We start from the raw sequence: 114,669 nt of genomic DNA, 5'->3' as shown, positions 1-114,669 counted from the left end.
ACACGCCGAGCGCCGCGGATGTCACCCGAATAGCTCAGCGGCACAAGGGAAGCATCGTCTCAGTGGAGATCAGCGAGGGTGTCCAGATAGGACCGGCGCTGGCGCGTGCCACCGAGCTCGGGGTGCGTTTCGAGGTGGTCTACGGAGGCATCACCACTCTTCAGTCGCGCTCCTTCGGCAATCTCACACTCGAGCTTGAGGGGCCTGATAGTCAAGTGGCACAGATTATTTCGGACCTATCCGCAGTGACGACCATCCAGCAGGTGAGGCGATGACGACGAATTGGGAGCGGTTGCGCCCACAATTGTTCGAAGCCTTTGGCGACACCCTGTACATGGTGTCGATCACCCTCGTGGTGGGCGGTGTCATCGGTCTGGGCCTGGGAGTGCTGCTGTACACCACCAGATCCGGTGGGCTGTTGCAGAACCGGGTGCTGCATACGCTGCTCAACGTAGTGGTGAACATCGTCCGGCCCATACCGTTCGTGGTGCTGATCGCCGCACTCGGACCGATCACACTTGGGGTGGTGGGGACGACCATCGGCACCACGGCGGTGGTGTTCGTGATGATCGTCGCGGCGTCTTTCGCGATTGCGCGCATCGTCGAACAGAACCTGGTGACCATCGACCCCGGGGTCATCGAGGCGGCGCGCGCAGTCGGTGCCGGGCCGTTGCGGATCATCCTGACGCTGCTGGTGCCGGAAGCGCTCGGGCCGTTGATACTCGGCTACACCTTTGTGCTCATCGGGATTGTGGACATGTCCGCGATGGCAGGTTTGGTGGGAGGTGGCGGTTTGGGCGATTTCGCGATCGTGCAGGGATATCAGCGTTTCAACTGGCAGGTGACAATCGTATCGACCGTCATCATCATCGCGCTGGTCCAGGCGGCGCAGTTCTTTGGAAACTATCTGGCGCGCAAGGCACTTCGGCGATAGTTACGCGGGAGGCGCAGGCGCGGCAGGTGCTGGCGCGGCGGCAGGTGCCGGCGGTGCCCCCGGCGCGGGAGCAGCGCCTTCGGGCGCCTCGGGCGGGGTCCAGTGCCACTGCTCGGGCGCGGGGCCTTGCGAGTCGTCACCCAAACCGGGAATGCGTGTTCCGGGAGGCGGGGCGGTACCGGGTAGCGGCTGGTTGAGCGATTCCTTGGTTCCGCGGCCCACGATGCCGCCTCGCCACTGACCGTCCTGAACGCCCCGAACGAGCCTGCCCAGATAGTCACCGCCGGAGATATCGGCCTTCTCTTCGCCGGGGTTCACCCCGTAGATCTCGCCCTTGCCGGGCTCTGCGGGTTTGAGGTTCTGTGGCAACAGGTACTCGTTGTTCAGCGCCCTCGTGTTCGGGGTGACGACGGGAGTCTCGACACCCGGTGCCGCGGGTGCTGCCGGTGCCGGATTCTGGCCGATCAGATTGGGATTACCCACGATCGCCAGATTGGTGGGTATGCCACCGGGGCCCTGCTCGGTGCCGGACAGGGCGAGCGGATTGCCGATCTGCGACGGCGGTGGCGGCTCCGGAGGGCCGGGAGGCGCCGCAGGGGCGGGCGCCGGAGCCGGGTCGGGTTCCCCGGGATCGGCTCCGGCGGTTGCCGCGGAGGAGAACAGCGCACTGGCGGCAAGAGCCGCAGCCACCCCGATCTTCACGATGGACGGACGATCGGGGTCTTTCATGGCTGCGTCTCCTCTGCGCTGGACTTGATCGGACGGTCTGAACTAGACGGTCTTCGTGACGCCGTAGTAGGCGACGATATCGTCGTTGTCCTTTGACGAGCTGGTCAGCACGGCGTACGAACGCAGGAACGACTGGCCGATGCAACCGTCGATCTTGATGTGCACGTCCTTGAGGGTGATGCGCACTTCGCTGCCCTTGTACTTCTTCTTGTCGACCGAAACGTTGATGACCTCACCGGGCTGGGGGTGCACCTCGATCTGGCCCTGAATGGGCAGGCCGAGGCTGCCGATGCCGCCGGTGGTCAAACCGACGTTCAGACCGATGGAGCCATTCAGCTTGACGGTGTTCAGGCTGATGCCGCAGCCGATCTGGTAGCCGGCTTCCAGCGTGCCGCCGGACAGCTTGGTGCTGCCGCCGCCCTTGGCCGAGCCGGTGAACGTGCCACCGGCGAGGTATTCGCGCGACGAGGTGGCGGTAGTCAGCGGTGGAATAGGCAGCTGGGTCTCATCCTTGGCGCCGACCGTCAGGGTCCAGCCGTCAGGGGTCTTGACGATGCCCGGATCTTCGGAGCCGACGACGCCGTTGTCCGGCGGGGGGCCGTCGGCGGGCGGCGGCGGGGCGTCGGCGACGGGCTGCACGGGTGGTGGGTCATCGGACGGGTCCGCCAGGGCGAACGGCGCCGACGCCGCGAGCGCGCACACGGCAGTCAGGGTGACGAGACTCTTGAGCATGGGAATGGGGCCTCTCGTGGTCTTTTGTGGTGGGACGGCTGAGTGAGTTTCGGTCATCAACGTCAGACGGCCTTGGTGACACCCATGTAGGTGACCACGTCATCGGTGTTTTCGGTTGAGCTGGTGAAGGTTGCGTACGACCGGATGAAGGACTGTCCGACGCAGCCGTCGATCTTGATGCGGAAGCCTGTAATGGTGGTGCGTGAGGTAGTGCCCTCGAAGGACTTCTTGTTCACCGGAACGATGGTCACCGTGCCGGGCCTCAGGCCGACCTTGATCTGGCCGACGACACCGGCGCTGGCCGAGGGGACACCCGCCATGCTGATAGAGGGCTGGAGGCTGACGCCACCCATCAGCTCCACCGGGCCACCGGTGATACCGCAGCCGATCTGGTAGCCGGCCTCCAACGTTCCACCGGCCAGCTTGGTCTTGCCGGAGCCCTTGACGCCACCGATGAAGGTGCCGCCCACCAGGTACTCGCGGGAGGACAGCGCCGTCGTGAGGGGCGCTACTGGCAGGATGGTTTCATCCTTGGCGGCGACGGCCAGGATCCAGCCGTCTGGGGTGGATAGGGTGCCCGGCTCTGCCGACTGCATGAAGCCATCGTCGACGGGCGGGGGAGGTGGTGCATCGGCCACCGGCTGCACGGGCGCCGGATCATCACCGGGTTCGGCCAGGGCGAGGGGCGCCGTCGCGGCGAGCGCGCATACAGCAGTCAGAGTGACAAGACTTTTCAGCATGGTGCGGTGGCGCCTCTCATTGTGTGGTGATGTCCATGACTTCTGTGAGGAAGCTGTCCCGACGAATGTTCAGGGTGCCGGATTGCTAAACGGTTAATGGACGGACAACAGTTATCGCCCAATGTCTATCCATTTCGTACGTCGGTACACACCATTCCAACCGCGATGATTTGAAACGCGAAAAGCCTTCTGCCTCGGCGATTGTGACGAAAACCACTGGTGTCGTTACCGTTTCGCGGCGGCTGTTTGGGACTACCCCGTAGGGGTATCCAGCACACTTTTCAACGGTCAGTCGAATTTCGCGCCGTATAACGGTTGTTCAACTTTCGTTCACACTTGTGACAATTCCGCAACTCACCATCGAATATCGGTGCCGCCCTAACGCGACGTCTTATGGAATTCCCGGTACGGTCACGGCACCAGAGAATCTGGAGAGGAATCGATGAGGTCACTACATCTGTGTCGCAAGGCGGTTGTGCCCACGCTGGTTGCGATCGGTATGGGGCTGACGGTTGTGCCGTCGGCGTATGCGGAGCCCGATCAGCCGGATCCGTCGGAACAACCCGCGCAGCAGACCGTGGTAGCGCCCGGACCCGCCATGGCGTCCGCGCCCGCGCCCACCTCCGATACCGCCACTCCGGCGGCGATCGAGGCGTGTGCCAAATTCGCGACGGCACTCGATTACGCCGCCACCAACTACTCCGACTTTGCCGACAACCTGGCCGGTATGGAGGGCAATTACAGCGACGTGTACGTCTCGTCCAGCAACGGCACGGGACGGGCCGCGCTCCGTGAAGCCGCCTCTTTCGCCAATGAGGCGGCAAATACTCCGGAGCTGGATCCGGCGATCGCCGATCCGATGCGTTCGTGGGCGACAAACGCCAACAAGCTCATGATCCTCATGGGCGTCCGGGCACCGGTCGACGGTGTCAACGGGAAGGCCAACGACCTGAATACCGACGCTCATAACGTTCAGATGGCCTGCGCGCTGGCGGGGACGCACGCTTAGCGCTGCGCGGCCGTCCTAGTCTGGTTCCATGTTCACTGGAATCGTTGAAGAGCTTGGCGAGGTCCTGGGCAGGGAGGATCTCGGCGACTCTGCCCGCCTCACTGTGCTCGGTCCGCTGGTTGTCGAGGATGCGAAACATGGCGACTCGATAGCCGTCAACGGCGTCTGCCTGACGGTGGTCGAGGTGCGCCCCGGCGGGGTCTTCACCACCGATGTCATGGGGGAAACGCTGTCGCGCTCGAGTCTGGACAAGATCGGGACCGGCACGAAGGTCAATCTTGAGCGCGCGGCCGCGGTCAACAGCCGACTCGGTGGGCACATCGTGCAGGGGCATGTCGACGGCACCGGGAACGTGCTCCTTCGCACTCCGTCGGAGAACTGGGAAGTGGTGCGCGTCTCACTGCCCGCGCAGGTGGCCAGGTACGTCGTCGAAAAGGGCTCGATCACCGTGGACGGGGTGTCTCTGACGGTGTCGGCGCTGGGGCCGGATTGGTTCGAGGTGTCGCTGATTCCGACCACATTGGGGTTGACGACGCTCGGATCTGCCGAGGTCGGGACGCCGGTGAACCTCGAAGTGGATGTCATCGCCAAGTACGTGGAACGCCTGCTCGAGCACCGTTCTTAGCTTCCCGGTTCCGCTGAGTGAACAGCGCTCGAATCGTTCGATTTGCGGTGGTTCATAATTAACATGCCCCACACGCCCCTAACGAGAGTGGTCCCCATGACCAGGTTGGACAGCATCGAACGCGCTGTCGCCGATATCGCCGCCGGTAAGGCCATCGTCGTCGTCGACGATGAGGATCGGGAGAACGAAGGCGATCTGATTTTCGCCGCGGAGAAGGCCACCCCGGAGTTGGTGGCGTTCATGGTGCGATACACGTCGGGCTACCTCTGCGTGCCGCTGGCCGGGGAGGATTGCGATCGCCTCGGACTGTTGCCTCAATACGCGGTGAATCAGGACAAGCACGGCACCGCGTACACGGTCACCGTCGACGCGAAAAATGGTATCGGGACCGGGATTTCGGCGTCTGATCGCGCGGCGACAATGAGGCTGCTGGCCGATGCGACGAGCGCACCCGATGACTTCACGAAGCCGGGTCACGTTGTTCCGTTGCGCGCCAAGGATGGTGGGGTGCTGCGGCGTCCGGGCCACACCGAGGCCTCGGTAGATCTGGCGAAGCTGGCGGGGCTACGGCCCGCCGCGGTGATCTGCGAGATCGTCAGCCAAAAAGACGAGGGCGCCATGGCCCAAACCGAGGAACTGCGGGTCTTCGCCGACGAACACAACCTTGCCCTGGTATCGATCGCGGACCTGATCGAGTGGCGCCGCAAGCACGAGAAGCATGTGGAGCGGATCGCTGAGGCGCGGATTCCCACTCAGCACGGAGAGTTCCGTGCGGTGGGCTACACGAGCATTTACGACGACGTCGAGCATGTGGCACTGGTGCTGGGCGATATTTCGGGGCCCGAAGGCGACGGCAATGACGTGTTGGTGCGGGTGCACTCTGAGTGTTTGACCGGTGACGTATTCGGTTCTCGCCGTTGTGATTGCGGTCCGCAGCTGGACGCGGCAATGGAGATGGTGGCCAAGGAGGGGCGTGGGATCGTGCTGTACATGCGCGGCCACGAGGGGCGCGGTATCGGCTTGATGCACAAGCTGCAGGCCTACCAATTGCAGGACGCCGGTGAGGACACCGTGGATGCGAACCTCAAGCTCGGTTTGCCTGCCGACGCGCGTGACTACGGTTTGGGCGCGCAGATTTTGGTGGACCTCGGGGTGAAGTCCATGCGCCTGCTGACCAACAATCCCGCCAAGCGTGTGGGGTTGGACGGGTACGGCCTGCACATCATCGAGCGGGTGCCCCTGCCGGTGCGCGCCAACTCGGAGAATATTCGATACCTGCGTACCAAGCGGGACCGGATGGGGCATGACCTGGCGGATCTTGACGATCACCCTGAGGCCGACGGCGCGTGAGCGGCGAAGGCATCCCGTCACTGAAGGTCGGTGACGCATCGAGTCTCAGCTTGGCGATAGTGGCCAGCACCTGGCACGACCAGATCTGTACCGCGCTGCTGGAGGGCGCCAAGCGGGTAGCAGCGGACGCGGGAATCGATCGTCCGACCGTGGTCCGGGTTCTGGGCGCCATCGAGATACCCGTCGTGGCGCAGGCGCTGGCCCGCACCCATGACGCCGTCGTTGCGCTCGGGGTCGTAATCCAAGGTGAGACACCGCATTTCAACTACGTGTGCGACGCGGTGACTACCGGCCTTACCCGTGTCTCGCTGGATACCAGCACACCGGTGGCCAACGGGGTGCTGACCGTGAACAACGAGCAGCAGGCCCTCGACCGTGCCGGTCTGCCGGAATCCTCCGAAGACAAGGGCGCCCAGGCGGCGGCGGCAGCGCTCGACACCGCGCTGACCCTGCGCCGGCTCCGTCAGCCGTGGACCGAGGCGTGACCGAATCGCCACGGGACGACGCTTGGGAACTCGTCCTCAAACCGCATCTCTCGCCGTACTTTGTGTACGCCGCCGCCTTCATCATCGCGGCCGCGCATGTCGCGGTGGGGGTGCTGCTCAAGATCTCGCCCAATAGTGGGGTGATCTTCAAGACCTCCGACCAGATCGGTATCGCGTTGGTGGGCTTTGTCATCGCGGGTGTGGTCCTCATGTTCGCGCGTCCGCGGGTACGTGCCGGTGTGGTGGGGATCGAGGTACGTAATGTGCTGGGTCCCAAACTCATCCCGTGGTCCGAGGTAGTCGGAGTCTCATTTCCCGCCGGTGCGCAGTGGGCACGGCTGGACCTGGACGACTACGAATACGAGCCGTTGATGGCGATTCAGGCCATCGACAAACAGCGGGCCGTCGACGCGATGGACGCGCTGCGCGGGTTGGTCGTCAAGTACACGGAGCCGTCCACGGCCTAGCCGGTATTGAGCGGGCCGGACGGCCATCTCACTCAGTTTCCGGTCCTGGCGGCGATGTCCACGTATCGTGGCAATACCGACCGTGCCTGCGAATATGGCCAGGGCAGAGAGCTTGGAGAACGTGGCGACTACGAGAACTACCGCGCGCCGCGGGGGTGTTCGGGCGTCGCTGGCGTCCGTACGTAACGCGCACGACCTCTTTGTGGCGGGCCAGGTAGACGGTTCGTATCTGGAATCGATACCGCTGCCGCGCCTTGTCACCGAAAGCTGGCAGCGGAGTCTGGCGACTGGCGTCGATCCCGACCGTGGTCCCGGCGAGGCGGCCGCCGCGCGGAGCCTGAGCGAGCTGCGCAGCAGTCATCCGCTGGCCGGCGCGCTGCCTGTCATCCGTCGTCTGCTCGTGGACCATGCCACGGACTCGGGCGTACTTGTCGGGGTTACCGCTGCTGACGGCGCACTGCTGTGGGTGGAAGGCGACGCGGGCGCGAGCCGCAAGGCGGCGTCGATGAACTTCGTGCCCGGTGCCGACTGGAGCGAGCGGGCCGTGGGCACGAACGCCCCCGGTACCGCCCTTGCCCTGGATCGGGAGGTGCAGATCCGTGGCAGCGAGCATTTCTGCAGGTTGGTCCGGCCATGGTCGTGCACCGCGGTGCCGATACACGACCCGCTGACCGGTGAGCCCCTGGGAAGCATCGATCTCACCGGCGGTTCGGCCGTTGCATCGGCCCAGACGCTGGCCTTGGTCCGTGCGACGGCAGTCGCCGTTGAGCATTTCATCGCCCTGAACTACCCGCGGCGGGGCCAGCCGGAAAGTGATGCCGAACCGCGTGTGACGCTGCTCGGCGCTGACCGCCCGATTTTGCGCACCGACGGAGGACAGCGCCGGCTGTCCGGTCGCCATGCCGAGATCATGGCGCTATTGCTGCGCCACCCGGAGGGTCTGAGCGCCGACCATCTGGCGATACTGCTCGACGAAAATGATCTCGACGTCGTCACCATCCGCGCCGAAATGTCGCGATTGCGGCGCATCGTGGGGGACGAGTTGATCGGGTCCCGCCCGTACCGGCTGCTCGAACAGGTGGGAAGCGATATGGGTGATGTTTTCGCCGCGCTTCGATCCGGAGATATCGCCAGGGCGATGGACCACTACTCGGGCCAGCTGTTGCCGCGTTCGGCGGCGCCGGCCGTTGCGCGGCTGCGCCTGGAGCTGAGCACTAGTCTTCGCGGCGCTGTGCTTGCCGACGGTGATCTGCAGCTGCTGCGCCGTTGGCTCGACCTGCCGGAAGCGCGCGATGACCGCCAGGGATGGCAGGCGCTGCACGATCATCATGGTGCGGGCGTTGTCGGCCGCTCCGCAGCGCGCGGCCACCTCATTGCGTTGGACTCCGATCTCGCCTGAGCACCGCCACTGCTGGCCGAAAGTTGCAACCGTGCTGCAACGGGCCAAAACCTACCTTCAGTGATCACCGACACATGTGATGTCTTGAAGGTAGGAGAACGCCGTGACTGTTTACGCCCGCCCGGGTGCGCCGGGATCGCTGATGACTTTCGCATCCCGCTACGAGAATTTCATTGGTGGGCAATGGGTTCCCCCGGCCGAGGGCCGATACTTCGAGAATCGCACGCCGGTGACGGGGGAGGTGTTCTGCGAGATACCGCGTTCCGGTGAGGCCGATGTGGAGAACGCTCTCGATGCCGCACACGCCGCGGCTCCGGGCTGGGGTAAGACCTCGCCGGCCGATCGTGCGCTCATCCTCAACAGGATTGCCGACCGGATGGAATCCAACCTGCAGTCCATCGCCGTGGCCGAGTCGTGGGACAACGGCAAGCCCGTCCGGGAAACCCTGAACGCAGACATCCCGTTGGCCATCGATCATTTCCGGTACTTCGCCGGTGTCCTTAGGGCGCAAGAGGGTTCACTCTCGCAGATCGACGAGGACACTGTCGCCTACCACTTCCACGAGCCACTCGGCGTGGTCGGGCAGATCATCCCGTGGAACTTCCCGCTGCTGATGGCGAGTTGGAAACTCGCCCCGGCCATCGCCGCGGGCAACACGGTGGTGCTCAAGCCCGCCGAACAAACCCCGGCGTCCATCCTGTACCTGTTCTCTCTCATCGGTGATCTTCTGCCTCCCGGTGTGGTGAACATCGTCAACGGGTTCGGGGTGGAGGCGGGTAAGCCACTGGCATCCAGCAGCCGGATCGCCAAGATAGCCTTCACCGGCGAAACCAGCACCGGCCGGCTGATCATGCAGTACGCCAGCCAGAACCTGATTCCGGTCACCCTGGAGCTCGGTGGCAAGAGCCCCAACCTCTTCTTCTCCGACGTGATGGTCGCCGGTGACGATTTCCAGGACAAGGCCCTGGAAGGGTTCACGATGTTCGCGTTCAACCAGGGTGAGGTGTGCACCTGTCCTTCGCGGAGCCTGATACAGGCCGACATCTTCGATGAGTTCCTGGAGCTGGCCGCCATCCGTACCAAGGCCATCCGCCAGGGTGATCCGCTGGACACCGAGACGATGATGGGGGCGCAGGCCTCCCACGAGCAGCTCGAAAAGATCATGTCGTACATCGACATCGGCAAATCCGAAGGGGCACGGCTGGTTACCGGTGGTGAGCGGGCCGAGCTCGGGGGCGATCTGTCGGGCGGTTACTACGTGACACCCACGGTCTTCGCCGGCACGAACTCGATGCGGATCTTCCAGGAGGAGATTTTCGGGCCGGTGCTGGCAGTGACCTCGTTCGCCGACTATGACGATGCCATCGCCATCGCCAACGACACTCCCTACGGGCTGGGCGCGGGAGTGTGGAGCCGCGACGGCAACATCGCCTACCGCGCCGGGCGTGACATCAAGGCGGGTCGCGTGTGGACCAACTGCTACCACCAGTACCCCGCGCACGCGGCCTTCGGTGGCTACAAGCGGTCCGGAATCGGCCGGGAGAACCACAAGATGATGCTTGACCACTATCAGCAGACCAAGAACCTGCTGGTGTCCTACAGCTCCAAGGCGCAGGGATTCTTCTGACCATCGCCATCGGCGATATCACCCGAAAGCGACGTCATCCCACTGAATTGATCTGCGGAGAGCAAGGAAACGATATATGGCGACCACCAAGCATGGCCTAGTCGAGGAGCACCTCGAGAGCGCGGACTATCTGCGTAAGCGTCAACTCAAATCGGGGAGCGCGGGCTGGCTGCTGCTGGCCGGCCTCGGGGTGAGTTATGTGGTGTCCGGCGATTATTCGGGCTGGAACTTCGGGCTGAGCCAAGGCGGCTTCGGTGGACTGGCGATCGCCACCGTAGTGATCGCCGGTATGTACCTGGCGCTGGTGCTGGGCATGGCGGAGCTGTCTTCGGCACTGCCGACGGCAGGGGGCGGCTATACCTTTGCGCGCCGGGCTCTCGGTCCGTGGGGTGGATTTGCCACCGGCACAGCAATTCTCATCGAGTACTCGATCGCCCCGGCGGCCATCGCCACCTTCATCGGCGCATACGTCCAGTCGTTGGGGCTGTTCGGCATCACCAATGGGTGGTGGGTCTACCTGGCCGCCTATGCCGTCTTCATCGGGATTCATCTGTCGGGCGTCGGTGAAGCGCTGAAGGTGATGTTCGCCATCACCGTGATTGCATTGGTGGGCCTGCTGATCTTCGCGGTCGCCGCCGCCGGTCATTTCGACATCCACAACCTGACCAACATCGTGGTGGATGAAGGTGCCGCGGGAGCGTCGAGTGTCCTGCCGCATGGCTACCTGGGAATCTGGGCTGCCATCCCGTTCGCCATTTGGTTCTTCCTCGCCGTGGAGGGTGTTCCGCTGGCGGCCGAGGAGACGGCGAACCCGGAACGCAATGTGCCGCGGGGGATCATCGCAGCGATCGGCGTGCTCCTGGTGACTTGTGCGATCGCGCTGGTGCTGACCACCGGTGCCGGTGGCGCGGAACAGATGTCGGATTCAGGTAATCCGCTCGTCGAGGCGCTCGGCCACGGTACCGCCGCCAAGTTGGTCAACTACATCGGGTTGGCCGGACTCATCGCGAGCTTCTTCTCGATCATCTACGCATACTCGCGTCAGCTGTTCGCACTGTCCCGTGCCGGCTATTTGCCGACGGTTCTGTCGGTGACCAACTCCCGTAAGGCCCCGACACTGGCACTGATAGTCCCCGGCATCATCGGATTCGCACTGTCGCTGACGGGGCACGGCGACCTGCTGCTGAATATGGCGGTCTTCGGTGCTGCCCTGAGTTACGTGCTGATGATGGTCAGCCACATTGTGCTGCGGGTGCGTGAGCCGAACATGCCGCGCCCGTACCGCACTCCGGGCGGCATTGCCACCACCGGCTTCGCCCTGGTCGTCGCGGTGCTGGCGGTCATCGCTACGTTCCTCGTGAACCCGGTGGCGGCGGGCCTGTGTCTGGCCGTGTTCGCAGCGTTCATGGTGTATTTCGCGCTCTATAGCCGCCACCGCCTGGTGGCGAATTCGCCCGACGAGGAGTTCGCGATGCTGGTGGAGGCCGAAAGCGAGCTCACGTGAAGTACCGGCAACAGATCGCGGGGGTGAGCTACACCTTCGACGGGCTCGTGGATGTGATGGCCAAGGCGACGCCGCTGCGATCGGGTGATCAGCTGGCTGGCTGCGCGGCGGATTCTGATGCCGAACGGGCAGCCGCGGCATGGGTTCTCGCGGACCTGCCACTCGACACTTTTCTCAACGAAGCGGTGGTGCCCTACGAAACCGATGAGGTGACCCGGCTGATTATCGACAGCCACGATCGTCGCGCGTACTCGGACATCTCGCATCTGACGGTAGGCGGCTTTCGGGATTGGTTGCTGCAGAGTGCTTCCCGCGACGACGGCGCTCAGCGCATCGCTGCCGTGTCTGCCGGGGTAACCCCGGAGATGGCGGCGGCGGTCAGCAAGATCATGCGCAATCAAGACCTGGTCGCGGTCGGGTCGGCGATGCGGGTGAGCGCGGCTTTCCGCACCACGGTGGGTGGCGTGGGCACGCTGGCCACCCGGCTACAACCGAATCACCCCACCGACGATCCCCGGGGTGTCGCCGCAGCCGTGCTCGATGGGCTGCTTCTGGGGTGCGGTGACGCGGTGATCGGTATCAACCCGGCGACCGATTCGCCGGAAGCCACCTCGGAGCTGCTTCATCTGCTGGACTCCATCAGATCGCGCTACGACATTCCGACCCAGTCATGCGTCCTGTCACACATCACCACCACCATCGGATTGATCGAGCGGGGCGCGCCGGTAGATCTGACGTTCCAATCGATCGCCGGCACCGAGGGCGCCAATTCTGCTTTCGGAGTGAACATTGCGTTGCTGCGTGAAGGTCGCGATGCGACCCGGGCGCTGCGGCGCGGGACCGTCGGTGACAACGTCATGTACCTCGAAACCGGGCAGGGTTCGGCGCTGAGCTCCCAGGCCCACCTGGGTACCGGCGACAAACCTGTCGATCAGCAGACCCTCGAAACGCGCGCCTACGCAGTGGCCCGCGATCTGGAGCCATTCCTGGTCAACACCGTTGTCGGATTCATCGGGCCGGAATACCTCTACGACGGAAAGCAGATCATCCGCGCCGGATTGGAGGACCATTTCTGCGGCAAGCTGCTTGGTCTGCCGATGGGTGTCGATGTTTGTTACACCAACCACGCAGAGGCCGATCAGAACGACATGGACACACTGCTGATCCTGCTTGCCGCGGCCGGGGTGGCATTCGTCATCACTGTTCCCGGTGCCGACGATGTGATGCTCGGCTACCAGAGTCTGTCGTTTCATGATGTCCTGCAAGCGCGCCGGACGCTGGGCCTGCGTCCGGCACCCGAGTTCGAACAGTGGCTGCGTGCCATCGGAATGGTCGACGAAGCCGGCGCTCTCACTCCCTTTGACGTGATGAGCTCGCCGTTGCGTGCGCTGACGGCATCGGGTGCCTGATGACGACAGGTGATGTTGCCCGCCAAAAGTTTTGGAAAGAACTGAGGGTGAACACCCAGGCCCGGATCGGTCTGGACCGGGCGGGCAATGCGCTGCACACGCGGGATGTGCTGGACTTGGCCGCCGCGCACGCGGTCGCCCGCGATGCGGTCCACGTGCCCCTAGATACCAAGCGTCTCACCGCCGAAGTCGGTGGTATAGGACTGGGGACGCCCACGGTGGTCACCAGTCAAGTGAGTTCGCGTGCAGAGTATTTACGCAGACCCGACCTCGGGCGGTTGCCGGCGGACTTGTCGTCGGTGCCGCGGGAAGGCGCCGATATCGGCTTCGTGCTGGCCGATGGTCTGTCACCCACGGCCCTCATGCGCCACGGCGTCCCGCTGCTGTGCGAACTCGTTCTGCAGCTTGGCGTTTCCTACAGCCTGGCCGCACCCGTGATCGCCACGCAGTCCCGGGTGGCGCTGGGCGATCACATCGCCGCGCAGGGGCGGTACCGCACGCTGATTGTGATCATTGGCGAGCGCCCGGGCCTCAGCGTTGTCGACAGTCTCGGCATCTATCTCACGCATCTGCCGCGCCCGGGTTGTACCGATGCCGACCGCAATTGCATTTCCAATATCCACCCGCCGGACGGGCTGAGTTACCGGGAGGCCGCACACATCGCGGCGAGTCTGGTCGGTGGCGCGCGCCGGTTGGGCCGTTCTGGCGTGTCGCTCAAGGACACTTCGCGCGCGGGCGTGATCGACGGGGCCGGGCAGGGCGAGTTGGGCTGATCTGGGTGCTCACCCTGTGTCACCCATGACGAGGCCCTCACGGCGCGGATCCGCACCACCGATCCACCCCTGACCTCGTCGCACCAGCGCCGACAGCCCACTGGACTGGTCGGCGACATCGACAGTGTGTCCGCGACTGCGCAGCCCTTGGACCAGTGGATCATCGGAGCCGTTGTTGTGCGCGTCGATGTTGGGGTGTTCTCCACCGATATTTGTCTTGCGTGAATTGTTGGCGCCGAAGTCCACCATGGAAACCGCCTGTTGCGGGTCGAGTCCCCAATCCAAAATGCCGACAAGGGTTTTCACCACGAATTGGATGATCACCGCACCGCCCGGAGAACCCAGCGCCAGCAGCAGGGCGCCACGCTTGCCGGACTCCGCACGTTCGAAGACCAGGGTGGGGGCCATGGAGCTGCGCGGCCGTTTCCCTGGTTGTAGCCGGTTGGCAATGGGAAGCCCGTCCTTGCCCACGGGCTCGGCGGAGAAGTCGGTGAGCTGATTGTTGAGGATGAAGCCGTCGACCATGTGGAAGGAGCCGAATGCGGATTCCACTGTGGTGGTGAGCGATGCGGCATTGCCTCGCCTATCGACGACCGTCACCTGGCTGGTGCCGTGTTCGGGAGTGGACACCGCCGCAGAGGCTGGAACGTTGAATTCGCCGGGCCTGGCGGTGCCCATCGTCCTCTCGCCGGAGATCAGCCTGGCACGTGCGCTGAGATAGTTCGGGTTGAGCAGGGTGTTGGGTGAATTACCCGGCAGTGCCACGAAATCGGTGTCGGCGACGTACTTGTCGCGATCGGCGTAGGCCAGCCGCTCGGCCTCCGCAATGTAGTGCACTCCGTCCACCGTGGGTCTGCCGCCGTCCAGGTCGACGTCGGTGGGGCGGTAGGAGGCCATCGGAAAGTTCTGCAGGATGCCCAGGGTGGCGGCGACGGCGATGCCACCCGAGGATGGTGCCGGCATGCCGCAGATTTCGTGATCGCGGTATGTGGTGCAGAGGGATTCACGGCGCTTGGCCGTGTACCCGGAGAGATCGGCCGTCGTCATCAGGCTCGGGGTGCGGCCGGACGAGGTATCTGCTGCCGCCGCGACGATGTCCTCGGCGATGGCGCCCCGGTAGAACGCCTCAGGTCCGTCGGTGGCCACCGCGCCGAGGGTTTTCGCGTAAGCCGGATTGGTCAGCCTGGTCCCCGCGGATTTCGCTGATCCGTCGGGGTTGAGAAAGTACGTGCCCGCCTCGGGATCGATGGCAAGGCCGGCCGCCGAGTCGCTGATGGCGGCGGCGAGGCGCGGGCTGATCTCGAAACCTTCGTCGGCCAATTGAACTGCCGGTGTGAACAAATCGCGCCATGAAACGGTGCCATGCGCGGAATGGGCGTCGTGGAGTAAACGAAGGATGCCGGGAACCCCGATGGACCGGCCCGATGATCGGGCATCGGGCATGGGCTTGGCTCTGTTGGCGTCATCGATCCAGCGCAGATAATTTTCGGTGGCGGCCGCGGGAGCCACCTCGCGGCCGTCGTATGTCTCGACGGCGCCGGTCTTGGCGTCGTAGTAGACGAGGAAACCTCCGCCACCGATCCCGGAGGATTGTGGCTCGACGAGCCCGAGGACGGCTTGTGCGGTGATCAATGCGTCAGCCGCGGAGCCGCCGTCGCGTAGCACCCGACAGGCCGCCTGGGTGGCCAGCGGGTTGGCCGTCGCGACGGCAAAGCTGGCAGTGCGAACGGCCGTCATGCCCGTGCGATAGCCGGTCGCGACCTCGGGGTTGGTGGAGATATCGCGTTCCCCGGAGGGACCCGCGGTGGCGGTGTTCGTGACGGGAACGCCGTTGGTGACGATGCTGCACGGCTCGGATCCGGCGCCCGGACGCATTGCGTGGTCGGTCGAGCAGCCGACCGTCACGAGTGCGGCGAGGGCGAGGACGGCTAGCGGTCGTGGTGGAATCCTCACAGTTCCATGACGTTAGCGGCTACCGCGTGAGATCCACCGGGTGGTAGGAGAAACCGATTTCGACGGGCGTGTTGGTGAGTTCAGAACTTCGGGCGGACAGCACCGACTGGCCATCGGGATCGATCGTGACGGTCAGCGGGATCGCGGTGCCCTTGCTGTTGGTTACTGCCGGGGATGCGAACATCCCGACCAGCAGTGGCGGCTGATCCGGACCAGCATCGGATTCGATCAGCAGCGTGGTGTCATGACGCACCCAGTGTGTGCCCGCGGGAAGCGCGAGGTGCAGGTTGTAGTCGAACGAGTCGGAAGGGTTCTTCTTCACGATGGTGAAGTACTCGCCGCCGTCGACAAGGGGGGTCACCGTGAAGTCGGTGTCGGCAGACCGATAGGTCGCCTCTCCGTCGGGGCCCCATTCGGCGGGCATGAGGGGTGCGCTGTCGGGCAGGTGGATTGTCAGCAGCTCGCCGGGTTTACCGGTCCTGACCTTGATGCCCTCCTGCGCGAAGACGGGAAGTATCGCTGTGCGCGTGGCAGCTTCAGAATTCGGTGCGGGTGCCGGGGTGTCGGGATCGGCCGCGGCGATCGCGGGTGACAAGGCGATCCCGCTCATCGTCAGCAATGCGGTGGCCAGGGAACTAATGCCGAACTTCATTCAATTCGTCCTTCTGTGTCAGCACGCCAGCGTGACGTGGGCGACCTTGGTGGAGACTGGAACTGATGTCGGCCTGTTGCGCATATCACGCGCGCTGGCGACGTTGGAAACCGGCGATTGCTGATTGACGGATTGGACGGTGCAGTTATCTGGATGACCGGATCCGATTCTCGTCACGGTGACGCGATAGCCGCTGGCCTGCAGGCTGTTGATCACCGCATCGGCGTCGTTCGACGGTCGGGCCTGCGCGTGAATCGCCGTCGCCAGAGAAAAGCTGGAAGCCGCTACGAGCAGGACGGGTATGAATCCACCAGGCAATCTACGCACCGTCATGAAGCCCTCACCTTGTAGTTGATTCTCTTTTCAGGCTAGCCGATCACACGCGCCGCGTCTGGAAGCCCGTGATTCTGAGCTGCGTTAAGTGCGGGGCCCAGCCTGGTCGGGTGCGGATACGTGCCGGGTTGTCGCATGAACAGCAATCCAACGATTGAGCCTGATCAAGTAAACAGCTACCCATCAATGGGTTAACAACGTTAGCTCGATGCATACTGTTGTTTATGCGAATAGCCGTGGCGAAGGTGATGTCTGGATACGTGTCGTCGATGCTTATCGGGGGTGTATTTCTTTGTAATATTGCTCACGCAGACCCAAGTGCCGAACCGCCCGACTGCTCGGCTGCTGACTTAGCGGGGATTGTGGCGGGGGTTTCCGCCTCGGAATCGGTCTATCTGCACACGCACCCTGACGTGAATGACTTCTTGTCCGGTTTGAAGGGCAAAAATGCTAAGGAAATTCGTACTGAACTGCGGCAGTACATGAGCTCACACCCGGATGTAAAACAAGATCTTCAGGATATTCGTCGGCCACTCACCGATTTCAAGAGCAGGTGCAGTGCCGAGTCGCTTGAATCAGTCGGCGATTCGGAATAGGGGGCAATGGCGATGCGCAGTGTTGCATTTATCACTGGCCTCCTGAAGCGAGGATCCATCATCGGAATGGCCGCATTGGCGTTGTTTGCCACTGCAAGTCTGAACGTTGCGCACGCGGACATTCCGCCGTGCGCCCCGCACGAAGACCCCGAGCACTATCGATGCAAGAACTACGCGGACGATCCATTTGGCGTGTGGGAGTCCGAGGTTGAGCAGGAGCTGCTGGGGATTCCTTGGTCCGACCACTGACGGGCCGGGCCGGACGTGCTCTGCTCGCCAGGGTTAGTCGGACTCCGCGACTAGCCTGGATACGTGCCTGATCCCTCGACCTATCGACCGGCTCCCGGCTCGATACCCGTCGAGCCGGGGGTCTATCGATTCCGTGATCCGCACGGACGGGTCATCTACGTGGGCAAGGCCAAGAGCCTTCGTAGCCGGCTCACCTCGTACTTCGCCGATGTCGCCAGTCTGCATCCGCGTACCCGGCAGATGGTCACCACTGCGGGCAGCGTGGAGTGGACCGTGGTGGGCACTGAGGTCGAAGCGCTGCAGCTCGAGTACAACTGGATCAAGGAATTCGATCCGCGCTTCAATGTGCGCTACCGCGACGACAAGTCGTATCCGGTGCTCGCCGTCACGCTCAACGAGGAGTACCCGCGGCTGTTCGTCTATCGCGGGCCTCGCCGTAAGGGCGTGCGTTACTTCGGCCCGTACTCGCATGCGTGGGCGATCAGGGAGACGCTCGACTTGCTTACCCGGGTCTTCCCGGCCCGCACCTGCTCTAACGGAGTGTTCAAGCGGCACAAACAGATTGACCGCCCCTGCTTGCTGGGATACATCGAGAAATGTTCGGCGCCCTGCATCGGGCGGGTGAGCGCCGAAGAGCACCGGGAGATCGTTCTCGATTTCTGCGACTTCCTCTCTGGCAAGACGGATCGTCTGGCCCGGGACATGGAACGTGAAATGAACCACGCGGCTAAGGAACTCAATTTCGAGCGGGCGGCGCGGCTGCGCGACAACATTTCTGCCTTGCAGCGTGCACTGGAGCGACAGACTGTTGTGTTCGGAGATGGCACCGACGCCGATGTGGTGGCCTTCGCCGACGACGAGCTGGAAGCCGCGGTGCAGGTGTTCCATGTGCGTGGTGGGCGGGTTCGCGGCCAACGTGGCTGGATTGTCGAAAAGTCGGGGGACCCGGGCGATTCCGATCTTGAGGGACTCGTCGAACAGTTCCTCACTCAGTTTTACGGCGACCAGGCCGATCTCGCTTATGTCGCCGACACGGATGCCGACGTGGCCCCGGTGCCGCGTGAGGTTCTCGTGCCGGTGCTGCCGCGTGATGCCGAGGGCATGACCTCTTGGTTGACCGGTCTACGGGGTTCCCGGGTCTCATTGCGGGTACCGCAGCGTGGCGACAAAAAGGCGCTCGCCGAGACGGTGGAGCGCAATGCCAAAGAGGCCCTGTCGCAGCACAAGCTCAAGCGCGCAGGCGATCTCACCACAAGGTCGGCGGCGTTGCAGGAGCTTCAGGATGCGCTCGGCCTGGAGCAGGCGCCGCTGCGCATCGAGTGCATCGACATCAGCCATGTCCAGGGCACCGACGTGGTGGCTTCGCTGGTGGTCTTCGAGGATGGGCTGTCCCGCCGGTCGGACTACCGCCACTACAGCATCAGGGAGGCTGCCGGGGATGGGCGCTCCGACGACGTCGGGTCCATTGCGGAGGTGACGCGGCGCCGATTCGCCCGGCACGTGCAGGATCAGCAGGTTCACGGTGACAGTGGTGCGGTATTGGACGTCGCCGGCGTTGCGGCTCCGGTATTGGACGTCGCCGGCGTTGCGGCTCCGGAAGGCAGGTCGAGGAAGTTCGCCTATCCGCCCAACCTTTTCGTCGTCGATGGGGGCGCGCCCCAGGTCAACGCGGCCGCTGCCGAACTGAGCGAGCTGGGTGTCACCGATGTCGCGGTCATTGGATTGGCCAAGCGCCTCGAGGAGGTGTGGGTGCCGGGTGAGCCGGATCCGGTGATTCTGCCGAGGACGAGTGAGGCGTTGTATCTGCTGCAGCGTGTTCGCGACGAGGCGCACCGATTCGCCATCACGTTCCATCGCAGCAAGAGGTCCCGGCGGATGACCGCCTCGGTGCTCGATGGCATACCGGGGCTGGGGGAGGCGCGCCGGGCCGCGCTCGTCTCGCACTTCGGTTCGGTGGCGCAGCTCAAGAAGGCCAGCGTCGAGGAGATCACCGCGGTTCCGGGCATCGGTGCGGCCACCGCACTGGCGGTACGTGAGGCGCTCGTTGGTCCAGTCAATTCGGAGGCGACTTCCGGTGCAACCGAAGCACCACTGCCCGCCATGGTCGAAAATGGAGTCGATGACAATCGATCCTCTTAGCGTGGCCAGCGGACCCGCGAACGCCGATATCGACGTCGTCCTGGTCACGGGCCTATCGGGCGCGGGACGCGGCACCACCGCCAAGGTGCTCGAAGACCTGGGATGGTATGTCGCCGATAACCTGCCGCCCGAATTGATCACCCGGATGGTGGACCTGGGTCTTGCCGCGGGTTCACGCATCACGCAGCTTGCGGTGGTGATGGATGTCCGCTCCCGGGGCTTCACCGGCGATCTGGAATCGGTGCGTGCCGACCTGGCCACCCGGGGGATCAGCCCACGTGTGCTTTTCCTGGAGGCATCCGACGAGAGCCTGGTGCGCCGCTACGAACAGAACCGGCGCAGTCACCCGCTGCAGGGCGGTCAGACCCTTGCCGAGGGCATCGCCGCCGAACGCACGTTGCTCTCACCCATCCGGGCCTCGGCGGATCTGGTCATCGACACATCGTCGTTGCCCGTGCCCGCACTACGTGCCGCTATCGAGCGTGCCTTCAGCACCGAGACGGTCGCACATCTGAGCGTCACCGTGGAATCTTTCGGATTCAAATATGGGCTACCGATGGATGCCGATATGGTCGTCGACGTCCGATTTCTACCGAACCCACACTGGGTTGACGAGCTGCGACCGCATACCGGTCAGCATCCGTCGGTGAGCCAGTACGTATTGAGCCAACCCGGCGCGGACGAGTTCCTGGACACCTACCATCGGCTGCTGAACCTCGTCATCGACGGTTACCGGCGAGAGGGAAAGCGCTACATGACAATCGCGGTTGGCTGTACCGGCGGCAAGCATCGCAGTGTCGCGATCACCGAGGCCCTGGCCGCTTCCTTTGCCCCCGATGAAGACCTGTCGGTGCGGGTATTGCACCGCGACTTGGGGCGCGAATGAACCCCGGCATCGACCAGCCGTTCACGCGCCGCGAACCCCGGATCGTTGCCCTCGGTGGTGGCCACGGTCTGTACGCCACACTTTCGGCGGCGCGACGGCTCACCCATGACATCACCGCCGTGGTCACGGTGTCCGATGACGGCGGCTCGTCCGGGCGAATTCGTTCCGAGCTCGGGATCGTGCCACCCGGCGATCTGCGCATGGCGTTAGCGGCGCTCGCCTCCGACAGCCCGCGCGGGCGCATGTGGGCCACGGCCATCCAGCACCGCCTGGGCGGCAATGGCGGGCTGGCGGGGCACCCGATCGGCAACCTGATCCTGGCCGGGCTCACCGACATGCTCGCCGATCCGGTCTCCGCGCTCGACGAGATGGGCCGCATGCTCGGCATCACCGGCCGGGTGCTGCCGATGTGCCCGATTCCGTTGCAGATCGAGGCCGACGTATCCGGTCTGGAGTCCGACCCGCGGATGAGCCGGGTGATCCGCGGGCAGGTGGCGCTGGCGACTACCCCCGGCAAGGTGCGCCGCGTACGGATGCATCCGGGCAACCCGCCGGCCACCCGGCAGGCCGTGGAGGCCATCATGGCCGCCGACCTGGTGGTTTTAGGGCCCGGGTCCTGGTTCACCAGTGTCATCCCGCATGTCCTGGTGCCCGAACTTTTCGCTGCTTTGCAGCAGACCCAGGCCCGCAAGGCCCTGATCCTGAATCTGGCACCGGAGCCGGGCGAGACGGCGGGCTTTTCCGCGGAGCGTCATTTGCACGTACTCTCGCAACACGCGCCCGAGTTCGGTGTACACGACATCGTCGTCGAATCCGCATCCGCAGATGACACCGAACGCGACCACTTGACCAGGGCAGCCGCCCTGTTCAATGCGCACGTTCAGTTCGCTGACGTCTCGCGCCCTGGTACACATTTACATGACCCTGCGAAACTGTCGGCGGTCTTGGATCGAGTACGAACGGGTAGCGCGGCCGCGGCCGCGGGAACAGATGCCGAATCCACGGTGCGCCTGGCAGCGGGGGGCGGGAGCACGCAGCATGGAATTCAGAGAGGGGACACCCCGTGGCGATGACCGCCGAGGTCAAAGACGAACTGAGCCGCCTGGTGGTGACTCAGGTCAGTAGCCGCCGCGCCGAGGTCGCGTCGCTGCTGCGGTTCGCCGGCGGACTGCATATCGTCAGCGGCCGGGTTGTCGTCGAGGCAGAAGTCGACCAGGGCAGCATCGCGCGGCGTCTCCGCAAGGACATCTTTGATCTGTACGGCTACAACGCCGTGGTGCACGTGTTGTCCGCGGGCGGCATCCGCAAGACCACTCGTTATGTGGTCCGCGTCGCCAAGGACGGAGAAGCGTTGGCGCGGCAGACCGGTCTGCTCGATCTGCGGGGGCGCCCGGTGCGCGGGCTGCCGGCACAGGTGGTCGGCGGCAGCGTGGCCGATGCTGAGGCCGCCTGGCGTGGCGCGTTCCTGGCACACGGCTCGCTGACAGAACCCGGCCGGTCCTCGGCGCTGGAGGTCAGCTGCCCGGGACCGGAGGCCGCGCTGGCCCTGGTGGGTGCGGCCCGACGGCTCGGCGTGAGCGCGAAGGCGCGTGAGGTGCGGGGCAGTGATCGGGTGGTGGTTCGCGATGGCGAGGCCATCGGTGCCTTGCTCACCCGGATGGGCGCGCAGGACACCCGACTGACGTGGGAAGAACGCCGGATGCGCCGCGAAGTGCGAGCAACGGCGAACAGGCTCGCGAATTTCGACGACGCGAACCTGCGCAGGTCCGCGCGTGCTGCGGTCGCTGCGGCTGCGCGCGTGGAGCGTGCCCTGGAAATCCTTGGCGACACAGTGCCCGACCATCTCGCGGCCGCCGGAAAGCTGCGCGTTGAGCACCGGCAGGCATCACTTGAGGAGCTGGGCCGCCTCGCCGATCCGGTGATGACCAAAGATGCTGTCGCGGGCCGTATTCGGCGATTGCTTTCGATGGCCGACCGCAAGGCCAAGACCGACGGTATCCCCGATACCGAGTCCGCGGTGACCCCGGAGCTGCTCGAAGAGGCGTAACAAGTCCCCTCACGCCGAGCGAAAACCGATGGCGAATTGTCGGAGCGCTTTCGTACCCTGAATCGGTGGACTTCGCTAAGCAGGTGAAAACCGAAGCGGTCCTTGGGGAAATGCCCGAGGACTCTTCGGGCGAAGAGCCACACCATCAGAGCACCGGACTCCCGCGCGCACTGCGTCCGCTGCGGCATCGCGACTATCGACTGCTGACTCTGGGCCTGGCGGTGACCCTGCTGGGCAATGGCATGTGGACGGTGGCGCTTGTCTGGCAGGTCATCCGAATGGGACTCGGGCCGGCGCAGGTGGCCATCGTCGGCACCACCTTCAGCGTGGGTCTACTGATCAGCGTGCTGCCCGCCGGTGTCGCCGCTGATCGACTGCCCAAGTTGTGGGTGATGCGGTGCTCGCTGGCCGTGCAGACGGTGCTGATGTTCACCACCGCGACGCTCGCGCTGACGGGTGCCGCCCACATCTGGCATCTGGCGCTCAACTCACTGTTGTTCGGGATCGCCGAGGGTTTCTACATCCCGGCCTACACCGCGTTGTTGCCGAGTTTGTTGCCCGCCGATGAGCTGTTGGCGGCCAACGGAATCGAAGGTGTGCTGCGGCCCGTGATGCAGCTCGCGGCCGGTCCCGCGGTCAGTGCCGCCATCGTCAGCGTGTGGTCACCGGGTGGGGCGTTCCTCTTGGAGGGTGCGCTGGTGGCGGCGGGTCTGGGCTGTCTGCTGCTGGTTCGGCACACCCACGAGCCGGCCGCCGCGCCCGATGTACGTCAGCATCCCGTGCGCCGTGCGCTGGCCGATTTGGCGGAGGGGTTCCGCTACATGGTGCGCACCACGTGGTTCTTCGCCACGCTGCTGTTCGCGATCGGTTATGTGCTGGTGGTCGTCGGGCCCATCGAGATTCTGCTGCCGTTCGTCATCCGGGACCACGGCGGAGACCCAGGCACACATGCCACGGTGCTGGCGTTGTTCGGTCTGGCTGGCGCGGCCGGGTCCTTCATCGTGTCGTCACTGCCTCTGGCCCGCCGGTACCTGACGGTGATGATCCTGATGTGGGGAGCGGGGTCCTTGCCCCTGCTGCTCATCGGGTTCACCGGACGCGTCTGGATGATCGCCCTCGCCATGATCATCGTGGGCGGCACCATGCAGGCGGCCAACGTCATCTGGGGCACCCTGATGCAGCGTCGCGTGCCCGAGGAGATGCTCGGCCGCGCGGCCAGCATGGACTTCTTCGTGTCCCTCGTCGGCCTGCCTGCCTCGTTCGCACTGGTGGTTCCGGTGGCGCACATCATCGGCAACACCACGGTGTTCGTCATCGCTGGCGTGGCGCCGCTGGTGTTGGCGGTCATCGCCCATATCGTCGCGCGACTGGGCCGGGACGAAATGGCTCACCCCCTGGGCTAATGTGAGTGCCGATAACGGGTACACCACAGATCAAACAGACTAAGAGGGAGCGCTACGTGACTGTCCGGGTAGGCGTAAACGGGTTTGGCCGGATCGGCCGGAACTTCTTTCGGGCACTGGACGCGCAGAAGGCTCAAGGGATCAACACCGACATCGAGATTGTCGCGGTCAACGACCTGACCGATAACGCCACCCTGGCCCACCTGCTGAAATTCGACTCCATTCTGGGGCGGCTGCCGTACGACGTCAGCCTGGAGGGCGACGACACCATCGTGGTCGGCGACCACAAGATCAAGGCCCTCGAGGTCCGCGAAGGCCCGGCGGCGCTGCCGTGGGGCGACCTGGGTGTCGACGTCGTCGTCGAATCGACCGGCATCTTCACCAAGCGTGAGAAGGCGCAGGGCCACCTGGACGCCGGTGCCAAGAAGGTCATCATCTCCGCGCCCGCCAGCGACGAGGACATCACCATCGTGCTGGGCGTCAACGACGACAAGTACGACGGCAGCCAGAACATCATCTCCAACGCCTCGTGCACCACGAACTGCCTCGGACCGCTGGCCAAGGTGCTCAACGACGAGTTCGGCATCGTCAAGGGCCTGATGACCACCATCCACGCCTACACCCAGGACCAGAACCTGCAGGACGGCCCGCACAGCGACCTGCGCCGTGCCCGCGCCGCCGCGCTGAACATCGTGCCGACCTCGACCGGTGCCGCCAAGGCCATCGGTCTGGTGCTGCCCGAGCTCAAGGGCAAGCTCGACGGTTACGCCCTGCGTGTGCCGATCCCCACCGGTTCGGCGACCGACCTCACCGTGGAACTCGCCAAGGCCGCGAGCGCCGACGAGATCAACGCCGCCATGAAGGCCGCCGCGGAGGGTAAGCTCAAGGGCATCCTGAAGTACTACGACGCGCCGATCGTGTCCTCGGACATCGTCACCGACCCGCACAGCTCGATCTTCGACGCGGGATTGACCAAGGTGATCGACAACCAGGCCAAGGTGGTCTCCTGGTACGACAACGAGTGGGGTTACTCGAACCGCCTCGTCGACCTGGTCGGCCTGGTCGGCAAGTCGCTGTAACGATGGCGATCAAGTCCCTCAACGACCTGCTGGCCGAGGGAGTTTCGGGCAAGGGCGTGCTGGTCCGGTCGGACCTGAACGTCCCGCTCGACGACAATCTCAACATCACCGACCCCGGTCGCATCGTGGCCTCGGTCCCGACCATCCGCGCGCTCGCGGGTGCCGGGGCCAAGGTCATCGTCACCGCGCACCTGGGCCGCCCGGACGGTGCGCCGGACCCCAAGCTGTCCCTGGCTCCGGTCGGTGCGGCGCTCAGTGAACTGCTGGGGCAGCACGTGCAGGTGGCCGGCGACGTTGTCGGGACGGATGCGCTGGCGCGTGCCGAAGGCCTGACCGACGGTGACGTGCTGCTGCTGGAGAACATCCGGTTCGATCCGCGTGAGACCAGCAAGGATGACGCGCAGCGACGAGCGCTCGCCCAGGAGCTCGCCGAATTGGTCGGCGGCCCAACGGGTACCGATGGTGCGTTCGTCTCCGATGGATTCGGCGTGGTGCATCGCAAGCAGGCCTCCGTCTACGACGTGGCGACACTGCTGCCGCATTACGCGGGTGGTCTGGTGGCCGCCGAGGTGGAAGTTCTGCGCGTGCTCACGGCCAGCACCGAGCGCCCGTATGCGGTGGTGCTCGGCGGGTCCAAGGTCTCCGACAAGCTGGCCGTCATCGAATCGTTGGCCACCAAGGCCGACAGCCTGGTGATAGGTGGCGGGATGTGCTTCACCTTCCTGGCCGCGCAGGGGTTGCCGGTGGGCAAGTCGCTGGTGCAGCCGGAGATGGTCGATACGTGCAAGCGGCTGCTGGATACCTATGCCGACGTGATTCACCTGCCGATGGACATCGTGGCAGCGGACGAGTTCGCCGCCGATTCACCCTCGGAAATCGTTGCTGCAGACGCTATCCCGGACGGCAAGATGGGTCTGGATATCGGGCCCGAGTCGGTGAAGCGGTTCACGGCCGTGCTGTCGAACGCCAAGACCATCTTCTGGAATGGTCCGATGGGTGTCTTCGAGTTCCCGGCTTTCGCCGCGGGTACTCGAGGGGTGGCCGAGGCGATCATCGCGGCCACCGAGAAGGGTGCGTTCAGCGTGGTCGGAGGCGGTGATTCGGCGGCCGCGGTGCGTGCGCTGGATCTGCCGGACGACGGCTTTTCGCACATCTCCACCGGTGGTGGCGCATCCCTGGAATACCTTGAGGGCAAGACGCTTCCGGGTATCGACGTTCTCGAAAGCTAGAGGAGCATCGCATGTCGCGTAAGCCGTTGATCGCTGGCAACTGGAAGATGAACCTCAATCACTTCGAGGCCATCGCCCTGGTGCAGAAGATCGCGTTCTCGTTGCCGGACAAGTATTTCGACAAGGTGGATGTGACGGTCATTCCGCCGTTCACCGACATCCGCAGCGTGCAGACTCTGGTCGACGGGGACAAGCTGCGGTTGACCTACGGCGCACAGGACCTGTCGGTACACGACTCGGGTGCCTACACCGGCGAGATCAGCGGTGCATTTCTGGCCAAACTGGGCGTCACGTACGTTGTGGTCGGGCATTCCGAGCGTCGTCAGTACCACGCCGAGGACGATGCGCTGGTCGCCGCCAAGGCGGCTGCGGCCCTCAAACACGGTCTGACGCCCATCGTCTGCATCGGAGAAGCCCTGGACATCCGCGAAGCGGGCGACCACGTGCAATACAACGTGGACTCGTTACGGGGATCGCTGGCCGGGCTTACCTCCGAGCAGGTTGAGAAGGTCGTCGTCGCCTACGAGCCGGTGTGGGCGATCGGCACCGGCCGGGTGGCCAGTGCCGCCGACGCTCAGGAAGTGTGTGCGGCGATCCGGGCCGAGTTGGCGCAGATTGCCAACGCCGACGTGGCAGCGTCTGTGCGAGTGCTGTATGGCGGCTCGGCCAATGCCAAGAACGTGGGCGAATTGGTTGCGCAGGAAGATGTGGACGGCGCTCTGGTGGGCGGCGCCTCGTTGGATGGCGAGCAGTTCGCCCAGATGTCGGCGATCGCGGCGGGCGGCCCGCTGCTCTAACTCAGTTCTGCGGCAGGTTCTGTAGGTGCGCGCCGCGCGCCAACACGCCGTCCAGAATGGTGAGGAAGGTCGGCAGATTCGCGGTGATGTTCGCCGTGGTTTTGTTGAGTTCTTCGGAAGTCGTTTCGTACCAATCGATTCCGGGTGAGCCGTCTGCGGCGGTATCGAGTGTTTCCATGGCTTTGAGCCATGCGTCGAGCTGCCCCAGGACCACAGCGTAGGGCGCCGCCCGGGTGAGGATGAGCTCCCGGTCGGTGGGCTCCAAGTCCTCCATGTTGAGCTCACCCAAGTAGCGGCGCAGCGCGGCCACATGCGCTACCAGTAGCCGGCCACGAGCCGTCCGCACCGGAAGTAGCATTCCGGCCAGTGCGAAGACGGCTCCTACGCCGCATACCGCCACACCGATCATGGCGCTGCCGACGCTCAGCGCCAGGGCGACCGTGATCACGAGACCGCCGAGTAGCACGCCGATCCCGCAACGGGTAAGGGAGCCAACGTGTTCTGGCGAACGGCGGAACCACCGATTGCGCTGGGCGTCGGCATACATCGTGTCGGAGATGCCGCCAAGATCCAGCCGGGAATCCGGTGTCTGGAAGCTAGATACGAAGACCGTCTCGGTGCCTTGGGGGAGCAGGATATTCAGCAGCTGGGTCTCGTATGTGGTCAGTAGGCCATCCATCGGAGCGCGATGGGATATCTGCCAATCGAGCTGTGCACCGGGGCCGTCTGTTTCGGCGATCCAGAGGTATCCGCGCACCGCGAGGTCGACGATCGTCGCGGTGAGGTCCACAGCGTCGACACGCAGATCGACAACGGTGCCAACCTGTCCCGGTAGGACACCGTCCGGTGCTGCGAATCGTGCCCCCTTGTCATCGTGCACGAGGGGATCGGCCAAGGCGATGGCCATTTCGGCGGCCCGTGAATCACGACGGCGCGCGGTAATCACCCAGCCGGCTAGCGCGATCGCAGTGCCACCGAGCCCTGTGAGCGCGGTGATCGACGACCTCGTCAGCGCGAACGGCCCCGACGCCCCGGGGATTGTTGTGAAGGTGGCGCTGGCCGGGACCGTACCGGCCGGCAGCATGACACTGAAGACGACGACAGAATCCGGTGGGAGTTCGTTCTGCTGAAGCCGGATTACCCCGGTGTGATCGACCTGCGCTGAGGTACAACGTATTTGAAAACCTGGTGCGCCCACGGAGCATTCGGGAGAGCTGGGTTTGGTGCTCGGGGACACGAACGAGGCCGTGACGTTTCGCAGTCCCGAGTCCCATCCGGAGGCTACGGGCCACAACACCTGTTGCCGATCACCGATGTCGGTGACAGCGCCGCGCACCGTGTAGCTGATCGTGGCCGGGCCGTGAGCGACGGCGGTCAACGCGTTACCGTCCGAGATCGCCTGGGCGGCACCGGTAGTGGCTACCTGGTCGACTTCGAAATGCTGTACCCGATTGCCTTCGACGGCCGTGTCGAGCAGCAGGCGACGTTGCAGCACGTGGTCCTTGGCAGGCGTGATGGTTTCGGTGATGTGCAGCGTGCCGTCCTCGGCCAGGTTCATGGCGACCGCCACGGTGCCGGCGGGATCGTCTGCGCGCGCAGGCGTCGCCGCGACCAGCCATCCGGTACCGAGCGTTAAACAGATCAACAGCCGCAACACCGCCCCGCGAATCATCTCTCCCACGGCGGTAACCCTAGGTCAGGGTCGATATGCTGGCGCGCATTCACCGAAGGTGTTCAGGGGGCGGACCACATGGGGCAGCAGCCGTATTACCAATCCAGGCCGGTGCCCGGCTGGGGTACACCATTACCGCCGCCCGCGCAGGCTCCGATGGCGCCACCTCCGCGTGGATGGCGTCCACCGCCCGTTGCGCCATTGCCGGGATACCCTGCGCCTCAACCGCGGCCCGCCTACCCAGTGCCACCGGTGCGTCCGGTATATCTGCCGCCGACCGGATACGGACCGCGGCCGGGTGCGCACGGTGGGTCTCACACCGGCCTGATCGTCGCCGGCGTAGTTTGCGCTCTGGTTGTCGCTTTCGTGCTGGGCACGATGGCGGTATGGGCACTGCGTCCGAATAGAGACCGTTCGATGCGAGCCACAACCACGTGGCAGTACCCCTCGACCACAGTTCGCAGTACCGCCGTGTGGACCTCATCGTCGACGAGGCCCACCACGGCACCGGCGCCCCCGCCGCCTCCTGGCCCCAAGCCGGTGTTCGCGCTCGGCAACAATCCGTTATTTCGGAATCAGGACGCGGGATTCACGAATGCGCCGTGCTCCACGAGCACATGGCCGTTCGACATCCCGCACGCCGACGCCTTCTACCGCGACCTTCGCGGGTGCATGGATCCGGAGTGGCGGCGGCTGCTTGACGGGCACAGCCTGCCGTGGTCGTCGCCGGGGTTGGTAGTGGCGGGAGACTATGTGGATTCGCCCTGTGGAGGCGAATATTTCGGAAGGGAGAGGGCCGCCTTTTACTGCCCCTCGAACAACACCATCTACATGTCGATCGTGGGTGTGCCTCCGGGCAGGTATGGGAATCATGACGGTATCTACCTGGCTGTTTACGCCCACGAGTATGGGCACCATGCGCAGGAGCTCAGCGGGATGTGGGATGAGTACTGGCGCCAGCGCCGCGCTGCCGGAGTCGATTCACCGCTGGGACTTGAGCTCTCCCGACGACTGGAACTGCAGGCCCAGTGCTTCTCGGGAATGTTCCTTGGCTCCCGACGTGGTGGCACCATCACTCAGCAGGAACTCGACCTGGCCTGGAATGACCAGGATCGCGGAGACGGACAGCAGCCGACGCGTGACCACGGTTCCAACCAGCACGCCGAGGCATGGTGGCGGCATGGTTCGCTCAAGAATCGGCTGTGGGAATGCAATACCTGGCTGGCCGATAGTTCGGCGGTGAGCTGAACGGAGTCCCTGCGCAGGTGAGCGGAACCGAGCCGGTAGGCTACCCACCATGGAATTGGCGTTGCAGATCATCCTGGTGATCACGAGCTTGCTCGTGGTCTTGCTGGTGCTGTTGCACCGTGCGAAGGGCGGTGGTCTGTCCACGCTGTTCGGTGGTGGCGTGCAGTCGAGCCTCTCCGGTTCAACCGTGGTGGAGAAGAACCTGGACCGGCTCACCTACTTCGTCACTGCTATTTGGGTGATCTCGATCATCGGCGTCGGGCTGGAGATCAAGCTCGGCGGATAGCGGAACGACGTTTTACCGGCAGCGGACTACTCCACAGGTAGTCCGCTGTTTTGTCTCTGCGGTAGATATTCTCGCTGGTAGTTGATGTTTCATCTATTTGCCGAGAAATTTCTTCAAAATTCATGGAACCGATTCATGTCCTCGGACCATCAATCTCTATGTATGGCACAGAAGTCGACGAGTGCCATCAGCGGTCGGTGGACCGGGGACGCGGAGGGGACGTTCCCGTTTCACCGGCCGCACCCCCAGGAAAGGAGCCCCTCGACATGTCGGAGTGCCGTGGTGACCCTCGCCAATGGATCCGTGAGTACCAGGATCGCCTGGAGGTTCTTGGGCAACGCGCCCAGTACGTGCAGCAGACCGTGGGCCTGGTTCGCGGCCACGCCAAGGATGATGTGGGAGTCGCGGTGACCGTTGGGTCCGGCGGCCGCATCGAGGCGCTGGATCTCGATGAGTCCACACTGTCGATGGACGCGCGAGATCTGTCGGCAATCATCACCAGGACTATCGCCGCGGCACAGGTCAATGCGGCCAGCCAGATCCACAGCACGTTGCATGACCTCACCGGTGACGGACCGGCCATGGACTACGTCAAGGGCTACCTGGACGGGGGGCACCTTGGGGAGGGTGAACATCTGGGACCGTCCACATGAGCAATGAGCCGGGCGGGACCTTCCACTTTGACCGCGATGTGGTGTTGCACGAGGCGGCGAACCTCGAGAGCGCCGGGGAGTCCGTGCGGTACTTGCTCGAGCATCACGGCGAGGGGCTCGGCGATCAGGACCTGGGGTCTGTGTCGTCGGATTTCGTGATGTCGGTGCGGGGAAGCATCGATGAGCTGTCTGACGCGGTCCGCACGCTCGGCGATGTCATCGTGGAGACGGGACAGCGCCTTCACGATCAAGCTCGGCAGATCGCCGAGGCGGAGGACCAGACTGTCGCCGCGATGACGAAGATTGGTGAAGGGTTCGGTGGACACCCTTGATGCCGAGCTGAAACCGCTCACTCGCCTCTATGACGCCGGATTGGGCTTCCTGGTCGAGCATGTGCAGTTCCTGGAAGAACCGCTCAATGCGATGCGGGGTGACCCCGTCGCGGCGTCCGCCGAAGCCACCTTCTGGCGCTATTGCATTGCCGATGTCACCAATGTGCAACAGGAACTGTCGGCGGTGCTCAGTGCGCTGGGCGACGGTCACAGCGGGGCGGCCGCAACAGGATTCGGTGAGGCGGCAGGTGCTCTCGATGACGCTTTGCAGGAGCTGCGCCTCGTCGCGGCGAATGTCAATCAGCGCATCAACGTCGTGACGGACCTGGTCACGCATACCCGGAGCATGCTCGGGCAATGGGTGGAAGGGTATGTGGACGACGTCATTACCGAGTTCACGGCGGCCCGGGCGGCCTCACCCATCACCCAGGGCGGCAGCGTGGCGACCACGATCGCCTCCGCCGTGGCGGATGCCTCCGAGCTTGGAAACAAGATGGGCCGCACGCTGTCGCAGCTCTTGGACCGTCTTGACGAGCATGCGGCAGCGATCCGGGATGCGGTGGCGGAGTTCGCGATCAGTGTGCAGCGTCTGAAAACGCCCGCGCCAGGACCCGCCGTCGCACCCTCGCCGGGTGCGCCAGCTCAGCTGTCTGCTCCGACATCGGCCCAGGCGGCGCATGGCCTGTCCGTAGACCCGGACGCGCTCTTCGCCGCGGGACAGGGCAACGAGAACTAGACCGCCACGCACAGGGTGTAGGCCGATCGCGGCCGCATGAGGGCCCGGTTGGGGCCTGCGCCTAGTTCAGCTGGCTCGCGGCGGCTTCGTCCAGCAGCCACACGGTACGTTCGGTGCCCCTGGCGCCCGCCGCGGGCACATCGATCGGATCGGCCCCTCCGATCGCCGCCGCGACGGCTTCGGCCTTGGCCTCGCCGGAGACGATCAACCACACCTCGCGTGAACGCTGAATTGCGGGCAGTGTCAACGTGATCCGCTGCGGTGGTGGCTTGGGGGAGTCTGGCACCGCAACCACCAGTCGGTGTGTTTCCTTGACGGCATCGGTATGCGGGAACAGTGAATTGATATGCCCCTCGCCGCCCATGCCCAGCAGGTGGACGTCGAAGGCCGGGCAGTCCTGGCCGGGCTCGGCATTGGCCGCCAGCAGCTGCTCGTAGGCGAGTGCGGCCGCGTCCAGGTCGGTGCCATACTCGCTTTCGCTGTTGGGCATCGCGTGCATGTTGCGCAGCGGGAAGTCGACATGCTCAAGCAGTGCCTCCCAGGCCTGCCAGGCATTACGTTCCGGATCGGTCTTCGGGACGTACCGGTCGTCGCCCCAGAACACGTGGACGTTGGCCCAGTCGAGATCGCTGGCCACCTCGCGCAGATGCTTGAGCAGGGCGATGCCGGTACCGCCCCCGGTGAGCACGATCAGCGCCTTGCCGCGTTCGGCGAGGGCTCCGGCGATTGCCGATGCCAGCCGGTCGCCTGCCGCGGTCACCAAAGTGTCTGTATCCGCGTACTTTTCGATGATTGTTTCACTCATAGGTATTGCACCTTCGCGATTCCCTCAAGCGCCGTGCGGTAGATCTCATCGGGATCGAGGCGGCGCAAATCCTCGGCCAGGCAATCTCGTGTCTCTCTGCGCGGCAACGGAAGTGATGCTGTCGGGCGCCCGGTGCGGGCCAAGGTCGCGATGGCCCCGGTCTGCGGCCGGCTCAGGGTGACGACCTCGCTGTCCCGGTGCAGTTCCACCTTGAGCTCGCCGACCAGCCGGGTGACGGGTCCTTCGATACGTGAGGCGAGCCAGCCCGCGGTGACATCGAGCGCGGGTTCGGTGGCGAGCCCGGATACCACTGCCGAGTTGATGCCCTCGTACGGTGGCTGATCCAGGGCCGAGGCCAGCAGCGCACGCCAGTAGGTGATCCGGCTCCATGACAGGTCGGTGTCGCCGGGGGTGTATCCGGCGAGCCGGTTCTTGATGGCGTTCAAGGGGTCTGGTGCCGTCGTCGCATCGGTGATGCGGCGGATCGCCAGACGTCCCAGCGGATCTTTCGCGGGAATGGCGGGCGCCTGGTTGGGCCACCACGCCACCACCGGTGTATCGGGCAACAGGAACGGGATCACGACACTGTGCTCGTGGGCGGCGAGAGGGCCGCGCAGCCGCAATACGACGACCTCGCCGGTTCCGGCGTCACCCCCGACTCGGATCTGGGCATTGAGCCCGGTGGTGGGGGCCAGCGGATTGCGCTCCAGCACGATGATGCGGCAGGGATGCTCGTGGCTGGCGCCGTTGGCAGCCTCGATGACCTCTTCGACGTCATCGCCGGCGTCGGTGATGACAACCAGGGTCAGGACGCGCGCCATGGTGACCGCACCACCGGTTTCGCGCAGCTCCACCAGCTTTTTGTTGACGTCGTTGGTGGTGGTGTCGGGCAGATCGATGATCATGGTCGCCTCCAGTCACGTCCCGTACGGGCCAGCATGTCGAACGCCGACTGGGGGCCCCAGGTGCCGGATTCGTAGGTCTCGGGTTTTCCTTCCGACGCCCAGAAGTCCAGGGCGGGATCCAAGATCCGCCACGACAACTCGACTTCGGCGTTCACCGGGAACAGCGAGGGCTCGCCCAACAGCACGTCGAGAATCAATCGCTCGTACGCCTCGGGCGATTCCTCGGTGAAGGCCTGCTCATACGAGAAGTCCATGTTGACGTCTCGTACCTCCATCGCGGTGCCCGGAACCTTCGATCCGAAGCGCAGCGTGACGCCCTCATCGGGCTGCACCCGAATCACCAGCGCATTGGCGCCAAGTTCCTCGGTCATCGTGGAGTCGAAGGGCAGATGTGGTGCCCGTTTGAACACCAGGGCGATCTCGGTGACGCGGCGGCCGAGGCGTTTACCGGTGCGCAGATAGAACGGGACCCCTGCCCAGCGGCGGCTGTCGACCTCCAGGGTGATCGCGGCGAAAGTCTCGGTGGTCGAGGTCTTGGAGAAGCCTTCCTCCTCCAGCAGACCGGGCACCTGCTGGCTGCCCTGCCACCCGGGCCCGTATTGGCCGCGGGCAGTGGTTTCGGCGAGCGGCTCGGCCAGCCGAGTGGCCGAGAGCACCTTGATCTTCTCGGCCTGCAGCTCGGCGGGGGAGAAGTTGATGGGCTCTTCCATCGCGGTGAATGCCAGCAGTTGCAGCAGGTGATTCTGGATGACATCGCGTGCTGCCCCGATGCCGTCGTAATAGCCTGCGCGGCCGCCCAATCCGATGTCCTCGGCCATGGTGATCTGCACATGGTCCACGAAGTGGGCGTTCCAGATCGGGTCGAACAACTGGTTAGCGAACCGCAGCGCCAGGATGTTCTGCACCGTCTCCTTGCCGAGGTAATGATCGATCCGGAAGACCGATTCCTCGGGGAACACCTCATTGACCACGGCATTCAGCTCGCGGGCGCTCTGCAGATCGTGGCCGAAGGGTTTTTCGATCACGACGCGGCGCCATGCGCCGTCCACGGGCTGCGCGAGTCTGGACTTGGACAGCTGCTCGCACACCGTGGGGAATGCCTTCGGCGGAATCGACAGGTAGAAGGCGTGATTGCCGCCGGTGCCGCGTTCCTCGTCGAGCGTCTGCAGGGTCTTCTTGAGCTGCTCGAAGGCCTCGTCATCATCGAAACTGCCCTGCACGAAACGGATTCCTTCGGCAAGACGGTCCCAGACGTGCTGACGGAACGGGGTGCGTGAGTGTTCCTTCACGGCATCGAGCACGATCTGGCCGAAGTCCTCGTTGGCCCAGTCCCGGCGGGCGAACCCGACCAACGCGAAGCTCGGTGGCAGCAGCCCGCGATTGGCCAGGTCATAGATGGCCGGCATCAACTTCTTGCGGGCCAGATCGCCAGTGACCCCGAAGATCACCAGCGAGCAGGGTCCCGCGATACGCGGAAGACGTTTGTCGCGCTTGTCTCGCAACGGGTTTGTCATGGATGAGCCTTTCGTGTGAAGACCGTCATCCACGCTCACTCCTTGGTGGATACCGCGTCGAGTTGGGCTTGGGTGGCGTCGATGAGCTCATTCCAGGCGACCTCGAACTTGTCGACGCCTTCGGTTTCGAGCACCTCGAACACGTCATCCAGATCGATCCCGGCGCGGGTCAGTTCATGGAAGACCGCGTGGGCGCCGTCGTAAGTCCCATGAATGGTGTTGCCGGTGACCACGCCGTGGTCGGCAACCGCCTCCAGGGTCTTCTCGGGCATGGTGTTCACGGTGTGCGGAGCCACCAGGTCCACGACGTACATCGTGTCGTCGTAGTCGGGATTCTTGACTCCGGTCGAGGCCCACAGCGGACGCTGCACCCGTGCGCCGGCCTTCTTGAGCTCGGCGAACCGGTGACCGTGATCGAACACCTTCTCGTAGGCCTGGTAGGCCAGACGGGCATTGGCCACCCCGGCCCGGCCGCGCAGGGACAGCGCCTGACCATTGCCGATGTCCTCGAGGCGTTTGTCGATCTCGGTGTCTACCCGGGAGACGAAGAACGACGCCACCGAGTGAATCTTGGAAAGGTCGCGGCCGGCTTCCTGAGCGGCCTCCAGGCCGGTCAGGTAGGCGTCCATCACTTCCTTGTGGCGTTCCACCGAGAAGATCAGGGTGACGTTCACCGAGATGCCCTCGGCGATCACCGCCGAGATCGCGGGCAGACCGGCCTTGGTTGCCGGAATCTTGATCAGCAGGTTCGGGCGGTCGACGATCTTCCACAGCTCGATGGCCTGCAGGATGGTCTTGTCGGTGTCGTGGGCCAGGCGGGGGTCCACCTCGATGGAGACACGACCGTCCACACCCTCAGAGGCTTCGTACTGCGGAGCCAGCACATCGCACGCGGCGCGCACGTCGTCGGTGGTGGCGGTGCGGATCGCCGAGTCCACATCGGCCCCCCGCTCGGCCAGCTCGGCGATCTGCGCGTCGTAGGCATGCCCCTTGGACAGGGCGGCCTGGAAGATCGCCGGGTTGGTGGTCACCCCGACGATGCTTCTGGTCGCGATCAGCTCGGCGAGGTTGCCCGAGTTGAGTCGGTCCCGGGAGAGATCGTCGAGCCAGACGGCGACTCCGGCTTCGCTCAGTTCGGCGAGATTAGCGTTCTGATCAGATGTGCTCATGGGATTCATCCCTTCCTGATTCGGGGTTATTGAGCTGCTGCGATGGACCTTTCGGCGGCCGCAGCCACTGCATCCGGGGTGAAGCCGAACTCACGGAACAAGGTCTTGTCGTCAGCGGAAGCTCCGAAGTGCTCCAGTGAGACGATTTGACCGGCGTCGCCGACGAACTGGTACCAGCCTTGCGCGATGCCGGCTTCCACGGAAACCCGGGCACGCACCGACGGCGGCAGCACGCTGTCGCGGTATTCCTGGGGCTGGGACTCGAACCATTCCACACAGGGGAACGACACCACGGAGGCCGCAATTCCCTTGGCGGCAAGAATCTTCTTGGCCTCGACGGCGAGCTGCAGTTCCGAGCCCGTGCCGATGAGGATCACATCGGGCTGGCCATCGGCTGCCTCCAGCACGTAGCCGCCCTTGGCCACACCCTCGCGGCTGGTGCCTTCCAGGATCGGCACACCCTGACGGGTGAGTGCCAAACCGACTGGGCCGGTGCTGGATTGACGCTCCAGGACGGTCGCCCAGGCGTACGCGGTTTCGTTCGCGTCACCGGGGCGCACCACCGAAAGGTTGGGGATGGCGCGCAGGGCGGCCAGGTGCTCCACCGGCTGGTGAGTGGGGCCGTCTTCGCCGAGACCGATCGAGTCGTGTGTCCACACGTAGATCGGGTCGATGTTCATCAATGCCGCCAGGCGCACCGCGGGCCGCATGTAGTCGGCGAACTGCAGGAACGTTCCGCCATACGCGCGGGTGGGGCCATGCAGCACGATGCCGGACAGGATCGATCCCATCGCATGCTCGCGGATGCCGAAATGCAGTGTGCGGCCATATGGTTCGGCATTCCAGTCCGATGTCGCGATGGACGTTGGGCCGAAGGAATCGGCGCCCTTGATGGTGGTGTTGTTGCTGCCCGCGAGGTCCGCGGAGCCACCCCACAGCTCGGGAAGCTTGGCGCCGAGCGCCGACAGGGTGTCGCCGGACGCGGCACGGGTGGCGACACCCTTGGAGCCGGGTTTCCAGGACGGCAGCTCGGCGTCCCAGCCCTCGGGCAGGGTGCGCGCCTCCAGCCGGTCCAGCAGTGCCTTGCGTTCGGGCTCGCGGGCGGCCCAGGCGTCAAAATCCTTGTCCCACTCCGCATGTGCCTGCTTGCCGCGCTGCACCAGCTCGCGGGTGTGGGCGATGACCTCCGGGGCCACGTCGAAGGATTTCTCCGGATCGAAGCCCAGAATTTTCTTGGTGGCGGCCACCTCGTCAGTCCCCAGCGCCGAGCCGTGTACGCCGCCGGTGTTCATCTTGGTGGGAGCGGGGTAGCCGATGATCGTGCGCAGCGCGATGAACGACGGGCGGTCGGTGACCGCACGGGCGTTGGCCAGTGCTTCCTCGATGCCGGTGACGTTCTCACCACTGATGACGGTCTGTACATGCCAGCCGTACGCCTCGTAGCGGGCGGGGGTGTCCTCGCTCAGTGCGATCTTGGTGTCGTGCTCGATGGAGATCTCGTTGTCGTCCCAGATGACGATGAGGTTCCCCAGCTGTTGGGTACCGGCCAAGGAGGACGCTTCCGAGGTCACGCCCTCTTCGATGTCGCCGTCGGAGGCGATGACGTAGATGAAGTGGTCGAACGGGCTGGTGCCGGGCGCCGCGTCGGGGTCGAAGAGACCGCGCTCGTACCGAGAGGCCATCGCCATGCCAACCGCCGAGGCCAGGCCCTGGCCGAGCGGCCCGGTGGTGATCTCGACACCCTTGGTGTGGTGGTACTCGGGGTGGCCGGGGGTCAAAGAGCCCCAGGTACGCAGTGCCTCGATATCGGAGAGCTCCAGGCCGAATCCGCCCAAGTACAGCTGCAAGTACAGGGTCAGGCTGCTGTGGCCACACGACAGCACGAATCGGTCGCGGCCGATCCAGGTGGTATCGCTGGGATCGTGGCGCAGCTGTCGCTGAAAGAGCGTGTATGCCACGGGTGCCAGGCTCATCGCGGTGCCGGGATGCCCATTGCCGACTTTCTGTACGGCATCGGCGGCCAGCACCCGCGCGGTGTCTACCGCACGCGAGTCCAGGTCTGTCCAGTCATCCGGGTGGTTGGCCCGGGTGAGGGTTGGGATATCGGTCGGGATCTCGTCGATCGCGGTCACGGGCCCATCGTAGTGCCGCCGATTTCGCGCCGCTGCCTCACGGCCGGGTCACGCCTCCTGGGCAATGTGATAGTCCGGTGGCGGACAACCTCTGTTCAGTTCCGGGGGCCGACCTTGGTTGTCGACGCGCGACCCTGGCGGTCTACCATCGTCTGTAGTAGAGCGCTCAGTGTCGCGGGTCGGCTGGCTCACCGGATTAATTACCCAGGAGGATCAGCGCGGTGCGGATGCGAGAGACGCAAGGCGCGCGTGCTCGCGGCCCGTTCCTTTCGACGATCCTCGCCTATGTGGCCCTGACCAAGCCGCGGGTCATCGAGCTGCTGCTGGTCACCACGATTCCCGCGATGTTGCTCGCCGAACGCGGGCATGTGAATCCGCTGCTCATCCTGAATACGCTTCTCGGCGGGATTATGGCCGCGGCCAGTGCCAACACCCTGAACTGTGTGGCCGATGCGGACATCGACAAGGTCATGAAGCGCACCGCGCGCCGGCCCCTGGCCACCGCATCGGTCACCACCCGCAACGCGCTGATCTTCGGGACCGTGCTCGGTATCGGAGCGTTCGCCTGGTTGTGGTGGACCGCCAACCTGCTGTCTGGTGTGCTCGCCGTGGCCACCATCGCCTTTTACGTCTTCATCTACACGTTGGTGCTCAAGCGCCGCACCGCGCAGAACGTGGTGTGGGGCGGCGCTGCCGGGTGCATGCCGGTGATGATCGGGTGGTCGGCGGTCACCGGCACCATTCAATGGCCGGCCGTGGTGATGTTCCTGATCATCTTTTTCTGGACTCCGCCGCACACCTGGGCGCTGGCGATGCGCTACAAGGAGGACTACCGGGCTGCGGGCGTCCCCATGCTGCCCGTGATCGCCACCGAGGAGAAGGTCACCCGGCTGATCCTGATCTACACCTGGCTGACGGTGCTGGCCACGCTGGCACTCGTGCTGGCCGCCGGTGTCATCTACGCCGTGGTCGCATTCCTGGCCGGGGTGTGGTTCCTGGCGATGGCGCACCAGCTGTACTCGGGTGTGCGCAAGGGGCAGCCGATCAAACCGCTGCGGTTGTTCTTGCAGTCCAACAACTACCTGGCCGTGGTCTTCTGTGCGCTGGCGGTCGACTCGGTGGTCGGCTGGCCGCTGCTGTTCGGTAATGGGCTACTAGGGCACTAGGACGACCGACCCGGTGGTCTTGCGTGCCTCAAGGGCGATGTGGGCCTGGGCGGCTTGCTCCAACGGATAGCTGGCTCCGACGGTGATCTTCAATGTTCCGCGCGACACCAGGTCCAGGACATCGTCGGCGCGCCAGGCGAATTCTTTGGGGGTGCGGATGAAATGCCCCATGGTCGGGCGGGTGAGCACTGCCGACTTGGCGGTGAGGCGCTGCGGATCGAAGGGCGGTACCTGGCCACTGGCCGCCCCGTAGAGGGCGATCAGGCCACGCACCCGGACTGCCGCCAGGCTTGCCTCGAAGGTCGACTTGCCGACGCCGTCGTAGGCGACCGCCACGCCCTCACCCGAGGTCAATTCCAGGATTCGTGAGGCGACCTCCGCCGGATCCGCGGGATCGGGATAGGACAGCACCTCGGTGGCGCCAGCCGCGCGGGACAGCTTCTCCTTGGCCTCGCTCGACACGGTGGTGATGACCCTGACGCCGCGATGGCTCGCCCATTGGGTTAGCAATAGACCCATACCGCCGGCGCCGGCGTGCACCAGCACGGTGTCACCGGCGGCGACGGGGTACACCGAGGTGAGCAGGTAATGGGCGGTGATGCCTTGAAGCAGGGCGCTCGCGGCAACCTCCGATGACAGGCCCTCGGGCACCTTTGCGGTGTAATCGGCTGGTGCGGTGGTCGATTCGGCGTACCCCCAGGCGGCCACGGGGCTGGCGACCCGGTCGCCTGGGGCAAGGTTTCCGACACCCTCGCCCACCGCGCTTACCACTCCGGTGACCTCGGATCCCGGAATGTGGGGGAGCGGGGCGGCGTAGCTGCCGTTGCGTAGATAGATATCGCGGAAGTTGACCCCCACCGCATCGACGTCGATGAGCACCTCGCCGGGGCCCGGTGTCGGAGCTGTCTTTTCGACGAGGGTGAGCACTTCGGGTCCGCCGGTCACCGGCACTTCGATGGCGCGCATGGGTACCAGTATCCAGGCCACGTACGCTCTACATATGACCGACGAAGCCCAGCCAGACGCGAAGGTGTCCGTTCCGTCGACCGTGCACTGTGCGCTGACCGCGTTCGTGAAGGCGCATCACATGCCCACCAAGGCCGTGTTGCAGCCCATCGGGCAGGCCGGCGTCCGGATCACGCTGGTCGGTGCCGACGGGATCCTGGGTGATCAGGTGGTTGCCGACATCGCCACCGCGCATGCTGCCGTGGCGGCAGTCGAAGGCATCGAGCCCGTTGAGGAATGGGACCGCGAATTGGTCAGCACCGCCAACCCGGCACCGGGTCACGCCAAGAAGATGGCCGGGTGGGTCGCCCGGACGTAAGGCTGGGACGGCCGGATATCTTCCATCCGCGCATCGTTCTGGCCGGTTGCCCACAACTCGTCTCCGGTGACGGTGACGACGCTGAACTTGTTGCCGCGCTGCGTGTTCGCGACCTGCACGCCCGGTGGCTGTCCTGGGATGACCCTGAGGCCGCACAGGCAGACCTGGTGATCCTGCGTGCTACCTGGGACTATCCCGAACGCCTGGATGAATTCCTGCGGTGGGCCGGATCTGTGCCCAATGTGCTCAACCCGCTGTCGGTAGTGCGCTGGAACACCGATAAGCGCTATCTGAATGATCTTGCCGCAGCTGGTATCTCGACGGTTCCTAGTACTTTCTTCGCGCCTGATGAGCCCGTCGTGCTGCCCGACGGCGAACTGGTGATCAAGCCCGCGGTGGCCGGTGGATCGCGTGGCGCGGGGCGCTTCACGTGCCCGGAGGCTGCGCGTAACCATGCCGAGGCGCTGCACGATGAGGGCCGCACGGTGCTCATCCAGCCCTACGACCCGCGCGTCGACACGCACGGCGAGACGGCATTGGTCTTTCTCAACGGCGAACCGTCCCACGCGTTTACCAAAGGGGCGTTGCTGCCTCCGCCGGGTGACGCCGCCGAGGTCGACGAGTCGGGTCTGTTCCACTCCGAGCGTCTGGCGCCGGTGAGGCCGTCGGCGGCGTTGTGGAAGTTCGGTGCCTCGGCGCTTGCCGCGGCGGCCACGAAATCCGGTGTCGCGATGACTGAGCTGCTGTACGCGCGAGTCGATGTCATCGGCGGTGTGCACGACGATGACCCACGGCTACTGGAGCTGGAACTGGTCGAGCCGTCTCTGGGCTGGCGTCAGCTGGAGACCGAGGAGCGCGACCTGGCGCAACGAAAGTTTGTGATCGGTGTCGAGGACGCGTTAGAGCGCCTGGGCCTGGGCCCGCTTGGGCAGCGCCGACGCGGCTAGCGCCGGGGAGGTCAGCGCCGCCCACAGCGCGGCGGTCGCTGCTGTGCATGCGGCCGCACCTGCGACGTGGACGGCGACGAGCACCGCGGGCACACCCGTGTAGAACTGCACGACGCCCACGAGGCTCTGGGTCAGTGTGAGGGCCGCCAGCACCGTGAAGCGCGCCCAGATGGGTCTGGTCACACCGACGGCTGCCAGTCCGAATCCCAGCCCCAGCAGCAATGCCAGGTAGGCGATGAGCAGTGTGCCGTGTAGATGCACCAGTGTGGTGATCTCGACCTGCAATCGGGGCACCACGCGGGTGACGCTTTTATCGCCGGCATGTGGTCCTGCTCCGGTCACCAGCGTTCCGGCGACCAGGACCGCGGCCAGTGTCACACCGATGAGCGCTGTCAGCCGGCGCAGCGGGCCGGGCGGCGGCGGCACCATGGGGAAATCCGAAACGACATCGGGCTCACCGATTTTCACGTAGAGCAGCGTCGCCAGCCACACCATGCCCATCGATACCAGCAGGTGGATCGCGACGGTCCACCACAACAGGCCGGTCAGTACGGTGATGCCACCGATGACTGCCTGCAGGACCGTCGAGGCCGGCATCAGCCAGGCATAGATGAGGACCTCGCGCCGGCGCCGTGCGCGTGTCACGGCGAGTACTGCCAACGCGGCGGTGATCACGACCAGGAAGCTGATCATCCGGTTGCCGAATTCGACGGCCTGGTGGATGCGCGGCACTTCGGCGACGGCGACGGGGGTGAAGCTCCCCGGGAAGCACTGTGGCCAGGTGGGGCAGCCCAGGCCGGAGGCGGTGACCCGAACTACGGCGCCGGTCACGGCAATTCCGCCCTGGGTCAGCACGACCGCCGTGGCGATGAGGCGCTGCGTCCGCAGGCTCGGCATCGGCAGTAGATCGACTACCCGCAAGAACGCCCGATATAGCACGCGATGAGTCTATGTCACCGCCAACTACGCCTTGTAGTAATCGCTGCGGGTTCCGTCTGAGCGCAGGGTTGAGGCGAATAGGTCGGTTGGTTGACGCTTTGCCCCCTGACGTAAGCGATCGGGTGATGAATCCTACGCTGTGTAGAAAATTCCTACACCTCGTAGGAATACTGGCGCAGAGGGAGCGGGCCTGTGAGTGTGATCAGGGAGTGGCTGTCACTACCGAAGGTTGAACTTGCTGAGGACTACGGCTTCTTTGGTCCCGAATCGGTGTCGTGGCGTGTGTGGAGCTACCCGACGTCGCTGTCCATTGGATTTCAGCGCGCCGTGGTGATCGAGGAACTTGATCCCGGATTGATTGCCGCCGTGGACAAGACACATGAGATCTATTCACGGCCCCGGACTCGTTACGACCGAACCTTGCGGTACTTCGCGATGGTTGCCTTCGATGACAGCAGGTCAACAGCCAAAGCGGCAGATGTCCTGGTCAAGATTCATTCCAAGGCCATTGGCGTCGACCCGGTCACCGGTGAGAACTACGACGCGAACAATCCCGATTCCCAGTTGTGGATCCACCTCACGGCCTGGCATTCGATTCTGCTCGCCTATGAGAAGTACGGCCCAGGGCGGCTTTCTGACGAGGACGAAGCGCAGTTCTTGAGTGAATGCGCCCGCGCGGCGGAATTGCAGACGTGCGACCCGGGCGATATCCCCCGAACGCGTGAGGGGATAGGCCAGTACTTCGAAAAGATGCGGCCACAGCTCATCGGCTCTGATATCGCCCGGCAGGCGATGCGGCACTTGCTCAGCGCCGAGGTGATGCTGCCACCGATGCCACTGCTGTTGCGGCCGTTCACCAAGGTGATCACATGGTTTTTGCGCCGGGGCACCTTGGCGACCATGCCTCGGTGGATGCGGGAGATGGCCGGGCTAAGCGTTGCCCCCCCTGCTCGACGCGGTGATCGTGCCACCGATAAGTGCCGCCTTCGCGGCGATCAGCATGAGCAAGCGGCTGCAGTTGATCCTGCTGCGGCTGATCTCACCTGCCACCGTGCCCATCGGCGCACGCGTTCTGCTCTCGGTACCGCCGAGAAGCTCGATCACCATGACGCCCAGGGAGGCGCAGGAACTTTACGGCTATGAGATTCCCAGTCGGGCGCACCACGAACTCCGGGAACGGCAGCGAACCCGCGTGTTCGGAGAGGGACAGGCTCCCAGCGACGAGGGAATTAGAGAGTCCGAGCCGATTCTCGGCACCGTTGGATGATTCAGAAGGAAACACACCATGATCAAGGACCTGCTCGACCGTCGCCTCAGCATCCGCCAGCTCGTCTACCTGGTGATCGTCATCGGTTTGCCGTATGTGGTGATCGGGTTGATTTGGGCAATGACCCACCGTGACCACTTTGAACAACTCACCGGATTGGACAAGCTCTTCTCTATGCTGGGAGAAATTGTCGCCTGGCCGGTGCTTATCATCGCCAACGTGTATCTGCAGTAGCCGGGCCAGTCGTAGGAGGACACCGTCACTGCGCCGCCAGCCTCGACGAATTCGCGTGCCCGGGCCGAACATCTCGGACCGGAGAGGCGGCGGGCGCAGGTGCTGGATACGGCCCTGCAGATCACCGCTGAACAGGGCGTGGCGAATGTGACGATGGCTGCCATCGCCACGCGCATGGGCGTCACTCGCCCCGTTGTGTATGCGTGCTACAACGGGCGAAGTGAGGTACTGACGCAACTGCTGGAACGCGAGACGCGGCTGGCTCTCACCAGCTTGCGTGCCATCCTTCCGCCACAGCGGACGGGCTCTGTTGAGCAGATGTTCGTGGACGGATTCGCAGCTCTGTTGGGCGACGTTGCCGCGCGCCCTGCCTCGTGGCAGATCATCGCGGCAGCGCAGTCAGATCCCGTGCTTGCAGAGGCTATTTCGCAGGGCCGGGCGCAGATTCGGGCGCAGATCTGCGAAGTCATGCGACCCCTGCTGCAGCGGTGGCAGGTCCGCGATGTCGATTTCGTCATGCCCCCGCTGGTTGAAACACTCATGGCAATCAGCGAGGGAGCCATACGGTTGATGCTCGGTCCTGACCCGCGATGGTCCGCAACGGACCTGGCGGATATCGTCGGCCGGGCGGCGTACCGGGCATTGCGGGCGGCTCCCCGCTGAGAGCGAGTCATCGGCACGCCGGGCAGATCCGACGGCTAGCCGAGCCGCCGACTGATCCTGGGTAGTACGTAATTGGAATACGAGTACTTGCCGGTGATCTTCCCGTCCGCGTCGAAGTGGAAGACGTCCAAGCCTTCCCACCCGAAACGCGGGACGGCAACGGCCGCCAGGCGAGTCGCCGCACCAAGCAGCCGGCTCCGGGACTGGCGTGCGCGGATGTCGTGACGGCATGTCCACCGAATGGTCGCCTTGCGTGCGGACTGATCGATCAGCCGGTCGTGCTCGTCGAATGTCATGGCACCGTAGGCGCCTGTGAACTGCGGTTCGAATTCACGACGGATGGCGGCCAAGCCGACATGCCGGGATCCATCGCCCGGCAGGTACTCGGCGTCCTCGGCGAAATGTTCCATCACCAGGTCCAGATCATTGGTGTTGAACGCAGCCACGAAGCGGTCGAGGGCGACCGCAATATCCGCCATAGGGGGAGCGTACGGGGTCTTTGCTAGTACTCGTCGTGCAAGTGCCACCACTGATACGGCGGCGTCTGCGGCCAGCCGTCGGGTGAGTCCTCCCAATCTTTTTGACGGCCATAGGGTGTGAGGTCGAGCAGCATAAAATCCAGGCGCATCTTGTCCCCGCCCCGGTCTGTACTGAAGTAGGTCTGGTACACACTGTCGCCGTCGCGAAGAAACACGCTGATGCCAAATCCGCTCCCTGCGCCGCAATCCTCGGCGAATGTCGTCTCACGGGACGACACGAACGGGAACGACCACTGCATGCGGTGCTTCAAGGCGTTGATTTGTGCATACGGCATGTTGGACACCACCGCGAAGCTGGTACCGCGGGCGTTCAGATGCTCGTGCCTGCCGATGTTGTCGCATACCGAGGCGCACCCGGAACAGAAGTCATCGGCACCGTTGTCCATGAACTGGTACACGATGAGCTGGTCGCGCCCGTCGAACAGATCCGGCAGCGACAGCTCGCCACCGGGGCCGGTGAACGTGTACCCGCCGGGCATCGCGACCATCGGCATCCGGCGACGCCGCGCGGCCAGATTGTCGAGGGTCCGCGTTGCGGCCTTCTCGTGAACCAACAACTCGGCGCTCGCTTCGAGCCACTCGTTACGGGAAACAATCGGGGGCAGGGACTTGGCATGGGACATACCGATATAGACCGGTGGTAAGCCACAATCTCATCGGCTCAGGTGAATCGGAACCAGCGCAGCGCACCGTATCCGGCGAGCGAGCCCCACGCCGCGAGCACGGCGATCGCGAACCAGTCCACCGACAGCGTCATCGCGGCGGCCAGTGCCTCCGAGAGCGCACCCGAGGGAGACAGCCGCGCCAAGAGCACCACGGCGTGGGGGATCGCGTCGGTGGTGCGACCGTCCTCCAGGGTCAACGCCCCGAGCCCGGCGAAGATGAACCACAGCAGATTCGCCAGGGCGAGCACGATTTCCGCGCGCAGTGTGCCGCCGAGGAGCAGTCCCATCGCCGCGAACGTCGCGGTGCCGAGAGCGATGGCTACCGCGCCGAGCAGTAGTCCGACCGGATGCGGGCGCCAGCCCAGCGTGGCACCAATGGCGCCGATGACCGCGGCCTGCAGGACCACCACCGTGACGACGGCGAGTGCCTTGCCTGCGATGATGCCCCACACGGGTAATGCCGTGGCGCCCAGGCGTTTCAGCGCACCATAGCGGCGGTCGAACCCGACGGCGATGGCCTGTCCCGTGAAGGCGGTGGAGATGACCGCGAGCGCCATGATGGCGGGCACGAAAATGTCGGTACGCGAGCCGGGGAACTGGCCCAGCGGCAGCAGCGTCAGTCCGATGAGCAGGGTGATCGGGATGAACATGGTGAGCAGCAGCTGTTCGCCGTTGCGGAGTAGCAGCTTGAGTTCCAGCCAGAACTGCGCAAACAGCATGGTGTGCACGGCGCTGGGGCGTGGGTCTGGGGCGAAGGTGCCCGGGTCAAACCGTGGGGTCATCTCGCTCATCGCAACTCCCGCCCGGTCAGCTCCAGGAATACGTCCTCGAGGCTCCGTTTCTCCACCCGTAGGTCGGTGGTCAGCACATCCATCCGGGCGCACCACGCGGTGACGGTGGCCAGCACCTGTGGGTCGACGACGCCCTCGACCCGGTACTCGCCCGGTGTCACCTCGGCGACCTTGTATCCCTCGGGCAGCGCCGACGTGAGGAGCATCAGGTCCAGTCGCGGCGGGGCCGAGAAGCGTAGCTGGTTCTCGGCGCCGGACTGCATCAACTCCGACGGCGTACCGGCGGCCACCACCGCGCCGTGGTCGATGATCATCAGCTGGTCGGCAAGCTCCTCGGCCTCCTTCATGTGGTGCGTGGTCAGCACCACCGAGACGCCATCGCGCCGCAGGCAATCGATGAGTTCCCACACCACCAGCCGGGCGTGGGCGTCCATACCGGCCGTCGGCTCGTCAAGGAACACCAGCTCGGGCCGGCCCACCAGCGCGCATGCCAGCGCGAGGCGCTGCTGCTGCCCTCCAGACAGGCGCCGGTAGGGGGTGCGCGCGGCGTCTGTCAGCCCAAGAGTGTCCAGAAGCCATTGCGGGTCAAGCGGATTGGCGGAATAGGAGGCTACGAGACCGAGCATCTCACTGGCCCGTGCGGTGGGGTAGGCGCCGCCGCCCTGCAGCATCACACCGATACGTGCGCGCACCGCAGAGTTCTTCGCGACCGGATCCATGCCCAGCACCTCGACGGTGCCCTCGTCGGGATGCAAGAAGCCCTCGCACAATTCGACGGTCGTGGTTTTTCCGGCGCCGTTGGGGCCGAGCAGTGCGAAGACCTGGGCCTGCTCTACCTCAAGGTCGAGGTTGTGGAGTGCTGTCGTTGTCCCGTATCGCTTCGTCACCGACCGCATCCGCACCGGGGGTGCCGTCCTTGTCGGTGGTTGCGTCACGGTCAGTCAGCGTAAGCGGCGCGGCTTCGTCACCGTTAGGCAGCCGACGCCACGGCAGATAATCGTGCGTGATAGCGATGAGTAGGAGCGCGATGATCGCGCTCGCCACGGTGGCGTCGATGATCTGGAACAGCGCGAACCTGTCGCCGTTGGCGGTCGGCCCGAAAATGCCTACGAGCAGGGTGATGCCGATGGCGGTCCCGCGGAAAGCGGGGCGGGTGGCCCACGCGGCCAGCGGGATGATCGCCCACAGCAGGTACCAGGGCTGCACCACAGGAAAGAGCAGCACCGTGATGCCCAGGGCGACACCCAGCCCGCCCACGGGGTGCAGGCGTCCACGCAGCACGGCCAGCAGCAGCCATGACACCGCGATGCCGATGATGCCGATACCGATTCCGCGGGTCAGCGACAGTATCGCGGTGGTGTGATCGCCCAGACCGAGCAGGATGCCGACTTGCCCGGTGCCCAGGGCGACGAGGGTCGGCGGCGACATCCAGCTGCGCACGGCGTTCGCGGTGCCGAGTGTGTAGATCCACCCGAACCCGAGCCCGCTGGCGAATCCGATGAGGACCGTGCAGGCGCCGGTGACGGTGCCCAGGAGCGCCCCGGCCTGGAAGAGGCCGCGAACGCCGCCGCCCCATCGGCGAGCCAGCGCCATGCCGACAAAGCCCAGGGCCAGCAGGGAAGGGAGTTTGACCTGCGATGACGCGGTGATCAGTACCGTCCCGGCCAGGAGGTTGCCCAGCGGAACCCAGGTGGCCCATTCGGTATGCACCCCGATGAGGGCACGTGTCGAGTCGATACCGCGCATGGCCAGCTCGGTGCCGGCCAGCATCAGGCCCAGCATGAGCGCTTCATTGTGAATTCCGGCGACCAGGTGCATCAGCAGCAGCGGATTCGCGGCGCCGAGCCAGAGCGCGCTGACTTCCGCGACGCCGCAGCGCTGGGCCAAACGTGGTGTTGCCCAGATGATCAACAGCACTCCGAGCAGTTCGACGAGCCGATGACACAGGGCTCCGGCGACAATGTCGTCACCGGTGAGCCGCGATATGCCCTTGCCGATCCACAGAAACAAGGGACCGTAGGGGGCAGGTGTTTCTCGCCACATGCTGGGCACCGACAGCGTGAACACATGATCGAGGCCCAGGGCGACCGCCGGACCTTCGGTGTACGGATCCTTGCCCAGGCGCGCGATCTGGCTCTGCGCCAGATACGAGTACACGTCCTTGGAGTACATCGGAGGCGCTACGAGCAGCGGCAAAATCCACAGCAGCAGGGTCCGGTCCAGCTGGCCGCGGGACATCCTGCGGACCGGTCCCCGTTCGCCGTTGGCGTTTTTGTTGCGCAGGCTGCCGATGGCGAAGCGTCCCAGCATGAGCCAGGCCAACGTCATCATCACGGCACCGGTGGTCGTCATCGTCAGGGACACCGTCTGAATGCGCGACGGCAGATTGAGAAGCCGGACCCCGAAGATCGGATCTTGGATGACGGGTCGCGCGCCGGCGCCGAGCGCACCGATGGCCATGAGCGCCGTTCCGGTGGCGCCGAACAGGCGAGTTCGGTTCATGGCTGTGAGCTCTCGCTCATTGAGCGGGGCCGACGAACGTTCGTCATCATGCAGATGCGACAGCGACGAACTCAGCCACTGACCACGTACCGACACGCCAGCAGCGTATCGGCCCGCCATGCCCGCTCCGTGGAACCAGTCGGGCAGGGCCTGTCCGGCCGGCGGGGTGCACTCAACATAGGTAACCCTTGCTAGACGTGGCATTCCGAATTGCGTCACACTGGTGTTGTGAAATTCGGCCAGCCCTCCGCGGTGGCGTCTGCTGCGGCGACGTCGCAGGTGCTGGATGCTGCCCCGGCCGTGTCCCATGATGGCCAGACACGTGTCGCCGTGGTGCGGCTACTCATGGAGTCTGGGCCGGTCACCGCAGGTGAGATCGGGGAACAGCTCGGCCTTTCGCCGCAGGGGGTGCGCCGCCACCTCGACGCCTTGATCGAGGCCGGTGATGCCGTCTCGAATCCGGCGGCCGCATGGCAGCACAACGGCCGGGGGCGCCCGGCTAAGCGGTTCCAGCTCACCGCGGACGGTCGCGCAAAACTCAACCACGCCTATGACGACCTGGCATCTGCCGCCATGCGCCAGCTGCGCGAGATTGGTGGCGACGATGCGGTGCGGATCTTCGCGCGGCGTCGCATTGACTCGATCTTGAGCGATGTCGCGGCCGGTGGGCCGTTCAACGACACCGAGGCCGCGGTGGACCGCGTGGCTGTTGCGCTGACCAAGGCCGGATATGCGGCCAGCACCCAGCGGGTCGGTGGAGCGGGCGCATCCTCGAGCGGCGTGCAGATATGTCAGCATCACTGTCCGGTATCGCACGTGGCCGCGGAGTTCCCCGAACTCTGCGAAGCGGAACAGCAGGCCTTCGCCGAGTTGTTGGGAACACATGTACAACGGCTCGCCATCATCGCCAACGGTGACTGTGCCTGTACGACGCACATTCCCCTGCACGTATCTACACCTCCGGCGCCCAGCCCCGCGCCGGATACAACGATCAGTAAGGAGTCGCGATGACCCTCGAGCGTGAGGTGCTGACCCAGGACGAGACAATCGCGTCACTGGGCAACTACGGCTATGGCTGGTCTGACTCCGACGCAGCCGGAGCCAGCGCGCAGCGCGGTCTGTCTGAGGCCGTGGTGCGTGACATCTCGTCGAAGAAGAGCGAGCCCGAGTGGATGCTCGACATCCGCCTGAAGGCGCTGCGCACCTTCGACAAGAAGCCGATGCCGAACTGGGGATCGAACCTCGAGGGCATCGACTTCGACAACATCAAGTACTTCGTGCGGTCCAGCGAGAAGCAGGCGGCCACGTGGGACGATCTGCCCGCCGACATCAAGAACACCTACGACCGCCTCGGCATCCCCGAAGCCGAGAAGCAGCGCCTGGTGTCCGGTGTTGCCGCGCAGTACGAATCAGAGGTCGTCTATCACTCGATCCGCGAGGACCTCGAGGCCCAGGGTGTGATCTTCCTGGACACCGACTCGGGTCTGCGTGAGCACCCGGAGATCTTCAAGGAGTACTTCGGCAGCGTGATCCCGGCCGGGGACAACAAGTTCTCCGCGCTCAACACCGCGGTGTGGTCGGGTGGTTCGTTCATCTACGTGCCGCCGGGCGTGAAGGTCGATATCCCGCTGCAGGCCTACTTCCGCATCAACACCGAGAACATGGGCCAGTTCGAGCGGACGCTCATCATCGTCGACGAGGGTGCTTACGTGCACTACGTCGAGGGATGTACCGCACCGATCTACAAGTCGGATTCGTTGCACTCGGCCGTGGTGGAAATCATCGTCAAGCCGGGCGGGCGCTGCCGCTACACGACCATCCAGAACTGGTCGAACAACGTGTTCAACCTGGTTACCAAGCGGGCCCGCGCCGAGGCGGGGGCCACCATGGAATGGGTCGACGGCAACATCGGCTCCAAGGTCACCATGAAGTACCCGGCCGTGTGGATGACCGGTGAGCACGCCAAGGGTGAGGTGCTGTCGGTCGCCTTCGCCGGCGAGGGACAACACCAGGACACCGGTGCCAAGATGCTGCACCTGGCGCCGAACACGTCGAGCAACATCGTCTCCAAGTCGGTGGCGCGTGGCGGCGGTCGTGCCTCCTACCGTGGTCTGGTCCAGGTCAACAAGGGGGCGCACGGCTCCCGCTCAACGGTGAAATGTGATGCGTTGCTTGTTGACTCGATCAGCCGCAGCGACACCTACCCGTACGTCGATATCCGCGAAGACGACGTCACCATGGGGCATGAGGCGACCGTCTCGAAGGTCAGTGACGATCAGTTGTTCTATCTGATGAGCCGCGGTATGACCGAGGACGAGGCGATGGCCATGGTGGTGCGCGGGTTCGTCGAACCGATCGCGAAGGAACTGCCGATGGAGTACGCGCTCGAGCTCAACCGGCTCATCGAGCTGCAAATGGAAGGTGCGGTCGGTTAGTCATGACGCAGTTGACTCAAGCTGTCGAAGGCTCCAACAAGGGCGAACTGTTCAGCTCCTACGACGTCGAGGCCTTCGAGGTCCCCGGTGGCCGTGACGAGCTATGGCGGTTCACCCCGCTGCGCCGCCTGCGCGGGCTGCACGACGGATCGGCTGTCGCGACGGCAGATCTGTCCGTGGGGGTTACCGCCGGCGACGGTGTAACCGTCGAGACGGTCGATCGTGGCGACGAACGGCTCGGTAAGGTCGGGGTTCCGTCGGATCGTGTTGCCGCACAGGCGTACTCCGCGTTCCGGACCGCCACTGTGGTCTCGGTAGGTAAGCAAGCCGTGGTCGCGGACCCGATCTCGATCACCGTGAGTGGCCCCGGCGCGGGCGAGGTGGCCTATGGGCATCTGCAGGTGCGCGCCGCTGAACTGTCCGAGTCGCTCGTGGTCATCGACTACCGAGGCAGTGGAACATACGCAGAGAATGTCGAATTCCTGCTGGAGGACGCGTCTCGGCTGACCGTCGTCTCGATCGCCGACTGGGCCGATGACGCCGTGCATGTCAGCGCGCACCACGCCAAGCTGGGCAAGGACGCGGTGTTGCGCCATATCGTCGTCACCCTCGGTGGCGATCTGGTTCGCCTCACCGGCACCGTCCGGTTCGAGGCGCCGGGAGGCGACGCCGAGCTGCTGGGTCTCTACTACGCAGATGACGGTCAGTTCTTCGAGCATCGACTGCTCGTCGATCACGCCCAACCCAACTGTCGTTCGCATGTCACGTACAAGGGTGCACTGCAGGGAGACCCCGAATCTGGTCGAGCAGACGCGCACACCGTCTGGATCGGCGATGTACTCATCCGCGCTGAGGCAACCGGAACCGACACCTTCGAACTGAACCGCAACCTGATCCTCACCGACGGCGCTCGGGCCGACTCCGTGCCCAACCTCGAAATCGAGACCGGCGAGATTGCCGGGGCCGGGCACGCTAGTGCCACTGGGCGATTCGATGACGAGCAGCTGTTCTATCTGCGCTCGCGCGGTATTGCCGAGGAGGATGCGCGCCGTCTGGTGGTGCGTGGCTTCTTCCAGGACATCATTGGCCGGATCGGGATCGAGTCAGTGCGAGATCGCCTTACCGAGGCCATCGAAAATGAACTCGCCCAGACCAACTCGTAGATAGAAAGCAACTCATGACCACTCTGGAAATCAAGGACCTGCACGTCAGCATCTCGCCCAACGAGGGCGAAACCATCGAGATCCTCAAGGGCGTCAACCTGACGGTGAACTCGGGGGAGACCCATGCGGTCATGGGCCCCAACGGTTCCGGCAAGTCCACGCTGTCCTACGCCATCGCCGGACACCCCAAGTACGAGGTGACCTCGGGATCGATCACTCTCGACGGGCGGGACGTGCTGGAACTGTCCGTGGACGAGCGTGCCCGTGCGGGTCTCTTCTTGGCCATGCAGTACCCGATCGAGGTTCCGGGAGTGTCGATGTCGAACTTCCTGCGCACCGCCGCCACCGCCGTCCGCGGCGAGGCTCCGAAGCTGCGGCACTGGATCAAGGAAGTCAAGGAAGCCATGGGGGAGCTGGAGATCGACTCCGCCTTCGCCGAGCGCAGCGTCAACGAGGGCTTCTCGGGCGGCGAGAAGAAGCGCCACGAAATCCTGCAGCTGGGCCTGCTCAAGCCGAAGATCGCCATCCTGGATGAGACGGACTCCGGCCTTGATGTCGACGCCCTGCGGATTGTGTCCGAGGGCGTGAATCGCTACGCGGAGCGTGAGCACGGCGGCGTGCTGCTGATCACCCACTACACCCGGATTCTTCGTTACATCCAGCCACAGTTCGTGCATGTCTTCGTCGGCGGGCGCATCGTCGAGTCGGGCGGTCCTGAGCTGGCCGACGAGCTGGAGGAGAACGGCTACGTGCGCTTTACCCAAGCGGTGGGAGCCTGACCGTGACGGCCACGGTGCCGCTGGACACCACCCGGATCTCGGAGATCAGGGATGACTTCCCGATCCTGAGCCGGACGGTGCGTGGCGGTAAGCCGTTGGTGTACCTGGATTCCGGTGCGACCTCGCAGCGGCCCATCCAGGTTCTCGATGCCGAACGTGTCTTCCTCACCGAGCGCAACGCCGCGGTTCATCGCGGTGCACACCAGCTGGCCGAAGAAGCCACCGATGCGTACGAGGGCGCGCGGAACACCATCGCTCGTTTCGTGGGTGTCGATGACGGCGAGATCGTCTTCACCAAGAACGCCACCGAATCGCTCAACCTGGTGGCGTACACCCTCGGTGACAGCCGGTTCGACCGTGCGGTGGGCCCGGGCGACGAGGTCGTCGTCAGCGAGCTGGAGCATCACGCGAATCTTGTTCCCTGGCAGGAGCTTTGCCGCCGCACCGGGGCCACCTTGCGCTGGTACGGCGTCACCGATGACGGTCGCATCGATCTGGATTCACTGGAGCTCACGGGCGCCGTCAAGGTTGTCGCCTTCACACACCAGTCCAACGTGACGGGTGCGGTGGCTCCCGTTGCCGAGCTGGTGCGCCGCGCTAAATCTGTTGGTGCCCTTGTCGTGTTGGACGCCTGCCAGTCCGTCCCGCATATGCCGGTGAACTTCCGTGAACTGGGTGTCGACTACGCGGCGTTCTCAGGGCACAAGATGCTCGGCCCCTCGGGTGTCGGCGTGCTGTACGGCCGTCGCGAACTGTTGGAAGCCATGCCTCCGTTCATCACGGGTGGCTCCATGATCGAGACGGTGACCATGGAGGTCAGCACCTACGCGCCGCCGCCGCAGCGATTCGAGGCCGGTGTGCCGATGACCTCGCAGGTGGTCGGCCTTGGCGCTGCCGTTGACTACCTCAATGCGATTGGCATGGAAGCCGTTGCCGCGCATGAGTATCAGCTGGTATCGGCCGCGCTGGCCGGGCTCGGAAGTGTCGAGGGCGTTCGTATCGTCGGTCCCACGGAGAACGTCGACCGTGGTGGCGCGGTCTCCTTCGTGGTGGACGGAATCCACGCGCACGATCTGGGTCAGGTGCTCGACGACGAGGGTGTGGCGATACGGGTCGGGCACCACTGCGCCTGGCCGCTGCATCGACGCTTCGGTATCGCGGCGAGCGCCCGGGCGTCCTTCGCGGTCTACAACACCCTGGATGAAGTCGACCGATTGGTGGCAGGAGTCCGTCGCGCGCAGGAGTTTTTCCTGGGCGAGCGGAGCGACAGGGGATCGTTCCTGTGAGGCTTGAGCAGATGTACCAGGAAGTCATCCTGGATCACTACAAGCATCCGCATCATCGCGGGCTGCGTGAGCCGTTCGCGGCCGAGGTGCACCACGTGAACCCGACCTGCGGCGATGAGGTGACCCTGCGAGTCACCTTGGATGACAACAGAATCGCCGATGTGTCCTATGACGGACAGGGCTGCTCGATCAGTCAGGCCGCGACCTCGGTCCTGACGGATCAGGTGATCGGGCTGACTGTGGATGAGGCACTCAAGACGGTGGCCTCGTTCAACGAGATGATTTCCTCACGCGGCACCATCGACGGGGACGAGGATGTCATCGGTGACGGCGTCGCGTTCGCGGGAGTTTCGCGGTACCCGGCCCGTGTGAAGTGCGCGCTCCTAGGATGGATGGCATTCAAAGACGCTCTCGTGCAGGCAGACGCCGCGACCAGCGGCACTACTGAGAAGGTGAAGCGATGACCGAAGTGTCAGCGGAAGTGAAGCTTCTCGAAGATCTCGAAGAGGCAATGCGTGACGTTGTTGACCCCGAGCTGGGAATCAACGTCGTAGATCTGGGACTTGTGTACGGGCTCAACGTCGAAGAGGGCGAGAGCGGCAAAGTCGCCATGATCGACATGACGCTCACCTCGGCGGCATGCCCGCTGACCGATGTCATCGAGGACCAGTCGCGTAACGCGCTAGTGGGCGCCGGGCTGGTCAACGAGATCAAGATCAACTGGGTCTGGGTGCCGCCGTGGGGCCCGGACAAGATCACCGACGATGGTCGGGAGCAGCTCCGGGCCCTCGGCTTCACCGTCTAGTGCTGGTGGTGGCCTTCCTGGCCGCCTTCGCATGAGCCGTCCTTCGCGGCGCGAAGGGTGATCGTCGCGGCCTGAAGATTGCCCGATGCGTCGTCGGAGCCGTGTGCGGCGAGGCACTTGCCTGCGGCGATCGCGCTCTGGGCCGCCGGAGCACGCTTGGCATAGGCGGTGTCGTTGTTGACAGTCACCGTCTCCGCGGTGGCGGCTCCGCCGTTCGGGTCGGTGGCGGACACGGTGATGGTGTTTCCGCTGACGGCGGAGACTGTCCCGCGAACAGCCTGATGCTCGGGGCGTTTCTCCGATGTCGGGGCCGGGGAAGGCTCGGGTGAACCCTTCTTGTGTGCTGGTGCGCAGTTGCCGTCCTCGGCAGGCCAGATCATCACCCGGCGGGCCGTTGGCGGGTTGGAGTCCTGTTGTGCCATCGCGGCGATACAGCTTCCGGTGGTGACGTCGGTCAATTGCGCGGAAGTGATCTCGGAGACTTTCGTGGATTGACTGAATCCGACGGTCGCGGTGCCGTCCTTCTTGGTCACCTGGATGGTGCTGCCCGAAACCGAGGCGATGAGTCCGGCTACATGGTCCTTCCCGTTGCGTTCACCGTGGGGTGCGGCCGAGGACGTAGCCGGTGCCGATGAATTCGTGGACGCGCCGTTGGTGTTTGTAGGCGTGCCGCAGGCGGCCACCGAAAGCGCGGTGAGTCCGGCGAGTGCGAACAGTGCGCCGCGGGCGAGCCGTGGTGGGGCGGGTGTCTGGTGTGGGGACATCGGTGTTCTCCATGGTCGATGAATGGGACACCTCAGCGTGCTGGCGCGGGCTGAGGGTGCGCTCCGGCATGCGTGAGAAGTTGCTGTGTATCGCGGATGCCAGATCGGACCTATCGCGGGGCAGGTCCACATCGCCCGTCGGTCGCCGGGCCTAGGTCGATCTTGGTGGCCTGCAGCACTCCCTCGGCATCTTTGGTGCCGTGTGCATCCGCGCATTTGCCGGCGATGATCGCGGTGGCCTCGGTGGGTTGCCGTTGGTCGTAACGGGTGTCGGCGGTCACCGTGACGTTGGTCTGAATCTCCGACGCCCCACTGGGATCGGTATTCGACACCACGATGGTGCTGCCATTGACCGACGCGACAGCACCCTGGACGCTGGGGCCGCCGAATGGTGGAGGTGAACCCCCGGGTGCGCCGCCCGGGGGCGGCCCCGGCGGTATGCCGGGAGGTGGTGCGCCGCCGGGTGGTGTCTCCAGCGCACATTTGTTGTCCTCGGCCGCACTGATCAGCACCCGTTGCGCCGTGGCCTGTTCCGACTCATCTGCACCGGCTGTCGCCTGCACGCTGACGCAACTGCCCACGATCACATCGGACAGATCCGCGGGTTGCACCTCGGTGAGCTTGGTCATGGTGTTGAAGTCGATATCTATGCTGCCCACAGGGTTGGTCACCTGGACCGTGTGCCCCGACACCGAGGAGATCAATCCGCCGGCCCTGTCGTGCCCACCCGCGTGCCGTATGACGGTGGTCGAGGCAGGGCCCGCTGACGGCTGGGCCGGCTTATCCGCGGAGCCACCGCATGCCGCGCTTGCGAACACGACGACTCCGGCGATCACGAGCAACGTAGGCGGTGGCCGGAGATTTGGTGACATGGTTGACCACGTTATCCGGAATGGATCAGGTGTCGGCGTAGTTTGACACCTCGTGACCGACGTGAGACCAGACGTAGCGCCCCTTTTCGAACCGTTCACCGTGAAATCGCTGACCGCCCCCAATCGGTTCGCGATGGCGCCGATGACACGATCGGCTTCTCCCGGTGGTGTCCCGGGCGAGAACGTGGCGGCGTACTACCGCCGCCGCGCCGCGGGAGGTGTTGGGTTGATCATCACCGAGGGCGTCTTCATTCCCGACGATGCCGCGGGCGGTCAGGCCAGCGTTCCACGCCTGATCGGCGACGACGCACTGGCGGGATGGTCGGCGGTCACCGACGCCGTGCACGGCGAGGGATCGGCGATCGCGGCCCAACTGTGGCACCAGGGTGTCGAGCGCGGCGCCGATCCGGAGTTCAATCCCCAGGTGGAGTCGGTGAGCCCGTCGGGCCTGGCCGGAGATGCTTCCCCGCTGGGCCGAGCGCTGCTGACCGGTGAACTTGCTCCGCTCGCAGAGCAGTACGCGACGGCGGCGCGCAACGCCAAGGCGGCCGGATTCGACGCCGTCGAACTACACGGTGCGCATGGTTACCTGCTCGACCAGTTCCTGTGGGAGCGCACCAACATTCGGTCCGACGGGTATGGCGGATCGATCGTCGATCGAGTGCGATTCCCGGTCGAGGTGGTGCGGGCCGTACGCGCGGCCGTCGGGCCCGATTTCCCTCTCCTGTACCGGTTTTCACAGTGGAAGCAGGCCGACTACACAGCCACCCTGGCCGATAGCCCCGCAGAGCTGGAGCGTCTGCTCGCGCCACTTGTCGAGGCAGGTGTGGACGTTTTCCACCCGTCCACACGTCGCCACTACGTACCGGCGTTCTCGGATCTGGCGGGGGCCGATGGAGCGCTGAGTCTTGCCGGCTGGACCAAACGTGTCACGGGCTTGCCGGCCATTGCCGTCGGCTCCGTGGGATTGCAGACGGAGTTCAAACCCACCGAGGTCCGGGACATCGAGCCCGCGCCCGTTGAGGCGGTGTTGCGGCAGTTTGCCGACAACGAGTTCGACGTCATCGCCGTGGGCCGCGCGCTGTTGTCGGATCCCGACTGGGTGAACAAGCTGCGCACCGGCCGGCAGGAGGAGTTCGTGGGATTCAACATCGGCAAGGCCCTGGCCGCGCTGTACTGAGGGCCCCTGGAACATCACGCACCCCGGCGACGTTGAGGACAACATGGCAACACGTGACATCACCGCTGACGCGTTCAACGACTTGGTCCACGACAACGACATCGTGCTCGTGGATTTCTGGGCGTCTTGGTGCGGGCCGTGCCGCCAGTTCGGGCCGGTGTTCGAGGCGTCTTCGGAGGAGAACCCCGACGTCGTCCACGCAAAGGTGGACACCGAGGCCGAGCAGGCGCTGGCGGCGGCGGCGAACATCCGGTCGATTCCCACGCTGATGGTGTTCAAGCAGGGCCAGCTGGTGTTCAACCAGGCCGGTGCGCTGCCCCCGGCATCGTTGGCCGACCTGGTGCAGAAGGTCCGCGATCTCGACGTTGAGGCCGCACTGCGCGAACAAGAGGCGTAGCGCGGCCCGCGCGGTACCGCGCGGAAACGATTTGGTGCAACCCGCCGCGGTCGGTTATATGGACGCATGAGTTTCGTGCTGGTCGACCGTCCGCGTCCGGATATTGCCTTGGTCACCCTGAACCGGCCGGAGCGGATGAACGCGATGGCGTTCGATGTGATGCTGCCCTTCAAGCAGACGCTCGTCGACATCAGTCATGACAACGATGTGCGGGCCGTCATCATCACCGGGGCCGGCAAGGGGTTTTGTTCGGGTGCCGATCAGAAATCTGCTGGGCCCATCCCGCATATCGGGGGATTGACCCAGCCGACGATCGCGCTGCGCTCCATGGAGCTCCTTGACGAGGTCATCCTCACGCTGCGCCGGATGCATCAGCCAGTGATCGCGGCCATCAACGGCGCCGCCATCGGCGGTGGCCTGTGCCTGGCGCTGGCCTGTGATGTCCGGGTTGCATCGGAGGCTGCGTACTTCCGGGCTGCCGGTATCAACAACGGGCTGACCGCCAGCGAGCTGGGCCTGAGTTATCTGCTGCCGCGTGCCATCGGCACCTCCCGCGCTTCGGACATCATGTTGACCGGCCGCGACGTCGACGCCGACGAGGCCGAACGCATCGGTTTGGTATCCCGCAAGGTGCCCTCGGAATCCCTGCTGGAAGAGTGTTACGCGATTGGAGAGCGCATCGCCGGGTTCTCCCGTCCAGGGATCGAATTGACCAAGCGCACCATTTGGAGTGGGCTGGACGCCGCTAGCCTGGAAAGTCACATGCACCAAGAGGGCCTGGGCCAGCTGTACGTCCGGCTGCTCACCGACAACTTCGAAGAAGCCACCGCCGCCCGCAAGGAGCAGCGTAAAGCGGCCTTTAGAGACAAGCGCTGACAGCGCCAGACGCTACACAGCATTCAAGGAGTAAGTAGTGATTACCGCGACGGACCTCGAGGTCCGCGCCGGCGCCCGCACGCTCGTCTACGCGCCGGGCCCCGCGTTACGCATCCAGCCCGGCGACCGCATCGGGCTGGTGGGCCGTAACGGGGCGGGCAAGACCACCTCGATGAGAATTTTGGCCGGCGAGGGTGAACCGTATGCCGGCTCGGTATCGCGTATCGGTGAAATAGGTTATCTGCCACAGGATCCCAAGGAAGGCAACCTGGATCTGCTGGCACGTGATCGGGTGCTTTCGGCGCGTGGCCTGGACACCATCATCAGCGATATGGAGAAGCAGCAGACGCTGATGGCTGAGCTGGCCGATGAGGCTCAGCGCGATAAGGCGGTTCGTCGCTACGGGCAGCTGGAGGAGCGCTTCTCCTCGCTGGGTGGGTATGTCGCCGAGAGTGAGGCGGCGCGCATCTGTTCGAGCCTCGGGTTGCCTGAGCGGGTGCTGATCCAGCCGCTGCGCACCCTTTCGGGCGGTCAGCGGCGCCGTGTGGAGTTGGCCCGGATTCTGTTCGGAGCGGCCGAGGGTGGCGCTGGGTCGAACATGACATTGCTGCTCGACGAGCCGACCAACCACCTCGATGCGGACTCGATCGGCTGGTTGCGCGGCTTCCTGCAAAACCACGAAGGCGGGCTCGTGGTCATCAGTCACAACGTCGAGCTGCTGGCCGATGTGGTGAACAAGGTGTGGTTCCTGGACGCGGTCCGTGGCGAGGTCGACGTCTACAACATGGGTTGGCAGAAGTACCTGGACGCACGGTCACTGGATGAACAACGGCGCCGGCGCGAGCGGGCCAATGCCGAGAAGAAGGCCTCGGCCCTGCGCACCCAGGCGGCCAAGATGGGCGCCAAGGCAACTAAAGCCGTTGCCGCACAGAACATGTTGCGCCGAGCCGAGAAGATGTTGTCCGGGCTCGACGAGGAGCGGGTGGCCGACAAGGTGGCCCGCATCAAGTTCCCGACGCCCGCCGCATGTGGCCGGGTACCGCTGGTGGCCAAGGGACTGACCAAGAACTACGGATCTTTGGAGATCTTCACCGGGGTGGACCTTGCCATCGATCGCGGCTCGCGGGTTGTGGTTCTCGGACTCAACGGCGCGGGGAAGACGACGTTGTTGCGGCTGCTCGCGGGCGCGGAGACCGCCGACGCCGGCGCGCTGGAGCCCGGCCACGGCCTCAAGCTCGGATACTTCGCACAGGAGCACGACACCCTGGACGATCACGCCACGGTGTGGGAGAACATCCGCCACGCCGCTCCGGATACCGGGGAGCAGGAGCTACGCGGGATCCTGGGTGCCTTCATGTTCAACGGCCCACAGTTGGAACAGCCGGCGGGAACGTTATCCGGTGGTGAGAAGACCCGCCTGGCCCTGGCCGGTCTGGTCGCCTCGACCGCGAATGTGTTGCTGCTCGATGAGCCGACCAACAACCTGGATCCTGCATCCCGTGAACAGGTTCTCGACGCGCTGCGCAGTTACCTCGGCGCGGTCGTTCTTGTCACCCACGACCCGGGGGCCGCCGAGGCGCTAAATCCGCAACGTGTCGTGTTGTTGCCGGACGGCACCGAAGACTACTGGTCCGACGAGTACCGGGACCTCATCGAGCTGGCCTGACCATCCTCATTCGCCCTAGGCGTCTCATACACACGCGTGATCACATTTGCGCTATGGTGCAACCGGGTCGAGCCGCAGCCCACAGGGGCCGCGGCATGGAGTCGGGAGAGAGGTCGCGATGGCCAAAACGCGCGACGAGGAACGCGTCGAGCTGAAGGCGGCATACGAGCAGGGTGCGAGTATCCGCACACTTGCTGCGGATGCCGGCCGATCGTATGGGTACGTGCATCGTGCCCTCGTGGAATCGGGTGTGGCGCTGCGCGGGCGCGGCGGCCCGAATCGGCGCGGCCGCAAGGTTTAACTGGCGTCCGACACGCAGTGTGCCCGTTGAGCTTTCGGGCGACAATTGTTGCTACCGTTATGCGATGCGAGGACATGGCGGTATCCGGAAAATCGGCGTGCTGGCGCTGGCGGCACTGACGGCATCCGGTTGCGCCGGTCAGGTGCGCCAGGTGGACGAGGCGGTGTCGCCCGTGGCCACCACGACGGCGTTGCCGCAAACGTCGACACCCGCCCCGGAGACCTTCCGTGTCACGGCGTGCGAGACGGTCAGCGGTGGCGGCGGCAAGAACGTCGCCACCCAGCTGCGGGATGTGCGGGTGGGCAAGCAGGACGACTACGACAGGGTCACCTTCGAATTCGGGCCGGACGCCAAGAGCAAGGTGGCGCTGGACGAGCTGGTGGTTCCCAGGTACACGGTGGACAGCCCCACCAGCGTGTCCGCGGGCCCCAAGGGAGACAACGTCATCGTCGCCGGATCCGCCCTGCTCGGTGTGCTCTTCGACGGCGCGTCCGCGCACGAGACCGATAAGCCCATCCGGTCTTATCCGGGGCCGAGTGAGATCAAGCCGAAGGACTTCCCGATCCTGGCAGAAGCCGAGCAAGGCGAGGACTTCGAGGGGAAGGTGCGGTGGGCGCTGGGCCTGAACAAACAGCGCTGCCCTCAGGTGAGCACGCTGACCAATCCGCCTCGTCTCGTGGTCGATCTGCCGCACTAGCGGAGTTGTGACCGGGCACCACCGCCTGCGCCACGGTTAGCAACCCAGGACAATCCCCGCCCGAACGCCAGCGGTTCGGTGCGTGAGGCCGTACATTCGCTAACCATGTATCGATACCTGGTACCGCCTGTACTAGTAGTCGGCTCGCTCGTAGGTGCCCCGCAGGCGACAGCCGCGCCGGAGTGCCCGACGTTGACCGATGGTGGCGCCGAGAACTACGCCAACGTCCTGCACGATGTGCGCATCGAAACCCTCGACGACCTCGACAGGGTGACGTTCAGCTTCGGGCCCGACAAGCTGGCGCCGCCGACCGGGCCCGTCACCTACTGGCAGGCACCACCGTTCTCGGTAACTCCGGTGAGCGGCGGATACGCGGTGGCATTTCGGGGCGCCGCGGCACACGACACCGTGCTGGGAACGTGGGACCGACCCGAGAACCAGCAGGTGAAGTCCTTTCCGCAGCCGAAGGATCTCGGCGCGCCCGCGGGCGCCCCGGTGGTTCGATCAGCTCGACTGCTGCAGGACCCGGACATCTTCAAAGACAAGAACGGCGTGATGGCCTGGAAGGTCGCTGCACAGGCTTCGAAATGTCCGGTGGTGTACATCGCCGACACGCCCGCGCGCGCCGTCATCGACTTCCCGCACTAGTCCGCTGGCAGGCGGGAAACATCGTGCAGGTGATGCACCGGGTCGTGCACGAAATACAGACCCAGTGTCTCGACGGTGAAAACTGAACCGTTGCTTCGCCTTCCGCGACGGCTTAGCGAGCCTGCGGGCACCCCGGCGAAGGCGGCGGCGATGGCTTCGCCCGCGGTGGCCAGCTCCCGCGCCACCGTCTGCGGGTCCTGTGCGGCGTACCTGTCTTCGATGGCGGTCTTGTCCTGGTCCCAGTTCTCGAATAGCGGATCCTCCTCGGCGAGCATCAGCTGCAACCGGGTCAGGAAGATGCGGAACACGTCCCGGACGTGGGCGCCGTACTCCAGCGGCGACCAGGTCTGCTCATCGGGACGTTGGCGCACCTCTGGCCGGGACAACACCGGCTGCCACGCCGCCAGGTTGCCCCGCACGATATCGGGTATCTGGGTGAAAGATGTTGTGGCGGGATCAAATCCACACTCCGCGCAGCGGTTATCCAGGACCCAGGTCCAGTCCTTGGTATCAGGAGTGATCGGCACGGCGCACCGAGTCCTCGACGAGATCCAGGACGCGGCTGAGGCTTTCGGTGGACTCTCCGGCGGCCAGGCGGGCCACCAGGCCATCGAGCACCAGATCCAGATACCCCAGGATCACCTCACTGGGCACGTCCTCGCGCAATCGGCCGGCCTTCTTCTGGCGTTGCAGCCGTGCCAGTGTGGCGGTGTTGAGTTCTTCTGATCGCTGGTTCCAGCCCCGCCGGAATTCGGGGTCGTTGCGCAGCTTGCGGGCGATCTCCAAACGCGTGGCCAACCAATCGAACTGATTGGGGTCGGCCAGCATGTCGCGCATCACCTGCACCAGACCCTCGCGGCTGGCGACGTTCGCCATCCGTTCGGCGTCTTCGCGGGCCAGCGCGAAGAACAGCGTGTCCTTGTCGCGGAAATGGTGGAATATCGCCCCCCGCGACATGCCGATGGTGTGTTCGAGGCGGCGCACGGTGGCGCCGTCGTACCCGTACTCGGCAAAACAGCGCCGCGCGCCATCAAGGATCTGGCGGCGACGAGCCGCGAGGTGATCCTCGCTAACGCGCGGCACTGTTGTTCAGCCGTTTCTAGCCGGCCAGCATGTTCCGCAGCACGTACTGCAGGATGCCACCGTTGCGGTAGTAGTCGGCCTCACCGGGGGTGTCGATCCGGACTACCGCATCAAACTCGACCTTGGAGCCATCGCCCTTGGTCGCGGTCACGTGCACGGTCTTCGGTGTCGAGCCCTCGTTGAGCTTCTCGATACCGCTGATGTCGTACGTCTCGGTGCCGTCGAGCTTGAGCGAGGCCGCCGATTCCCCGGCCGGGAACTGCAGCGGAATCACTCCCATACCAATCAGATTCGACCGGTGAATGCGCTCGAACGACTCGGTGATCACGGCCTTGACGCCCAGCAGGCGGGTGCCCTTGGCAGCCCAGTCGCGTGAGGAACCGGAGCCGTATTCCTTGCCGCCCAGCACCACCAGCGGGATGCCCGCCTTCTGGTAGTTCACCGAGGCGTCATAGATGAACGACTGCGGGCCGCCCTCCAGGGTGAAGTCGCGGGTGTAGCCGCCGGACACGTCGTCCAGGAGCTGGTTACGCAGGCGGATGTTCGCGAACGTGCCGCGCACCATCACCTCGTGGTTACCGCGTCGCGAACCCAGCGAGTTGTAGTCCTTGCGGTCTACACCGTGCTCGTCGAGGTACTGCGCTGCCGGGGTGCCCGACTTGATCGAACCGGCCGGTGAGATGTGGTCGGTGGTCACCGAGTCGCCGAGCAGGGCCAGCACCCGCGCACCCTTGATATCGGTGACCGGCGTGGGCTCCAGCGGCATCCCGTCGAAATAGGGCGCCTTGCGCACGTAGGTGGACGTGTCGACCCACTCGAAGGTGTTGCCCTCAGGGGTGGGCAGACCGCGCCAGCGCTCGTCACCCTTGAAGACATCGGCGTAGGAGTTGGTGAACATCTCGCGGTTGATCGACGAGGCGATGGTCTCTTCGATCTCTGAGGCGCTGGGCCAGATGTCCTTCAGGTAGACGTCGTTGCCGTCGTGGTCCTGTCCCAGCGGGTCGGTGTCGAAGTCGAAGTCCATGGTGCCCGCGATGCCGTAGGCGATGACCAGTGGCGGGGAGGCCAGGTAGTTCATCTTGACGTCGGGGGAGATGCGGCCTTCGAAGTTGCGGTTACCCGAAAGCACGGCGGTGACCGACAGATCGTTGTCGTTGATGGCCTTGGAAATCTCGTCGGGCAGCGGGCCGGTGTTACCGATGCACGTGGTGCAGCCGTAGCCGCCCAGGTAGTAACCGAGCTTCTCCAGGTAGGGCCACAGGCCCGCCTTGTTGTAGTAATCGGTGACGACCTGCGAACCCGGTGCCATGTTGGTCTTGACCCACGGCTTGGTGGTCAGGCCCTTCTCAACGGCCTTCTTGGCCAGCAGCGCAGCGCCCAGCATGACCGAGGGGTTGGAGGTGTTGGTGCACGAGGTGATGCCCGCGACCACAACCGCGCCGTGGTCCAGGACGAAGTTGCCGCGCTCGGCGGACTTCACGGTGACCGGCTTGGTGGGCCGGCCCTCGGCACCGTTCGCGGCCGACGGCACGACGGCATCGTCCTCAGCGAAGGACAGCACCGCGGCATCGCTTGCCGGGAACGACTCTTCAACGGCCTCATCGAGGTTCGTGTGAGGAGCAGGGTGGTTCTCTTCGACGTAGTTGTGGATGTCCTTGCGGAACGCGTTCTTCGCGTCGGACAGCTCGATGCGGTCCTGCGGACGCTTGGGGCCGGAGATGGAGGGCACCACGGTGGCGAGGTCGAGTTCCAGGTACTCCGAGAAGGCCGGCTCGTGGTCGGCGTCGTGCCACATGCCCTGTTCCTTGGCGTACGCCTCGACCAGTGCGAGCTGCTGGTCATCGCGGCCGGTCAGGCGCAGGTAGTTGATGGTCTCCTCATCGATCGGGAAGATCGCTGCGGTAGAACCGAATTCGGGGCTCATGTTGCCCAGGGTGGCGCGGTTGGCCAGCGGCACCTCGGCCACGCCCTTGCCGTAGAACTCGACGAACTTGCCCACCACGCCGTGCTTGCGCAGCATGTCGGTGACGGTCAGCACCACGTCGGTGGCGGTGACGCCCGGCTGGATCTCACCGGTGAGCTTGAAGCCGACGACCCGGGGGATGAGCATCGAGACCGGCTGGCCGAGCATCGCGGCTTCGGCCTCGATACCACCGACACCCCAGCCGAGGACGCCGAGGCCGTTGACCATGGTGGTGTGCGAGTCGGTACCCACACAGGTGTCCGGGTAGGCCTGGCCGTTACGGGTGAAGATGGTGCGGGCCAGGTACTCGATGTTGACCTGGTGCACGATGCCGGTGCCCGGGGGGACAACCTTGAAATCGTCGAAAGCGCCTTGGCCCCAACGCAAGAACTGGTAACGCTCGGCATTGCGCTCGTACTCGAGTTCGACGTTGCGCTCGAAGGCGTCGGCGGTGCCGAAGACGTCCAGGATCACGGAGTGGTCGATGACCATCTCGGCGGGGGAGAGCGGGTTCACCTTGTCGGGATCGCCGCCCAGCGCCGCCACTGCCTCACGCATGGTGGCCAGGTCGACCACACAGGGCACACCGGTGAAGTCCTGCATGACCACGCGTGCCGGGGTGAACTGGATCTCGACGCTCGGCTCGGCCGAGGGATCCCAGTTGGCCAGCGCCAGTACGTGTTCCTTGGTGATGTTCGCGCCGTCTTCGGTGCGTAACAGGTTCTCCGCCAACACCTTCAGGCTGTAGGGCAGTTTCTCGGTACCGGGCACGGCATTGAGGCGGAAGATCTCGTACGACTCATCGCCAACCTGCAGAGTGCCGCGCGCGCCGAAGGAATTCACCGATTCATTGCTAGTCACATCAGCTCCAGAGCTCGAAGGCCACCCGCCGGCGGGCTGTGCCAGGCGGGGTTCCGGAGGCGCCACCGCAGATGGCTGCCTTCCATCGCTAGTCTAACAGTACGCTTGTCCCGTAATAAGGGGGATGCCCAAATTTCACCCGCCATTCCCGTCGTGGCATCGGTCACTGTCGGCCAGGGTGTCGTTATGCACGCGAAATGCTGCGGGTCTACCTGCGCAACACCGCGCCCGGTGCGGGTTAGATTGATCGCGTGACGCCGCAGCACTTGCCCACCTTCATCCCCGCCGAGCTGTGCCAGGCGGTGGGCGTCTCGGTCCAGACCGCGGGCACCGATCCGCTCGGCTGGTCGGTCAAGTGCCTGGAGATGGCGCGCGCGGATGTCAACGAGGACGGAGTCGCCGCCCCGTCGGCGGATGTCGCCGGATTAAAGGATGTCATCGCGAAGGCGCACGCCAAGAACATCGACCTGAAGGTCGTGGCGCTTCCCAACAATCCCTGGATCGATACACCGTTGCGCGATATCGCCACCGAGATCGGCAAGGACCACCCGGACTCGACGGTCCTGGTCATCAGTCCGTCCTACGCCGGTACCTACAGCGCCACGTTCGACAGGGTGACGCTGGAGGCCGGGCAGGACGTCGCCAAGACGGGCAACGCCGTGCTCTCTGCGAACAACTTCGTGAACGAGATCGGGCGAGAGCACTTCTCATGGACGGCGTTGACCATTGCGCTTGTCCTGCTCGTCGCGGCGGTGTGCGCCGGAATTACGCTCGTGCGCGGCCGATTCGCGAACGACTCGGTTAAGTAACGATTTGCAAACCATTCGCGCAGCCTGTTTTTTCATGAAATAGCCGCGCGCAGTATGGAACCGGGATGATCTGCCGGTATTCAATTCGGGGCAATTAACCGTCAGAAGGCGTGCCGCCAATTGCCTGTCAGAGGCCAATTAATTACAACTTTGTAATTTGTGACTAAAGTTTCATTAGTTGCAAAAGTGACGTACGGTGCAAGTGGCGCCAAAGTGGTTAGTGCGTCTTATGTGACAACTGGGAGCGTGTCGGGGAAGGGCCGCTATGACCGAGAAGGCTCGCCGCACGCCGAAGATCGAGGAGACGGCAGACCGAATGAAACGGACAGTCCCGCAGCATTTCGCGGACCGTTTCGTGGTGCGTGGCAAACGAACCGCGGTGGTCGCGCTGATGGTGCCGCCGCTAATGACCGCCAGTCTGATGATGTGGCCCACGACGCTGCCCGTAACCTCCGCCGAGCCGAACGACATGGCCTCGTTGATCACTCAGTTGGCCGATACCAACCAGCAGATCGAACAGCTCACCGCCGACGTGCAGACCCAGCAGGAATCCATCAACAAGGGCCTGGTCGACCTGCAAGACGCGCGCGATAACGCCGCCGCGGCCGGTCAAGCAGTTGAAGAAGGTCAGCGCGCGGTCGACGCCGCGAATGGCGCCATCGCCGAGGCGCAGGGCAAGTTCGACCGGATGGCCGTGGCCACCTACATGGCGGGGCCGTCTGGCTCATATCTGACGGCGACCAATCCCGACGATGTGGTGCGCCTTGCCTCGGTGACCAAGAGCGTGGAATCGAGCTCGCAAACCGTCATGGACAACCTGCGCCGGGCACGTACCGAGCAGGTGAACAAGCAGTCACAGGCACGGGCCATTCAGGAGAAGGCCGACCAGGCGACGGCGGATGCGCAGAAGCAGCAGGACGATCTGGTGGCTGCGATGCACGACGTGCAGAAGAAGCTGGAATCTCAGCGCGGCATAGCCTCGGAACTAGCGGCAAAGAAGAAGAGCGCCGAGGCACAGCTAGCGGCCGCCCGTGGGCCGGAGTATTCGGCGTCGGCCGCAAGTGCGCGGGTGATCAATCCGAGCGCTGCCATCGCCGGAAACGGGAACGAATGGACCGAGGGGCCGGCCCCCGCTGCCGCAGGTGGTGGCGAATGGGACACCACGCTCCCGATGATCGCCAGCGCCAACGTGCCTACCGATCCGACACAGACCATCAACATGGTGCTGGGCATCGGCAACACCGCCGCCAACGTCGGCCAGTCCGCGGTATGCGGTGTGATCGGCATCTTCTGCCCCAAGGCTGCCCCGGCGGCCGCCGCCTCCAGTGAGGGCGGCGAGTACATCCCCAAGGTTTACGGCCGGGAAAACGTGGAGCGGGTGATTGCCCGTGCGGGTAGCGCGATGGGCACGCCGTACTCATGGGGCGGTGGTTCGTACAACGGCCCAACCCGCGGAATCGATTCGGGCGCAGGAACTGTCGGTTACGACTGCTCCGGACTGATGATGTACGGCTTCGCCGCGGTCGGCATCAGACTCAGGCACTACACCGGGTATCAGTACAACTCCGGACGCAAGGTGCCCAGTGCGCAGATGAAGCGCGGCGACATGATTTTCTACGGCCCCAACGCAAGTCAGCACGTGGCCCTCTACCTCGGCAACGGTCAGATGCTCGAGGCGCCGAACACCGGCGACGTGGTCAAGGTGTCGCCGGTGCGGACCAGTGGCATGACGCCCTTTGTAACCCGACTGATTGAGTGGTGAAATCGGTGAACGCAGCGAGAACGACGAAATTGCTCAAGGTGCAGGGCCTCTTTGTATTACGTGCCGCCCTCGCTGTCGGGATCGCTATCGCACTGGTGCTGTTCATGGGTGTGCCGCGGGCCACCGCCGATGACAATCCACTTGGGCCGAATGTCGGTACTGCCTTCCTCAACGCTCTGGGGCTGAACCCGTCGGGCGGCGACTGGGACAACACCCTGCCCTTTGCCGGGCCGAGCCAGGGTGCGGACCCCGCGAAGATTATGAACGGGGTCATGGGGGTCGGACAGACCGCATTGGGCGCATTGGGCATCGGTGGCAATCGCGCATCCGCGGGCGCGGGGCGTCCGCTCGTGTACGGCCGGCAGGCGGTGGAAGCTGTGATCCAGCGCGGCGGCACCCAGCTGGGTGTTCCGTACTCGTGGGGTGGCGGCACCGTCCGCGGCCCCAGCGGCGGCGTCGACTACGACGCGGGCAAGGTGGGCTTCGACTGCTCGGGCTTCACGATGTTTTCCTACGCGGCAGCCGGCGTGAAGCTGCCCAAGTACTCCGGTGACCAGTACAACGCGGGCCAGAAGATTCCCGTATCGCAGGCCAAGCGTGGGGATCTGCTCTTCTACGGACCGGGTGGCTCCCAGCATGTGGTGATCTACCTGGGTAACGGTCAGATGCTGGAAGCCAGCGGCAGCGCCGAAAAGGTGACGGTGTCGCCGGTCCGCACGGGCGGGATGACTCCTTACGCCGTTCGTATCATCGCCTGGTAGCTCTTCTGATCTCTCGGGTGAGCTAGAACGGCGCGCCAGCGAACGGGTACGTGGACCAAATCCCAGGATGCTGGAATAGTGGACCGGAGGCGCCGCCCAGGGTTGGGCGCCGCCCACAGGGACATGGCTACCAAGAAGCCACCGAAGTAGCACGGAATCGTCAGGCAGAGCCGGAGGGAAGTTGATGTCATCACCAGGGTCACCAGGGGGAGGTGCCGGTTACTCCGGCGGAAGCGCCGGCCTCGCGCCGCACGCCCCGCAGGGTGCGACATCACCGGCCCTGGCCGCCGAGGTGCAGAACCTCGAGCGCGCCATTTTTGAGGTCAAGCGCGTCATCGTGGGTCAGGACAGGCTCGTCGAGCGAATTCTGGTCGGTCTGCTCGCTAAGGGGCACGTGTTGCTCGAAGGTGTGCCCGGTGTTGCCAAGACGCTGGCGGTCGAGACCTTCGCCAAGGTGGTGGGCGGGTCGTTCTCCCGTGTCCAGTTCACCCCGGACCTGGTGCCTACCGACATCATCGGTACCCGCATCTACCGCCAGGGCAAGGAAGAGTTCGACACCGAGCTTGGCCCGGTGGTGGCCAACTTCCTGCTGGCCGACGAGATCAACCGTGCGCCCGCCAAGGTGCAGTCGGCCTTGCTCGAGGTCATGGCCGAGCGGCACGTCTCGATCGGTGGCAAGACCTACCCGATGCCCAAGCCGTTCCTGGTGATGGCCACACAGAACCCGATCGAGAACGAGGGCGTGTATCCGCTTCCGGAAGCACAGCGCGACCGCTTCCTCTTCAAGATCAACGTCGACTACCCGACTGTCGAAGAAGAGCGCGAGATCATCTACCGGATGGGTGTCACGCCGCCGGAGCCTAAGCAGATCCTGTCCGCGGAGGCACTGCTGCGCCTTCAGGATCTGGCCGCCAACAACTTCGTGCACCACGCCCTGGTCGACTACGTGGTTCGGGTTATCTCGGCCACCCGCAACCCGGCGCAGTTCGGGCTGGGCGATGTCGCCAACTGGATCTCCTACGGCGCCAGTCCCCGTGCGTCGCTGGGCATCATCGCGTCGGCCCGGGCGCTGGCGCTGGTTCGTGGACGCGACTACGTGATCCCGCAGGACGTTATCGAGGTCATCCCGGATGTGCTGCGTCACCGCCTGGTAATGAGCTACGACGCACTCGCCGACGAGGTTTCCGCCGACACCGCCATCAACCGGATTCTGCAGACGGTGGGCCTGCCGCAGGTGAATGCCGTGCCGCAGCAAGGGCATTCGGTGCCGCCGGCGATGGTCGGGACGAACGGCCCGGCCCCGGCAGCCCATAACGCCGCGCCCAGGTGAGCACACCCAGTCCGGGCAGCGCCCGGCCGGTAGACATCCCGTCCCTGCGTCGGGGTGAGATCCGTGATCCGCAGCTCTCGGCAGCGCTGCGGACCTTGGAACTGAAGATCCGCCGCAAGCTTGACGGGGTGCTGCACGGCAACCACCTCGGGCTGATTCCCGGTCCCGGATCGGAGCCGGGGGAGTCCAGGCTCTATCAGCCCGGTGACGACGTGCGCCGGATGGATTGGTCGGTGACCGCGCGAACCACGAGCCCGCACGTACGCCAGATGATCGCGGACCGCGAGCTGGAGACCTGGCTGGTGGTCGACATGTCGGCAAGCCTGGATTTCGGGACGACCAACTGTGAGAAGCGCGATCTCGCGGTCGCGGCAGCGGCCGCCATCATCTTCCTGAACAGCGGTGGCGGAAATCGGCTGGGCGCGCTGATCGCCAACGGGGACAAGATCGTTCGGCTACCGGCGCGGTCCGGACGTGCCCACGAGCAGGACATCCTGCGCAGCATCGCCACCATGCCGAAGGCGCCACAGGGTGTCCGCGGCGATCTGTCACTGGCGATCGACGCACTGCGGCGCCCGGAGCGCCGCCGCGGCATGGCGGTCGTCATCAGCGACTTCCTGGGCCCCATCAACTGGATGCGGCCGCTGCGCGCCATCGGGGCCCGGCACGAGGTGTTGGGCATCGAGGTGCTGGACCCGCGCGACATGGAACTTCCGGATGTCGGTGAGGTGCTCCTGCAGGACGCCGAGACCGGCATCACCAAGGAGTATCGGATTGACGAGAACCTGCGCCGGGATTTCGCTCAGGCGGCGGCAAGGCATCATGAAGAGGTGGCACGCACATTGCGTCGTTGCGGTGCACCGCTTTTGAGTCTGCGGACCGACCGTGACTGGATCAACGACATCGTGAGATTCGTCTCTCAACAGCGCCGCGGTGCGGTCGCCGGGACAGGAGCGGGGGCTCGATGAGTGATCTGCCGTTCTTCGGGCCGATGACTCTCACGGGCTTTACCCACCCGTGGTTCTTCCTGGTCCTGCTGCTGGTGGCCGCGCTGGTCGGTTTGTATGTGTTTGCGCAGTATCTGCGCGAGAAGCGGGTGCTGCGATTCGCCAACACCGAGCTGCTGGATTCGGTCGCCCCGAAACGTCCGCGCGCCTGGCGGCACGCGGCCACCGCGCTGCTGGTGGTGGGCCTGATGGTGCTGACCATCGCGCTCGCCGGGCCAAGCCATGACGTGCGGATTCCCCGGAACCGTGCCGTGGTGATGCTCGTCATCGACGTCTCGCGGTCCATGGAATCGACCGACGTCGCCCCCAACCGTCTGGGGGCCGCGAAGGAAGCCGGTAAGGAGTTCGCCCGCAACCTGACCCCGGGCATCAACCTGGGTCTGATCGCGTACGCGGGTACCGCGACGGTGCTGGTCTCGCCGACCACCAACCGCGACGCGACCGTCAACGCGTTGGACAACCTGCAGCTTGCGGATCGGACCGCCACGGGTGAGGGCATCTTCACGGCACTGCAGGCCATCGCGACAGTGGGCGCGGTCATCGGCGGCGGCGACAAGCCACCGCCCGCGCGCATCGTGTTGATGTCCGACGGTAAGGAAACGGTGCCGTCGAACCCGGATAACCCCAAGGGTGCCTACACGGCGGCGCGCACCGCCAAGGATCAGCAGGTGCCGATTTCGACGATCGCGTTCGGCACCAAGGACGGGTATGTCGAGATCAACGGGCAGCGCCAGAACGTGCCCTACGCCCCCGACATGATGGAGAAGGTGGCCAAGTTGTCGGGCGGAGAGACCTATACGGCCTCCACGCTCGGTCAGCTCAAGGAGGTGTACGCCAACCTGCAGCAGCAGATCGGGTACGAGACCATCCGCGGCGATGCCAGTGTCGGATGGTTGCGTCTGGGTGCTCTGTTGGTGCTCGCGGCGGCCTTCGTCGGGCTGGTGATCAACCGGCGTCTGCCCAACTGAGTCGGCGTCCGCGCGGCGGCTCGTTTGGGCCAGTCGTTTAGGAAGAAGTCTAAGAAGACGATAAGTTGGGTGCCATGTCTGATGCTCTCGGCGCTAGCGTCGCCCGTCCCGACTTTGTCTCTCGTTCTGTGCTGGTTACCGGTGGCAACCGGGGTATCGGACTTGCGATCGCGCAACGTCTTGCCGCTGACGGGCACAAGGTGGCGGTGACCCATCGTGGATCCGGGGTGCCGGAGGGCTTGTTCGGGGTGGAGTGCGATGTCACCGACAACGACGCCGTCGACCGGGCTTTCAAAGAGGTCGAGGAGCACCAGGGGCCTGTCGAGGTGCTGGTATCCAACGCGGGCATTGCGCAGGACGCATTTTTGATGCGCATGACCGAGGAGAAGTTCGAGAAGGTCATCAACGCCAACCTGACCGGAGCGTTCCGGGTGGCCCAGCGGGCGTCGCGCACGATGCAGCGCAAGCGCTTCGGCCGGATGATCTTCATCGGTTCGGTTTCCGGCACGTGGGGAATCGGTAACCAGGCCAACTACGCGGCCTCCAAGGCCGGTGTCATCGGCTTGGCGCGCTCGATCGCTCGGGAGCTCTCCAAGGCGGGCGTCACCGCCAACGTGGTCGCCCCTGGTTTCATCGACACCGAGATGACGCGCGCGCTCGACGAAAGGGTCCAGGAGGGCGCACTGGAATTCATCCCGGCGAAGCGAGTGGGCACTGCCGCTGAGGTCGCCGGGGTGGTCAGCTTCCTGGCGTCCGAGGATGCCAGTTACATCTCCGGTGCAGTCATCCCGGTTGATGGCGGCATGGGCATGGGCCATTAGAAGGACGTTTCGGACATCGATCAGTGTGGCCGCGCGACGAGCGTGGGCATCGCAATTACCTAAGGAGAATCGTGGCAGGACTACTTGAGGGCAAGCGGATCCTGGTGACGGGCATCATCACCGATTCGTCGATCGCGTTCCACATCGCGAAGGTCGCGCAGGAGCAGGGCGCACAGCTGGTGCTCACCGGATTCGACCGGTTGCGTCTCATCGAGCGCATCACCCAGCGCCTGCCCGAGCCCGCGCCGCTGCTGGAGCTCAATGTGCAGGATGAGAAGCACCTGGACAGCCTTGCCGAGCGGGTCACCGAGGTGATCGGAGAGGGCAACAAGCTGGACGGCGTGGTGCACTCCATCGGTTTCATGCCGCAGACCGGCATGGGGCTGAACCCGTTCTTCGAGGCTCCGTTCGAGGATGTGGCCAAGGGATTTCACATCTCGGCGTTCTCGTATGCCTCGCTGGCCAAGGCTGTGCTGCCCATCATGAACCCGGGCGGCAGCATCGTAGGCATGGACTTCGACCCGACCCGCGCGATGCCGTTCTACAACTGGATGACCGTGGCCAAGAGCGCACTGGAATCGGTAAACCGGTTCGTCGCGCGTGAGGCCGGTGCGGCCGGTATTCGCTCGAATCTGGTTGCCGCCGGTCCCATCCGGACGCTGGCCATGAGCGCGATCGTCGGCGGTGCGCTGGGCGAGGAGGCCGGCCAGCAGATGAGTGTGCTCGAGGATGGCTGGGACCAGCGTGCTCCGATCGGCTGGGACATGAAGGACCCGACACCGGTCGCCAAGACCGTGTGTGCCCTGCTCTCAGACTGGCTGCCCGCCACCACCGGCGACATCATCTTTGCTGACGGCGGCGCGCACACCCAGCTGCTCTAGGGACACACCCATGCTTTTTGACGCGGTGCTTCTGCTGTCCTTCGGGGGGCCTGAGGGGCCGCAGGAGGTTCGGCCGTTTCTGGAAAACGTCACCCGCGGTCGCGGCGTTCCGCCGGAACGTCTCGACGAGGTGGCCGAGCATTACTACCATTTCGGCGGTGTCTCACCGATCAATGGCATCAATCGTGCCCTGATCGCTGAGATCTCGCGCCAGCTGGAACTGAGCGGACGCCCACTGCCGGTGTTCTTCGGCAACCGCAACTGGCACCCCATGGTGGAAGAAACCGTTGCCGACATGCGCGACAAAGGCGTTCGGCGGGCAGCGGTCTTCACGACCTCTGCCTGGGGCGGTTACTCGGGATGCACCCAATACGTAGAAGACATTGCGCGCGCCCGGGCGGCGGTGGGCGATGGAGCACCCGAGCTGGTCAAGCTTCGTCAGTATTTCGACCACCCCGCGTTGGTGCAGCTGTACGCAGAAGGGGTGACCGCCGCGGTGTCGGGGATGCGGGAGGCACCCCGGCTGGTGTTCACCGCGCATTCCATCCCCATCGCTGCCGACCAGCGGCACGGCCCCGACTTGTACAGCCGACAGGTGCGCTACCTTGCCGAGCTGGTTGCCGAGGCGGCCGGCTACCAGGATTACGATGTGGTGTGGCAGTCTCGCTCCGGCCCACCCCAGGTGCCGTGGCTCGAACCCGACATCGTCGATCATCTTGCAGCACTGAAAGATCGGGGCATTCGCTCCGTCGTGGTATCGCCCATCGGGTTTGTCTCGGACCATCTGGAGGTGGTGTGGGACTTGGACAACGAGGCGCGTGAGTATGCGGCCGAACATGACATCGAATTCGTGCGTGCGGCGACACCGGGTGCGGACGAGCGATTCGCGCGGATGGCGGTCGACTTGATCGCAGAGGTTGCGGACGGCACGCCGCCGCGGCGTGTGGCCGGAGCGAACCCGGTCCCCGGATGCGGGTTCAGCGTGAATGGCGCCCCGTGTTCACCGCTGCACTGCGGTCGCCAGGATGTTTAACGCGCGCCTTCGATGATGGCGGCTGCGGCTGCCATCCGCGCCTCACGCACCAGGATCACGAGGGGGCGCAGCACATCGGCGACCGCGCCGTCATCGAGGGCGCCGGGCAACTCCATGACCTCGGCCGCCGCGGTAGCTATGGCCTCGACCTGGTTGGCCGAATCCAGGACGCGCACCGCCCGGTGTGGCGCGTAGTCTGGCAGGCGATGCCCGCGTAGCGTGGAAAGCACCTCTTCGACCAGGGCGCGGGGGTCGGCATCCGCGGTGTCCACGACCCTGTCGAGGCGGTTGAGTGTTGCTGTGGCGGTCCGGACTGCCTGGCGTAGTTGATATTCGGCTTCCCCAAGATCTGGTCCGGCTTGCGCTGGGATTCGCGCGGGGAGCGAATACACGGTCCAGGATAGGCCAACGGTCTCATCGCGATCCTCGTCATACTCCACAGCGGGAACCAATCCTATTGCTGTGGAGTTGTTTTGGCGGTCGCTGAGCACAATAGCCTCGCTGGCCTCCATCGCGTCACGTTGGAACTGGGTATGGGCGGGCAGCCCGCGCGGGTCGCCGGGAGCGGGCAGGATCACATGGATATCGGGGACACCGTGTGGCTGGCCGGTGGCGGTACGGACCGTCTGGAGTAGGCCGATAGGGCCGTTGTCGTCCATATCAGGCCACGAAAGTCCCGTGTGACCGGCGGCGACAGCGTCGTATGCGGTGACCAAATGTCTTGGCGCCCAAGCGATAAGAGCATCAATGACGTCGTCGGGAGCCGCGCGGCCAGCCAGCCACGCGCTTGCCCACACCGCCAGGGACACACTCGGATTCGCCATAGTGCTCGCAGTCTAAGGCCCCGTATCCGCCCCCACCAGTTGCCCACGCGGTCTAATGTGGAGCCATGCCGATTGTGTGGCTTGTCGCAGGCATCCTGCTTGCGGCCGCCGAGCTGATGACAGGGGACATGTTCCTGTTGATGCTCGGCGGTTCGGCCCTGGTCACGGCCGGTGCGGGCTGGGTGTTTGACATGCCGCTGTGGGCCGAGGGCCTGGTCTTCGTCATCAGTGCGGTCATTCTGCTGGTCGGCGTGCGGCCTGCTCTGCGTAAGCGGCTGACGGCAGGCCCGATTCTGCACACCAACGTCAAGGCGTTGGAGGGTAAGAGCGCCATTGTGATTGAACCGGTCGATGACGTCCATGGGCTGGTCCGGCTCGGTGGCGAGATGTGGTCCGCGCGCAGCCTGGAGAAGTCTGGCCGATTCGAGCAGGGTGAGACGGTGACGGTTGTTCAAATCGACGGCGCAACGGCGGTTGTCGAGAAGATCTAGCGCAAGAATTCCAGTGACAGGAGTACGGGTATGGGAGTAGCTGCCGGAGCCTTTGTGCTCATCGTCTTGATCATCCTGGGCGTCACTATCGTGCTGAAGTCCGTGGCACTCGTCCCGCAGGCAGAAGCAGCGGTGATCGAGCGCCTGGGGCGGTATTCGAAGACCGTGAGCGGGCAGTTGACCATTCTGGTGCCGTTCGTCGATCGCATCCGGGCGAAGGTTGATCTGCGTGAGCGGGTGGTGTCCTTCCCGCCCCAACCGGTGATCACCGAGGACAACCTGACGGTGAACATCGACACCGTTGTTTACTTCCAGGTCACCAACCCGCAGGCCGCGGTGTACGAGATCAGCAACTACATCGTCGGTGTGGAACAGCTCACCACCACCACGCTGCGCAATGTGGTCGGTGGCATGACGCTGGAGCAGACGCTGACCTCACGCGATCAGATCAACGGCCAGCTGCGTGGCGTGCTCGACGAGGCCACCGGACGCTGGGGCCTGCGCGTCGCACGCGTCGAGTTGCGATCCATCGACCCGCCGCCTTCGGTGCAGGAGTCGATGGAAAAGCAGATGAAGGCCGACCGCGAGAAGCGCGCCATGATCCTGTCGGCCGAAGGTGCCAGGCAGGCCGCGATTCTGTCGGCGGAGGGGCAGAAGCAGGCCCAGATCCTTGCCGCCGAAGGCTCGCGCCAGTCGGCCATCCTGGCCGCTGAGGGTGAACGCCAATCCCGCATCCTGCGTGCCGAGGGCGAGCGTGCCGCTCAGTATCTGCAAGCCCAGGGCCAGGCCAAGGCCATCGAAAAGGTTTTTGCCGCAGTGAAATCCGGTAAGCCCACTCCGGAGTTGTTGGCATACCAGTACTTACAGACATTGCCGAAGATGGCTCAGGGTGAAGCCAACAAGGTGTGGCTCATTCCCAGTGACTTCGGTTCGGCATTACAGGGATTCACCAAACTGCTGGGTGCTCCCGGCAGCGACGGAGTGTTCCGCTACGAGCCTTCCCCGGCCGATGAGTCGACCGAGCGCCCCGAGGATGACGCCACCGAGGTCGCCGGATGGTTCGAGACAAAGACCACTCCGGAAGTCGCTGCGGCAGTTGCCGCGGCGCAATCCGCGGCCCAGGAAATCGGGGCAGCGGACCCCGCGATCGATCCCGCCAACCGTCACGGACTGCCGGGGGCGTGAGACCGGCACGGGCGCAGTCTGCTTGACAAGGTGATTCCTCCGGCCCATCATGGGTAGCGGTTCAGCACCTTGCTAGGTGAGGCTCCTACGTGAATACAGGCCACTGATCTGACGACGTCGAGAGACGCCCAAGGTTAGGACAGGTCTTCCCGGACTAAGGGATGACCCGAAGTGGCTTCCGCGAGCGGACACGTCACGTAGTGCCGAAGCCCTGACGAGAGGGGTGCATACCGGACGCCCTGAGTGTTCGGTGATTTCCTCTTGTGGTCGCTGTTCCCCACAGCAGGCGCCCGCGTGCGCCCCGACGGCAAGGAGGTGAGGCACAACCGTGATATCCGGTGACAGTCCGCATAGACAACAGCTGCCGCATACCTTGCTGCTCATTCGAGGCTGAATCCTCGCTCTAGCCAACGTGTTTGACGTTCGCGTTCAGGTATGCGGCTTCCCAAAAGGAGTCCGATCATGAACACCACATTCAACGCAGTACGCCGGCTGTGGACACGTAACCGGCTGACCCCGCAAGAGCGCGCCAACCTCCAACTGGCGTACTCACCGCTGGCGGTTGTCTCGGCGTCTCTTGGGGCGCACCCACCGCGGTAACCCCGAGGGGCATCGCCATAGGGTCCACGCACAGCCGATTCACAGTGCGTGGACATTCGGAATTCATTCGAGGCCAATACGCTTCGGCCGCCCGCTGGGCGGACGAAGCGTATTGGTCCAATCGCTGAGGAGTCGGCATGTCTACTTCGAGTAATGCGGCTGTGCCGCGGGTGATCCAATTTTCGGACCTATTGAAGGCCCCGGTAGTCGCACGTTCCGGTGACACAGTAGGCCGATTGGAAGACGTCATCGTTCGGTTCCGTGGGGCAGATGAGTACCCGATCGTCACCGGCTACGTCGTCGACATGGGTGGACGCAGGGTCTTCGTCTCCTCAGACGCGGTTTCCGCTGTGGCGCCTGCACGAATTGAATTGAGTAAGAACAAAGTTGATCTACGCGGCTTTGAACGTCGTGGCGGGGAATACCTGCTCGACGAGGACGTACTCGATCACCGGTTTATCGATGTGGAGAATGCCGAACTGGTGCATGCCTACGATATCGAGCTGGTGGAATCGCCGGAAGGGTGGATTCTTGCTCGACTCGATACACGGCGTCCGGCAAGGTTTTTCGGCCTGATCAAGGCCGGGGCCGGCCAGGCCGGTAGGGACTGGAAGGCCTTTGAGCCGATGATCGGTCACGGCGGTTCCCTGCTGGCACGCCGCGTCGGCGGGAGAGTGAACACCCTCAAACCCGCCGAAATCGCCGACCTACTCGAGGATGCCACCAAGGAAGAGGGCGGCGAGATCCTCGACCGGGTCCGCGACAACCCCGAACTCGAAGCCGATGTATTCGAGGAACTCGACTCCGATAAGGCCAGCAAGCTGTTCCAGGACATGCCCGATGCCGAGGTCGCCGCTCTCCTTGGCAGGATGCGTGCCGATGACGCGGCGGATGCGATCTTCGATCTGCGCCAGTCGCGTCGCCGGGCTGTTTTGGAGCTGATGCCGGGTCCACAACGCACCAAGGTGGTCACGTTGATGGGCTTCAGCCCTGAGTCGGCCGGTGGTCTGATGAACGTCGATATTGTTTCGTGCGTGCTCGGCAGCAGCGCCGTTGATGCGCTTACTGCGATCTCTGAGGCGAAATCCCTACAGCCCGAGGCGCTTCTGAAAGTGCACGTGATCGCCGATAACGGTGAATTGGTGGGTGTCGTGTCGGTGATCCGGCTGCTGCAGGCCGATCGTGACGTCCCCGTGGAATCGATCATGGACGATGATCCGGTGCGGGTCTCCCCGGAGGCCGACCTCACCGATGTCGCGCTGTTGATGGCCGACTACAACCTGGCTTTGATTCCCGTTGTCGATGAGGCAGACACGGTGCTTGGCGTGGTCACCTATGACGATGTGCTGGCCGCGTTGATCCCCGAGGATTGGCGTCGCCGTGAACCGGCTCCGCGTCCGGTGCGCCAGATCGCTTCGAGCCCAGACGGAGTCAGCCCATGAGCGACAAGGGAATGGTCGACGCGACGTTGGGAAACTCGGAGAACTTCGTGGCGGGGAGACCCGGAGTCGCCACGGTGCAGCCGAAGAGCGCGGTGCTTGACTCAGCGCATCTGGGCGACATCGAGGGCGCTTTCGGCAAGATCAGTGTGAGTGATCCAGGCCAGGCGCGGACCTTCAAGACCCGGATGGCCACCATGGCTGCGATCCTGGGGCCGGGCATCATCGTCATGGTCGGCGACAACGACGCCGGCGGTGTGGCGACGTACGCCCAGGCCGGTCAGAGTTATGGATACAGCTTGTTGTGGGTGCTTCTGCTGCTCATCCCGGTTCTCATCGTCAACCAAGAGATGGTGGTTCGGCTCGGCGCGGTGACCGGAGTCGGACACGCGAGGTTGATCAACGAACGGTTCGGCCGTGGTTGGGGCTGGTTCTCCGTGGGGGACTTGTTCATCCTGAACTTTCTGACCCTCGTTACTGAATTCATCGGTGTGGCACTGGCCTCCGAGTACCTGGGAGTGCCCAAGTACTACACAGTGCCCGTTGCCGCGATCGCGCTGATTCTCATCATGGCCACCGGGAGCTTCCGCCGTTGGGAGCGCGCCATGTTCGTGTTCATTGTGATCACGCTGCTGCAGATCCCCATGTTCTTGATGTCGGATCCGCAGTGGGGAAGGGCAGCACACGATTTCGTGGTGCCAGGAATCGAAGGCGGAATCAGTTCGGGTGCGGTACTGCTGATCATCGCCATGGTGGGCACCACCGTGGCGCCATGGCAGCTGTTCTTCCAGCAGTCGAACATCGTGGACAAGCGCATCACTTCGCGGTTCATCGGATATGAACGTGCTGACACCGTTATCGGCTCACTCGTGGTGGTGATAGGTGCGGCCGCGTTGCTGATGACGGCCGACTACGCAGCCCGCGTCACCGGGAACTCGGGCCCGGACAAATGGGGCGACGGTGGCGACGCGGGACTGATCGCGGGCTGGTTGGGACAGGCTCAGCCATTGCTGGGCAAGATCTTTGCCATCGTCCTGCTGGATGCGTCGATCATCGGCGCGGCGGCGGTCACCCTGGCGACCAGTTACGCGTTCGGCGACACCTTCGGGCTCAAGCACTCACTGCACCGGAGCTTCAAGGACGCCAAGCCGTTCTACTTGTCCTACACCGTGATGGTCGGAGTGGGGGCCGCCATCGTGCTGATCCCGCACGCCCCGCTCGGGCTGATGACCACCGCGGTGCAAGCCCTGGCCGGCCTGCTGCTGCCCAGTGCGAGCGTGTTCCTGTTGTTGTTGTGCAATGACAAGGCGGTGCTGGGTCCGTGGGTCAACAAGGCGTGGCTCAACATCGTGGCTGGGCTCATCGTCGGTGTGCTGCTGTTCCTTTCCGGCATCTTGATGGCCACCACCCTTTTCCCGGACCTGGACGTCGTGCAGGTTGCCGGTGACCTCGGGGTAGGAGTCGCGGTCCTCGGGGTGCTGATTGGGGTTGGTCTGTGGTGGGCCTCGGGTAGGCACGGCGTCGATCCGGCGGTGGTAGTGATGAACAAGGCCCTCGAAGGCGTGGACGCCCGGACCTGGCGTATGCCTCCGCTGGCCCTACTGGAACCGGTCACGTGGAGTCCGGCGACGAAGCTGGGCATGCTCGCCCTTCGGGGATACCTGGTTGTCGGTGCCATCCTGTTGGTGGTGAAGGCAATTCAACTTGCGCACGGAAGTTGAGTGTCTGCTGGGGTAACGCGTAATGAAATCGTTGGGAAGACGCGGTCGCGCTGGATTCTGTCGGCGCGACCGCGTCCAATGAAGACATGAGTATTCGCGCGTTGCGACTTTTCCTGGAGCGCCATCGGTTGACCCCGCAGGAGCGCGCCAACATGCAGCTGGCCCATTCGCCCCTGGCAGTTATCTCGGCGTCCCTCGGAGCGCACGCACCGCACTAGCCGGAATCGGCCGACCAATCGACTACCCGATGTTGTGGTGGTTGACTGGAGCAATGAGCAACGACGCTTTCGTATCTCCCCGAGTCTTGGCTTTGCTGGGTGCCTTTCAGGCGATCGACGCCGCGCTGTGCGTCCAGCCTGTTCCCTATGTAGCCAAATGCCTAGATGACGTGCATTATCCACAGCAAAACCGTTGGATCTTCGCGCCGATCAAGGCCGCGTCCGCGATAGGCCTGTTGGGTGGAGTCCGTTTTCCGGGGCTTGCCAAGCTGACGCTGGTGCTGCTCACCATCTACTTCAGTCTGGCAGTGGGCGCGCATCTGCGGGTGCGCGATATCGGTGTCAATGCGCTATCAGCCTCGACCTTGCTGGCCACCTACGGTGTGCTGGCAGCCAGGGGATTGGCGGCGAAATCGTCATGACAGAACGGCGTTTGGCGACACCGACGGTACTGACCGCGTTGGCGGTCATGCAGGCTGCCGATGCCGCGGCATGCGTCCGTCCGATCAAACCGATCAAGGATGCGCTGGAGAAAGTGGGTTTGCCACAACGGATCTGGTGGGTTCTGCCGGTCGTCAAGTTGGCTTCGGCCGTGGGGCTTCTCGGCGGTATCCGGTGGACGGCATTGGGTCGGCTGACCGCGTTCATACTCACCGTCTACTTCACGCTGGCGGTCGGCGCACACATCCGTGCGCACGACCAGGCATTCCGCGCATTGCCCGCGGCAAGCCTGCTGGTGTGGTTCGCCGTTCTCGCGGGCAAAGGGTTCCAGGCGCGCGAGTCCGCGGTTTAGCCGCCGACCCGTTCGGGTTCATCCGAGGCCTCGGGCGTGGCGATTTCGGTGTGCGTGCGCTTGTAGCGCCGGATCTCGTACAAGATGCCCAGCACGCCGATCACCGACGTGGCCAAAGAAACCATGAAGAGCGTGCCGCTGATGTGCCCGGTGAGTGCATCACCGAGTACGACGACGGCAAGGGTGCCCGGAAGCAGGCCGATGAACGTGGCCAGCGTGTACGGCAATACCCGCACCGCGGAGGCGCCGGCTGCGTAGTTGAGCACCGAGAACGGCACGGCCGGGATGAGCCGCATGGACATCACGGCGATCCACCCGCGACGGCGTAGTTGATCGTCGACGTTCTTCACGCCGGGACGGTGATGCAGCGTGCTGAGCTTCCACCCCAGCGCCCGCACACCCCACAGCGCGAGCACCGCGCTCGCGGTGCTCGCGACGACGGCCAGGAGTACGCCGAGCTGCGTGCCGAAAAGCAAGCCGGCGGCCAGGGTGAAGGCAGTGCGTGGGAACGGCAGCACCGTCACGATGGTGTGTGCGGCGAGGAAGGCCAGTGGGAACCAGGGGCCGAGCTCACGGGCCCAGTCCCGCATCTGCAGGGCGGTCGGCAGCGGAAGAAACAGCACGGCCGCGGCCACGATGAGAACGGCCACACCGGTCCATAGCAGCTGCCGCGGCGGAATCCGTCGCGCCGCCGCGACGGACGCGCCCCAGACCTGCCGGAATCCCATGGTCGTCAGCCTACGGAGGTCGGATGAACGAACGGGACAGGACACGGGTGCCGCGATGGCCGTGCCCCCGTACTGGGCAGTAGTCGATGGCGTCATTTAGCCTGATGAATAAGTGTGATAAGCATTTCGGCATGGAGTGCCATATGTGTCGCTCGACGACGAGCAGCAGGGAGCAGTTTCGTGACTGTTGAGGTACCCGAGATCAGGCATGACTTCGCACGGTGGCAGAAGAACGTCGCCGGGGTATTGGCCAAGTCGACGCGCAAGGCTGTCGAGGATCTGCCCGCCGATCCCGAGCGACTGCTCGACTCGCCAACGTACGACGGGATTGCGATCCGTCCGTTGTACACGGCGCTCGATGAGCTTCCCGAGTCGTCCTTGCCCGGACAATGGCCATTTGCCCGGGGTGGTGATCCGCAACGCGATGTGAACAGTGGATGGAAGGTCGCCGAGCGTTTCGACGGTGCCGCTGCCGATGCGGCGCTCCTGAATGAGGCCATTCTCGACGCCCTGGGGCAGGGCACCAGCGCCGTCGTCCTGGCCGGTCTTGCGCCCGAGGCTGTGGGGCGCGCGTTGCAGGACGTATACCTCGATCTGGCTCCGATCCAGGTGGAGGCCGGTGCCGAGCTGATCGGGGTAGCCGAGGCGATCTTCGCGGTGCTGGATGCTTACGAGGGAAATGCCGCCGGTGTTGTGGTGGACCTTGGCGCCGATCCGCTGGGGGATACGTTCACCGGCCGTTCGGGCGTCGCGATCGACGACGCGGTGGCGTTGGCCAGGCGCGCGGTCGCGCGGACCGGGCAGATCCGCGCCATCACCGCAGACGGCACCATCGCCCACGAACTCGGCGCCAGCGACAGCCAGGAACTCGCGGTCGCGATAGCCGCCGGGGTTGCCTACCTGCGGCTATTGCAGAACGCGGGCCTGGGAATTGCGGAAGCATTGCGGCAGATCAGTTTCCGCTTCGCTGCGACCGATGATCAGTTCCTGTCGATCGCAAAATTCCGTGCCGCCCGAGTGCTCTGGGCGCGGGTGGCTGAGGTCGCCGGCGCGCCCGAGGCCGGCGGAGCTCTCATGCACGCGGTGACTTCAGAGCCGATGATGGCCCAGCGTGATCCGTGGGTGAACATGCTGCGCACCACCTTGGCCGCTTTCGGCGCCGGAGTAGGTGGCGCGGACAGCGTGCGGGTACGCCAATTCGACGACGCGATCGTCGGTGGACTGGATTCGGTATCCCCGGCGTTCTCCGCGCGAATCGCCCGAAACACGCAGCTCCTGCTCATCGAGGAGTCCCATGTCGGCCGGGTGCTCGACCCCGGTGGCGGCTCCTGGTACATCGAGGACCTCACGGAAACCCTTGCGCAGCAGGCATGGTCGCTGTTCACCGAGATCGAGGGCGCCGGGGGATTCCAGGCGGCCGCCGAACTGATTCGGGAACGCATCGCCGCAACGCGCGCCCAGCGTGCCGACGACATCGCTCATCGGCGTACCTCGGTGACCGGAGTGAACGAATTCCCGAACCTGTCGGAAGCGCCGCTGCCACCACATGCCGCGGTGGGTTACCGGTACGCCGCCGAATTCGAGGCCCTTCGTGATCGCTCCGACGCAGCCCTGGCCGCGTCGGGCGCGCGTCCGGCCGCGCTGCTGATTCCGCTGGGTCCGCTGGCAGAGCACAACGTGCGCACCACCTTCGCCTCGAACCTGTTGGCCTCAGGCGGTATCGAGGCCGTCAATCCCGGTGTACTCGACGCCGGATCCGTCGCGGGTGCCGTGGCGGATGCGGGAGCGCGCATCGCGGTGATCTGTGGGACCGACGCCCGCTACGCCGCTGAGGCGGGTGCGGTTGTCGATGCGGCCAGGGCGGCGGGGATCACCGACGTCTACCTTGCGGGACCCGAGAAGTCCGTCGCGGAGGTCGCGCAGACGTCACGACCCGATGGCTATCTGACCATGAAAATCAATGCTGTCGAAGCGCTTTCAGCCATATTGACCAAGTTGGGGGCGTGACATGACTGACCTCACGGATCTTTCGGTATCCGACACCACCCTGGGCAGTTTCGCTGATATACCGCTGCACGGTGACCGTGCGCCGGTCGCGCCGGACGCTGCCGCCGTCGCGGCCGCGGTGAGTACCGCCGCCGGCGCTCACGGGTACACGCCCGAGCAACTCGACTGGGAGACGCCCGAGGCCATCACCGTCAAGCCCATCTATACCGCCGCAGACCGAGATGCCGTGCGGGAGCAGGGGTACCCACTGGATACCTTCCCGGGGCAGGTGCCGTTTCTGCGCGGGCCGTACCCGACGATGTACGTCAATCAGCCGTGGACCATCCGCCAGTACGCGGGCTTCTCCACGGCCGCCGAATCCAACGCCTTCTACCGCCGCAACCTGGCCGCGGGCCAGAAGGGCCTATCGGTGGCCTTCGACCTGGCGACCCACCGCGGATACGACTCGGATCATCCGCGAGTACAGGGCGACGTCGGCATGGCCGGTGTGGCCATCGATTCCATCCTGGATATGCGTCAGTTGTTCGACGGGATCGACCTGGGGTCGGTATCGGTGTCGATGACCATGAATGGCGCGGTGCTTCCGATTCTGGCGCTGTACGTGGTGGCCGCCGAGGAACAGGGTGTCAGTCCCCAGCAGCTGGCCGGGACCATCCAGAACGACATCCTCAAAGAGTTCATGGTCCGCAACACCTACATTTATCCGCCGAAGCCGTCGATGCGGATCATCTCGGACATCTTCTCCTACACCAGCGCCAAGATGCCGAAGTTCAACTCGATCTCCATTTCCGGCTATCACATCCAAGAGGCCGGTGCCACAGCCGATCTCGAACTGGCGTATACCCTGGCCGATGGCGTCGAGTACATCAAGGCGGGGCTGGAGGGCGGCCTGGACATCGATGTGTTCGCGCCGCGTCTGTCCTTCTTCTGGGCCATTGGCATGAACTTCTTCATGGAGGTGGCCAAGCTGAGGGCCGGGCGTCTGCTGTGGAGCGAGCTGGTGGCGCAGTTCGATCCGAAGAGCGCCAAATCGCAGTCTCTGCGTACGCATTCGCAGACTTCCGGCTGGTCGCTGACCGCGCAGGATGTGTTCAACAATGTCGCCCGCACCTGCATCGAGGCGATGGCCGCCACCCAAGGGCACACCCAGTCGCTGCACACCAACGCCCTGGACGAGGCGTTGGCGCTGCCCACCGACTTCTCGGCACGTATCGCACGCAACACCCAGCTGCTCATCCAGCAGGAGTCGGGCACGTGTCGTCCGATCGACCCATGGGGTGGCTCGTACTACGTGGAGTGGCTGACCCATCAGCTCGCTTCCCGTGCGCGCGAGCACATCCGGGAGGTCACCGAAGCCGGTGGGATGGCGCAGGCCATCGATCAGGGCATCCCGAAGCTGCGCATCGAGGAGGCCGCCGCACGTACTCAGGCACGCATTGACTCGGGCCGTCAGCCGGTGATCGGCGTCAACAAGTACCAGGTGGTCGAGGATCAGCAGATCGAGGTGCTGAAGGTCGAGAACTCGCGGGTGCGCGCCGAACAGCTGGCCAAATTGCAGCAGTTGCGTGCCGAGCGTGATAACGACGCGGTGCAGCGTGCACTTGATGAACTGACCAGGGCCGCGGCTGATTCCAGCCGTGCCGGGGAAGACGGATTGGGCAACAACTTGATGGCGCTGGCCATCGACGCCGCTCGCCACAAGGCGACGGTCGGGGAGATCTCCGACGCGCTGGAGAAGGTCTACGGGCGCCATCAAGCCGAAATCCGTACCATCAGCGGCGTATACCGCGACGAGGTGGGAAGGGATGGCGCCGTCAACAGCGTGACGCAAGCGACCGAGCTCGTGCAAAAGTTCGCCGACGCCGATGGTCGCCGGCCGCGTGTGCTGGTCGCCAAGATGGGCCAGGATGGGCACGACCGTGGGCAGAAGGTGATCGCAACGGCCTTCGCCGATATCGGTTTCGACGTGGACGTGGGCCCGCTGTTCCAGACGCCGGAGGAAGTCGCACGCCAGGCCGCCGACAACGACGTGCACGTGGTCGGGGTGTCCTCGCTGGCCGCGGGGCACTTGACTCTGGTGCCGGCGCTGCGCGAGGCCTTGGCAGAGGTGGGCCGCCCCGACATCATGATCGTCGTCGGCGGTGTCATCCCGCCCGGTGATTTCGATGAGCTGTACGCGGCGGGTGCCGCGGCCATCTTCCCCCCAGGGACCGTCATCGCTGAGGCCGCGATTGGGCTGTTGCACAAGCTGGCTGAACGACTCGGATACAAGCTCGCGTAAATGGACCTGAGCAACGCGATCCGTTCGGGTGATCGTTCTGCGCTCGCGAAAGCCATCACGCTGGTGGAGTCGACGCGCCCGGATCACCGAGCGCAGGCTCAGCAGTTACTGCTGGACATCTCGCCCGATGCGGGAGAAGCACTACGGGTCGGTATCACCGGTGTGCCCGGGGTGGGCAAGTCGACCACCATCGAGGCCCTCGGCATGTATCTCATCGAGCAGGGGCACCGGGTGGCGGTGCTGGCGGTCGATCCGTCATCCACTCGCACCGGAGGATCGATCCTCGGTGACAAGACCCGGATGGGGCGGCTCTCCGTACATCCCGATGCGTACATCCGTCCCTCTCCCACCTCAGGAACGCTGGGCGGGGTCGCCAAGGCGACCCGTGAGACGGTGGTGCTGCTGGAGGTGGCCGGGTTCGACGTCATTCTCATTGAGACCGTCGGTGTCGGACAGTCCGAGGTCACCGTCGCGAACATGGTTGACACCTTTGTGTTCCTGACGTTGGCACGCACCGGAGATCAGCTGCAGGGCATCAAAAAGGGTGTCCTGGAGCTCGCCGATATCGTGGTGGTGAACAAGGCCGATGGCGCCCATGCCATCGAGGCCCAGAAGGCCGCACGGGAATTGTCGGGTGCCCTACGCTTGATCTATCCGCATGACACCCTCTGGCGCCCACCGGTTCTCACCATGAGCGCATTGGAGAACAGCGGGGTGTCCGAGATGTGGGAGACCGTCTTGCGGCACCGCGAGGTATTGACGGAGGCGGGGGAGTTCGGCGCCAAACGCCGTCGTCAGCAAGTCGAATGGATGTGGGCGATGGTGCGTGACGCGGTGCTGGATCGGGTGCTCAACGCGCCGGATGTGAAGGCGGCGCGGGCGGATATCGAACAGCAAGTGCGCGAGGGAACCTTGACGCCCGCCCTGGCGGCCGAGCAATTGCTCAAGCTCAGCTCGTAGTCGCGCGCGAGAGGATGTTCCGTGGCCCTGGTCTTTCTCGATACCGAGACCACTGGGCTGCACCGTGAGCGCGAGCCATGGGAAATAGCGATCATTCGCCGTACCGATGCCGGGCAGCGGCAGCTGCACCTGTGCGTGGACGTTCAGGATCTGGATTTGGAATCGGCGGATCCGGCCGGCCTTGAGATCAGCGGTTTCCACAAACGTCATCCGCAGGTGCGTCTGCGCCCGCTGCAGTTCCCGCGCGTCTTCCGTGCCGCTGAGGCAGCGTCGCTCGTCGGGGAATGGACGGCGGGAGCCACGATCGTCGGGGTGATACCTCAATTCGACGCCGAGTGTCTGACGCGAATGTTCTTGGCACACGGGGTTCACCCGGCGTGGAATCCGGATCTTGTCGATGTTGTCGCAGTGACGGCGGCCCGGATCCGTGAACGCGGATTGATACCGGACGCCGACTATTCGAACCTATCGCTGCAATTCGGGGTCAGAACGCCGAGTGCCGGTCAGCGGCACACGGCCCTGGGCGATGCTCGCTGGGCCATGCGCTGGTACGACCGGTTATCGGAATGAGGACGTCGAGGACAGGTAGATGAGCTTGCGCCGGATGCCGGCGATCTCGCGCGCCACGGAGCGCAGCACCGCGCGTTCCTGTGGGGCAAGGGAGGCCAGTGACACGGTGTCGGACAGCTGCCGTCCGTCCTGCCAGGCTGCGGCCCGGGACCGCCACCGAAATCGCAGCAGCCACGTGAAGCAATCCCGCAGCGTCGAGGCATCGTCGGAGTCCAAGACCTTGGCCGCTGAGGCGGCGTCGAGGCGATCCGGTGTCGCGAGGGCGTCCGATCCGGCGGCCAAAGCCGCCCAGCGGGCGATCTTCACCACGGGATCGATCGCGGCGACCTTGAGGTCGACAGCATCGGACTGCGTGGCGAATATCCGCAATCGCGAGGGGAAACCGGCGCGGACGGCCACCGCGTCCTGAAGCATGGCAAGCCGGATGGCGTAGTGCCGCTGTGCACAGCGGACGTTCTCACTGCGAAGTGCGTTGTCGGACAACAATGATCCCGAGTCAACCCCGCGAGAGTCGGCCATCAGTCCCGCCATCACGACACCCCGGTCCTCGGGCGGGTTGGCGCACCAACGTTCGATTCCCTCGAACCAGTTGGCCTTGCGGCGGCAGAATCGGCCGCGACTTGCCAGGACTCCGTTGGCATCGCTGCCGATGTCTGCACGTTCGAGCATGGCGTGGACCTGAGCGGCCGTCTCCATGAGGTACGTCTTGCCGTCAGCGTCAACCTCGTCGTCGACGACAAGCAGCGTCTCTACATCGGAACCGGGTGCCGCCTCGCCCCGGGCCACGCTTCCCGAGACGAACCAGGCCCAGCCCGGATTCACACCGTTGGTGACGAGTCGTGCCGACGCGTGGATGCTATGCCGCAACGCTTCCGACCACGCTGCAGCCAGCGCTGCTTCCGGTGTACGCGCACGCACTTCGCGTGCCACCGCCGCCCGGACCGCGGTCACGGCCGCATAGAACTGTGCCTCGTCGGCGGCGATATCGATCTGCGTTATGGCCAGGGCGATCCCGTTCTCGGGCGGCACGTCGGCAGACATGGGGATGATTGTTACCTAGGTCGAGGCGATGGCGTGGGATATGAAATCTCGTACCGGGCGCGAAAGAGGCTGCCCGGAGCTCCAGATGATGCCGACGTCCCGGTGTGCGTCGGCATCCACGAGGCGCAACATCCTGAGATCGGGTGGGTAGGTGGTGGCATCGACGGGGAGCACCGTGATGCCCAGGCCCGCCGCCACCAGGCCCGCGACGGTGGTGAGATTGCTCGATTCGAGCACTATGCGCGGCTGGAATTGTGCGGCAGCACAAAGCTCTTCGAGAAGACGGCGCATGCCGTACCCGGGATGCATCCCGATGAAAGGCTCGTCGGCCAGATCGATCATCGATACGTCTTCGGCTTGTGCCAGCCGGTGATCCGTCGGTACGGCCACTCCCAGGCGCTGCCGGAAGAGGTTGCGCCATGCAAGATTTGTACGGCGAGGACGCGGCGAAACAATCGCGACGTCGAGATCGCCGTTCGCGACAAGGTCATCAAGGCTGCCTGCGGCGCCCTGCTCCAGCACGAAGCGCACGTGTGGCGACGTCGCGGCGAAGCCGGCAATCAGCCGGGCGACGAGCGTGGGGCCAAAGGTGTGCAGGAATCCGAGCCGGATCTCACCTTCGGCGGGGTTGGCGAGGTCGTTGATGGTTCGGCGGGCGGAGTCCAGTTCCATCTGGGCGCGCCTGGCGTGCTGATAGAAGATCCGTCCCGACGGGTTCAGCGTAAGCCGCTTGCCGTGCCGGTCGAACAGTTGAGCGCCAAGCCGTCGCTCCAATCTGGCCAGCATCCGGGTGAGCGTGGGCTGGGCGATCTGCAGTTGCTCGGCGGCGGCGGTGACGTTTTGTCGTTCGGCGAGTGTGATGTACCACTCGTAGTCGCCGTCGGCCACGCTGCCACCTCCTTATATGCGCAAATTGAATTATAGATCGTCACATCGCTCATTTCCGTGATATGCCTGGTCGGGAGGAGCATTTCCTGTCATGGCGATGGCTCCAAGTACCGAGCACCCCCCGGCGATCAGCGCCGCCGATCCCATACCCCACGAGACGGGCACCGCCGGATATCGGCGTCTGACGGGCGCCCTCTTCGCCGCCGGGCTTGCGACCTTCGCCGCTCTCTACGGCACGCAGGCGGTACTCCCGGCGCTCTCTGCAGATTTCGGTGTCAGTCCCGCCGCCGCCGCGCTGACGGTCTCGGTGACCACCGGAATGCTCGCGCTGTCGATCATTCCGGCAAGCGCGCTCTCGGAGCGGTACGGGCGTACCCGGGTGATGCTGGTCTCGGCAATCGCGACGACGATCATTGGGCTACTGCTCCCGGCCAGTCCCACGTTCGCGGTGCTGTTGATCGGCCGTGCCGCCGAAGGTGCAGCACTGGCGGGGATTCCGGCTGTCGCGATGGCGTTCCTCGCCGAAGAAGTACATCCGGGCTCACTGGGTTCGGCGATGGGCAGATACATTGCCGGCACGACGGTCGGCGGACTTTCCGGACGGCTCGTGGCCTCCTCGTTGCTCGATGTGAGTAATTGGCGGATCGCCTTACTGGGCAGTGGCGCAATGACTTTGGTATGCACAGTGTTGTTCGCGGTGCTGCTGCCGAAGTCCCAGTTCTTTGTGCCCAAGCGGGTGCGGGTCGGCACCACGATGCGGGTCCTGGGCGTGCACCTGCGAAACCCGGTCCTGCTCATCATGTTCGGGTTGGCATTTGTGCTGATGGGCGGGTTCGTCACCGTGTACAACTACCTGGGCTATCGGCTGGTCGCCCCGCCGTTCGGTTTACCCACGGCCATTGCCGGTCTGTTGTTTCTGCTGTACCTGGCGGGAACGGTGTCCTCGGCGATGGCCGGGCGGCTGGCAGACCGTCGCGGCCGCGGCCTGGTGCTGATCTCGGCGGTGGCCATCACGGCGGTGGGGCTCGCACTGACCATCCCGGACTCGCTCATCACGGTGATCATCGGCGTGGGGGTGTTTACCGCCGGATTCTTCGCCGCGCATACCGTCGCGAGTGGCTGGGTTGGCGCCGTCGCGCAGCGTGACCGGGCGGAGGCGTCCGCGCTGTACCTATTCAGTTACTACCTGGGCAGCTCGGTGGCAGGCGCAGCGGGCGGATTGGCGTATCAGACCGGCGGGTGGGCGCTGACGGTGCTCTTCGTGAGCGCCCTCCTGGCGATTGCCCTGGTCCTGGCCGCCGTGATGATGCTCCGAAACCGGTTTGGCCATATCAACGCACCCGAATAGAATTGCCCTACAGACATCGATCCGGCCATCACCGGGGAGTCTCCGGAAGAAAGGCTCCGTGCGCAGCACGGATCGCCGAGTAGAGCCGGACGGGTAGGCCCGTCACAGCCTGTGTGAGAGGCCCCGGGCAAGTAGGGGCAAGCGGGGTGGTACCGCGGAGGTACGCCGACGGCGTCCCATCGTCCCCGTGCCGGCGAGCACAGGGAGATGTACCGACTATGCCTGATGGTCTTCGCGCAAGCGGCTCATCCACAGACGCGTACCCACGCACCGATCTTGGCGCCGATCAGCGCAGCGGATCACCGAATCTTCCCGCGTTGGAAGAACAGGTGCTGCGCTACTGGGACGCGGACGACACGTTCCGCGCCAGCATCGCCAATCGGGACGGCTCGCCGGAATACGTCTTCTACGACGGTCCGCCGTTCGCCAACGGGCTGCCTCACTACGGACATCTACTCACCGGGTACGTCAAGGACATCGTGCCGCGCTATCAGACCATGCGCGGACATCAGGTCTACCGCCGATTTGGTTGGGATACACATGGTTTGCCCGCTGAGCTGGAAGCCGAACGCCAGCTCGGCATCACCGACAAATCGCAGATCGACGACATGGGTATCGCCGAGTTCAACGACGCCTGCCGCGAATCGGTGCTGCGCTACACCAAGGAGTGGCAGGACTACGTCACCCGGCAGGCGCGCTGGGTGGACTTCGACAACGACTACAAGACGCTCGACCCGACCTTCATGGAGTCGGTCATCTGGGCGTTCAAGCAATTGTGGGACAAGGGACTGGCGTACGAGGGATACCGGGTACTGCCGTACTGCTGGCGCGACGAGACACCGTTGTCCAACCATGAGCTTCGGATGGACGACGACGTCTACCAGAGTCGCCAGGATCCCGCGGTCACCGTGGGGTACCGGATTGCGGGCAACGCGGACAGCCGGTGGGCGGCGCTCGACGGTGCACGCCTGCTGATCTGGACCACCACCCCCTGGACTCTGCCCTCGAACCTGGCCGTCGCGGTCAATCCAGAGGTGGCCTACGCGGTGGTGAAACCCGAGGGTTCCGAGGAGCGTTACCTGTTGGCGCAGGCGCGAATCGGAGCCTATGCGCGCGAGCTGGGTGAAGAGCCGACCGTACTGGACACGTACACCGGGGCCGAACTGCTGGGCCTGCGGTACCTTCCGCCGTTCCCGTACTTCCAGCAGGATGCGTCACCGAATGCCTTCACGGTGCTCTCGGCTGAATACGTCACCACCGACGACGGCACCGGCATCGTGCATATGGCCCCCGCCTACGGTGAAGAAGACAAGAACGTGACCGACAAGGCCGGGATTACCCCCGTCACCCCGGTCGATTCAAAGGGCCGATTCGACGCCACCGTGCCCGATTACCAGGGCCAGCAGGTGTTTGATGCCAACGCGCAGATCATCAAAGACCTCAAGAACGGCACCGGTTCCGCGGCTATCAACGATGCCGTCCTGCTGCGTCACGAGACCTACGACCACTCGTACCCGCATTGCTGGCGCTGCCGAAACCCGTTGATCTATCGCGCGGTGTCGTCGTGGTTCATCAAGGTGACCGAGTTCCGCGATCGGATGGTGGAGCTCAACGAACAGATCACCTGGTATCCCGAACACGTCAAGCACGGCCAGTTCGGCAAGTGGCTGGAGGGTGCGCGCGACTGGTCAGTTTCCCGGAATCGATACTGGGGCAGTCCCATTCCGGTCTGGAAGTCGGACGATCCGGCGTATCCGCGCATCGATGTGTACGGAAGTCTGGACGAGCTGGAGCGCGACTTCGGGGTTCGTCCGACCAATCTGCACCGGCCGTACATCGACGAGCTGACCCGCCCCAACCCGGACGATCCGACCGGCAAGTCGACCATGCGCCGCATCCCGGACATCTTCGATGTCTGGTTCGATTCGGGCTCAATGCCGTACGCGCAGGTGCACTATCCGTTCGAGAACGCCGAGTGGTTCGACAATCACTTCCCGGCCGACTTCATTGTCGAATACATCGGCCAGACGCGCGGCTGGTTTTACGTCATGCATGTGCTGGCGACCGCGATCTTCGATCGGCCCGCGTTCAGAACCTGTGTGTCGCACGGCATCGTGCTGGGCAACGACGGCCAGAAGATGAGTAAGTCGCTGCGCAACTATCCCGATGTCAACGAGGTCTTCGATCGCGACGGATCCGACGCGATGCGGTGGTTCCTGATGGCATCGCCGATCCTGCGCGGCGGCAACCTGATCGTCACCGAGCAGGGCATCCGCGAGGGTGTGCGGCAGGTGCTCCTGCCGCTATGGAACGCGTGGAGCTTCCTGCAGCTGTACGCACCCAAGCCGGGCACATGGCGCACCGATTCGACGCAGGTACTGGACAGATACATCCTGGCCAAACTGGCGCAGCTGCGTGACGACCTCACCGCGGCCATGGATACCTGCGATGTCTCCGGGGCGTGTGAACACCTGCGGCAGTTCACCGACGCGCTGACCAATTGGTATGTCCGTCGGTCACGTTCGCGCTTCTGGGACGAAGATGCGGATGCGATCGACACCCTGCACACCGTCTTGGAGACGACCTGCCGTCTGGCCGCACCGCTGCTGCCCCTGACCACCGAGGTGATCTGGAAGGGGTTGACGGGGGAGCGCTCCGTGCACCTGGCCGACTGGGTGTCCGAATCGGCACTGCCCGCCGATCCCGACCTGGTCGCCGCCATGGACGAGGTGCGAAAGGTGGCTTCCACTGGGTCTTCACTGCGTAAGGCCAAGAAGCTGCGGGTGCGCCTGCCGCTGCTGAAATTGACTGTCGCGGTGCCGAACCCCGAGCGATTGGAGCCCTACCGGGCACTGATCGCCGATGAGCTCAACGTGAAATCCGTGGAACTCACCGACGATATCGCTGGCTATGGCAAGTTCGAGTTGACCGTTAATGCGCGCGCCGCGGGCCCGCGGCTGGGTAAAGAGGTGCAAACCGTCATCCGTGCGGTCAAGGCCGGCGATTGGGCGCAGCAGGCCGACGGGACCGTCGTCGCGGCCGGAATCACCCTGCAGGAGGGCGAGTTCGACTCACGGCTGGTGGCCGCGGAGCCCGATTCCACGGCGGCCCTGCCCGAGGGCGGGGGACTGGTCATCCTCGATGACACCGTCACCGAGGAGCTGGAAGCCGAGGGATGGGCGCGCGATCTCATCCGGGAGCTTCAGGACCTTCGCAAGTCGTCGGGCCTGGAGGTATCCGACCGTATCGAGGTCACCCTCGAGGTTCCCGCCGAGCGCAGTGCCTGGGCCGAACGCCACCGCGATCTGATCGCTGGTGAAATCCTGGCCACGACACTGGAAATCGGCGAAGCCGGCCAGAATATGCGGACACCCGCCACCGATCTCGGTGACGGGGTCCGGGTGTCCCTGAAGAAGACGGCGGGCTAGTACGTCGGTTCTAGGCCGCCTTCACCGCGCGCCAGCGCTGATTGCCGCCGTCGAGGTGATGCTCGATATCGGTGAAACCCGCAGCCCGCAAGCGACCCGGCAGCGATGTCGTCGGCACCGGGTTGTAGGTGTCACCGATGTGCAACAGCCGGAAGAACGTGGAATGCACTCCGTCGCTGCCGGCGAAGACACCGCCGGGGGCCAGCACCCTGTGCGCCTGCGCGAACAGCTGGTCCTGCAGATCAGCTGTCGGGACATGGTGCAGCATGGTGAAGCACACCACGGAGCTGAAGCGGTCGTCGTCGAAACCGAGCTTGGTGCCGTCACCCTGGATCACGGTCGCCTGATCGCTATAGAGCCGCTGCAGCCGCGAGGCCATGGTGTCGTCGATCTCGACGGCGGTCAGCTGCGGGGTGCGTTTGGTCAGCACGCGCAGATTCGCGCCATAACCGGGCCCGATCTCCAAGGTGTCCGCACCGAGCTCAACGTCCTGCAGCGCCCACGGCAGGAGCTGCGACTCGGTCTTACGTGCCCACATCTCCGAGCTACAACACCACCGGTGCACCAAGTTCATTGCCATGACATCAGGCTAGGGACGCATCGGCTGTCCGAGTAGCGTGATTCAGCCATTTCTTATCGGCGTTCGGCCATCGGGTGGCGATCGTGGTGCTCAGCGCCGGACAGGGCACGTCCGACCTGCGCAATACGATGATCGCGTGTGTGCTGCCGGTCGATGGGTTCTGCACCTCGACATGGATGCCTTCTTCGCCTCGGTCGAGCAGCTGACCCGGCCAACCCTGCGTGAGCGACCGGTCCTTGTCGGCGGCACGGGAGGTCGGGGCGTGGTGGCCGGCGCGAGCTATGAGGCCCGGGTTTTCGGTGCCCGCTCGGCTATGCCCATGCATCAGGCGCGGCGCCTCGTGGGCATCTCCGCCGTTGTGCTGCCGCCTCGCGGGGCGGTGTACGGCGTCGCGAGCCGACGGGTGTTTGCGACGGTGCGATCGATGATTCCGGTGCTGGAACAGCTCTCCTTCGACGAGGCTTTCGGAGAGCCCGCCGAACTGGCCGGGGCCACAACCGAAACGGTAGGCCAGTACATCGAGGAACTTCGTTCCCGGGTGCTGGCCGAGACCGGGCTCACCGCATCGGTCGGGGCGGGGTCGGGGAAGCAGCTCGCCAAGATCGCATCGGGATTGGCCAAACCCGACGGGGTGCGGATCATCGCTCCGGCGGAGGAACGCGCACTGCTCGAGGATCTGCCGGTGCGCAAATTGTGGGGAATCGGACCCGTTGCCGAAGAGCGGCTGAACCGCCTGGGAATCAACACTATTGGCCAGTTCGCGGCGCTGCAGACCGGTGAGGTGGCCTCGGTGCTGGGCGGCACGATCGGCCCCGCGCTGCATCAACTCGCACGGGGGATCGATGAGCGTCCGGTCGCCGAACGTGCCGAAACCAAACAGATCAGCGCCGAATCCACCTTCGCCGATGATCTGACGACTCTCGATCAATTGCGCGAGGCCATCGAACCCATCGGCGCCCACGCCCACCGGCGATTGATCAAGCATGGTCGCGGCGTGCGTACCGTCACCGTCAAACTTCGGCGCTCAGACATGAGCATCCTGACCAGATCGGCGACTCTGCCCTACGCCACCACTGAACGTGCGGTACTGATGTCGGCTGCGCGCCGGCTGCTACTCGACCCTATTGAGATCGGCCCCATTCGCCTTGTTGGCGTGGGATTCTCGGGATTTTCCGACACCCAGCAGGCCTCTCTTTTTCCCGACCTGGACCAGACCGAATCGATTGCCGAGACCGATGAGGCCGCATCGGCTGTCGCCACGCCGGAACCACGTGCGGCGAGCTGGGGCGTCGGCGACGACGTCAGCCATCCCGAGTTCGGGCACGGTTGGATCCAGGGCACCGGGCACGGCGTCATGACCGTGAGATTCGAGACACGTGGCAGCGGGCCCGGCATCGCGCGCACCTTCGGTGTCGATGACCAGGATGTCACCCGTGCCGATCCGGTGGCCAGTCTGGCCTGGCCGCAGGAGTCAGCCGAGCCGGTCGACGACGGCGCGCAGATCTGATCCGGTGGACAGTGCCGCCATCAACAGCACCCGCGCCTGTGCGGAACGCAACCGGGGCACCACCACCGCACCGGCGTCGATCAATCTCTGGCCCGGCGCATATCCGGTCGTCAGCGCCCCGCCCGGCACCCGGGTGGTCACCAGCACGCGTATCCCGTTCTCAACGAGACGCGAAACTGTCTCGATGACAACATCATTGGCGTTACCTGCGCCCATTGATTCCAGCACCAGTCCCTGGGCGCCGGCTCGCACGTAGGCGTCGAGCGCCACCGCGTCGGCACCCGGGTACAGGCTGACGATGTCGACGCGGGGTAACGCGGCGCGGGTCACGGTGCCAAGGAATGGGGCGGGGGCATCGCAGCTGCGAACGAACACGCCGTCGCGCACGTGCCCGACGGTGGTGGCACCGGCGAATCCGGCGGGATCGGCCAGATCGATCTTGCGCAGGCCCGGCGCCGCATACACCTGCCCCGCGAAGCACACCACCACGCCCAGAGTCTCGCCGCTTGCGGCCACCGTCAACGCATCGCGAAGATTTCCCGGGCCGTCGGATTCGGGGTGGTCGCCACTGCGCTGCGCCCCGGTGAGGACGACGGGTACCTGCACCGCGCAGGTCAGCGCGAGCCAGAGCGCGGTTTCCTCCAAGGTGTCCGTGCCATGCGCGATGACGACTCCGGAGGCGCCGCCGGCGATATGGGCGCGGATGGACGCGGCGATCTGCTGCCAGCGCTGCGGGGTCATTTCCGAGCTGTCGATCGTCATCAGGTCGTCGACCACGACCTCGCCGTACCCTGACGCCGCGAGCAGGTCATCACCTGAACTCGCGAGCAGGTCATCACCTGAACTGCGGTGCCGGGCAATGCCGTCGCTGCCTACCTCGGTCGCGATGGTTCCGCCGGTGGTCAGCAGCACAAGGGTCGGTGACGGGCCTTTGGGGTGAAGAGCATCGGGCACAGCGGCGATCATCGCAGACACGCTGCGCAAAGCGCCTCACCGAGTAAGGGATGATGGGTGGCGTGAGTGACGAGCCCGAGACCGCCCCGAAGCCCAAGCGGCGGATAAAACTGCTGCTCATCGTGGCGGCGGTGGTACTCGCGGTGGATGTCGTCAGCAAGGTTCTCGCCGTCAAACTGCTGCAGCCCGGTAAGCCGGTGCCCATCATCGGTGACACCGTCAGCTGGACGCTGGTGCGTAATTCGGGCGCCGCGTTCTCCTTCGCCACCGGATACACCTGGGTGCTGACTCTCATCGCCATCTCGGTTGTGGTCGGAATCCTGCTCATCGGCCGCCGGTTGGTCTCCACGTGGTGGGCGATCGGTTTGGGCATGATCCTCGGCGGTGCGCTGGGCAATCTCGTCGACAGGTTCTTTCGGGGACCCGGGCCGCTGCGCGGTCACGTGGTCGACTTCCTCTCGGTGGGGTGGTGGCCGGTCTTCAATGTGGCCGATCCGGCGGTGGTAGGTGGGGCGATCCTGCTGGTGGCGCTGTCACTGTTCGGCTACGACTACGACTCCGACGAGCGCTCGACGCGAGGAGCATCGAGCACAGACGACGAGACGACGGCGGACGACGCCGACGCGCAGGCTTCCCAGATCAAGCCGACATGACCTCGCGTTCCCTGCCGGTGCCCGACGGCCTGTCCGGCATGCGGGTCGACGCCGGGCTGGCACGCCTGCTCGGGCTGTCGCGCACGGCCGCGGCAACTCTCGCCGAAGAGGGCGCGGTGCTTCTCGATGGGGTTGCGGTCACCAAGTCCGAGAAACTCACCGCGGGCACCTGGCTAGAGGTCACCCTCCCCGAACCCAAGGCCCCGCCGGAGAATCGGGTCGAGGCCATCGAGGGCATGAAGATTCTCTACGCCGATGACGATCTGGTCGCCGTCGACAAACCAGCGGGCGTCGCGGCCCATGCCTCTGTCGGCTGGAGCGGTCCCACCGTGCTCGGCGGGCTCGCCGCCGCCGGGTTCCGGATGACTACCTCCGGTGTGCCGGAACGCAAGGGAATCGTGCACCGCCTGGACGTCGGAACCTCGGGCGTCATGGTTGTCGCGTTGTCGGAGAAGGCTTACACCGAGCTCAAACGCGCCTTCAAGTACCGGCGCGTCGAGAAGCGCTATCACGCTCTCGTGCAGGGACATCCGGACCCGTCCAGCGGCACCATCGATGCCCCCATCGGGCGGCACCGGGGACACGACTGGAAGTTCGCCGTGGTCGAGGACGGGCGTCATTCGATCACCCACTACGACACCCTTGAGGCGTTCGTGGCGGCCAGCCTGCTGGACATACATCTGGAAACCGGTCGCACCCACCAGATCCGGGTGCATTTCTCGGCCATCAAACATCCCTGCTGCGGTGATCTAACCTATGGCGCGGATCCGACGCTGGCGGCCAAGCTCGGGCTGGAACGGCAATGGCTGCACGCCAAGTCGCTGGCCTTCACACATCCGGGCGATGGTCGCTGGATGGAAATCACCAGCGAGCATCCGGACGATCTGGCGCACGCGCTCGACGTCCTGCGATGAGTGGGATCGTCACCGCTCCCGAAGAGAATCGTCTGAAGTCCGGATACCTGTTCGGTGCGGCCGCCTACTTCATGTGGGGATTGTTTCCCGCCTTCTTCCCTCTGCTGAAGCCGGCCAGTGCGCTGGAGATCCTGGCGCACCGGATGATCTGGACGCTGCTGCTGATGGTGATCGTCGTCGCCGTTTCCGGGCGATTGCGCGATCTCATCGCGATGGGGCCGCGCAACTGGTTCCTCCTCGCGGGTGCCTCGGCTCTCATCGCCCTCAACTGGGGTGTCTACATCTATGCCGTCAACTCGGGGCATGTCCTGGACGCCGCGCTCGGATACTTCGTCAACCCGTTGGTGACGGTGTTGTTGGGTGTGCTGATCTTCCGGGAGCTGCTCAGCCGATGGCAGTTGCTGGCCCTGGTACTGGCAGTCACGGCAGTCATCGTGCTCACGATCAACTACGGGCAGCTGCCGGTCATCACCTTGGTCCTGGCCGTCTCGTTCGCCGGGTACGGAGCCATCAAGAAGACGGTGACTGTCGATCCGCGGGTGAGCCTGACGGCCGAGGGAATCGTCGCGGCACCGTTCGCGCTGGCCTATGTGACGTTTCTCGGTCTCGCCGGGCAGCAGCACGTCCTTGGCTATACCCCCGGTCACACCGCGCTGATCGTGTTCAGCGGCGTGGTGACGGCGCTGCCGCTGCTGATGTTCGGAATTGCGGCACAACGCATTCCACTGGTTACCCTTGGGTTGCTGCAGTACCTGACACCATCGCTGCAGATGCTCTGGGGTGTGCTGGTCAAGCATGAGGCGATGCCCCCGGAGCGGTGGGCCGGCTTTGCGCTGATCTGGGCGGCGCTGGTCGTCTTCACGGTCGACGCGGTGCTCAGTGCGCGCCGGGTGCGGCCCGCGACGACCTGACACGCAGTTACCGTCGCCGGCGCGCCATTGCGTTGCGCCGACGCCGGACACAGCGGATCGCACGCGATTCCCGCCGACTGGGTGCGCTGGGACTCGTCTCGAACTCGTGGTTGACGCCGTTGCGTGACGCGGCGCTGCGGGCCAGCCGGGGTATGTCCCTGCGGCAGAGGGATCGGGTGCTGCAACGGCAGCCGCCACCCGTGCGGGGGTTCGTCGGGAAAACGGGCCCTGACCGTTGCTGACGGGGCTTTTGTGACCGCTGTGATTCGGGTAGCTGGATGAGCGGGGCGACACACCCCCGACACGCCCGGGACTGTCGGACCCTCGCCATAAACTGACCCCTCTAGCGATTGACGCCCCCATCGTGGGTCGGTACGAAAGGCACGTGTGAGCTCCTCGAATTCTTCGTTCGTGCACCTGCACAACCACACCGAGTACTCGATGCTCGATGGTGCGGCGAAGATCAAGCCGATGCTTGCCGAGGTTGAGCGCCTCGGCATGACGGCGGTCGGCATGACCGACCACGGCAACATGTACGGCGCCAGCGAGTTTTACAACGTCGCCAGCGCGACCGGGGTCAAGCCCATCATCGGCATCGAGGCCTACATCGCGCCGGCCTCTCGGTTCGACACCAAGCGTGTCTTCTGGGGCGATCCGGGGCAGAAGTCCGATGACGTGTCCGGTTCGGGTTCCTACACCCACATGACGATGGTCGCCGAGAACGCGACAGGACTGCGCAACCTGTTCAAGTTGTCCTCACTGGCCTCATTCGAGGGCCAGCTGGGTAAATGGGCGCGCATGGACGCCGAGCTCATCGCCGAGCACGCCAGCGGCATCATCGCCACCACCGGATGTCCTTCCGGTGAAGTGCAGACCCGGCTCCGTCTTGGTCAGGAGGCCGAGGCACTCGAAGCCGCCGCCAAATGGCAGCAGATCTTCGGCAAGGAGAACTTCTTCCTGGAGCTGATGGACCACGGGCTGTCCATCGAACGCCGGGTGCGCGAGGGACTGCTGGAGTTGGGCAAGAAGCTCGGCATACCTCCGCTGGCCACCAACGACTGCCACTACGTCACAAAGGATCACTCGCACAACCACGAGGCACTGCTGTGTGTGCAGACCGGCAAGACCATGTCGGACCCCACGCGCTTCAAGTTCGACGGTGACGGCTACTTCCTGAAGCCGGCGTCCGAGATGCGCGACCTCTGGGATGACGCTGTGCCCGGCGCGTGTGACAACACCCTGCTCATCGCCGAGCGGGTGCAGTCGTACGAAGACGTCTGGAGCTTCAAGGACCGCATGCCGGTGTTCCCGGTGCCCGAGGGTGAAGACCAGGACTCCTGGCTGCGCAAGGAGGTGGACCGTGGACTGGAGCGTCGCTTCGACGGCGTCCCCGGCGGGGTACCCGAGGAGTACTTCACCCGTGCGCACTATGAGCTGGACGTCATCAAGCAGAAGGGTTTCCCCGCATACTTCCTGGTCGTCGGGGACTTGGTCACCCATGCCAAGGAAGTCGGAATCAGGGTGGGCCCGGGCCGTGGATCGGCGGCCGGATCGCTCGTCGCCTACGCGCTCGGGATCACCAACATCGACCCCATCCCGCACGGGCTGCTGTTCGAGCGCTTCCTGAATCCGGAACGACCGTCGGCACCCGATATCGATATCGACTTCGACGACCGTCGCCGCGGTGAGATGGTTCGGTATGCCACGGATAAGTGGGGCAGCGACCGGGTCGCGCAGGTCATCACCTTCGGCACCATTAAGACCAAGGCGGCGCTGAAGGACTCGGCGCGTATCCACTACGGCCAGCCCGGATTCGCCATCGCCGACCGGATCACCAAGGCGCTGCCACCGCCCATCATGGCCAAGGACATTCCGCTTTCGGGTATCACCGACCCCGAACACGAGCGGTACAAAGAGGCCGCCGAGGTTCGCACCCTGATCGACACCGATCCCGATGTGCGGACCATCTATCAGACCGCCCGTGGTCTGGAAGGCCTGATCCGCAACGCCGGTGTGCACGCCTGTGCCGTCATCATGAGCTCGGAGCCGCTCACCGACGCCATCCCGCTGTGGCGGCGCGCGCAGGACGGCGCCATCATCACCGGCTGGGACTATCCGTCGTGTGAGGCCATCGGCCTGCTGAAGATGGACTTTCTGGGGTTGCGCAACCTGACCGTCATCGGTGATGCGCTGGACAACATCAAGGCCAACAGGGGCATCGATCTGGACCTGGACCATCTTCCGCTGGAAGATCCGGCCACCTACGAATTGCTCTCCCGCGGTGACACTCTCGGCGTGTTCCAGCTCGACGGTGGGCCCATGCGGGATCTGCTGCGCCGCATGCAGCCCACCGGATTCAACGACATCGTGGCCGTGCTGGCGCTGTACCGTCCCGGCCCGATGGGCATGAACGCCCACAACGACTACGCCGACCGCAAGAACGGTCGCCAGCCGATCAAGCCGATTCACCCCGAGCTGGAGGAGCCCCTCAGGGACATCCTCTCGGAGACCTACGGTCTGATCGTCTACCAAGAGCAGATCATGTTCATCGCCCAGAAGGTCGCCTCGTACTCCATGGGTAAGGCCGATGCGCTCCGCAAGGCCATGGGCAAGAAGAAGCTTGAAGTGCTGGAAGCCGAATACAAGGGCTTCTACGAGGGCATGACCAACAACGGCTTCTCCGAGAAGGCCGTCAAGGCGCTGTGGGACACGATTCTTCCGTTCGCCGGATACGCGTTCAACAAGTCGCACGCGGCCGGCTACGGATTGGTGTCGTTCTGGACCGCCTACCTCAAAGCCAACTACCCCGGCGAGTACATGGCCGGGCTGCTCACCTCCGTGGGTGACGACAAGGACAAGGCGGCTGTTTACCTCGCCGATTGCCGTCGTCTCGGCATCACGGTGCTGCCGCCGGACGTCAACGAGTCGGTCCACAACTTCGCCTCGGTGGGGGAAGACATCCGATACGGGCTCGGCGGCGTGCGAAATGTCGGCGCCAATGTGGTCCAGTCCTTGATCGCCACCCGGGAATCAAAGGGCGCCTTCACCGATTTCTCGGACTATCTGCACAAGATCGACATCGCGGCCTGCAACAAGAAGGTCACGGAATCGCTGGTGAAGGCCGGGGCCTTCGACTCGCTGGGGCATTCCCGCAAGGGGCTTTTCCTCGTCCAATCCGATGCCGTCGACTCGGTGTTGGGCACCAAGAAAGCCGAAGCGATGGGGCAGTTCGATCTCTTCGGCGGTGCCGGGGACGACGACGCCGACGCATCCAGCGTGTTCGCCATCAAGGTGCCCGACGAGGAATGGGAAGAAAAGCATAAGCTCGCGCTCGAGCGAGAGATGCTGGGGCTGTACGTATCCGGGCACCCACTCAACGGGGTGGCGCACCTGCTGGGCCGTCAGACCGACACCCAGATTCCCACGATCCTCGAAGGCGACATCGCCAATGACACTCAGGTGCGGGTGGGCGGAATCCTCGCCTCGGTCAACCGTCGGGTCAACAAGAACGGAATGCCCTGGGCTTCTGCGCAACTCGAGGACCTAACCGGTGGCATCGAGGTGCTCTTCTTCCCGCAGGCCTATTCGGTGTACGGTGCCGAGATCGCCGATGACGCGGTCGTTCTGGTGAACGCGAAGGTGGCGATCCGCGATGACCGGATTTCACTGATTGCCAATGACCTTGTGGTGCCGGACTTCTCGCAGGCCTCCGACGATCGTCCGGTTGCAGTCACGCTGCCGACGCGGCAGTGCACCATCGACAAGGTGACCGCACTCAAGCAGGTGTTGGCGCGGCATCCCGGGACCAACCAGGTCCATCTGCGTTTGATCAGCGGAGAGCGTGTCACCACCCTCGAACTCGATCAGTCGCTTCGGGTGACGCCATCATCGGCTCTGATGGGTGACCTCAAGGCGCTACTCGGGCCGGGCTGCCTGGGCGGCTAAGTCTGCGCGTGTCGGGTCGCTGTGGCATCGGCGAGCTCGGGCACGACGGGATCGGCGGAGTCGAGCCATTCGGCTTGATCGGCCACCACACCGGTCAAGATTTTGCGTGCGGTCGCCAGTAACTCGGCGACGCGCGGTGAGGTCAGTGTGTACAGCACGGACAGTCCTTCGCGGCGGGCGGTCACCAGGCCGGCACGCCGTAATACGGCCAGCTGCTGCGACAGGTTGGCCGCCTCGATACCCACTTCGGGCAGCATTTCCGACACGGCTTGATCGCGCTCGCTGAGCAGCTCCAGCACCCGAATCCGCACCGGATGGCCCAATGTCTTGAAGAAGTCCGCCTTCATTCGGTACAGCGGTTGACGCGCATCCATATCCAGTCCACCTCACCACACAACAACTTGCAAAGATTAGCAACCCGGCAACACTGCAGGACAGGGGCCCGTCTATAGTTCCTGACGGCTCTCGTCGGGGCCTTACCTGTACTCAGCAGGGCTGTCTGCTGCTCACTCCGGCGAGAGCCGCATAAGACGCCAGGAGTGTGTATGACAACGGATCGGCCCACTGCGGGGCAGTACATCACCTACGCCTACGGAAAGCGCTTGCCGGACTCGATGCGGGATTGGGTGACCAACGATCTGTCCGGCCCCGGAGCGGTGCGGAGGCACATGATCCGGTACGTGATCCCGCCGCACTTCATCCTGGCGCCGTTCTGGCTCCTACCGGGTGGACTGCTCTTGCATGTGGCGATCACCCTGCCCATCTACGTCTGGGCGATCCTGATGACCCACGCTCTCAACAAGATCTGGCGCCGCTACCGGTTGGCCCAGCACGATCTGGACCCGAAACTCGCCGATATCGGTAACCGCGAAAAGCATGCGCGCAAGCACCAGACATATGCCCAGCGCTACGGCGCGCGCCCGGAGTCGACCGACACCTACTCCAGCAGCGACCCCATCTGAGAAGCGTTCAACGCCGCGTCCCTGTCCAGGGCTCTTCATTCTTCTTCCGCCGTGCCGCCTCTGCGTTCCGGTCCTTGGCCCATTGCTGCTCGAAGGTCAGTCCGGGCCGTGCGCTGGGGATCCGGTTCATCGCCCGGCTGAGCCAGCGCGGCGGGGTGGCCGGCTCCCATTGCGGGAACGTGACACTGAGCGAATACATGGTCTTCAGAACGACGAACACGCCGAACAGCGCCGAGGGTGCGTCGGTAACCGCGACCGCGAACATCCCGAAAATCAAGGTGAGGTGCACGACGGCAACGCGCATGAAGCCACGGCTTGCCATCACCTCCAGCTGCCAGAAAGACCAGCGGCGCAGTGATGGAAGGTCGATCAAAAAGTCGACGGCCAGCGCGACAAGAACCTGCAGGCATCCGAATCCGACAGTGTGCCAATCGATGCCAATCAGTGCGGCCTTGCCGTTGTGGGTGAGTAGCAACACGATGACAGCCAGGAAGAACCCGTGCGCCGCCGAAAAGATAAGAGTCGTGAAGAGGAATCCCTTGATGAAGGAAGTTCGGGAGTAGCGCTGATCCGGTCCCGGTGCCTCGTACCGGAAGTGCCCGTGGCGCGGACTCCACCGCTTGTGAAGAAGTGCCCGGAGTGCGACGAACAGGGACGCCACCACGGTCTCGAACCAGTAGACCGCCAGCGTCGTGCCGGCGGTCCACCCGCCCACGAACCAGCCGGTGAGGGGAATCGCGTTCACCGCGAGCATCGTGGCCAGGTGCAGAATCCGGTTGAGAGTCCCGGGGACCTCCGATGTCGTGGCCGAGCCCTGCGGGATCACCGCTAGCCCAGAATGTTCACGGCGCGGGCCAGCACCAGCGCCACTGTGGACAGCGCGACCATCGACTGCAAGGTCATCAGCATCTTCGCCCAGCGCGACAAGGGCATGGTGTCGGTGGGGGAGAACGCGACGACGTTGGTGAAGCTCACGTAGAGGTAGTCAGGGAACTTCGGGCGCCAATCTGGCGGAGCGAGTTCGGGATTGGCCATCTGCGGAAACATGAAATCCGGGTGCGGCCGTTCGGTGGTGTGGCGCGCGAACGGTCCACCGCGGTCGAACTCCCAGTACCACATGCCGAACACGATGATGTTGGTGATGAAGATGGCCAGGCCACTGCCCAGGAGTACCCGCGGATTGTCACCCATCTGCCCGGTGACGATCTTGTAATCCAGCAGCGCCGCCGAGATGGTGTTGTCGGCGGTGATCGCAGCGATCAGCACATATGTCGCCCAACGCCCGAGAGTTGTTGAACGCGTGAACTTTATCGGGTTCAGGATCACCAGGACTACGAGGAGCGCGGACTCAAGGGCCGGGAGCGGCCAGCGCGGCGTCAGATTGAACTGTGCGGGGATGGCCAGCTGAAGGCCGATCGCCGCGACAAGAGCGATAAGAACCGGTATTCGGCTTTCCGGAGCGCCGGGGCGCAACCAGGAAGGGAGATGTTTCTCGGCGGCCAGTACGTCATCGGTCACCTCGTGGGCCAGCCGCTCCATGCGGTGCTCACCGGGATGCCCGGCGGCCGATTGGCTTGGTGAAGACATGGGGATGTATTACACCCCGTTGGATGGTTCTGCTCAGTGAATGAACGAGCCGGTCAGCCAGACCATGCTGGCCACAGCGGCGGCCGAGAGCACCGCGGTCGACAGCGATGCCACCAGCAAGAGCGCCACCACGAACACCGCCGTGCCGACTCCCAATGCCAGCAGCTTGTAGGCGGGCACGGCGGCGACGTCAATCGGCCGCACTCCATGTGCTGCGCGCTCGAACGTCGTCATGAATGAAGGATATGCCTAATCGGGAAGTTCGGTCAACCGAACACTCGCATCGTGGGCTCTAAAAATAAAGTCGCGGGGTGTCCGATGCGGGCAGGGCTCCCGGGTGTTCGGCATTATCGGCGTGATTCCCCGATGCCTGGGGCGATACAGTTGGCGGCATGCCATTAACCGGTGAATACGAACCCAGTGGACTCGATTGGTCGCAGAAGCAGGTGGCCAAGATCATCGAGAGTGGGACCACCGACGGCATCACCATTGCGGACATGCCGGTGATCCTGCTGACGACACTGGGCGCGAAGTCCGGCAAGCTGCGCAAGATCGCCCTGATGCGAGTGGAGCACAACGGCGAGTACGCCATCGTGGCCTCGCTGGGCGGTGCACCCAAGAACCCCGTCTGGTACTACAACGTCAAAGAGAACCCGCTCGTCGAGCTGCAGGACGGCAGCATCACCAAGGACTACCAGTCACGCGAGGTGGTCGGCGACGAGAAGGCACAGTGGTGGGATCGCGCCGTCGAGGCCTACCCGCCGTACGCGGAATACCAAACCAAGACCGACCGTCAGATCCCGGTTTTCGTGCTGACACCTGTCTCTTGAGCACGGCTCAGGCCGTCACCGCCAGTGATATCGACGCGGCGGCCAAGCGCATCGACGAGGTGGTGCACCCGACTCCCGTCCAGCACGCCGATCGCCTGTCGGCGCTCACCGGGGCCAACGTCTATCTCAAGCGTGAAGATCTGCAATCGGTTCGCTCGTACAAACTGCGTGGTGCGTTCAACCTCTTGATGCAGCTCAGCGACGAGGAGAAGGCTGCGGGCGTCGTGTGCTCCAGCGCCGGAAACCACGCCCAGGGGTTTGCGTTGGCCTGCAATTCGATGGGTGTACACGGGCGCGTGTACATCCCTAGCAAGACTCCGAAGCAGAAGCGGCAACGGATCATCTATCACGGCAACGGGTTCGTTGAGCTCATCGCTGTCGGGCACGGCTATGACGAGGCGGCCGCGGCGGCCAAGGCCGACGCCGAACGCACTGGGGCCACCCTTGTCCCGGCGTTCGACGATCCGCGGACCATTGCCGGGCAGGGCACCATTGCCGCCGAGATCCTCGACCAGCTCGATGTCCGGCCGGACGTTGTGGTGGTTCCGGTCGGTGGCGGCGGGTGCATCTCCGGGATCGTCACGTACCTGCGGGAACGGGCTCCTCAGGTGCGGGTCGTCGGTGTCGAGCCGGCCGGTGCGGCGTGTATGGCGGCCGCGATGCGGGCCGGTGGCCCGGTTCCACTCGATCATGTCGATCCGTTCGTCGACGGCTGCGCAGTACAGGTGGCCGGCGCGGTTCCGTACCGGCTGCTGGCTGCGGCCGGAGAGACATTGACATTGATGACTGTCGACGAAGGTGCCGCTTGCACGGCCATGCTCGAGCTGTACCAGAACGAAGGCATCATCGCCGAGCCTGCCGGCGCCCTGTCGGTCGCCGCGCTGTCAGAACTGGATCTGGCCCCCGGTGGGACGGTTGTCTGCCTAATTTCCGGTGGCAACAACGATGTTTCGCGGTATGGCGAGATCCTGGAGCGCTCATTGGTGCACCTGGGGCTCAAGCACTACTTCCTGGTCGACTTCCCGCAGGAGCCGGGTGCGTTGCGCCGATTCCTGGGCGACATACTCGGGCCCAACGACGACATCACGCTGTTCGAGTACGTCAAGCGGAACAACCGCGAGATGGGTGCCGCCCTGGTGGGCATCGAGCTCAGTAATGCCGAGGATCTCGCGGGCTTGCTGGACCGCATGTACGCGTCGGACCTTGATATCGAACGGCTGGAACCGGATTCGGCGGCATTCCGCTACCTGACGTAGCGCCGACTATCCGCTCTTGCGCAGCACGACCAGGGCGCGGTCCTGCACGCGCACGGCCTTGCCCGCATCGACTATCGCCGAGCACTGTCCGTCGGGTTCGGCAGTGTCGAGGACGGCTGTCCACTGCGTCGCATAGTCGCCGTCGGGTGTCACGAAATCCAGCGGTTCGTCATAGGCGTTGAAACACAGCAGGAACGAGTCGCCCGACACACGTTCGCCGCGGGCATTGGGTTCGGGGATCGCATCGCCGTTGAGGAAGACGGCCAGACTCTTGCCGAAACCGCTGTCCCAGTCGGCGGTGGTCATTTCCTCGCCCGCGGGTGTCAGCCACGCGATGTCGCGTACTTCCTCGCCCTCGCGGATCGGTCGTCCGGCGAAGAAGCGGCGGCGGCGGAACACCGGGTGCTGTTTACGCAGCGCGATCACCGTTCTGGCGAACTGCAGCAGGTCGGAATTTGTCTCAGTCAGCTCCCAGTCCATCCAGGACAGTGTCGAATCCTGGCAGTACACGTTGTTATTGCCCTGCTGGGTGCGCCCGATCTCGTCGCCGTGCGAGAGCATCGGCGTGCCCTGACTCAGCACCAGGGTCGCGAAAATGTTGCGCATCTGGCGGGCACGCAGCGCCAGAATCTCCGGATCATCGGTGGGACCTTCCACACCGCAGTTCCACGAGCGGTTGTGAGTTTCTCCGTCCCGGTTGTCCTCACCATTGGCCTCATTGTGCTTCTCGTTGTACGAGACCAGGTCTCGGAGTGTGAAGCCGTCATGCGCGGTGACGAAGTTGATGCTCGCACTGGGGCGGCGCCCGGTCGCCTCGTAGAGATCTGAGGAGCCGGTGAGGCGCGAAGCGAATTCGCCGAGGGTGGCGGGCTCTCCGCGCCAATAATCGCGGACGGTGTCGCGGAACTTCCCGTTCCATTCGGTCCACAAGCCGGGGAAGTTGCCCACCTGGTATCCGCCCTCGCCGATATCCCAGGGTTCGGCGATCAGTTTGACCTGACTGACGATCGGGTCTTGCTGCACCAGGTCGAAAAAGGCGGACAGGCGATCGACGTCATGCAACTCGCGGGCCAGGGTGGAGGCCAGGTCGAACCGGAATCCGTCGACATGCATTTCGGTGACCCAGTAGCGCAGCGAGTCCATGATGAGCTGCAACGTGTGCGGGTGGCGAGCGTTGAGACTGTTTCCCGTTCCGGTGTAGTCGGTGTAGCGCGCGAGGTTGTCGTCGTTGAGTTTGTAGTAGGCGCGATTGTCGATGCCGCGGAAACTCAGGGTCGGGCCGATGTGATCGCCCTCGGCCGTGTGGTTGTAGACGACGTCGAGGATGACCTCGATACCCGCCTCGTGCAGAGCGCGAACCATTGCCTTGAATTCGGCGACGGCGCCGCCCGCGTGCGGCGATGACGCGTACCCCGCATGCGGAGCCAGGAATCCGAAGGTGTTGTACCCCCAATAGTTTCGCAACCCGAGGGCAATCAGCCGGCTGTCTTGGAAGAACTGGTGCACGGGCATCAGTTCGATGGCGGTGACACCGAGGGAACGCAGGTGCTCGATGACGACCGGATGCGCCAGACCGGCGTAGGTGCCCCGAAGCTCCTCGGGAATTCCGGGATGGGTCTGTGTCATACCTTTGACATGAGCCTCGTAGATCACCGTCTCGTGGTACGGAGTGCGCGGGCCACGATCCGAACCCCAGTCGAAGTAGGGGTTGATGACCACAGAGGTCATGGTGTGGCCCAGCGAGTCGCGTGCGACGAGTGTCTCGGTGTCCAGTGGATCAGTCTGGTACGAGAGCAGCGGCGGATCCGCCTCGGGGGTGTAGCCGAACTCGCCGTGAAAGGCCTTGCCGTACGGGTCGAGGAGCAGCTTGTTGGGGTCGCAGCGGTGCCCCGCCTCAGGCTCCCAGGGACCGTGTACCCGGAATCCGTAACGCTGGCCGGGGGAGACGGTTGGCAGGTAGCAGTGCCACACGTACCCATCGACCTCATCGAGTGGCACTCGGGTTTCCGTGCCGTCCTTGGCGATCAGGCACAGTTCGACGGCCGTCGCGACCTCGGAGAACAACGAGAAGTTGGTGCCGGCTCCGTCATAGGTGGCGCCCAGCGGATACGGGTTGCCCGGCCATACCTGAAGTGGTGGCAGGGTCATAGTGATAGACCCTATCGGTCTACACCGGAATCGCGCGCCTCACTTGCCCGGCGGGGTGGTCCGCCACCAACCGGTCGCGAGCGCGATCTGGCGTCCCAGCTCCTTGGTCATGGTGCGCATGTAGGTCGCCGAGATGTGGTGAGAATCGTGATACACCAACACGTTTCCTTCGACTACACGACATTTGTCGGAGCGGCAGACGGCCTTGGTCATATCGAGAATCTTGAGCAGGGGGAACTGATTCGCGATGGCGAGCGTGGGATTCACGTCATCGAGCGCGCGGTTGCGATCCATGGCGCACGAATCGGAGGTTCCCCCCGCCGAAATGCAGTCGGCGGCGGTGTAGGTGGTGCCGTCCCTGTCGATCAGCCAGGGCGTGTCGCGCATTCCGAGAACAGGAATCCCCGCCTCGTCGAACGCCGACCAGATGCCCAGGTAGCTATCGGGCATCACATCGCCGGTGCCAAGCGCGGAGCGCGGACGGGTGGTGGTGGTGAAGACGTAGTCGGGGTGTTCCTTGATCAACCGCGCCATCACCTCGTCGACCCATTTCTTGCAATCGGGGTATGGGTCGTTGGACCCGGCGATGCGGGGGACCTCTTCGGTACTGAGCGGGCAACCCATCTTGAGATAGGTGGTGATCTTGAAGTTGTGTTGGCGCCCCAGAATGTCGAGGGCGGTGATCCAGTGTTCGGCATGCGACCCACCGGCCAGTGCGATGGTTCGCGTGGCGTGCGGATTGCCGTAGGTACAGGTGATAACCGCGCGATTGCGGAAGTCGCTGATGCAGTCCTGCTCGGTGGTGATGGGCAGGTCGTCGGAGGCCTCCAGGGTGGTGGGCCGCATCGGGAGGTCGGGCACGCGGTCGCCGTAGAGCAGGGCTCCGGCACCGGGGTAGTCCCGTGGACGCAGGCCGGAGAGCTCCTTGCCGTTGGACCGTTGCACCGTGACATGTTCGAGCCAGGTGAATGAGGTGGCGGTCAGCGCGACCGCCATCAACACGATGGAGGTCCCGAGCGCCAAGGTGGGGCGCCGCAGCCTGGTCCATAGCGTGGAGGGCTTGGCGACCGGCCGGGGGTACCGCAGGGGAGTCTCGACGTATTTGTTGGTCAGGTAG

General features: G+C 64.6%; 113 protein-coding genes, 1 pseudogene and 1 riboswitch (2 of these 115 cut by a window edge). Of the genes and pseudogenes, 78 read left to right on the top strand and 36 right to left on the bottom strand.

Going from position 1 to position 114,669, the window contains the following annotated elements:
* Positions 1–275 carry the final stretch of a methionine ABC transporter ATP-binding protein gene (locus tag HBA99_RS14060; RefSeq protein ID WP_030093523.1) on the top strand. The gene continues 757 nt to the left of window position 1, outside the view, so only the last 275 of its 1,032 coding nucleotides appear in the window; its start codon lies off the left edge, out of view; its stop codon occupies positions 273–275.
* Entirely contained in the window at positions 272–934 is a 663-nt protein-coding gene (locus tag HBA99_RS14055) for a methionine ABC transporter permease (protein ID WP_057967972.1), read from the top strand. Before HBA99_RS14060 ends, HBA99_RS14055 begins: the two co-directional genes overlap by 4 nt.
* On the opposite strand, the gene HBA99_RS14050 is transcribed toward HBA99_RS14055, so the two are convergent.
* The 3 genes from HBA99_RS14050 to HBA99_RS14040 form a co-directional block, all read right to left on the bottom strand.
* The gene (locus HBA99_RS14050) at positions 935–1,663 is read right to left on the bottom strand and encodes a hypothetical protein (protein WP_070952587.1); all 729 of its coding nucleotides are present in this window, start codon (positions 1,661–1,663) and stop codon (positions 935–937) included. It abuts the gene before it with no gap.
* 42 nt (positions 1,664–1,705) lie between these two features.
* Entirely contained in the window at positions 1,706–2,395 is a 690-nt protein-coding gene (locus tag HBA99_RS14045) for an MspA family porin (RefSeq protein ID WP_064408980.1), read from the bottom strand.
* 62 nt (positions 2,396–2,457) lie between these two features.
* A complete protein-coding gene (locus HBA99_RS14040) occupies positions 2,458–3,135 on the bottom strand; it encodes an MspA family porin (RefSeq protein ID WP_057965947.1) in 678 nt (225 codons plus the stop codon).
* 442 nt (positions 3,136–3,577) lie between these two features.
* Between HBA99_RS14040 and HBA99_RS14035 the strand changes: the two genes are divergently transcribed.
* The 10 genes from HBA99_RS14035 to eutC all read left to right on the top strand — a co-directional run bounded on the left by HBA99_RS14035 (position 3,578) and on the right by eutC (position 13,783).
* The gene (locus HBA99_RS14035; RefSeq protein WP_070920044.1) at positions 3,578–4,144 is read left to right on the top strand and encodes a hypothetical protein; all 567 of its coding nucleotides are present in this window, start codon (positions 3,578–3,580) and stop codon (positions 4,142–4,144) included.
* Between the two features lie 28 nt (positions 4,145–4,172).
* Complete coding sequence (locus HBA99_RS14030; protein WP_030093517.1) at positions 4,173–4,769, top strand: riboflavin synthase; 597 nt, start codon at positions 4,173–4,175, stop codon at positions 4,767–4,769.
* A 96-nt stretch (positions 4,770–4,865) separates the two neighbouring features.
* Positions 4,866–6,119 carry a bifunctional 3,4-dihydroxy-2-butanone-4-phosphate synthase/GTP cyclohydrolase II gene (locus tag HBA99_RS14025; RefSeq protein ID WP_030093516.1) on the top strand — a complete coding sequence of 418 codons (1,254 nt, stop codon included), beginning with the start codon at positions 4,866–4,868 and terminating at the stop codon, positions 6,117–6,119.
* Positions 6,116–6,604 (top strand): 6,7-dimethyl-8-ribityllumazine synthase, encoded by a 489-nt coding sequence (gene ribH / locus HBA99_RS14020; protein ID WP_030093515.1) that lies wholly within the window; start codon positions 6,116–6,118, stop codon positions 6,602–6,604. Before HBA99_RS14025 ends, ribH begins: the two co-directional genes overlap by 4 nt.
* Positions 6,601–7,071 carry a PH domain-containing protein gene (locus HBA99_RS14015; protein WP_057967996.1) on the top strand — a complete coding sequence of 157 codons (471 nt, stop codon included), beginning with the start codon at positions 6,601–6,603 and terminating at the stop codon, positions 7,069–7,071. Before ribH ends, HBA99_RS14015 begins: the two co-directional genes overlap by 4 nt.
* A gap of 121 nt (positions 7,072–7,192) precedes the next feature.
* The gene (locus HBA99_RS14010; RefSeq protein WP_070952645.1) at positions 7,193–8,470 is read left to right on the top strand and encodes a sigma-54-dependent transcriptional regulator family protein; all 1,278 of its coding nucleotides are present in this window, start codon (positions 7,193–7,195) and stop codon (positions 8,468–8,470) included.
* A 103-nt stretch (positions 8,471–8,573) separates the two neighbouring features.
* Positions 8,574–10,097 (top strand): aldehyde dehydrogenase, encoded by a 1,524-nt coding sequence (gene adh / locus HBA99_RS14005; RefSeq protein WP_070952586.1) that lies wholly within the window; start codon positions 8,574–8,576, stop codon positions 10,095–10,097.
* A 76-nt stretch (positions 10,098–10,173) separates the two neighbouring features.
* Positions 10,174–11,601 (top strand): ethanolamine permease, encoded by a 1,428-nt coding sequence (eat, locus tag HBA99_RS14000; RefSeq protein WP_070952585.1) that lies wholly within the window; start codon positions 10,174–10,176, stop codon positions 11,599–11,601.
* Positions 11,598–13,010, top strand: a complete 1,413-nt coding sequence (locus HBA99_RS13995) for an ethanolamine ammonia-lyase subunit EutB (RefSeq protein WP_070952584.1) — start codon at positions 11,598–11,600, stop codon at positions 13,008–13,010. Before eat ends, HBA99_RS13995 begins: the two co-directional genes overlap by 4 nt.
* Positions 13,010–13,783, top strand: a complete 774-nt coding sequence (gene eutC, locus HBA99_RS13990) for an ethanolamine ammonia-lyase subunit EutC (protein WP_070952583.1) — start codon at positions 13,010–13,012, stop codon at positions 13,781–13,783. The genes HBA99_RS13995 and eutC overlap by 1 nt, the downstream gene beginning before the upstream one ends.
* Before the next feature lie 9 nt (positions 13,784–13,792).
* Here eutC and HBA99_RS13985 read toward each other — a convergent pair whose 3' ends face one another.
* Genes HBA99_RS13985 through HBA99_RS13975 form a run of 3 tightly spaced genes read right to left on the bottom strand, consistent with a single transcriptional unit; the run spans position 13,793 to position 16,721 of the window.
* Positions 13,793–15,736 carry a gamma-glutamyltransferase family protein gene (locus HBA99_RS13985; protein ID WP_109494443.1) on the bottom strand — a complete coding sequence of 648 codons (1,944 nt, stop codon included), beginning with the start codon at positions 15,734–15,736 and terminating at the stop codon, positions 13,793–13,795.
* A gap of 19 nt (positions 15,737–15,755) precedes the next feature.
* Positions 15,756–16,388: a hypothetical protein gene (locus HBA99_RS13980; protein ID WP_030093507.1), complete on the bottom strand. Its 633-nt coding sequence runs from the start codon at positions 16,386–16,388 to the stop codon at positions 15,756–15,758.
* 18 nt (positions 16,389–16,406) lie between these two features.
* The gene (locus HBA99_RS13975) at positions 16,407–16,721 is read right to left on the bottom strand and encodes a hypothetical protein (RefSeq protein WP_057967980.1); all 315 of its coding nucleotides are present in this window, start codon (positions 16,719–16,721) and stop codon (positions 16,407–16,409) included.
* A gap of 269 nt (positions 16,722–16,990) precedes the next feature.
* On the opposite strand from HBA99_RS13975, the gene HBA99_RS13970 reads away from it, so the two are divergent.
* The 10 genes from HBA99_RS13970 to tpiA all read left to right on the top strand — a co-directional run bounded on the left by HBA99_RS13970 (position 16,991) and on the right by tpiA (position 27,146).
* Positions 16,991–17,317, top strand: a complete 327-nt coding sequence (locus HBA99_RS13970; RefSeq protein WP_030093505.1) for a heme-binding protein — start codon at positions 16,991–16,993, stop codon at positions 17,315–17,317.
* A 12-nt stretch (positions 17,318–17,329) separates the two neighbouring features.
* A complete protein-coding gene (locus HBA99_RS13965) occupies positions 17,330–17,566 on the top strand; it encodes a hypothetical protein (protein WP_131822834.1) in 237 nt (78 codons plus the stop codon).
* A 63-nt stretch (positions 17,567–17,629) separates the two neighbouring features.
* Positions 17,630–19,705 carry an excinuclease ABC subunit UvrC gene (gene uvrC, locus HBA99_RS13960; RefSeq protein WP_070952580.1) on the top strand — a complete coding sequence of 692 codons (2,076 nt, stop codon included), beginning with the start codon at positions 17,630–17,632 and terminating at the stop codon, positions 19,703–19,705.
* The gene (gene rapZ / locus HBA99_RS13955; protein WP_057965939.1) at positions 19,677–20,591 is read left to right on the top strand and encodes an RNase adapter RapZ; all 915 of its coding nucleotides are present in this window, start codon (positions 19,677–19,679) and stop codon (positions 20,589–20,591) included. Before uvrC ends, rapZ begins: the two co-directional genes overlap by 29 nt.
* Entirely contained in the window at positions 20,588–21,664 is a 1,077-nt protein-coding gene (locus tag HBA99_RS13950) for a gluconeogenesis factor YvcK family protein (RefSeq protein ID WP_046253867.1), read from the top strand. The genes rapZ and HBA99_RS13950 overlap by 4 nt, the downstream gene beginning before the upstream one ends.
* On the top strand, positions 21,661–22,638 hold the full coding sequence (gene whiA / locus HBA99_RS13945) for a DNA-binding protein WhiA (protein ID WP_030093500.1): 978 nt from the start codon (positions 21,661–21,663) through the stop codon (positions 22,636–22,638). The genes HBA99_RS13950 and whiA overlap by 4 nt, the downstream gene beginning before the upstream one ends.
* 179 nt (positions 22,639–22,817) lie before the next feature.
* Entirely contained in the window at positions 22,818–24,041 is a 1,224-nt protein-coding gene (locus HBA99_RS13940; RefSeq protein ID WP_030093499.1) for an MFS transporter, read from the top strand.
* 56 nt (positions 24,042–24,097) lie between these two features.
* Positions 24,098–25,120 (top strand): type I glyceraldehyde-3-phosphate dehydrogenase, encoded by a 1,023-nt coding sequence (gene gap, locus HBA99_RS13935; RefSeq protein WP_030093498.1) that lies wholly within the window; start codon positions 24,098–24,100, stop codon positions 25,118–25,120.
* A 2-nt stretch (positions 25,121–25,122) separates the two neighbouring features.
* Positions 25,123–26,349: a phosphoglycerate kinase gene (locus tag HBA99_RS13930; RefSeq protein WP_030093497.1), complete on the top strand. Its 1,227-nt coding sequence runs from the start codon at positions 25,123–25,125 to the stop codon at positions 26,347–26,349.
* 11 nt (positions 26,350–26,360) lie between these two features.
* Positions 26,361–27,146, top strand: coding sequence for a triose-phosphate isomerase (gene tpiA, locus HBA99_RS13925; protein ID WP_057967983.1), 786 nt, complete (start codon positions 26,361–26,363; stop codon positions 27,144–27,146).
* 1 nt (position 27,147) lies between these two features.
* Here tpiA and HBA99_RS13920 read toward each other — a convergent pair whose 3' ends face one another.
* Positions 27,148–28,818 (bottom strand): DUF2207 domain-containing protein, encoded by a 1,671-nt coding sequence (locus HBA99_RS13920; protein ID WP_070952579.1) that lies wholly within the window; start codon positions 28,816–28,818, stop codon positions 27,148–27,150.
* A gap of 78 nt (positions 28,819–28,896) precedes the next feature.
* Here HBA99_RS13920 and HBA99_RS13915 point away from each other — a divergent pair, with 78 nt between their 5' ends.
* From HBA99_RS13915 to HBA99_RS13895, 5 genes are all read left to right on the top strand, one after another.
* Positions 28,897–30,066 (top strand): neutral zinc metallopeptidase, encoded by a 1,170-nt coding sequence (locus tag HBA99_RS13915; protein WP_070952578.1) that lies wholly within the window; start codon positions 28,897–28,899, stop codon positions 30,064–30,066.
* Between the two features lie 49 nt (positions 30,067–30,115).
* Positions 30,116–30,352: a preprotein translocase subunit SecG gene (secG, locus tag HBA99_RS13910; protein WP_030093493.1), complete on the top strand. Its 237-nt coding sequence runs from the start codon at positions 30,116–30,118 to the stop codon at positions 30,350–30,352.
* A gap of 266 nt (positions 30,353–30,618) precedes the next feature.
* Entirely contained in the window at positions 30,619–31,005 is a 387-nt protein-coding gene (locus HBA99_RS13905) for a hypothetical protein (RefSeq protein WP_030093492.1), read from the top strand.
* Positions 31,002–31,337: a hypothetical protein gene (locus HBA99_RS13900; RefSeq protein ID WP_030093491.1), complete on the top strand. Its 336-nt coding sequence runs from the start codon at positions 31,002–31,004 to the stop codon at positions 31,335–31,337. The genes HBA99_RS13905 and HBA99_RS13900 overlap by 4 nt, the downstream gene beginning before the upstream one ends.
* Positions 31,324–32,073: a hypothetical protein gene (locus HBA99_RS13895; protein ID WP_030093490.1), complete on the top strand. Its 750-nt coding sequence runs from the start codon at positions 31,324–31,326 to the stop codon at positions 32,071–32,073. The genes HBA99_RS13900 and HBA99_RS13895 overlap by 14 nt, the downstream gene beginning before the upstream one ends.
* A gap of 61 nt (positions 32,074–32,134) precedes the next feature.
* Here HBA99_RS13895 and pgl read toward each other — a convergent pair whose 3' ends face one another.
* The 5 genes from pgl to tkt are packed head-to-tail and all read right to left on the bottom strand — an operon-like array spanning position 32,135 to position 38,598.
* Positions 32,135–32,878, bottom strand: a complete 744-nt coding sequence (gene pgl, locus HBA99_RS13890; RefSeq protein WP_030093489.1) for a 6-phosphogluconolactonase — start codon at positions 32,876–32,878, stop codon at positions 32,135–32,137.
* On the bottom strand, positions 32,875–33,783 hold the full coding sequence (gene opcA, locus HBA99_RS13885) for a glucose-6-phosphate dehydrogenase assembly protein OpcA (RefSeq protein ID WP_030093488.1): 909 nt from the start codon (positions 33,781–33,783) through the stop codon (positions 32,875–32,877). Before opcA ends, pgl begins: the two co-directional genes overlap by 4 nt.
* Positions 33,780–35,297, bottom strand: a complete 1,518-nt coding sequence (zwf, locus tag HBA99_RS13880) for a glucose-6-phosphate dehydrogenase (RefSeq protein WP_070952643.1) — start codon at positions 35,295–35,297, stop codon at positions 33,780–33,782. The genes opcA and zwf overlap by 4 nt, the downstream gene beginning before the upstream one ends.
* A gap of 35 nt (positions 35,298–35,332) precedes the next feature.
* Entirely contained in the window at positions 35,333–36,466 is a 1,134-nt protein-coding gene (gene tal / locus HBA99_RS13875) for a transaldolase (protein WP_070952644.1), read from the bottom strand.
* Positions 36,467–36,492: 26 nt separating this feature from the next.
* On the bottom strand, positions 36,493–38,598 hold the full coding sequence (gene tkt, locus HBA99_RS13870) for a transketolase (RefSeq protein WP_070952577.1): 2,106 nt from the start codon (positions 38,596–38,598) through the stop codon (positions 36,493–36,495).
* 227 nt (positions 38,599–38,825) lie between these two features.
* On the opposite strand from tkt, the gene HBA99_RS13865 reads away from it, so the two are divergent.
* On the top strand, positions 38,826–39,764 hold the full coding sequence (locus HBA99_RS13865; protein ID WP_070952576.1) for a heme o synthase: 939 nt from the start codon (positions 38,826–38,828) through the stop codon (positions 39,762–39,764).
* Here the strand turns inward: HBA99_RS13865 and HBA99_RS13860 are convergent.
* Complete coding sequence (locus tag HBA99_RS13860) at positions 39,753–40,730, bottom strand: quinone oxidoreductase family protein (RefSeq protein WP_070952575.1); 978 nt, start codon at positions 40,728–40,730, stop codon at positions 39,753–39,755. The genes HBA99_RS13865 and HBA99_RS13860 overlap by 12 nt on opposite strands.
* A gap of 34 nt (positions 40,731–40,764) precedes the next feature.
* On the opposite strand from HBA99_RS13860, the gene HBA99_RS13855 reads away from it, so the two are divergent.
* Positions 40,765–41,088 carry a hypothetical protein gene (locus HBA99_RS13855; protein WP_070952642.1) on the top strand — a complete coding sequence of 108 codons (324 nt, stop codon included), beginning with the start codon at positions 40,765–40,767 and terminating at the stop codon, positions 41,086–41,088.
* The gene (locus tag HBA99_RS13850) at positions 41,070–42,035 is read left to right on the top strand and encodes an ATP-grasp domain-containing protein (RefSeq protein ID WP_070952574.1); all 966 of its coding nucleotides are present in this window, start codon (positions 41,070–41,072) and stop codon (positions 42,033–42,035) included. Before HBA99_RS13855 ends, HBA99_RS13850 begins: the two co-directional genes overlap by 19 nt.
* On the opposite strand, the gene HBA99_RS13845 is transcribed toward HBA99_RS13850, so the two are convergent.
* Positions 41,988–42,974 carry a COX15/CtaA family protein gene (locus HBA99_RS13845; RefSeq protein WP_109494439.1) on the bottom strand — a complete coding sequence of 329 codons (987 nt, stop codon included), beginning with the start codon at positions 42,972–42,974 and terminating at the stop codon, positions 41,988–41,990. The genes HBA99_RS13850 and HBA99_RS13845 overlap by 48 nt on opposite strands.
* A gap of 192 nt (positions 42,975–43,166) precedes the next feature.
* On the opposite strand from HBA99_RS13845, the pseudogene HBA99_RS13840 reads away from it, so the two are divergent.
* The 3 genes and pseudogenes from HBA99_RS13840 to HBA99_RS13830 all read left to right on the top strand — a co-directional run bounded on the left by HBA99_RS13840 (position 43,167) and on the right by HBA99_RS13830 (position 45,138).
* Positions 43,167–44,241: pseudogene (locus HBA99_RS13840) on the top strand (oxygenase MpaB family protein).
* Positions 44,242–44,259: 18 nt separating this feature from the next.
* A complete protein-coding gene (locus tag HBA99_RS13835) occupies positions 44,260–44,475 on the top strand; it encodes a hypothetical protein (protein ID WP_070952572.1) in 216 nt (71 codons plus the stop codon).
* Between the two features lie 99 nt (positions 44,476–44,574).
* Positions 44,575–45,138 carry a TetR/AcrR family transcriptional regulator gene (locus HBA99_RS13830; protein WP_070952571.1) on the top strand — a complete coding sequence of 188 codons (564 nt, stop codon included), beginning with the start codon at positions 44,575–44,577 and terminating at the stop codon, positions 45,136–45,138.
* A 35-nt stretch (positions 45,139–45,173) separates the two neighbouring features.
* On the opposite strand, the gene HBA99_RS13825 is transcribed toward HBA99_RS13830, so the two are convergent.
* The 5 genes from HBA99_RS13825 to mptB are packed head-to-tail and all read right to left on the bottom strand — an operon-like array spanning position 45,174 to position 49,731.
* Positions 45,174–45,617 carry a YybH family protein gene (locus HBA99_RS13825; RefSeq protein WP_070952570.1) on the bottom strand — a complete coding sequence of 148 codons (444 nt, stop codon included), beginning with the start codon at positions 45,615–45,617 and terminating at the stop codon, positions 45,174–45,176.
* Positions 45,618–45,640: 23 nt separating this feature from the next.
* Positions 45,641–46,300: a DUF899 domain-containing protein gene (locus HBA99_RS13820; protein ID WP_070952569.1), complete on the bottom strand. Its 660-nt coding sequence runs from the start codon at positions 46,298–46,300 to the stop codon at positions 45,641–45,643.
* 38 nt (positions 46,301–46,338) lie between these two features.
* Positions 46,339–47,124, bottom strand: a complete 786-nt coding sequence (locus HBA99_RS13815) for an ABC transporter permease (RefSeq protein WP_070952640.1) — start codon at positions 47,122–47,124, stop codon at positions 46,339–46,341.
* 5 nt (positions 47,125–47,129) lie between these two features.
* Complete coding sequence (locus HBA99_RS13810) at positions 47,130–48,029, bottom strand: ABC transporter ATP-binding protein (RefSeq protein ID WP_070952568.1); 900 nt, start codon at positions 48,027–48,029, stop codon at positions 47,130–47,132.
* Positions 47,971–49,731, bottom strand: coding sequence for a polyprenol phosphomannose-dependent alpha 1,6 mannosyltransferase MptB (mptB, locus tag HBA99_RS13805; protein ID WP_070952641.1), 1,761 nt, complete (start codon positions 49,729–49,731; stop codon positions 47,971–47,973). The genes HBA99_RS13810 and mptB overlap by 59 nt, the downstream gene beginning before the upstream one ends.
* 132 nt (positions 49,732–49,863) lie before the next feature.
* On the opposite strand from mptB, the gene HBA99_RS13800 reads away from it, so the two are divergent.
* The 7 genes from HBA99_RS13800 to HBA99_RS13770 are packed head-to-tail and all read left to right on the top strand — an operon-like array spanning position 49,864 to position 56,103.
* Positions 49,864–50,646, top strand: a complete 783-nt coding sequence (locus HBA99_RS13800) for a helix-turn-helix transcriptional regulator (protein WP_070952567.1) — start codon at positions 49,864–49,866, stop codon at positions 50,644–50,646.
* Positions 50,643–52,070 (top strand): Fe-S cluster assembly protein SufB, encoded by a 1,428-nt coding sequence (sufB, locus tag HBA99_RS13795; protein ID WP_070952566.1) that lies wholly within the window; start codon positions 50,643–50,645, stop codon positions 52,068–52,070. The genes HBA99_RS13800 and sufB overlap by 4 nt, the downstream gene beginning before the upstream one ends.
* Positions 52,071–52,072: 2 nt before the next feature.
* The gene (gene sufD, locus HBA99_RS13790) at positions 52,073–53,233 is read left to right on the top strand and encodes a Fe-S cluster assembly protein SufD (RefSeq protein ID WP_070952565.1); all 1,161 of its coding nucleotides are present in this window, start codon (positions 52,073–52,075) and stop codon (positions 53,231–53,233) included.
* Positions 53,234–53,247: 14 nt separating this feature from the next.
* Positions 53,248–54,012: a Fe-S cluster assembly ATPase SufC gene (gene sufC / locus HBA99_RS13785; protein ID WP_070952564.1), complete on the top strand. Its 765-nt coding sequence runs from the start codon at positions 53,248–53,250 to the stop codon at positions 54,010–54,012.
* Between the two features lie 2 nt (positions 54,013–54,014).
* Positions 54,015–55,298, top strand: a complete 1,284-nt coding sequence (locus tag HBA99_RS13780; RefSeq protein ID WP_057969088.1) for a cysteine desulfurase — start codon at positions 54,015–54,017, stop codon at positions 55,296–55,298.
* The gene (gene sufU, locus HBA99_RS13775; protein WP_044103925.1) at positions 55,295–55,762 is read left to right on the top strand and encodes a Fe-S cluster assembly sulfur transfer protein SufU; all 468 of its coding nucleotides are present in this window, start codon (positions 55,295–55,297) and stop codon (positions 55,760–55,762) included. Before HBA99_RS13780 ends, sufU begins: the two co-directional genes overlap by 4 nt.
* Positions 55,759–56,103, top strand: a complete 345-nt coding sequence (locus HBA99_RS13770; RefSeq protein ID WP_030093465.1) for a metal-sulfur cluster assembly factor — start codon at positions 55,759–55,761, stop codon at positions 56,101–56,103. The genes sufU and HBA99_RS13770 overlap by 4 nt, the downstream gene beginning before the upstream one ends.
* Here the strand turns inward: HBA99_RS13770 and HBA99_RS13765 are convergent.
* Complete coding sequence (locus HBA99_RS13765) at positions 56,100–56,867, bottom strand: DUF5666 domain-containing protein (protein ID WP_057969087.1); 768 nt, start codon at positions 56,865–56,867, stop codon at positions 56,100–56,102. The genes HBA99_RS13770 and HBA99_RS13765 overlap by 4 nt on opposite strands.
* Before the next feature lie 110 nt (positions 56,868–56,977).
* Entirely contained in the window at positions 56,978–57,739 is a 762-nt protein-coding gene (locus tag HBA99_RS13760) for a DUF5666 domain-containing protein (RefSeq protein ID WP_220096905.1), read from the bottom strand.
* Between the two features lie 52 nt (positions 57,740–57,791).
* Between HBA99_RS13760 and HBA99_RS13755 the strand changes: the two genes are divergently transcribed.
* From HBA99_RS13755 to HBA99_RS13725, 7 genes are all read left to right on the top strand, one after another.
* Complete coding sequence (locus HBA99_RS13755; RefSeq protein WP_057969086.1) at positions 57,792–58,919, top strand: NADH:flavin oxidoreductase; 1,128 nt, start codon at positions 57,792–57,794, stop codon at positions 58,917–58,919.
* A 43-nt stretch (positions 58,920–58,962) separates the two neighbouring features.
* Entirely contained in the window at positions 58,963–59,316 is a 354-nt protein-coding gene (gene trxA, locus HBA99_RS13750) for a thioredoxin (protein WP_030093461.1), read from the top strand.
* Between the two features lie 66 nt (positions 59,317–59,382).
* Positions 59,383–60,192, top strand: a complete 810-nt coding sequence (locus HBA99_RS13745) for an enoyl-CoA hydratase (RefSeq protein ID WP_030093460.1) — start codon at positions 59,383–59,385, stop codon at positions 60,190–60,192.
* A 37-nt stretch (positions 60,193–60,229) separates the two neighbouring features.
* Positions 60,230–61,858: an ABC-F family ATP-binding cassette domain-containing protein gene (locus HBA99_RS13740; RefSeq protein ID WP_030093459.1), complete on the top strand. Its 1,629-nt coding sequence runs from the start codon at positions 60,230–60,232 to the stop codon at positions 61,856–61,858.
* 118 nt (positions 61,859–61,976) lie between these two features.
* The gene (locus tag HBA99_RS13735) at positions 61,977–62,159 is read left to right on the top strand and encodes a helix-turn-helix domain-containing protein (protein ID WP_030093458.1); all 183 of its coding nucleotides are present in this window, start codon (positions 61,977–61,979) and stop codon (positions 62,157–62,159) included.
* Between the two features lie 64 nt (positions 62,160–62,223).
* Positions 62,224–62,856 carry an AMIN-like domain-containing (lipo)protein gene (locus tag HBA99_RS13730; protein WP_030093457.1) on the top strand — a complete coding sequence of 211 codons (633 nt, stop codon included), beginning with the start codon at positions 62,224–62,226 and terminating at the stop codon, positions 62,854–62,856.
* Positions 62,857–62,934: 78 nt separating this feature from the next.
* Positions 62,935–63,504, top strand: a complete 570-nt coding sequence (locus HBA99_RS13725) for a hypothetical protein (protein WP_044103924.1) — start codon at positions 62,935–62,937, stop codon at positions 63,502–63,504.
* On the opposite strand, the gene HBA99_RS13720 is transcribed toward HBA99_RS13725, so the two are convergent.
* From HBA99_RS13720 to acnA, 3 genes are read right to left on the bottom strand one after another with little or no spacing between them, the layout of a single operon-like run.
* On the bottom strand, positions 63,501–64,031 hold the full coding sequence (locus HBA99_RS13720) for a DinB family protein (protein ID WP_070952563.1): 531 nt from the start codon (positions 64,029–64,031) through the stop codon (positions 63,501–63,503). The genes HBA99_RS13725 and HBA99_RS13720 overlap by 4 nt on opposite strands.
* Positions 64,015–64,587 (bottom strand): TetR/AcrR family transcriptional regulator, encoded by a 573-nt coding sequence (locus HBA99_RS13715; protein ID WP_030093454.1) that lies wholly within the window; start codon positions 64,585–64,587, stop codon positions 64,015–64,017. Before HBA99_RS13715 ends, HBA99_RS13720 begins: the two co-directional genes overlap by 17 nt.
* A gap of 16 nt (positions 64,588–64,603) precedes the next feature.
* Complete coding sequence (acnA, locus tag HBA99_RS13710; RefSeq protein ID WP_030093453.1) at positions 64,604–67,393, bottom strand: aconitate hydratase AcnA; 2,790 nt, start codon at positions 67,391–67,393, stop codon at positions 64,604–64,606.
* A gap of 269 nt (positions 67,394–67,662) precedes the next feature.
* Here acnA and HBA99_RS13705 point away from each other — a divergent pair, with 269 nt between their 5' ends.
* The 9 genes from HBA99_RS13705 (at position 67,663) to HBA99_RS13665 (ending at position 76,783) form a co-directional block, all read left to right on the top strand.
* Positions 67,663–68,220: an Rv1476 family membrane protein gene (locus tag HBA99_RS13705; RefSeq protein ID WP_030093452.1), complete on the top strand. Its 558-nt coding sequence runs from the start codon at positions 67,663–67,665 to the stop codon at positions 68,218–68,220.
* Between the two features lie 316 nt (positions 68,221–68,536).
* Positions 68,537–69,982, top strand: coding sequence for an NlpC/P60 family protein (locus tag HBA99_RS13700; protein WP_070952639.1), 1,446 nt, complete (start codon positions 68,537–68,539; stop codon positions 69,980–69,982).
* Between the two features lie 38 nt (positions 69,983–70,020).
* Positions 70,021–70,743, top strand: coding sequence for an NlpC/P60 family protein (locus HBA99_RS13695; protein WP_057966028.1), 723 nt, complete (start codon positions 70,021–70,023; stop codon positions 70,741–70,743).
* A gap of 184 nt (positions 70,744–70,927) precedes the next feature.
* Positions 70,928–72,073 carry a chaperone MoxR1 gene (gene moxR1, locus HBA99_RS13690; protein ID WP_078284582.1) on the top strand — a complete coding sequence of 382 codons (1,146 nt, stop codon included), beginning with the start codon at positions 70,928–70,930 and terminating at the stop codon, positions 72,071–72,073.
* Positions 72,070–73,041, top strand: coding sequence for a DUF58 domain-containing protein (locus HBA99_RS13685; RefSeq protein ID WP_030093448.1), 972 nt, complete (start codon positions 72,070–72,072; stop codon positions 73,039–73,041). The genes moxR1 and HBA99_RS13685 overlap by 4 nt, the downstream gene beginning before the upstream one ends.
* Positions 73,038–74,048, top strand: a complete 1,011-nt coding sequence (locus HBA99_RS13680) for a VWA domain-containing protein (RefSeq protein WP_030093447.1) — start codon at positions 73,038–73,040, stop codon at positions 74,046–74,048. Before HBA99_RS13685 ends, HBA99_RS13680 begins: the two co-directional genes overlap by 4 nt.
* A gap of 74 nt (positions 74,049–74,122) precedes the next feature.
* Entirely contained in the window at positions 74,123–74,869 is a 747-nt protein-coding gene (gene fabG1 / locus HBA99_RS13675; RefSeq protein ID WP_030093446.1) for a 3-oxoacyl-ACP reductase FabG1, read from the top strand.
* A gap of 71 nt (positions 74,870–74,940) precedes the next feature.
* On the top strand, positions 74,941–75,750 hold the full coding sequence (gene inhA / locus HBA99_RS13670) for an NADH-dependent enoyl-ACP reductase InhA (protein WP_030093445.1): 810 nt from the start codon (positions 74,941–74,943) through the stop codon (positions 75,748–75,750).
* 10 nt (positions 75,751–75,760) lie between these two features.
* Positions 75,761–76,783 carry a ferrochelatase gene (locus HBA99_RS13665; RefSeq protein WP_070952562.1) on the top strand — a complete coding sequence of 341 codons (1,023 nt, stop codon included), beginning with the start codon at positions 75,761–75,763 and terminating at the stop codon, positions 76,781–76,783.
* Here the strand turns inward: HBA99_RS13665 and HBA99_RS13660 are convergent.
* The gene (locus tag HBA99_RS13660; RefSeq protein ID WP_070952561.1) at positions 76,780–77,607 is read right to left on the bottom strand and encodes a hypothetical protein; all 828 of its coding nucleotides are present in this window, start codon (positions 77,605–77,607) and stop codon (positions 76,780–76,782) included. The genes HBA99_RS13665 and HBA99_RS13660 overlap by 4 nt on opposite strands.
* A 65-nt stretch (positions 77,608–77,672) precedes the next feature.
* Here HBA99_RS13660 and HBA99_RS13655 point away from each other — a divergent pair, with 65 nt between their 5' ends.
* The 8 genes from HBA99_RS13655 to HBA99_RS13625 all read left to right on the top strand — a co-directional run bounded on the left by HBA99_RS13655 (position 77,673) and on the right by HBA99_RS13625 (position 84,054).
* Positions 77,673–78,098, top strand: a complete 426-nt coding sequence (locus tag HBA99_RS13655; protein WP_070952560.1) for an NfeD family protein — start codon at positions 77,673–77,675, stop codon at positions 78,096–78,098.
* 30 nt (positions 78,099–78,128) lie between these two features.
* Entirely contained in the window at positions 78,129–79,283 is a 1,155-nt protein-coding gene (locus tag HBA99_RS13650) for an SPFH domain-containing protein (RefSeq protein WP_030093441.1), read from the top strand.
* A 61-nt stretch (positions 79,284–79,344) separates the two neighbouring features.
* A riboswitch (M-box (ykoK) riboswitch) is annotated at positions 79,345–79,513 on the top strand.
* A gap of 232 nt (positions 79,514–79,745) precedes the next feature.
* A complete protein-coding gene (locus HBA99_RS13645) occupies positions 79,746–79,883 on the top strand; it encodes a hypothetical protein (protein ID WP_044103922.1) in 138 nt (45 codons plus the stop codon).
* Positions 79,884–80,020: 137 nt separating this feature from the next.
* Positions 80,021–81,325: a magnesium transporter MgtE N-terminal domain-containing protein gene (locus tag HBA99_RS13640; protein WP_070952559.1), complete on the top strand. Its 1,305-nt coding sequence runs from the start codon at positions 80,021–80,023 to the stop codon at positions 81,323–81,325.
* Complete coding sequence (locus tag HBA99_RS13635; protein WP_070952558.1) at positions 81,322–83,043, top strand: Nramp family divalent metal transporter; 1,722 nt, start codon at positions 81,322–81,324, stop codon at positions 83,041–83,043. Before HBA99_RS13640 ends, HBA99_RS13635 begins: the two co-directional genes overlap by 4 nt.
* A gap of 86 nt (positions 83,044–83,129) precedes the next feature.
* Positions 83,130–83,261, top strand: coding sequence for a hypothetical protein (locus HBA99_RS24940; protein ID WP_256364546.1), 132 nt, complete (start codon positions 83,130–83,132; stop codon positions 83,259–83,261).
* 53 nt (positions 83,262–83,314) lie between these two features.
* Entirely contained in the window at positions 83,315–83,683 is a 369-nt protein-coding gene (locus tag HBA99_RS13630) for a DoxX family protein (protein WP_030093438.1), read from the top strand.
* Complete coding sequence (locus HBA99_RS13625) at positions 83,680–84,054, top strand: DoxX family protein (RefSeq protein WP_070952557.1); 375 nt, start codon at positions 83,680–83,682, stop codon at positions 84,052–84,054. The genes HBA99_RS13630 and HBA99_RS13625 overlap by 4 nt, the downstream gene beginning before the upstream one ends.
* Here HBA99_RS13625 and HBA99_RS13620 read toward each other — a convergent pair.
* Positions 84,051–84,782 carry a TVP38/TMEM64 family protein gene (locus tag HBA99_RS13620; RefSeq protein ID WP_030093436.1) on the bottom strand — a complete coding sequence of 244 codons (732 nt, stop codon included), beginning with the start codon at positions 84,780–84,782 and terminating at the stop codon, positions 84,051–84,053. The two genes, HBA99_RS13625 and HBA99_RS13620, sit on opposite strands and share 4 nt — an antisense overlap.
* Positions 84,783–84,962: 180 nt before the next feature.
* Here HBA99_RS13620 and mutA point away from each other — a divergent pair, with 180 nt between their 5' ends.
* Genes mutA through HBA99_RS13600 form a run of 4 tightly spaced genes read left to right on the top strand, consistent with a single transcriptional unit; the run spans position 84,963 to position 90,600 of the window.
* Complete coding sequence (gene mutA / locus HBA99_RS13615) at positions 84,963–86,789, top strand: methylmalonyl-CoA mutase small subunit (RefSeq protein WP_057969076.1); 1,827 nt, start codon at positions 84,963–84,965, stop codon at positions 86,787–86,789.
* 1 nt (position 86,790) lies between these two features.
* Positions 86,791–89,070, top strand: coding sequence for a methylmalonyl-CoA mutase (gene scpA, locus HBA99_RS13610; RefSeq protein ID WP_030093434.1), 2,280 nt, complete (start codon positions 86,791–86,793; stop codon positions 89,068–89,070).
* Positions 89,071–90,030 carry a methylmalonyl Co-A mutase-associated GTPase MeaB gene (gene meaB, locus HBA99_RS13605; protein WP_057965894.1) on the top strand — a complete coding sequence of 320 codons (960 nt, stop codon included), beginning with the start codon at positions 89,071–89,073 and terminating at the stop codon, positions 90,028–90,030.
* Between the two features lie 21 nt (positions 90,031–90,051).
* A complete protein-coding gene (locus HBA99_RS13600) occupies positions 90,052–90,600 on the top strand; it encodes an exonuclease domain-containing protein (protein ID WP_030093432.1) in 549 nt (182 codons plus the stop codon).
* On the opposite strand, the gene HBA99_RS13595 is transcribed toward HBA99_RS13600, so the two are convergent.
* Positions 90,589–91,641: a putative nucleotidyltransferase substrate binding domain-containing protein gene (locus HBA99_RS13595; RefSeq protein ID WP_057965893.1), complete on the bottom strand. Its 1,053-nt coding sequence runs from the start codon at positions 91,639–91,641 to the stop codon at positions 90,589–90,591. The genes HBA99_RS13600 and HBA99_RS13595 overlap by 12 nt on opposite strands.
* 15 nt (positions 91,642–91,656) lie before the next feature.
* Positions 91,657–92,529, bottom strand: a complete 873-nt coding sequence (locus tag HBA99_RS13590; RefSeq protein ID WP_057965892.1) for a LysR family transcriptional regulator — start codon at positions 92,527–92,529, stop codon at positions 91,657–91,659.
* Between the two features lie 91 nt (positions 92,530–92,620).
* On the opposite strand from HBA99_RS13590, the gene HBA99_RS13585 reads away from it, so the two are divergent.
* Complete coding sequence (locus HBA99_RS13585) at positions 92,621–93,877, top strand: MFS transporter (protein WP_057965891.1); 1,257 nt, start codon at positions 92,621–92,623, stop codon at positions 93,875–93,877.
* A gap of 218 nt (positions 93,878–94,095) precedes the next feature.
* A complete protein-coding gene (gene ileS / locus HBA99_RS13580; RefSeq protein WP_070952556.1) occupies positions 94,096–97,305 on the top strand; it encodes an isoleucine--tRNA ligase in 3,210 nt (1,069 codons plus the stop codon).
* A gap of 10 nt (positions 97,306–97,315) precedes the next feature.
* Here ileS and HBA99_RS13575 read toward each other — a convergent pair whose 3' ends face one another.
* The gene (locus HBA99_RS13575; RefSeq protein ID WP_193601820.1) at positions 97,316–97,885 is read right to left on the bottom strand and encodes a class I SAM-dependent methyltransferase; all 570 of its coding nucleotides are present in this window, start codon (positions 97,883–97,885) and stop codon (positions 97,316–97,318) included.
* Positions 97,886–98,021: 136 nt separating this feature from the next.
* Here HBA99_RS13575 and HBA99_RS13570 point away from each other — a divergent pair, with 136 nt between their 5' ends.
* On the top strand, positions 98,022–99,392 hold the full coding sequence (locus tag HBA99_RS13570) for a DNA polymerase IV (RefSeq protein WP_078284592.1): 1,371 nt from the start codon (positions 98,022–98,024) through the stop codon (positions 99,390–99,392).
* Here the strand turns inward: HBA99_RS13570 and HBA99_RS13565 are convergent.
* Positions 99,357–100,298: an asparaginase gene (locus tag HBA99_RS13565; protein WP_070952638.1), complete on the bottom strand. Its 942-nt coding sequence runs from the start codon at positions 100,296–100,298 to the stop codon at positions 99,357–99,359. The genes HBA99_RS13570 and HBA99_RS13565 overlap by 36 nt on opposite strands.
* Positions 100,299–100,396: 98 nt before the next feature.
* On the opposite strand from HBA99_RS13565, the gene lspA reads away from it, so the two are divergent.
* From lspA to dnaE, 4 genes are all read left to right on the top strand, one after another.
* Positions 100,397–100,999, top strand: coding sequence for a signal peptidase II (gene lspA, locus HBA99_RS13560; protein ID WP_070926790.1), 603 nt, complete (start codon positions 100,397–100,399; stop codon positions 100,997–100,999).
* Entirely contained in the window at positions 100,996–101,913 is a 918-nt protein-coding gene (locus HBA99_RS13555) for an RluA family pseudouridine synthase (protein WP_070952555.1), read from the top strand. The genes lspA and HBA99_RS13555 overlap by 4 nt, the downstream gene beginning before the upstream one ends.
* Positions 101,910–102,824, top strand: a complete 915-nt coding sequence (gene rarD, locus HBA99_RS13550) for an EamA family transporter RarD (RefSeq protein ID WP_070952554.1) — start codon at positions 101,910–101,912, stop codon at positions 102,822–102,824. The genes HBA99_RS13555 and rarD overlap by 4 nt, the downstream gene beginning before the upstream one ends.
* A gap of 387 nt (positions 102,825–103,211) precedes the next feature.
* A complete protein-coding gene (gene dnaE, locus HBA99_RS13545) occupies positions 103,212–106,769 on the top strand; it encodes a DNA polymerase III subunit alpha (RefSeq protein WP_030093421.1) in 3,558 nt (1,185 codons plus the stop codon).
* On the opposite strand, the gene HBA99_RS13540 is transcribed toward dnaE, so the two are convergent.
* Positions 106,766–107,143 carry an ArsR/SmtB family transcription factor gene (locus HBA99_RS13540; RefSeq protein WP_030093420.1) on the bottom strand — a complete coding sequence of 126 codons (378 nt, stop codon included), beginning with the start codon at positions 107,141–107,143 and terminating at the stop codon, positions 106,766–106,768. The two genes, dnaE and HBA99_RS13540, sit on opposite strands and share 4 nt — an antisense overlap.
* Positions 107,144–107,314: 171 nt before the next feature.
* On the opposite strand from HBA99_RS13540, the gene HBA99_RS13535 reads away from it, so the two are divergent.
* Positions 107,315–107,731: a DUF5313 domain-containing protein gene (locus HBA99_RS13535; protein WP_030093419.1), complete on the top strand. Its 417-nt coding sequence runs from the start codon at positions 107,315–107,317 to the stop codon at positions 107,729–107,731.
* A gap of 7 nt (positions 107,732–107,738) precedes the next feature.
* Here the strand turns inward: HBA99_RS13535 and HBA99_RS13530 are convergent, their stop codons facing one another.
* Genes HBA99_RS13530 through HBA99_RS13520 form a run of 3 tightly spaced genes read right to left on the bottom strand, consistent with a single transcriptional unit; the run spans position 107,739 to position 109,552 of the window.
* Positions 107,739–108,554 carry a DUF6498-containing protein gene (locus HBA99_RS13530; RefSeq protein ID WP_256364547.1) on the bottom strand — a complete coding sequence of 272 codons (816 nt, stop codon included), beginning with the start codon at positions 108,552–108,554 and terminating at the stop codon, positions 107,739–107,741.
* A 5-nt stretch (positions 108,555–108,559) separates the two neighbouring features.
* Complete coding sequence (locus HBA99_RS13525; RefSeq protein ID WP_030093417.1) at positions 108,560–109,318, bottom strand: hypothetical protein; 759 nt, start codon at positions 109,316–109,318, stop codon at positions 108,560–108,562.
* A gap of 33 nt (positions 109,319–109,351) precedes the next feature.
* The gene (locus tag HBA99_RS13520) at positions 109,352–109,552 is read right to left on the bottom strand and encodes a hypothetical protein (protein WP_030093416.1); all 201 of its coding nucleotides are present in this window, start codon (positions 109,550–109,552) and stop codon (positions 109,352–109,354) included.
* 158 nt (positions 109,553–109,710) lie between these two features.
* On the opposite strand from HBA99_RS13520, the gene HBA99_RS13515 reads away from it, so the two are divergent.
* The gene (locus tag HBA99_RS13515; RefSeq protein WP_030093415.1) at positions 109,711–110,148 is read left to right on the top strand and encodes a nitroreductase family deazaflavin-dependent oxidoreductase; all 438 of its coding nucleotides are present in this window, start codon (positions 109,711–109,713) and stop codon (positions 110,146–110,148) included.
* Positions 110,145–111,404, top strand: coding sequence for a threonine ammonia-lyase IlvA (ilvA, locus tag HBA99_RS13510; RefSeq protein WP_070952553.1), 1,260 nt, complete (start codon positions 110,145–110,147; stop codon positions 111,402–111,404). The genes HBA99_RS13515 and ilvA overlap by 4 nt, the downstream gene beginning before the upstream one ends.
* A gap of 6 nt (positions 111,405–111,410) precedes the next feature.
* On the opposite strand, the gene glgX is transcribed toward ilvA, so the two are convergent.
* Both glgX and HBA99_RS13500 read right to left on the bottom strand, forming a co-directional pair.
* Positions 111,411–113,552: a glycogen debranching protein GlgX gene (gene glgX, locus HBA99_RS13505; protein ID WP_070952552.1), complete on the bottom strand. Its 2,142-nt coding sequence runs from the start codon at positions 113,550–113,552 to the stop codon at positions 111,411–111,413.
* A 39-nt stretch (positions 113,553–113,591) separates the two neighbouring features.
* Positions 113,592–114,669, bottom strand: the 3' end of a protein-coding gene (locus tag HBA99_RS13500; RefSeq protein WP_070952551.1) for an acyltransferase family protein. 1,103 nt of this gene lie beyond the right edge of the window; only the last 1,078 of its 2,181 coding nucleotides appear in the window; its start codon lies beyond the right edge, outside the window; the stop codon is at positions 113,592–113,594.

Source organism: Mycobacteroides chelonae (genome assembly GCF_016767715.1).
In the GTDB taxonomy this organism is placed as follows: domain Bacteria; phylum Actinomycetota; class Actinomycetes; order Mycobacteriales; family Mycobacteriaceae; genus Mycobacterium; species Mycobacterium gwanakae.
The sequence above is the reverse complement of the archived record's forward strand: the minus strand, read 5'-3'. Positions and strand labels throughout refer to the sequence as shown.

Bases quoted from the DNA above. Each gene is read 5' to 3' on its own strand.
- lspA (WP_070926790.1), top strand. From the start codon at position 100,397: ATGATGGGTGGCGTGAGTGACGAGCCCGAGACCGCCCCGAAGCCCAAG.
- HBA99_RS13905 (WP_030093492.1), top strand. From the start codon at position 30,619: ATGTCGGAGTGCCGTGGTGACCCTCGCCAATGGATCCGTGAGTACCAG.
- eutC (WP_070952583.1), top strand. From the start codon at position 13,010: ATGACGACAGGTGATGTTGCCCGCCAAAAGTTTTGGAAAGAACTGAGG.
- trxA (WP_030093461.1), top strand. From the start codon at position 58,963: ATGGCAACACGTGACATCACCGCTGACGCGTTCAACGACTTGGTCCAC.
- HBA99_RS13655 (WP_070952560.1), top strand. From the start codon at position 77,673: ATGCCGATTGTGTGGCTTGTCGCAGGCATCCTGCTTGCGGCCGCCGAG.
- HBA99_RS13515 (WP_030093415.1), top strand. From the start codon at position 109,711: ATGCCATTAACCGGTGAATACGAACCCAGTGGACTCGATTGGTCGCAG.
- HBA99_RS13815 (WP_070952640.1), bottom strand. From the start codon at position 47,124: ATGACCCCACGGTTTGACCCGGGCACCTTCGCCCCAGACCCACGCCCC.
- HBA99_RS13595 (WP_057965893.1), bottom strand. From the start codon at position 91,641: ATGTCTGCCGACGTGCCGCCCGAGAACGGGATCGCCCTGGCCATAACG.
- HBA99_RS14050 (WP_070952587.1), bottom strand. From the start codon at position 1,663: ATGAAAGACCCCGATCGTCCGTCCATCGTGAAGATCGGGGTGGCTGCG.
- HBA99_RS13575 (WP_193601820.1), bottom strand. From the start codon at position 97,885: ATGGCAATGAACTTGGTGCACCGGTGGTGTTGTAGCTCGGAGATGTGG.
- zwf (WP_070952643.1), bottom strand. From the start codon at position 35,297: ATGACAAACCCGTTGCGAGACAAGCGCGACAAACGTCTTCCGCGTATC.
- moxR1 (WP_078284582.1), top strand. From the start codon at position 70,928: ATGTCATCACCAGGGTCACCAGGGGGAGGTGCCGGTTACTCCGGCGGA.
- HBA99_RS13975 (WP_057967980.1), bottom strand. From the start codon at position 16,721: ATGACGGTGCGTAGATTGCCTGGTGGATTCATACCCGTCCTGCTCGTA.
- HBA99_RS14030 (WP_030093517.1), top strand. From the start codon at position 4,173: ATGTTCACTGGAATCGTTGAAGAGCTTGGCGAGGTCCTGGGCAGGGAG.
- tal (WP_070952644.1), bottom strand. From the start codon at position 36,466: ATGAGCACATCTGATCAGAACGCTAATCTCGCCGAACTGAGCGAAGCC.
- HBA99_RS13555 (WP_070952555.1), top strand. From the start codon at position 100,996: ATGACCTCGCGTTCCCTGCCGGTGCCCGACGGCCTGTCCGGCATGCGG.
- ileS (WP_070952556.1), top strand. From the start codon at position 94,096: ATGCCTGATGGTCTTCGCGCAAGCGGCTCATCCACAGACGCGTACCCA.
- HBA99_RS13980 (WP_030093507.1), bottom strand. From the start codon at position 16,388: ATGAAGTTCGGCATTAGTTCCCTGGCCACCGCATTGCTGACGATGAGC.
- eat (WP_070952585.1), top strand. From the start codon at position 10,174: ATGGCGACCACCAAGCATGGCCTAGTCGAGGAGCACCTCGAGAGCGCG.
- HBA99_RS14025 (WP_030093516.1), top strand. From the start codon at position 4,866: ATGACCAGGTTGGACAGCATCGAACGCGCTGTCGCCGATATCGCCGCC.
- HBA99_RS13900 (WP_030093491.1), top strand. From the start codon at position 31,002: ATGAGCAATGAGCCGGGCGGGACCTTCCACTTTGACCGCGATGTGGTG.
- opcA (WP_030093488.1), bottom strand. From the start codon at position 33,783: ATGATCATCGATCTGCCCGACACCACCACCAACGACGTCAACAAAAAG.
- HBA99_RS13625 (WP_070952557.1), top strand. From the start codon at position 83,680: ATGACAGAACGGCGTTTGGCGACACCGACGGTACTGACCGCGTTGGCG.
- HBA99_RS13820 (WP_070952569.1), bottom strand. From the start codon at position 46,300: ATGTCCCATGCCAAGTCCCTGCCCCCGATTGTTTCCCGTAACGAGTGG.
- HBA99_RS13680 (WP_030093447.1), top strand. From the start codon at position 73,038: ATGAGTGATCTGCCGTTCTTCGGGCCGATGACTCTCACGGGCTTTACC.
- pgl (WP_030093489.1), bottom strand. From the start codon at position 32,878: ATGAGTGAAACAATCATCGAAAAGTACGCGGATACAGACACTTTGGTG.
- HBA99_RS13930 (WP_030093497.1), top strand. From the start codon at position 25,123: ATGGCGATCAAGTCCCTCAACGACCTGCTGGCCGAGGGAGTTTCGGGC.
- glgX (WP_070952552.1), bottom strand. From the start codon at position 113,552: ATGACCCTGCCACCACTTCAGGTATGGCCGGGCAACCCGTATCCGCTG.
- HBA99_RS13950 (WP_046253867.1), top strand. From the start codon at position 20,588: ATGAACCCCGGCATCGACCAGCCGTTCACGCGCCGCGAACCCCGGATC.
- HBA99_RS14055 (WP_057967972.1), top strand. From the start codon at position 272: ATGACGACGAATTGGGAGCGGTTGCGCCCACAATTGTTCGAAGCCTTT.
- HBA99_RS13735 (WP_030093458.1), top strand. From the start codon at position 61,977: ATGGCCAAAACGCGCGACGAGGAACGCGTCGAGCTGAAGGCGGCATAC.
- HBA99_RS13525 (WP_030093417.1), bottom strand. From the start codon at position 109,318: ATGTCTTCACCAAGCCAATCGGCCGCCGGGCATCCCGGTGAGCACCGC.
- HBA99_RS13860 (WP_070952575.1), bottom strand. From the start codon at position 40,730: ATGCGCGCCATCGAAGTGCCGGTGACCGGCGGACCCGAAGTGCTCACC.
- HBA99_RS13765 (WP_057969087.1), bottom strand. From the start codon at position 56,867: ATGTCCCCACACCAGACACCCGCCCCACCACGGCTCGCCCGCGGCGCA.
- HBA99_RS14040 (WP_057965947.1), bottom strand. From the start codon at position 3,135: ATGCTGAAAAGTCTTGTCACTCTGACTGCTGTATGCGCGCTCGCCGCG.
- HBA99_RS13970 (WP_030093505.1), top strand. From the start codon at position 16,991: ATGCTTATCGGGGGTGTATTTCTTTGTAATATTGCTCACGCAGACCCA.
- meaB (WP_057965894.1), top strand. From the start codon at position 89,071: ATGGACCTGAGCAACGCGATCCGTTCGGGTGATCGTTCTGCGCTCGCG.
- HBA99_RS13520 (WP_030093416.1), bottom strand. From the start codon at position 109,552: ATGACGACGTTCGAGCGCGCAGCACATGGAGTGCGGCCGATTGACGTC.
- HBA99_RS13620 (WP_030093436.1), bottom strand. From the start codon at position 84,782: ATGGGATTCCGGCAGGTCTGGGGCGCGTCCGTCGCGGCGGCGCGACGG.
- HBA99_RS13770 (WP_030093465.1), top strand. From the start codon at position 55,759: ATGACCGAAGTGTCAGCGGAAGTGAAGCTTCTCGAAGATCTCGAAGAG.
- HBA99_RS13745 (WP_030093460.1), top strand. From the start codon at position 59,383: ATGAGTTTCGTGCTGGTCGACCGTCCGCGTCCGGATATTGCCTTGGTC.
- HBA99_RS13920 (WP_070952579.1), bottom strand. From the start codon at position 28,818: ATGATTCGCGGGGCGGTGTTGCGGCTGTTGATCTGTTTAACGCTCGGT.
- sufC (WP_070952564.1), top strand. From the start codon at position 53,248: ATGACCACTCTGGAAATCAAGGACCTGCACGTCAGCATCTCGCCCAAC.
- secG (WP_030093493.1), top strand. From the start codon at position 30,116: ATGGAATTGGCGTTGCAGATCATCCTGGTGATCACGAGCTTGCTCGTG.
- HBA99_RS13855 (WP_070952642.1), top strand. From the start codon at position 40,765: ATGACCGACGAAGCCCAGCCAGACGCGAAGGTGTCCGTTCCGTCGACC.
- sufD (WP_070952565.1), top strand. From the start codon at position 52,073: ATGACGCAGTTGACTCAAGCTGTCGAAGGCTCCAACAAGGGCGAACTG.
- sufB (WP_070952566.1), top strand. From the start codon at position 50,643: ATGACCCTCGAGCGTGAGGTGCTGACCCAGGACGAGACAATCGCGTCA.
- rarD (WP_070952554.1), top strand. From the start codon at position 101,910: ATGAGTGGGATCGTCACCGCTCCCGAAGAGAATCGTCTGAAGTCCGGA.
- HBA99_RS13730 (WP_030093457.1), top strand. From the start codon at position 62,224: ATGCGAGGACATGGCGGTATCCGGAAAATCGGCGTGCTGGCGCTGGCG.
- HBA99_RS13650 (WP_030093441.1), top strand. From the start codon at position 78,129: ATGGGAGTAGCTGCCGGAGCCTTTGTGCTCATCGTCTTGATCATCCTG.
- HBA99_RS13665 (WP_070952562.1), top strand. From the start codon at position 75,761: ATGCTTTTTGACGCGGTGCTTCTGCTGTCCTTCGGGGGGCCTGAGGGG.
- HBA99_RS13540 (WP_030093420.1), bottom strand. From the start codon at position 107,143: ATGGATGCGCGTCAACCGCTGTACCGAATGAAGGCGGACTTCTTCAAG.
- HBA99_RS13635 (WP_070952558.1), top strand. From the start codon at position 81,322: ATGAGCGACAAGGGAATGGTCGACGCGACGTTGGGAAACTCGGAGAAC.
- scpA (WP_030093434.1), top strand. From the start codon at position 86,791: ATGACTGACCTCACGGATCTTTCGGTATCCGACACCACCCTGGGCAGT.
- HBA99_RS13585 (WP_057965891.1), top strand. From the start codon at position 92,621: ATGGCGATGGCTCCAAGTACCGAGCACCCCCCGGCGATCAGCGCCGCC.
- rapZ (WP_057965939.1), top strand. From the start codon at position 19,677: ATGGAGTCGATGACAATCGATCCTCTTAGCGTGGCCAGCGGACCCGCG.
- whiA (WP_030093500.1), top strand. From the start codon at position 21,661: ATGACCGCCGAGGTCAAAGACGAACTGAGCCGCCTGGTGGTGACTCAG.
- HBA99_RS13915 (WP_070952578.1), top strand. From the start codon at position 28,897: ATGGGGCAGCAGCCGTATTACCAATCCAGGCCGGTGCCCGGCTGGGGT.
- HBA99_RS24940 (WP_256364546.1), top strand. From the start codon at position 83,130: ATGAGTATTCGCGCGTTGCGACTTTTCCTGGAGCGCCATCGGTTGACC.
- HBA99_RS13965 (WP_131822834.1), top strand. From the start codon at position 17,330: ATGCGCAGTGTTGCATTTATCACTGGCCTCCTGAAGCGAGGATCCATC.
- HBA99_RS13825 (WP_070952570.1), bottom strand. From the start codon at position 45,617: ATGGCGGATATTGCGGTCGCCCTCGACCGCTTCGTGGCTGCGTTCAAC.
- tpiA (WP_057967983.1), top strand. From the start codon at position 26,361: ATGTCGCGTAAGCCGTTGATCGCTGGCAACTGGAAGATGAACCTCAAT.
- HBA99_RS13645 (WP_044103922.1), top strand. From the start codon at position 79,746: ATGAACACCACATTCAACGCAGTACGCCGGCTGTGGACACGTAACCGG.
- fabG1 (WP_030093446.1), top strand. From the start codon at position 74,123: ATGTCTGATGCTCTCGGCGCTAGCGTCGCCCGTCCCGACTTTGTCTCT.
- HBA99_RS14045 (WP_064408980.1), bottom strand. From the start codon at position 2,395: ATGCTCAAGAGTCTCGTCACCCTGACTGCCGTGTGCGCGCTCGCGGCG.
- HBA99_RS13630 (WP_030093438.1), top strand. From the start codon at position 83,315: ATGAGCAACGACGCTTTCGTATCTCCCCGAGTCTTGGCTTTGCTGGGT.
- HBA99_RS13700 (WP_070952639.1), top strand. From the start codon at position 68,537: ATGAAACGGACAGTCCCGCAGCATTTCGCGGACCGTTTCGTGGTGCGT.
- HBA99_RS13640 (WP_070952559.1), top strand. From the start codon at position 80,021: ATGTCTACTTCGAGTAATGCGGCTGTGCCGCGGGTGATCCAATTTTCG.
- HBA99_RS13760 (WP_220096905.1), bottom strand. From the start codon at position 57,739: ATGTCACCAAATCTCCGGCCACCGCCTACGTTGCTCGTGATCGCCGGA.
- HBA99_RS14035 (WP_070920044.1), top strand. From the start codon at position 3,578: ATGAGGTCACTACATCTGTGTCGCAAGGCGGTTGTGCCCACGCTGGTT.
- HBA99_RS13835 (WP_070952572.1), top strand. From the start codon at position 44,260: ATGATCAAGGACCTGCTCGACCGTCGCCTCAGCATCCGCCAGCTCGTC.
- HBA99_RS13810 (WP_070952568.1), bottom strand. From the start codon at position 48,029: ATGCGGTCGGTGACGAAGCGATACGGGACAACGACAGCACTCCACAAC.
- HBA99_RS13535 (WP_030093419.1), top strand. From the start codon at position 107,315: ATGACAACGGATCGGCCCACTGCGGGGCAGTACATCACCTACGCCTAC.
- HBA99_RS13865 (WP_070952576.1), top strand. From the start codon at position 38,826: ATGCGAGAGACGCAAGGCGCGCGTGCTCGCGGCCCGTTCCTTTCGACG.
- HBA99_RS13660 (WP_070952561.1), bottom strand. From the start codon at position 77,607: ATGGCGAATCCGAGTGTGTCCCTGGCGGTGTGGGCAAGCGCGTGGCTG.